The organism is Emticicia fluvialis, from assembly GCF_024793945.1.
In the GTDB taxonomy this organism is placed as follows: domain Bacteria; phylum Bacteroidota; class Bacteroidia; order Cytophagales; family Spirosomataceae; genus Emticicia; species Emticicia fluvialis.
The window spans coordinates 1-115,343 of the sequence record NZ_JANUSD010000012.1 but is presented as its reverse complement, the minus strand read 5'-3'; the positions used below and the strand labels follow the sequence as shown (position 1 = coordinate 115,343).

Genomic DNA, 115,343 nt, shown 5'->3' with positions numbered 1-115,343 from the left:
TTGCCTATCATCATAATGAAATTGTTTGGCGCCAGAAACTGAGAAATGGCTATAAATTGCGCCACAATCATCAAAAACAGGCTCATTTTTAAAGACTTCCGGAAGTTGCCAACCATTTCGGGGCGATAAAGAACCGAAATAGGGGCGGTGTCCCAATGTGCCATCAGGATGAGTTTCTTAGGTTTGCTGGTTGCTTTACTTTTAGGCTTAACTACGAGGTTATACGAAGTAACCAGTGGAGGAAAACCCGTAACCGGCGATGCGTACCAGTTGAAATACAGCATTGCCAGTGTTACAAATATGAGTGTGATAAAAAGCCCGGCAATTGGAGAGAAATTAAGAGTTAATAAACCGGCAAACAAACCACCGATGAGCCACCAGACAATAGAAATGTAAGTTTTAGGCGTTCTGAAGGCCTCCTTTGAAACGTCATATTCCGGAAACAAACTGCTTAGATATTCAAGCACAGGTATTTCATTAGCGGTGGCTACACCTCTGTTAGGAAAAGCTGCCAGTTTTTCTACAATTTGTTTTGCGGTCATATTGGTCTAAGGTTTGTTATCTCCAGTCGAGTTATCAAGTATTCTAAAATTTTCAATAAATAAGTCTGTTTCAGAAGACATAGAGATTTTCCTAATAAACTTATTCTTTAGTCGCCAATCATATTCACTTTTTAGAACACCAATCTTTATTGTTTTGCCTTGATTTGTGTAAATAATATCTCCATTATTGTAATAGTAAGGTTGAAAAAAAGTTTTATCTCCTGTATGAAAATTTAATGTGGGAAAGTCTTTCAATTCTAGCTCAGCACCACGTCTTTTTATATAGATATTTGTTATCTCACTTACAAAGTATATTCTTTCATCAGAATCAGATTTTTCTCTTACTAAAATCCAAAATGTAGCTATTGTAAGAATAATTGAAACTAGTATTGCAACAGGACCGATTCTTTCAGAACCAGGTATTCTTTTTAGCAAAGCAATTTCAAATGTTGACTTTAAATTTGGGTCAACCGATAACTTTCGTTTTCTGAAAAAGCTAATAAAATCTGAGAAATTTTTATAGTCCCGGCTGCTTATAAAAATTGTTTTTTCAATTGTTTTAAAAACCAAAATTTTATTTGATTTATAGCCTTCGGACTTAAAATATTCTATATTCCAGGCAACTATATCAGAAATCTTTATTTCATCAAGGTATTCATTTTTTGGTGTAGCTATAATGATTCTATCTGAATAGAAATAATAAATGTATTTGGACAAATTAAGAATCAGGTAGCTACTGCCAAATAAACATAACACCGCAACGAAAAGTAATACCCATGAAACTAGTATAATTGAATTGGCTAAAAGCCAAAAATACCCAACTAAAAACAAGCTGGCTAATAGGATAGATGCAGCATAGTTCTTTTCAGGTTGTGAAACTATTGGTATTTCTTTAGATTTTCGCATGAAAATTTATTGAGTTCAACTTAACTTTCATTCTCAAAAAAAGCCTCAATTTCTTTCCATGATTTGAATCTTTGATAACCGGTTACCTTCTGATTATGAATGGCGCTGAACATCAGCGGTTTACCTTTAAAGGTTTTCAGGTTTTTCTCGTGGTCGTCAATCATATAATCGGCGGCTACAATGCTTTTATCTCCGCAAAGCACAATGTTTCGCCATGATATAAACGGAAAATGCTCTTCCAGCCAGTCCATTTTGTCTTTCAATGAATTTGGGAATTCGGTAGCTGCCGATACAATAAATACTTCATATTGCTCATGCAGTTTTTTTATTACCTCTACGGCATCTGCCATTACCTCTACATCTCTGAAAAAGCCCGGTTTAAATATTTCAACCCGAATTTTATGATAGTTTTTTTCTTCAAAAATCTCAAAGTAAGCTTTGTTTTCAAAATGTTGCTCTGTGAAAGCCGTACCGATAATGTGGTTATAAGTTTTCAGGATTTTCTTTCCTGTGGCCGCCATTACGTCATCCATATCAATGGCAATTCTCTTTTTGGTCATTCTTGATTAAGGTTTTGTTTGTGCGAATATAAACATAAGATTTTACAACCCTTCATTTGTGTTTATAAGTGTTTCAGTTTTTCATAAACGCACTGCCCAATACTATTTTTTGTGCCTGTTGCTGTTATTTTTAAAAATCATTTTACCTTTGCAACAGTTTTAGGTGCCTTATACAGCTTCCGATAGTTGTTTCAAGGCTTAAAAGGGAATCCCGTGTAAACCGGGAGCTGTCCCCGCAACTGTAAGTTTCTTTAGTGCATTTCAACTGCATGGCCACTGTTATACGGGAAGGCCGGAGATGCTGAAACGAGTCAGGAGACCTGCCCAAAGCTATCCTTATTTGCGCTTTACGGAGGATGAAGCCAACTGAGCGACAGACTATCATTCATTTTACATGTGTTAATTAATTGAGTATTTTTATCAGATGCTTGTGTCTGAGGGTTTTGCCCTTTGCCTTTGCGTGGCTTCTGCTGTCGCAGGAAATTGTATTGGGCCAGACTGACTCAACCAGAATGCTGGACGAAGTGTTGGTGAAAACCTTCGCTCCAACCAGGTTTATGGCAGGGCTAAAGATTCAGCGTATTGATTCAGCCACAATTGAGCAGGCAAAGTTTCAGACCCTGGCCGAATTTCTAAACTTTCAGGCACCGGTTAATTTCCGGCCCTATGGAAACGGGCAACTGACAAGTATAGGATTGCGAGGTACTTCAAGCAATCATACGGCTGTAGTCTGGAATGGCATCAATATCAACTCTCCAAGTACAGGGCAGAGCGATTTCTCCACTTTGCCTGCTGCAGGTTTCGACCTCCTGGCTATTCAATACGGGTCATCGTCATGTGTGGTAGGGTCAGATGCCGTTGGAGGCAGTATACTGCTCGACTCAAAGCCTGTCTGGGAAAATAAAATGCAGTTAAGTTTCGGGCAGCGGATGGCCAGTTTTGATAACCGCCAAACACAGTTAAGCGCCCGGGTTTCAGGCAACAGGGTTTCGTCAAAGACGGTGTTTTATAGTGGCGTTTTGAATAACAATTACCCTTATACAGAGCGGAACTATTATCCGGTTGAGCGTTCAACCACTTCTTCAAGAGGCTTTATTCAGGATTTGTTTTATCTCACCAAAAAACAAAACCAGCTTTCGCTGAACGTCTGGGTTTCTGATAATAATGTCGAAATATCGCCGCAGTCAATCCATACAAGAGAGGTTTTGCAAACGCAGGCTGTCAGGATTCTGAATACCTATCAATTTAAAAAACTGACTGTCAGAGGTGGTTATGTGCAGGATATCACCAATTATGGTAAGGGTAATTTTGTTAAACCCAGCCGGACAGCCATTGACCGGTTTTTGATTCGTGCCGAACATGAATGGCAGATTTCAAAACTTACAGCCCATATTGGCACTGAGGCAGCGCATGTAATAGCACATGTTGACGAATATGAAAAGAACACCATTGCAGAGAACAGATTAGACGTTTTTGCCTGGCTGAGGTACCAGGTTTCAAAAAGATTACTTACCTCGCTTAATGTGCGTCAGGCCTTTGTAAAAGGCTTTGAGCCACCCTTAGCCCCTGCTTTGGGTTTTGAATATCAGCTTACTGAATCCACTAAATTAACGGGCAATGTTTCACGCAGCTACCGGGTGCCTACCATGAACGAACGCTATTGGTCTGAATTAGGCAACCCGGAGCTGAAGCCCGAAGACGGATTTAATAAAGAGATGGGTGTTAGCTGGAATAAGCAGCGCCATACTTTCAGTTTTAGCTCGTCGATGAATCTGTATCATAATCTGATTGACAACTGGGCCTACTGGAATCCGGATTTGAATTACAAGGTACAGAATCTGCAGCAGGTATTGGCCAAAGGCCTGGAGCTTACACACAAAACGCAATATCAGCGCGAGCAACTGGCGGTTGGGTTTCATGCCCAATATGCTTACACGCATTCTTCGCAGCAGAAAGCTTATAATGTTTTCTCTGCCGATGTAATAGGTAAGCAGCTGATTTACATACCGAAGCACAATTTTACCGCCAATTTATATTACCAGACAAACGGGAAAACCGGGTGGCTGAAAAAACACGGAACGCCGTTCCGTGCAACGCTTCAATGGCAAGCCAATAGCCGTAGGTATTACACGTTCGACAACTCTAAATGGCTCGATGGCCAGCATTTGGTAAACCTGATACTTGAAAGTGGCCTGAAATGGAAGCATGCAGACGGTCGCTTGTTTTTTCAGGTAAACAACCTGTTTGATGAGCTCTACCTTAACTCAAAACGCAATGCCATGCCCGGCAGAAATTATGCAATCAACTTTGTTTTTAACATAAATAAGTAATCCAGATGAACTACAAAAAATTATTGTTACTTGGTTTTGTTTCTATTGCTTTATTCTCTTGCGAAACCAAGGATGCAGAACCCGCACAACCATACGACACAGGTGTGATAGTGATTAACGCCGGCAACTTTTTTGATAACAACGGCACACTATCTTTTCTGAAACGAGATTCTACAAAAGCTACCCTTGATGTTTTTCAAAAAGAAAATAAGCGCTCAATTGTAGGGGGTATTACAGAATACGCAGAAATAGACGGTAAAGGAATTATATTAGTAGATAACTCTACTGACGGCCAAGACGCCATAGAAATTGTAAATGCCCGTACCCTTAAGTCGGTGGCGTCAATAAAAGAAGTTGAAAACCCACGCAACGCTATCAAAGTTGCTTCTAATAAAGCTTATGTAGTTTGTTGGGACGTGCTGAATGCCGATTATTCATACAAACCAGGGTATGTTCTGGTAATTGATTTGAACACCAATAAAGTAACCAAAAAAATTGCTGTGCAAAATGGCGCCGAAGGAATTGTGGTTGTAGGTAATGAAGCCTTTATTGGTAATGACCCGTACTCGGGCAAGAGCGAGATTACCGTAATTGATATTGCCAAAGATGAGGTGTCTGGTAAAATTTCGATGAAAGGCGGTACCACCAATCTTGTAGTTGATGCCAACAACAAGATTTGGTGTTCGGTTGGTAAAGAAGTTTTCCGTATTAATCCATCTACCAAATCAATCGAAGCTACTTTAAGTACCGAAAAAACAACAGGTAAAGTACCCGGAGAATTGGTTTTAAGTGCCGACAAAAGAACTATCTATTTTGATTATTCGAATTGGAGTGAAGGCGGAGAAGTATATAGCTTTAATATAAGTGATGCGGCAATATCAAACGCCAAGCCCTTAATCAAGCGTACATTGTCTGGCCTGGGATTTGATACAAACGCAAATATTATCTATGCTGGTGTTACGCCGTCTTACAAGCAGGCAGGTTATGTTTTCAGGTATAAAGTAACCGGAGAACTGATTGATTCTGTAAAAGTAGAAATTGCACCCAGTAAGTTTTTCTTCAAATAAGATGTTGGCTTGTTGCGCAATTCCGTAAACCGGGCAAGGCGAAAGCAACCATAAACCTATAAAAAAATGCACAGAATTGCCGATGTTTTGGCCTTTCTGTGCATTCTTCGTTTCTAAATGCTATCTTTACATTTTTACCAATCAAAATTATTAATTAAAACTTGCAATTTAGCGAATTTAACCTACATGAAGACCTGTTGTCTGGCGTAAACGCCATGAATTTCGTACAGGCTTCTCCTATTCAGGAGCAAACCATTCCTATTATTCTTTCAGGAAAAGACCTTCTTGCTTCTGCGCAAACCGGCACTGGCAAAACCGCTGCCTTTCTTATTCCTTTGCTAGACCACGTTGTGCGAAACCAAAGTAACCAGACCTCGGTGCTGGTGCTTGTGCCTACGCGTGAGCTGGCTAAACAAATAGATGAACAAATAGAAGGATTCAGTTATTTTATTAATGCCACCAGCATTGCCATTTATGGCGGCGGAGTAGGGGAAGAGTGGAATCAGCAGCGAAAAGCCCTTGTACATGGTGCCGATATTATTATTGCAACGCCCGGGCGTTTGATGGCGCACATGAAAGCAACCGACCTGAAGTTTGACCACATTAAATGTCTGGTACTTGATGAGGCCGATAAGATGCTTGATATGGGTTTTTCAGACGACATTATGTATATCCTGAAGCACCTGCCGGTGCAACGGCAGAACTTGATGTTTTCGGCAACTATGCCTAAAAAAATAAGAGATTTTGCCAACAGAATACTGAAAGACCCCGCAGAAGTGCGGCTGGCCACATCAAAGCCAGCGGTAGGTATAGACCAGCAGTTTTATATGGCCACCGATACCCAGAAAATACCTTTGCTGGCACATTTGCTCAAAAATGACAATGTACAGTCGGTGATTGTGTTTTCGTCGCAGAAAATGATGATTGAAAAAATCATCAGGGCTTTAACAAAACTAAACCTGGATGCCCGGGGGATATCATCCGATAATTCGCAGCAGGAACGCGAAAACGTATTGCGCGACTTCAAAAATAAGCAATTTAAGATTCTGGTAGCTACCGATGTGCTTTCAAGAGGTATAGACATCAATAATCTGAGCCATGTAGTAAATTTTGATGTGCCGCGCGATGCCGAAGACTATATCCATCGTATCGGGCGCACAGCCAGAGCAGAAACCACCGGTACGGCTATTACATTTATTAATGAAAGAGACCAATACCGTATTGTAAATATTGAAAAGCTATTGGAGCGCGAAGTTGAAAAGCAAAGCGTTACCGAAAGCCTGGGCCTGGGTGCTGCTCCTGAGTATAAAGGGCAGAACAGAAATGCAAGAACCCCAAAGCCTGACGGCCAGACAGGTAAACCGAAAAAGAAATTTTTTCGTCGTAATAACAAGCCGGCAGGTAACTAAAGCATCATAAATAGCCATGTAGACCCACTATGTGGCTATGTATGCTGTGGTTAAATTTACAGCGTAAAAGAAGTCTGATACCTCAATTAAACTTCTTTATGGGTTCTGTATTTTGTAAAACGTAGTTCAGCTCTTCTACGTTGTCTATGTTTAGTTTTAATATGCCTTTTACGGTCCATATTTCGTCAGTCGCAAAGCGGCGGGGTTGTTTCAGTTTCAGTTGTATGATTGATTCAGGCCCCGAGCCTCCGCAGAAAAAACAGGCAGCCATAGGATTGGCCGAAAGCACAAATACGTTTTCAGCCGGGTCAACCGGAATCATATATCCTCTTATTAGTATCACTTTTCCTTCCAGTGCTTTTACACGCTCGCCAAATTCAGGGTAAAGAAAAAACATATTCTCCTGTTTGTTAAATTTCTTCTTAAAGCGTACATCCTGCAGGTCTTTCCATGTAATGTGCTGGGTTTCGGCCTGCACTTTAAAGCCGGTATTAATGATGCCTGCCACTACAATGAGTATTAGCCCTACCGAAAAATATGAACTGAATTTTTTCATAGTAAAATTGTTTATGCAATAATGTTGCAAATATAGTCAGAGAGATTTATTTTTGCATCATTGTTGCAAGTATTTCATCTATTAAAGTTCAGGTATTTCTACATATACTTATCTGCCTGTCATTAAATTATAGTATTATGACAAAAGTATTGTTAGGATTCCAACTGGTTACCGCTTCTTTCGTTCACCTGATTTGCTGTGGTTTACCATTGCTGCTGAGTATCAGCGGTGGTTTAAGCATTTTTATAGCCTTGCAGGCGTATGCGCCTCTTTTACTGTGTTGCCAGTTAATTATTTTCGGGGTTACTTTTTATCAGGTGTACAAACCTGCCGGCAAGGCCTCAAAAGTGCAGCGCACCGGATTCTGGTTTATTTCTCTGGTTTCAATTGTTTTCTATTTTTATCCGCCGGTTCATTGGTTTAAGTCAGAAGAAACCCGGTTAAAAGAGGCACAGATACAACGTTTTTTCAAGCATAAAACACAATAATGAAATGAATAAAATTCTTTTGTTTTTCGCAGCAATTGCAGTAATGGGGTGCTCGTCAAAAAATCCGAAAGACAACCCCGTATTGGTAGAGGCCAATGAGGTACACATGCAGGCAGAGGCTATTCAGGAGCAAGTTGAGCCTGAAATAGATAAGCTCGACAGCCTTAGTAACCTTTTACTTGCAAAAAAAACTTTAAAAGCTGATTCGTTAGCCAGGGAATTGACAACCTTGAAGGCTGACTTTAATACTTGGGAGAAGAACTTCTTTGCGGTGCCGGGTTTTGAACATACCCATGAAAGTGGCCATGAGCATGAACACCATCACCACAATTCGGTGCCTGATTTACCTGCCGAAAAAATGCTGGAGGTGCAAAAAGAAATTAAACAAAACATTGAGCAGATTAAAACACGCCTGGAAAGTATTTCTGTAGCGGTTAAGCAACTCTAAGATAACAAAGCATTACTTATCAATTCAGTTTGGGTTCTACCCAGAGCGCTACTAAACCCACCAATATAATCAAATACCAGGCCCAGTCTGGCAAAGTGGTGGTAAGTGACTGTAATGATGCTTTACCACCACTAATAGTATTTATGCGCTGATGCGCCTGCAAGGCTTCTTGTATTTGCACGGCTTGCTTAAGCCCTCCTGTGTTTTCTTCCACATAAAGCGATAACGAATCCTGAAATGATTGCCAGCCCGGTTTTCTGAAAACATAGCTTCCTGAATAGGTAAGTGGATTGACTGGCGATTGAGATAAAATACTTGTATCTGTATCTATCCTGATTTTTGAAGAAACCACAGTAGGATTATTAATAATAATAGATGTTTGCGTATCGGTAAAAACAGGAGCATCAATCAGAATGTTGTCGGTAGCAGAAGGGGCCAGTTGTTGAAATACCGACGACCAGATACGGGCATAGCCGAGGGTATCGCCACTTAGTTTCAACGGGAAAGTCTCATTCAGAAAACTCAAACCAATTGACCCGGCTTTCTTCTGAATGGCTATGGGGTATTTACCGATTAATTTCTGGTTAACGGCCGGTTCAGGCACATAAGGCAGTGCTGTAAGATTATCAGCAACGGTTATTGTTTGGTCGTTTGATATTTTTTTTATGCGCCAGTTAGTGCCCAAAGCCAGATTCAGCGTTTTAGCGTCTTCTTCGGGTTTAGTGCAGTTAATAAACAAGACACTTTTGCCTTCGGCAGCTGCTTTTTTTACCAGTGTATGCGTTGCATTGGCAGGGTCGGTTATTAAAATATCAGCGTCGAACGATTTAGTATCGCCGGGCTTATTGATAGTAACCTTGCTTTGGGCGTCTTTGGCAATGGTAGTAATAATCTCAACCTGATAATTGTTTCTGCCCAGCCACTCTGATAGATTTTTGCTTTCAAAATCAGGATTGGCTAATATGAAAAGTACTTTACGTGGCTGTGGAGCTTGTGCAAAAAAATGAATGCGCTCAAGCGGCGCCTCATCCAGTGTTAATACTGCCTCCGTACGACCAATGGTAAAAACCGGAAAACTGAAATGAAAAGTATTATGGCCTTTTTGCAATACGAGGCTATCTAACGTTTGATTACCATATTTAATGGCGAGTGTCTGAGGTTTATTAACGGTTAATTTACCGCTCAGTTCTTGTATGTCTCCCTTTTTTACAATGCTTTTATATCGTAAATTCTGTAGTTGTGCTTCGTCAAAATAGGGTATCCAGTTTAGGTTCCTGTTACTCAACCAGCTGAGGGTTTTAGGGCTGAAATTCTGCCCTAAGAGATAAACATTGCCGGGGCTGTCAGCAAATTGCGGATTATTACTGATTAAGCGGTTAAAGTCCTGCTCATTGAAAGAATCTGCGATTTGAAGGCTGTCTTTTATTTTCTGAACATAAGCCATGGGTATTTTGGCGGCAGCCAATAAAATTTTGTTGCCATTGGTAGTATGCTTAAAACCCGGCTGAAAAACAAAAAGAAAAACTGCCAGCCAAACGAACAGATTCAGCCCAAGTCGTATCAGTAAGCGTTTATTAGGCAGAGCTTTTGACCGCCACAACAACCATAATTGGATAATCAATAGGAACACCAAGCCTACATAAAGTATCCACTTTGACTGGAAGACTGATAATATGAGTAAGTTAAATGCCATGTATTAGTATTGGTCTGACAGGTAGCATTACCTGATATTTTTCCAGAATGCCTTCTCCAGTTTTTTTTCTGCCGAATAAGATTTGTTCAATATGCCTTTTGGCTGGGTAATACCGGTTAGCTGGTATAGTTTGGTCTTTAGCTCCGCTTTTTCGTCAGTCGATAAATCCTTATCGTTGATTAAATTCTGAAGCTGGCTTAAAACAGACCAGTTGCTCAGCTTGCTATTCATTACCTTGCCACTCAGGTAAGTACCTAAAAGCAATAAGCTTTGTTTTTGATACCCGTTTAGTTTCAGGCCTTCTTTTTTGGTATCTATAATACCCAGCACCTGAGCTACCAGGAGTTCTAACTTTTGTTGAGAAAAATTCTTTTCATAGCTGAAGGCCTCGTTGAACTTCGTCAACTCGCCTGTCATGCGCTTTTCTTTTTCTTTGATGGGGGGTGGGTCAAAGCTGGTTTTCTTTACAAATGTACGCGCCTTTTGCTGTGCCGATTTTAGAAATTCGAGAGCCTTTTTTTCAAATGGTAAGGCTTTTTCAGGCTCGTAAAGACGCAGGTGTAATTCTGACTGCCACATTTGTTCGAGCGACATTTTTAACAAACTTCGGGTAGATTGTTCGTAGAAAGTATTGGCTTCGCCATCATCATGCGAGTGCACGTAGTCTTTCAGAATAGCTGCCAATGGGTCTTCGTTGTCCTGATTACCTTTAGTTTCTGCGCCGTGGTCATGGCTATGTCCATTAGCCTGGTGCTTTTCACCATCTTCATGGTCGTGCTCGCCTTCGTCATGTGCATGAGTAAAGCCTTTCAGCAGGTCGCCACCCATAGCCGATCCGCTGATAGCGTCTGACGGAATAGGGTCGCCGCCACCAATAGAGTTTTCAAACTCTTCACCCAGATACTGTCCATAACGGAGGCGTAACGCTTTCTGGTCAAAACCTATTTCATTAGATGTACTCTTAAAATCTTTCAGGCTGATTTTATTTCTTTTGGCGATGAGTTTTTCAGTATCAATAATAATCTGGCGCTGGCTTCTGAAATACTCAGGAAGTATATTCACGGCCATGGTAGCCATCTCGGCTTCCTCTGTTTTTGAGGTATCTTTATAAACAATAAAGTAGGTGTCAGACTTGGTATAGTTGGGTTCCGGCTTTTTATTGTCAATGGCGGCCCAGTAATAATAAAGCTCATCGCCGGGGGCAAAGTTTAGCGCCTTTAAATCAATGGTTTTGTTGATGAAAGCCTCCTTGAAATGAGCCTGATTTATAGGTAATTTAATTTCTCTGAATTTTACGTTCTCTCCTGACCCCCTGGCTACAGTGGCAATGATGAATGCTTGAGTTACCTGAAAATCATCTGATATTTTTGCTGAAATCTGAACGGTTTTCGGGTCTTTCAGGAAATGGAATTTATACAGTTCTTTAGATGCCGGGTCAATTCTGGGTGCCAGGTCCGGTATGGCTTCCAACCGGTAATAGTCTGACTGAAATATGAGGGAGTCTTTCCAATAGGCTTTTATGGCATATAAACCAGAGCCTTGCAGCATGTCGGTGTATTCAAAAACTTCTCCTGTTTTCCTGAAAGCGAGTTCTTCGCCTCTGTTATTGCTCAGTTTCACAGCCAGATTATTGGTATGATTAAACGCTACAAGCCATTTAAGCATAGAACCGCTGATGGCAGAGGCATTTAAATCGTTATTTGTTTTGGTTGGTAATTGGGTATAGGCAGGTGGTGTAATGGTTAATTGTGCTGAACTGAACACAGGTGGTTTAGCCATTTCTTGTGGCGATGCTTTGGTGTGGGTCTCAGTGCTAAAGGTTTCTTTGCTTTGATGCTGTTTTATAAGCGGGTACCCTAAATAGATAACCATAGAAACGATTGCTATGGCAATCGGAACCCATATTTTTGAATTGATTGCCGAAGGTGTTCTGTGTCCTTGCAATTTTGAGGCTAATCTTTCCAATTGCAATTGCTCAGCTATGTTGGGTTGCGACACCTTGAGTAACTGAAGGCTGTACTCGGTGTCTCCGACTGTTTTATGGATTAACCTTACTGCTTCATTTTGTTTATCTTTAAACAATTGTGTCTGGTAGGCGCTTAAACCAAAGGCAAGCAGGCTGCAAATTAGCGATACCGACAAAGAACTGCTAAAAACCGATACCAGTAAAAAGGCGGAAACTGCCACCAGCAGACATGTAAAGAATGCCACCGCATATAACTGGAAGCGCACACCCGATATAATATGTTTGACCTGATTCATGCGTTTTTAGTGATGGCTATATAACGTTCAATGCCCAGAATAATGATGAAAGCAAAAAGTAAGATTCTTGCAAGTTCATTTTCCTGATTTGCATTAACAGCGCCGGATTTAGTAAATATACTTTGCAATTGCTGATTACTCAAAACCGTAGGCACAGGGTTTAAATCATAGTGTTTTATCAGCGTCTCTGCCAGCCATTCAGGAAACTCACCATTAAAAATGGCCGCAGATGTTTGTGGATTGAGGCTGTACGGAATCTGAATAGTATTCATCTGGTATCTTAATTGGTTTACCGGAATATTGTCTGTGTTAGAAATGATGTTCAAAGTTGATTCAGAATCATATTCTGATTTTGAGCTTAAAGGTTTATCGCTGAATACCCAGTTGTATTTTTTGTGCTTGTTAACCTCCGTATCTGCTGTCAGTGTAATATTATACACTTCTTCCAAAGCTTTTAATGAAGCTAAAATGGTTTGTTTTTCTGCTTTATTCTGATTGAGAATCAAAACCTCGATTGGTGCATTATTGGCCGGGCTGCCGGTATAAGTATTGTTGTTGTCTGATTCTGCTTGCAGCGCCAATTGATTGGCAGCGTTTACAAATAGTTTTTTATTACCAAAAGCTAAATAGGGCTTCAGGTTGTTTTTGGATGAATCAACTATGGTATGCAGATTGAAAGCAGATGGTACAAAAATTTTAGGTACTTGTGCCAGGTTCTGACTATTAATCAAATAAAGCGCTATATCTTCTTTTTTGATGGTTTGCGCTAATTTATTAAGGCATGATTGCAAAAGTAGCGGATTAAAGTTATCGGTTTGGTGTACATTGCCCAGGTCATCCGCTAAGGTTAAAGCGGGTTGAATCCAATAGATTTTTTCACCTTTTTTAAGCGCATCCTGCAATTCAAACTTAAAGTTATCAATTATCAGTTTGTTTGGTTGAACCAGATGTATTTTCTGAGACGAAGATGACGCATCAGACCAGTCGAAAACAGGCTTGCTTAATAAAAAGCAAAGCAGCAATAGAAGCAGGCACCTAAGCAGTAGCAATAGAATATTATCCAGCCGGATGCCTCTCGACTGTTGTAGGTTTTTTTCCAGAAGCCACTGGGTGGCAGCCCATGCTAAAACTTTACCTTTTTTCTGATGCCAGAAATGGATAATAATGGGTATTGCAATGGCCAAACCACCCCAAAGCATCAGAGGATTTAACAATTCCATACTTAAAATTTTCTTTTCTTTAATGACTCGGCAATGACTCTTGCGATGGGTTCATTAAGTGTAACTCTGATTAAACTAACGTTTGGAATCTGTAATGCAGTTTCCAGATTTTCCAGATAAGCCATTATACCGGCTTTAAATTCGGCCTTTACTGCTTCTGCCTGTAATTCTATTTCCTTTTGCGTTTCTAAATCTTTGAAACGGTAAAATCCATTCAGGTTGAAGTTGATTTCGTCTTCTCCCAAAACCTGAAATATTATAATATCGCGCCTGGGGTTGGCAATATTCCTGATTAGCTGTATCCATTCGTTATCTGCCTGCAGAAAATCAGAAGCCATTACAATCAGCTCTTTTTGCTTCTGTTGAAATTCAGCAAATTTCGGGTCGTTATTTTGCCAGGGCCCTTCTGCTTCTGCCTTTTCAAGGGTATATAAAATTCGGTGAAAAGATTGCTTGCCAGACGGCACCAATGTTTGCAGATTGCCATTTTTAAGCGAATAAAGACTCATCTGATCGCTTTGCCGATACCCGAGATAAGCCATTGAAGCCAACAGGATTTTGCAATATTGCAGCCGGCTTACAGATTTTTCCTGGTAGTTCATTGAACCAGATAAATCAAGCACAAACCGGATATGCAGGTTACTTTCCGTGGCCGATTCTCTCACCAGGTGCTTTTGAGTACGGGCAAATAGTTTCCAGTCTATTCTTTTCGGGTCGTCGCCCGGTTCGTAGTGTCTGTATTGTTCAAACTCTGTACCGATACCTGAACGTTTACTGCCATGGATACCCAGCATCACTTCTTCACTAACCAAGCGGCCAGCCAGTTGCAGATTATTTAATTTAATGAGTTCGGTAGTGAGCATCAGGTTTATTTTTTCAACAACTCCCCAATTACGTTGTCAGTAGTTATATTTTCAGCTTCGGCACGGAAATTCAATGCAATTCTATGACGAAGCACCGGATACGCCAGTGTCTCAATGTCTTCCGGAACGACCGAGAAGCGTTCGTTTAATACCGCTCTTGCTTTTGAGCATAAAATGAGCGCCTGACCTGCGCGGGGGCCTGCGCCCCAGTCGCACCATTGTTTTACAAATTGAGAAGAACTATTGGCCGGGCGGGTATTTCTTACCAATTGGTTTACTTTCACAATCAATTCATCACTGATATGTACCTGTCTGGTTAGTTTTTGTAAATCTATTATCTCGTTATCTGTCAGCACGGTCTGCAAAGTTTGTTTGCTGCTGCCTGTTGTACTTTTCAGTACGTTGAGTTCTTCCTGTTCAGACGGGTATCCCAGTTTAATATAAAGCAGGAAACGGTCAAGCTGAGCTTCTGGCAGGGGATAAGTACCAGCCTGTTCAATAGGGTTCTGCGTAGCAATAATTAGAAAGGGCAGGGGCAGGTCATAATTGGTGCCGGCGTATGTAACTTTATATTCCTGCATGGCTTCCAGCAAAGCTGCCTGCGTTTTGGGCGGTGTACGGTTAATCTCGTCTGCTAAAACAATATTGGCAAAGATGGGCCCGCGGTTAAATTTGAAAAACTTCTTACCTGTTTCGTGGTCTTCTTCCAATATCTCGGTACCAATAATATCGCCCGGCATTAGATCCGGGGTAAATTGTACTCTTTTGAATTTCATGTCAAGCGCTTCTGACATGGTTTTTACCATCAGTGTTTTGGCAAGCCCGGGCACACCTTCCAGCAAACAATGGCCACCCGCCAGTAAACTAATCAATATTTCATTGATGGCTTCTTCCTGGCCGACAATAACTTTACCGATCTCTTTTTTTAAGTGTGGTAGTTTAGATACCAGCGTTTTATAGTGATTCAGATTCTGTGTTTCCAATGTTTAAACTGTTAATGCGTAATTGATGATATTTACCCCAAACTTGGTGTTGTCTTCTGCCAGCCAGCGTTTATTTCTGAAGTCGTAGTCCCATTCGCAGCCATAATCTTTATTGCTGTAAAGAAGGCCGATTCTTCCGTTAATTTGTATGGCTTTCAGGTAGTCGTGTACCAGGTCATCGCCCCAGCCGTTCAGCTCGAAACTGGTTGTAGGCGGGCCATCAAAATGAAAAAATGAATGGTAAATGGGATGAGTGTTGGGTATTTTCTGAAGTGCTTTGGCTCCAAAAGTGCGAGTCATTTCCTGCTCAAATGATTTGGCAAACAATCCGTCGATATCATGGTTACAGTCGTCGACGAAGACAAATCCACCGTTTTCGACATATTTTCTGAAATGTTCTCTCTCCTGACTTGAAAACTCTACCAGCTTATGGCCACTTAAATAACAGAACGGGCTTCTGAATATTTCGTTACTGCTCAATAACACTACTTTCTCTTTTTCATCAACGGGTATGGTAGTGTATTCTACCAGCGAATTTAGGATATTGGAAGGCATGCGCTGATCTGTATCCCAATCCCCCGAAGTGTATTGAATCCGAGTGAAAACGAAAGGTTTCAAATGTTGTGAAGTGTTAATTTTCAGTAATAATTCCTGGTAATTTGGCTTGAGATAATAGAGAAAGAGACTTCTCTATTATCTCAGTTTTTTTCCATAACCACGGACTACCAGTCCGTGCTACTTTCAACGGACTATCAGTCCGTTATACGGCATCAGAAAGTGAAGAGAACGTAAATTCTCTGATTTTCATGGGTGGTACAATGTAATTCTGGTTCGATTCGGTACTCACAACGCGCTCTGGCTTGCCCAGCGTTTCAAGGTTGTTAAGCATGATAATCGGACTCTCATTAAAACGGAAGTTTTTAATCGGATGTTTAATTTTGCCATCTTCAATGTAGAAAGTTCCGTCGCGGGTAAGACCCGTTTGTAACAAAGTCTGAGGGTCAACAGAGCGGATATACCATAACTTAGTAACCAATATACCTCTTTTGGTGCTTTTTATCATTTCATCAAGGGTTGCTGTGCCGCCTTCCATAATCATGTTGTTTGGATAAGGCACCGGCTGTACGCCCTTTTGTTTGGCCCAGAATCTTGAATAGGCCAGATTTTTTACAACCCCTTTCTGAACCCAGAACAATTTCTTCTGCGGCTGCCCATCGCCCGACCAGGCTGCTGCCGGTAATTCAGGGTTTTGTGGGTCTGAATAAAAAGTAACGCGTTCATCTACAATTTTTTCGCCGAGTTTGGTTTTGCCACCCGGTTTGCTCATGGAAGACCGCCCCTCGTCGGCACTACGGGCGTCCATATCAAAAAAGAGGTTTTCTAAAAGCACAACAGCGGCAGTAGGCTCTAAAATAACAGTATATTTGCCCGGCTCAAGCGCTTTGGCGCCAACAGAGCCTACCGATTTCTGAATAGCAATTTTAGTAGCTGTGGCTGTATCCAGTTTATTAATATCGTTATAGCCTCTGGCTACGTAGCCAGAACCGGTTCCATCCTGCGTACGGACGGTTAACGAAAAGTTAACGTTTGAGTCCAGATAATAAGCAAACAAACCTTTTGAGTTCATCATGGCATTGTAACCGTGGCGGTCTTCAAGGAAACCGGCTGCCACCAGATTTTGCGCTCTTGATAATTGAAGGCTCTTATCTACTGCCTCTGCACGTGTAGCAGGAGTAATTTTTGCGGTAGAGTCGTAATGTCCGCTTGATTTAAGATATTGCTGGGGCTCTAAAATGCCTACGTATTCCGGGTTTTCGGGGGCTAATCTGGCTAATTCTTCAGAGCGACGAACCACTTTTTCAATAGAGGCGTCATCCAGCTCATCAATGGTGGCGACACCAACTTTTTTGCCAAAAGCAGATTGCACCTGCAGGTTTTTATTAATTAAAGAGCCACTGGTAGATACCTCGTTACGGGCATAGCGGATATTTCCACGTATCTCGCCAAGCAGATTTACTTCACATTCATCTGCTTTTGAATAACTCAAAACCTTTTTCAGCAAGGCTTTAGCTTCTTCCTCGGTTAATATAACAGACATTTGATTTCAGATTTTAAATGGTTTGATTTTAGGGATTGGACGAGGAACATGGTTAAGAACAAGGAATCTGAAAAAGTATTTTTTTCAACCCTTTCTCCATTTTTCATTCTCCACTCTCTGGTGTAATTTAGATTTTACGTGCTGTATTAATGACGTTAACCCCATTAAAACGAGCGGTTGAACTACCATGAGATACCGCGCTTGACTGCGAAGGTTGCCCTTTGCCGTCGAAGAACGAACCACCCAAACGATAATCTTTTTCGTCGCAAATCTTCACACATGAGTTCCAGAACTCCTGTGTGTTTGATTGATAGGCTACGTCTTTCAACATGCCTTCAATCTTTCCATCTTTAATTTCATAAAACAATTGTCCGCCAAACTGGAAGTTGTAGCGTTGCTGGTCTATTGAGAAAGACCCGTCTCCAATAATATATATGCCTTTCTTCACGTCTTTTATCATTTCTTCAACTGATAATGGAGCCTTACCCGGAGCCAAAGATACATTGGCCATGCGTTGGAACTGCACCGACGACCAGCTGTCTGCATAGCAACAACCGTGAGATTCTTTTTCGCCAATAATATGTGCCTGGTCTCTGATAGCCTGATAATTTACCAGAATACCGTCTTTCACTAAATCCCAGCGTTTGGTTTGTACGCCTTCGTCGTCCCAACCGACTGCACCTAATGACCCGACCTGCGTTTTATCTGCAAAAAGATTCACTTCTTTGCTACCATAGTTGAAATTTTTGCTTTGCCATTTATCCAGCGTGGCAAATGAGGTTCCGGCAAAGTTGGCTTCATAACCCAACACGCGGTCAAGCTCTAAAGGGTGGCCTACCGACTCGTGAATAGTTAGCCACAGGTGAGAAGGGTCAAGAACCAGGTCATACTTGCCTGCCTCAACCGATTTCGCGGTTAGTTTTTCTTTGGATTGTCTGGCAGCGGCGGTTACGTCTTCCAGCATATCATAGCCTTTATTGTAGCGGGTGGTTACACCTACTACTTTATCTGACGGATTTGCCTGTAAATATTCATAACCCATACCCATTGGGGCGCTTAATGCCTGGCGGGTTTCAAACTTGCCCGTTTTGGGGTCAATGGCTGTAACCGCAGCAATGGGCCATATACGGTGGATGTCCTGGTCTATATATGAGCCATCAGATGAAGCAAAGTATTTTTGCTCATTAACCATAAATAGCACTGAGTTAACGTAATTGGCGCCGTTTTTAAGGGCTGCATCGTTTACACTCAGCAATAAATCTACTTTTTCTTTAATAGGTACTTCAAACGAATTCTTTTTGATAGGAGCTTTCCAGTTAACCTCGCCATAGCCTTTTTGAGGTGCCAGCTGTACCGGCTCTTTCATTAGCCGGGCATTGGCTTTGGCAATGGCCACCGCTTCTTCTGCGGCTCTGGCTGTATCTGCTTCGCTTTTAGCATCTACAACGGCGGCGAATCCCCAGCAACCATCGGCAATTACTCGCACACCAACCCCATAAGACTCGGTGTTGACGATGTTCTGCACTTTGTCTTCGCGCGTGACAACAAACTGATTGAGGTACCGGCCAATGCGGATGTCGGTGTAGGTAGCACCTTTTGCTTTGGCGGCGTTAAGGGCGGCATCAGCTAAACGTTTTTTTACGGCTACATCAATGCCGCCGTCCAGCAGGGCTTCTTGCGAAACAGCATTGCCCACAAGCGGAATATTAGGCAGCATCATAGCTCCGAAGCCCATTCCGGATAATTGGATAAAGTCTCTTCTTTTCAAAGCTTTTTCAGTTTTTAATTTGTGAGTGATAGAATAATTGTTCAGGACTATAAAAGTAAGAATTAAAATGATTTCATGGATATCCCATCCGTGGGGATTTTGATAAACTGGCTAATAAATGGCTTAGCGGATAGTTAAAAATTGTTAATTGTAGCATTAAACCGTGCGTTAAGCTACCCAGGCAGGTAGCTTAACGCACGGTAAATCCTGCGCATAGATAAACCAGAGCCCCTCCCCGAAAAAGAAGAGGGGCATGGCAGGGTGAAATTTTATACCGCGTCTGAAAGAGACGAAAAGGTAAAGTCACGGATTTTTAATGGAGGAATCAGGTTTCCGCTTATTCGTACCGGCGCACCCATGGCTTCAAGGTTGTTTAGCATGATAACCGGGCTTTCGTTGAAACGGAAGTTTTTTACAGGGAATTTGATTTTTCCATTCTCGATGTAGAAAGTTCCGTCACGGGTAAGCCCTGTATATAATAAGGTTTGAGGGTCAACGGCGCGTATATACCACAAACGCGTTACCAGAATCCCTTTTTCAGTACCTTTAATTAAATCGGCTAAAGACTGTGTTCCGCCGGCCATAATAAATCCTGATGGTGGGGGTACGGCTTTAACGCCTTTTTTATCAGCCCAGAATCTTGAATAAGTCAGGTTTTTCACCACTCCGTTATCAATCCAGGTTACTTTTTCCTGAGCCCGGCCGTCTCCGGCAAAGCCAGACGTAGGTGCATCCGGATTCGTCGGGTCAGAATATATAGTTACTCTTTCGTCAAAAAGTTTTTCGCCCAATCGCACCCCACCACCTTTTTTACTCAAAAAACTTCTGCCTTCATCGGCACTGCGGGCATCAAAGCTGCGCATCATGTTTTGCAGTAAGTCTACTGCGGCAGCGGGCTCAAGAATAACCGTGTATTTACCCGGCTCTAATGCCTGTGCCGAAACTGAGGCAATAGCCTTTTGCATGGCTACTTCAGTAGCAGCTTTGGTATTCAGTTTCGATACGTCGTTATAATCTTTAATAGCATAGCCTGAGCCAAGGCCATCGGCCGTACGTACTGTAATTGAGAAGTCTACCGAGGTTGATTTGTTATAAGCAAACAAACCCTTGCTGTTGCCTGTTGCAAAAAAGCCGGTGGTGTCTTCCAGATACCCGGCTGCTACCAGATTTTTCTTGGTGCAGGGGTCAATGCTGTCGAAAGCCGCTTTCGCTCTGAACGCAGGGTCAATATTGGCTGTGCTTTGCACAAAAGTATTTGACTCCAGAAATTGCTGCGGCCCTAGCATAGGCATATATTCAGGGTTTTCAGGTGCCAGTTTGGCTATCTCTTCTGCCCTGCGAACTGTTTTTTCCAACGATTTATCGTCAAACTCATTGATAGTTGATGTTCCACTACGTTTGCCATAAACTGCCGTTACAGCCAGCGATAAGTCGGTTGACTCGCCACTTGTAGAAACTGTATTGCGTGCGTAACGAATATTGCCCGTGCGACGCCCGGTAAGGGCCACGCTCATTTCGTCAGCTTTTGAGAAGGCCAATACCTTGTCAATTATTTTCTTAGCTTCTTCTTTTGTTAATATAGCCATTGTTGATGTTCTTTTGTGTTTGGTTAACCAATTTTTCTGCCGGTGTTAATTACATTTACACCATTGAAACGGGTAGTAGAACTACCATGCGACACAGCGCTTACCTGCGATGGCTGCCCTTTGCCGTCAAAGAAAGACCCGAAAGTGCGGTAATCGTCCTTATCACATATCTGTACGCATGAGTTCCAGAATTCCTGTGTATTTGACTGGTAGGCTACGTCGTCAATCATTCCGGTTATTTCACCATTTTTGATTTCGTAGAAAAGTTGTCCGCCAAACTGGAAGTTGTAACGTTGCTGGTCAATAGAGTAAGAGCCACGGCCAATGATGTAAATACCTTTCTCAACGCCCTTAATCATGTCCATTACGTTCAGCTTGCTTGTGCCCGGGCGAAGGGATACGTTTGGCATACGCTGAAACTGAACCGAATTCCAGTTGTCGGCATAACAACAGCCATGCGATTCTTTTTCGCCGAGTATATTCACCTGGTCTCTTATGGCCTGGTAATTTACCAGAATACCGTCTTTAATCAGATCCCACTCCTTGCAAGGTACGCCTTCGTCGTCATATCCTACGTTTCCCAGTGTATAGGGTTGGGTTTTGTCAGCCACTATATTTACCAGTTTACTGCCGTAGTTAAAGTTTTTCGATTTCCATTTGTCCAGCGTCGCAAAGCTGGTGCCGGCATAGTTGGCTTCATAACCTAATACACGGTCTAGCTCTGTCGGGTGGCCTACCGACTCATGGATGGTCAGGCCCAGGTGGTTAGGGTCAAGTACCAAATCATATTTACCCGGTTGCACCGACCGCGCCGTCATTTTTTCTTTGGCCTGTTTGGCTGCATTGATGGCGTCTTCTACCATATCATAAGAGTTACGGTAGCCCACCAATCCATTTGGCCCGGGAATTTTCTCACTGGCCAAACCGTCCAGGTATTCATAGCCCATACCCATCGGCGAGCTGATGGCATCGCGGGTTTTAAATTTACCGGCTTGTCTGTCTACGGCAGTTACGGTAAAAGTAGGCCAGATGCGGTGCACATCCTGGTCAATATAAGAGCCGTCAGAAGAAGCAAAATATTTTTGCTCGTTCACAAAAAACAGGTTAGAAGTTACAAAACCTGCACCGTTTTTCATGGCTTCGCTGTTAACTTTCATTAACAGGTCTATTTTTTCCTGAACCGGAATCTCAAAAGCGTTTTTCTTGATCGGGGTTTTCCAGGTTACCTCGCCCACACCTTTTTGTGGTGCCAGTATTACCGGCTCAGTTTGTATTTTGGCATTGGCTTTGGCAATGGCAACGGCGGTTTCGGCACATTTGGCAATGCCTGCGCTGCTTACGTCGCTGGTGGCGGCAAAACCCCAGGTACCATTGGCTATTACCCTGATGCCCACACCGTACGATTCGGCATTGACAATGTTCTGAACTTTATTTTCACGTGTAAAGAGGTACTGTTGCAGATACCGGCCTATACGCACATCGGTATAGGTGGCTCCTTTGGCTTTGGCTGCATTAAGCGCCACATCGGCCATTTTCTTTTTTGCGGCAGCGTCAGCCTTGGGCTCTAGTAATTGTTCAACAGGAACGATATTACCTAAAACAGGTATGGTTGAACCCACCATAGCCCCCAGACCCATACCCGACAATTGGATAAAATCCCGTCTTTTCATAATTGGGTGAGCGATTGAAGTTTGAAAGATGAAATACTGTAATGTAAAAATGAAAAAAAACTGCACACTAACCAATTTATCTCCTGAATTTTGCCCGTTATGGGTTAAATCCAGAGCCATTTGCATGGGCAGATTAAAATTTTCTTTGGGAAAATGATTTTTAAAAATAGATAAAAATACGCATAGTTTGGCTTATGCTCGACAAAAGATTGTTTTTTAGCGACTAACCGAAACGTATAATTACTATTTGGGAGGGTTTATGGCATAAAATTATTTTTGCAACATTGTTGCAAAAATAAAAATTAACTCCTACTTTTGTATTGTAAAACCAACAGGTAGGTTTTTATCAGTAGAGATACTGTTTATAGATGTTTTTATTGTGAAATCCGGAGGTTGCTGACCTCCGGATTTTTATTTTCGGTCAAATTAGCTGGCTTTAATCGCAATTTACTTCTTCACTAAACCCTGACAAATGTCGTTCAGTAAGTTTCAATTATTCTGTTCAAGCATAATACCAGCCTATTTCTTTCTTGTTTGGTACTGACGGGACAGGCCGCATACCTAAACATGCCGGGAAATGATTAAAATTTAATATTTTTTGGTTTACTTGCCATTAATATTTATGGTTTTATGAATCTCCTTTTTGTATGTAGCCGAAACCAATGGCGAAGCCCCACGGCAGAGGCCATCTTTAAAAATTATGCCGGGCATCAGGCAAAATCCGCCGGTACAGAGCCATCTGCGCGTATTAAAATCAACGAAAAGCTTATTTTGTGGGCAGATATAATTTTTGTGATGGAGAAAAAACACCGCATCAGGATTCAGGAAAAGTTTCCGTACATAGTTCATGACAAACCTATGATAGTGCTTGATATACCCGATGAGTATCAGTTTATGGACGAAGAGCTGGTGCTGTCGCTGAAAACAGCAGTTTTGCCTTATTTGTGAAAATTTTAATATTTTATATTACATATCTACCGGCATTGTATTAAATTTAAAAATTCAACCAGACGGAAATTTCCGGCATCTATTTAAAACCTATAAGTAAACTATGAAACGAAGAGACTTCCTGCAAAAAGGGGCTATGGCGCTTGCCGCTTCCACGGCCTTATCTCATGAATTATTTGCCGGCAAAAAGAAAAATGAAATTGTTGGGGTGCAGTTGTATTCAGTTCGCACTGATATGCAGAAAGACCCACTGGGTACTTTAAAAAAAGTGGCCGAAATGGGCTACAAGAATGTAGAACACGCCAATTATGTTAACCGCAAGTTTTATGGTTTCTCTGCCACTGAGTTTAAAAAAGTTTTAGACGACCTGGGCCTTAAAATGCCTAGCGGGCATACTGTAATGGGCAAACAACATTGGGATGAAGCCAAAGGTGAATTTACTGATTTGTGGAAACAGACAGTTGAAGATGCTGCCATCTGTGGACAGAAATATGTAATAAGCCCCTGGCTGGATGTGAGCCTGCGCAAAGACCTGGACAGCCTGAAACGCTTCATGGATGTGTTTAATAAATCTGGTGAACTGTGCCAGAAGTCGGGTATGAAATTTGGGTATCATAACCATGATTTTGAGTTCAGCCTGAAACTGAGCAGCGTGAAAGTGTATGATATTATACTCCAGAATACTGACCCTAAACTGGTGGTACAACAGCTGGATATAGGCAATATGTATGGCGGTGGCGGAAGAGCTGTTGAACTGCTGAAACAATACCCGGGTCGTTTCGAATCGATGCACGTAAAAGATGAAATTGCCGTTGCAGGTGCCAACGAAAAATATGAAAGTACGATTCTGGGTACCGGAATTATCGGCGTTAAAGAAGTGCTTGACCTGGGCAGAAAAATCGGAGGCACCACTCACTTTATTGTTGAGCAGGAGTCATATCAAGGCAAAGCGCCGATTGATACCATTAAAGAAGATATTCAGATATTGAATAAATGGGGGTATAAGTAATAAAATTATTTTGAACAATGATTTAACAGATTAGCCTGATTTGATGACTTAATTATTGGTATTTGAATTAAAATAACATGATTTAGACATTACGGATTGAATTCAGCGAAATCAATAGAACAGGTTAATCAAAGTCTGAAATATAAATTGAATAGAGGAGGCCGCAATGCTTCCTCTATTTGTTTTTAATAATCCCACACATATTAGGTCAACTGAAATCTTTCAGTCAATAATCAATTGATGCACCTTGGGTGGTCTAAAAAAAATAATAAATTTAAAAACGGCACGTCAACTGTTAATTTATCTATACTCTACTTAACAGGTAGATATTTTATCTATTAAACAAAAGGCTGTCAGGCAAAACAGAAGCCAAACTAATGTATTATTCAAAAAATTATCTGCTATTGTAATAATTTGTTTCAACAACTATTTTTTAAATTTATTATATTTGCAGAACAATCAGGAATGAACCTGTTGTTTTATCAGCAATGGTTCATTTACCGCAACAGCGGGGCGTTCTTAAACACATCAAAAATCCCGATGAAAATAAATCTCAATTCGCAAGAGTCCTTTGAGAGCCGTCACCATGGCAAAAGCGAGGCCGATTTGCAGGCAATGCTGAAAACTATCGGCGTCGATTCACTGGACACACTCATCAACCAGACTGTACCGCAGCAGATTCGTCTGCAATCACCACTAAATCTGCCAAAAGCTAAATCTGAAGCTGAGTTTCTGGCCGATTTTAAAGCGTTGGCTCAAAAGAACAAAATCTTTAAATCTTATATCGGAACAGGCTACTACGACACCGTAGTACCCAACGTGATTCTGAGAAATATACTGGAGAATCCGGCTTGGTATACGGCATATACACCGTATCAGGCTGAGATAGCGCAGGGGCGTCTGGAAATGCTATTGAACTTCCAGACCATGGTTATTGACCTTACCGGTATGGAAATCGCCAATGCATCATTATTAGATGAGGGTACTGCTGCTGCCGAAGCCATGGCTATGCTGCACAACGTGCGCCCTGCTGCCAAGAAAAACGCCAATACCTTCTTTGTGTCAGAGCTTTGCCATCCGCAAACCATTGATGTGGTTTTAGGCCGTGCCAAACCTATGGGTATTACTGTGGTAGTAGGTAACCATGAAACCTTCGACCTTACCCAGGAAGATATCTACGGTGTTTTGTTGCAATACCCTGCCACCAACGGCGAGGTTTATGACTATACAGACCTCATTACCGCAGCCCATGAACTGAATATCTCTGTGGCTGTTGCTGCCGATTTACTGGCACTGACGCTTTTGACACCTCCGGGCGAAATGGGCGCTGATGTAGTGGTGGGTTCAGCACAAAGGCTGGGCGTACCTATGGGTTATGGTGGGCCGCATGCCGCTTTTTTTGCCACCAAAGAATCTTTCAAACGCCAGATTCCGGGTCGTATCATCGGGGTATCTGTTGATGCACAGGGCAATCGTGCCTTGCGTATGGCATTGCAGACCCGTGAGCAGCACATTCGCCGCGAAAAAGCCACTTCTAATATATGTACAGCACAGGTTTTATTATCTGTTATGGCTGCTGCTTATGGTATTTATCATGGCCCGCAAGGCCTTAAGAACATAGCCGGTAAAGTACATGGTCTGGCAAAATTATTTGCCGAATCAATAGAAGGCCTCGACTATCAGTTATTGACCCGTAACTTTTTTGATACAGTTACTATTCATACAGAAGACAGCACCGCTCTACGCGCCATTGCGGAAAGAGAAGGGGTGAATTTCCGATATTTAGAACAGGGTAATGTGAGCATCTCTTTTGATGAGAACAAAACACTGGCCGATGTAGCACAATTGCTGAATATTTTTGCAGAGGCCAATGGTAAAGAAACCATCATCAATCTGAAGTCTGAAATAGATGTGGCTTTTGTACCAAGCCTGAACCGCACTTCGGCGTTTATGACCCATCCGGTATTCAGTAGTTACCATACCGAACACGAGATGCTGCGTTATCTGAAGTCATTAGAAAACAAAGATTTGTCTTTGGTGCATTCAATGATTTCACTCGGTAGTTGTACCATGAAATTGAATGCCACTGCCGAAATGATTCCGGTTACCTGGCCGGAGTTCGGGCAACTGCACCCATTTGCACCGCAAGAACAGGTATTAGGGTATCAGCAGTTGTTTGAAGAACTGAACGACTGGCTTTGTGCCATTACAGGCTTTGCAAAAATGTCGTTGCAGCCCAATTCTGGTGCGCAGGGAGAATACGCCGGTCTGATGGTTATCAGAGCCTATCATGAAAGCAGAGAAGAAGTACACCGCAATATAGCTTTGATTCCGTCTTCGGCACATGGTACCAACCCGGCATCAGCTGTTATGGCTGGTATGACGGTGGTGGTTACCAAATGTGATGAAAGAGGCAACATAGATGTGGCAGACCTGAGAGCCAAAGCAGAGCAATATGCCGACAACCTGGCTTGTCTGATGGTTACTTATCCGTCAACGCACGGTGTGTTTGAAGAGTCTATTAAAGAAATATGTGAAATTGTACATGCCAATGGCGGACAGGTTTACATGGATGGTGCCAATATGAATGCACAGGTGGGGCTTACTTCTCCGGCATCTATTGGGGCAGACGTTTGTCACCTCAACCTACATAAAACATTCTGTATTCCGCATGGTGGCGGTGGCCCTGGTATGGGGCCAATTGGTGTGGCACAGCACCTGGTGCCATTCCTGCCTAATCATAAAGTAGTGCCGGTATCTGGCTATGAGGGTGTTCATGCTATATCGGCAGGGCCTTATGGCAGTGCCAGCATCCTTACTATCTCTTATGCCTATATTGCCATGATGGGTGCAGAAGGGCTAACCAATGCCACCAAAAACGCCATTCTGAACGCCAATTATATTAAAGCACGCCTGGCTGAAAAATACCCGATTCTTTACACTGGCAGTAATGGCCGTTGTGCCCATGAAATGATTGTAGACTTACGTCCGTTCAAATCATCGGCAGGAGTAGAGGCAGAAGACGTTGCCAAACGTCTGATGGACTATAATTTCCATGCGCCAACGCTATCGTTCCCGGTTGCTGGTACTTTAATGATTGAGCCGACTGAATCTGAATCTAAAGCCGAGCTGGATCGTTTCTGTAATGCGTTGCTGACTATCAGAGAAGAAATAGCTGAAATTGAAGCAGGCAATGCCGATAAAGCCAATAACGTATTGAAAAATGCACCGCATACGGCATCGGTTGTTTTAGCTGAAACCTGGGATAAACAATACAGCAGAGAGAAAGCGGCCTTCCCGTTACCTTATGTAAAAGCTGATAAATTCTGGCCAAGTGTAAGCCGTGTTGATTCTGCTTATGGTGATAGAAATCTGATTTGTGCCTGTCCTCCGGTTGAGGAGTATGAGGGATAAAATTCTCATTCAACATCAATCATTCAGGGTTCATACTAATAACAAGAGCGTATTACATAATTTTTGTGATACGCTCTTTTGTTTAATTGTTTGATTAGATTTGAAGATGCTATAATTATGATTATTTTGGATCATTGAAACCTACGCTGATTATAGGTTAAAAACCGAATCTTAATACCCCAAACATGACCAGACAAAACAAAGGTGCCATTACAGGTGCAGCTTTCCTGATGGCTACTTCTGCCATTGGCCCGGGCTTTCTGACGCAGACAACCGTTTTTACCGGGCAGTTGCTGGCAAGCTTTGGCTTTGTTATTTTGTTATCAATTCTGTTGGATGTGGCTGCTCAGCTGAACATCTGGAGGGTGGTGGCAGTGAGTAACAAAAGAGCCCAGGATTTAGCCAATGATTTGTTACCGGGGCTGGGCTATTTGCTGGCGGTTTTAATTGTGATAGGTGGCCTTGCTTTTAATATTGGTAATGTAGCCGGGGCAGGCTTGGGCTTTGAGGTACTTTTGGGTATTGATGTAAGGATAGGGGCTGTTATCAGCGCGGCTTTGGCTATTGGCATATTTTTGTCGAAAGAGGCAGGCAAAGTGATGGACAACTTTGCCCGGGTTCTGGGCCTGGTTATGATAATACTAATTTTATATGTAGTATTTGTTGCTCAGCCTCCATTACTTGAAGCGGTTCATAGAACCCTTATCCCTCAGAAATTTGATGCGTTGGCAACTATTACACTGGTAGGAGGGACAGTAGGCGGATACATTACTTTTGCGGGGGTACACCGACTAATAGATGCCGGAGTAAGCGGCAAAGAGAGCCTGCCACAGATTAACAAAAGTGCTACAACGGGTATTCTGGTTACGGCTGTTGTTCGGTATCTGCTGTTTCTGGCTTCTTTGGGTATTGTGTCGGCAGGTTTCAGTCTTAATGCAGATAATCCGGCTGCGTCGGTGTTTCAAAGTGCTGCGGGCAATCTGGGCTATAAGTTTTTTGGGGTGGTTATCTGGAGCGCCGCTATAACTTCAGTTGTGGGGGCAGCATATACTTCGGTTTCGTTCTTACGCACTTTTCATCCTTTTTTTGAAAAATATAACCGGCAGATTATCATTGGCTTTATTGTATTTTCTACCATGGTTTTTGTAGGCGTGGGCAAACCCGTAAGCATTCTGGTTTGGGTAGGCACTATCAATGGTTTTATTCTGCCGGTTGGGTTGGCCATTATTCTTGTGGCAAGTCGTAAAACCATGCTGATGGGTACATACAGGCACTCAGTTTTTTTGCAGATAATTGGCTGGCTGGTGGTGGCTGCCATGTTGGGTATGGCTATTAAGGCTGTTATTTAAAAAAAGAGATTAACTTAGTATTGACAGGTATAAAGCGCAGGGCGTAAAAAAATGAATATATTTTTTTTGATTTTTTTATAGAACACAGCCTGCATTTATGGGTTTTTGTTGTATTTTTGTGGGGTAGAAACTTAAAATAAAAACGAATATGTTCGGTTATCAATATCCAACCTGGGTTGCTATTCTTTTTTTCGTAGTATTAATGGTTCTTGCGTATGCAGTTGGGAAGTGGCTTGTAAAGAAGGACAGAAATTATTAATGATTGTGAATTAATGTATAAGTATCAATAAGTAATAACTTTGCTTATTGATACTTTTTTAATAGATGCCTTCTTCCAGGTGTAATATTTCTTTTGCAGGTAGTTTTTTAGCTAAAAGACGAGCCACAATACTACTTCGGGTGCCATTAGAGCAGGCCACAATGATGGTCTCATAGTTGCTCAGTTCGTCCAGCTTCTCTGTTATTTCGTGTGGGGGTATATTCAGGCCTCCGATGTTAAAATCAGCAAATTCCCATACCTCTCTTACATCCAGAAACAATGTTGCCGGTCGGTTTCTTAAAGCCTCCAGGTCTTTTTGTGATATTTCGGTAAAATCAGCCATTTTGTGTTTAATTTATAGAAATACCCATGCCTTTCAAATACTTTCTCAGGGCATGGGTATAAATTATTTTTCGCTTAAAATAAATTAAGCATATAGCGCATCACGTTGTGCTTTAACTTTCTCGTTCGTAAGGTAATCATCAAAATCCATCAGTTTATCCAGGCAACCCTTAGGCGTCAGCTCAATGATTCTGGTTGCTACGGTTTGAGTTAACTGATGGTCATGGCAGGCAAAAAGAATATTGCTCGCGAAATCCTCCATACCTTTGTTAAGCGCCTGTATCGACTCCAGGTCCAAGTGGTTGGTTGGTTCATCAAAAAGTAGTACGTTGGCGCCCGAAAGCATCATTCTCGAGAACATACAACGCTGCTTTTCACCTCCCGACAGTACCGTACATTTTTTCAGAGCCTCCTCGCCAGAGAACAACATTCTGCCCAGAAATCCACGGATAAAAGTTTCGTCTTTTTCGGTAGAATACTGGCGCAGCCAATCTACCAGGTCAAGGTCATTATTGGCAAAATACTTGGCGTTATCGTTCGGTAAATAGCTGTTAGTAATGGTTATACCCCATTTGAAAGTGCCACCTGAAGGTTTACGTTCACCCATCAGTATATCAAAAAGAGCCGATACCGCCAAGCCGTCTTTGCTCAGAAACGCTATTTTTTCGTTACGGGCTACCTGAAAACTCAGATTTTTGAAAAGATAAGTGCCGTCTTCAAGCTGATAACTCAGGTTATCAACCAATAGTATCTGGTCGCCCACTTCACGCTCCGGTTTAAACCCAATATAAGGATAACGGCGCGACGAAGGCTGAATTTCTTCAATATTCAGTTTTTCTATCATTTTCTGACGGGCAGTAGCCTGTTTAGACTTAGCCACGTTAGCAGAGAAACGACGGATAAATTCTTCCAGTTCTTTCTTTTTCTCTTCTGCTTTCTTGTTCTGGTCGGCCTTCTGGCGTGCTGCTAACTGGCTTGACTCATACCAGAACGAATAGTTACCACCATATAGTGTAATCTTTTTGAAGTCAAGGTCGGCAATGTAGGTACACACGTTGTCGAGGAAGTGACGGTCGTGAGATACCACAATAACGGTATTCTTGAAATTCATCAGGAAGTTTTCCAGCCATAAGATAGAGTCAATGTCAAGGTTGTTGGTAGGCTCGTCAAGTAGCAGTATATCCGGGTTACCAAATAATGCCTGAGCTAACAATACCTTCACTTTGTCTGACGGGTTCATGTCGGCCATTGTATAGTAATGCAGATCTTCTTTAATACCCAGGCCTGATAGCAAAGAGGCGGCATCTGATTCTGCCTCCCAGCCATTCATTTCAGCAAATTCAGCCTCAAGCTCAGCAGCCCGGTTACCGTCTTCTTCAGTGAAGTCAGCTTTGGCATAAATGGCGTCTTTTTCCAGAATAATTTCAGAAAGGCGTTCATTACCTCTGATAACCGTGTTCAATACGGTTTCATCGTCAAAGGCATTCTGGTTTTGTTTCAGAACCGACATCCGTTCACCCGGGTCCATGCTCACATTGCCGGTAGTGGGTTCAATTTCACCCGAAAGTATCTTTACAAAGGTAGATTTTCCTGCTCCGTTGGCACCAATAAGGCCATACACGTTGCCGGGTGTGAATTTTAAATTTACTTCTTCAAAAAGCGTACGTTTTCCGAAGCGAAGCGAAATATTTGAAACAGTAAGCATTTATTTCTAATAAAATTTATAATGTCAGATTCAATCAATGGACGTGATTGCAGTTTTACGGAATTTAAAATATACCCTCATCTGCAAAGCTGAAATATCCGTTATCTCCAAAAATGAGGTGGTCAAGTACGGGTACATCCAGCAGCCGGCCAGCCTCTTTTACCCTTCGTGTCAGGTCTTTGTCTGCCTGGCTGGGTGTCAGATTCCCTGATGGATGATTATGGACAAGAATAATGGCTGAGGCCAGGTATTCAATGGCACATTTGAAAATTATTTTGGGGTCGGCTACTGTGCCTGCCACACCTCCTACACTTACCTGCACAGGTCTGATGATTTCATTGGCCCTGTTAAGAAGCAAAACCCAGAACTGCTCATGCGATAAATCAAGCAGATATGGGCGAACAGCCTGGTAGGAATCATAAGAAGATGTTACCTTGGCTTTTTTCTGTACCTCACTTTCCTTGCGGCGTCTGCCTAATTCAAGCGCTGCTGCAATAGATATGGCTTTGGCATCACCAATACCTTTAAACTTCATGAGATCGTTGATACTGAGTTTAGCCAACTCGTTCAGGTTATTTCCTACGCTGTTGAGTATAACCTTTGACAAATCAACGGCTGAAAGCTCTCTGGTGCCGGAACCAATCAGAATGGCAATCAATTCTGCATCTGATAACGCGGCTCTGCCCTTCAGCATCAGTTTTTCTCTTGGTCGGTCTTCTTCAGCCCAGGAAAGTATGTTGTTCATCACAGCAGTGTATCGTTTAAAAAATTTAACAATACAAAACAAAAAATGCCCACGGAGTTGTTTCCATGAGCAAAATATTGTTTCTCAATCAATTACGCTAACGAATTGATGTGTTTCGCTAAACCAGATTTTAAGTTTGCTGCTTTGTTTTTGTGGATAACGTTCTTACGAGCCAGTTTATCCAACATAGAAGCCGCTGATTTGAACAACTCTAATGCTGCTACTTTATCTGAAAGACCACGTAGTTTTCTTACGATCGTACGGGTTGTTTTGTGTTGGTAACGATTTCTCAAGCGTTTTGCCTCATTTGCTCTGATACGCTTTAATGCCGACTTATGATTTGCCATTTTATTGTAATAATTTGTCTGTTCTTATTTGGTAGAAATCCAATTGAGGGTGCAAAAATAGAAATTTTATTAATAATAACAAAACAGAACTATAAAAATATGCCTAGTACTACTGTATTTATTGCATTCGTTTATTTGCAAGCCTCTCATAAATAAAAAAAGTACACCTCATGGAGTACTTTTTCTGTTATCTCTTTGATACCAGAGCTAAAATTATTTTATCTCTGAGTTAATAACCAAAACTTTTTCCCAGTTAACTTCATTTGATTTCTCAAAAGCTTTGTATTGGGCACTTTCACGAAACTTCTCCATTTCACTATCAGTTCTGAAAGTCAGATAGTGTAAAACATCATAATCTGCATTTTCACCTTTTTCAGAAAGGGTGTTTCCTGCAGAGTAACTAACTATTTCAGGTAGATCGCGTTTCAATTCCTGAAACTGTTGCATGTGTTGTTTGATAGCCTCCTGAGAGGTACCTTGTTTGAATTTGAAACATACAATGCGTTGCTTTTGGGCTTTTGGCGGCGTGTATGCCGAACCATAAGCTACCATTAAAAATGCAAATACGCCCAAGGCAATTGCAGGCATCAAATATCTTAAAAGCGATTTTTTCTGTATAGAACTCATATGTCTTTTCCGAATAATATTTTGTAATACTTTGCAAATATAACGGAAATTATACAAAATAGTTGCACTTTTTTTAGAAAATATTTTATTGATTTTATATTTTTATATTATTGCCAAATAATATTTTGTTTTAAGTGGTTTTAGTGAAATGCGGTAAATCTGAATAAAATATAGAATCCGGCATAATGTGTTTTGATTTTTGTTGTTTTTTTCTTAAAAATTAAAAATCTCAAACTGGCAGGTTGCAAATTTGAGATTCTTTAAAGAAAAAATATATTTTCGGCGTTTTTTGAGTGAAAAGTCTCTTTTCAGGTATTTTTCAATTAATTTAAAATAATATTTGGGTTAATTTAAAAACGCTTTCAGGGCATTTTGGAGCTTTTCACCTTCACATCCGGTTGCTATATGCCCGCAGTCTCCGGTTAATTCCAAATATTCAGTATTCAGGGCTTTAGCAAACTCTATGGCAGCAGCCGGGTTTACCATTTCGTCTCTGGTGGCCACTACTACCAAAACTCTGGCCTTTACATAATTGCGCATTTCAGACAGCGGTATCCCTGAGGTGCGATAAATATCCTGCGATAACATCGCCTTTATCTGGCAAATCCAGTTTTCAGGGTTATTGTTTTTTATGTAATCGTCTCCCATTTTCTGTATTTTCTGATCTGCGTTTTCTGCTTTTTCAGTGCGCACGTAGTAGTCTGGGGTGGCCAGGTTCAGATTATGCACTGCCGCCACCAGGCGCATAGAATTTTTTCTGTCCTCGGGTTTCTTACCGGCCTGTTCAATAATGTTCCATTCGGTTTTCCAGAGCAATAGGTCATAATAAGATTGTCTGGGGGTACCCACAATGGGTATCACTTTATCCATAAAGTCCGGGTACGCAGTTAGCCATTCAAAAGCCTGCATACCACCCATCGATATACCCATAACAGCCGTTAAATGATTAATTCCCAGTTTTTGTGTTACCAGTGCATGCTCTGCGTTAACCATATCGCGGATTGTAATATCAGGAAAGTCTGCCGTGTTTGACGGCGAACTAGAAACACCGTTCCCTAACGCATCTACCAGAATCAGATAGAAACGGGTTGTATCAATGGTAGTGCCGGCATGGTTTATCAGATTCTGGCTTTTTCCGCCAAACCAGGTTGGCCACAATATTGCATTACTTTTGCTTGTATTCAGGCGTCCAAAAGTACGGTAAGCCAGCTTGCAGTTGGCTATGGTTTTACCTGTCTGCGTTTTAAATGCAGGTATTGTATAAACCTTCAGTGGGTCTTGTGCGCTGGCAGATACGGCAATGAAGTAAAAGAAAATCAGAAATCTTTTCATTTTAATGAAATACGTATAATATTAGGGCAATAATTAAACTGTTGCTAATGAAGCAAATAAAACAAGCTTTTGCAAGACTAAATAGTTATTTAAAACAAGGCCTGGCGGTAGCAGGGCTGGTATTTGTTTTTAACGCCGGTCTGGCGTGTTCTGCAGTTATCGTTCCTGTATTACCAAAAGATGGTCTTTCCGGCCAATCCATCTTTTGGGGCTTTTTTGCGCATCAGCGCATTAACCGGCTGGCGGTGTTTATGCTTCCGCCTGAAATGTTCGGCTTTTACAAACTCAATATTGATTTTTTAGCCGCAAATGCTGTCAATGCCGACCGCAGACGTTATGCTGTGCCCCGTGAGGCTCCCCGCCATTTTATAGATTTAGACAATTATGCCGATTCTGTAAGAAATCGACTGCCAAACTATTCATGGAAAGAAGCAGTTGAAAGGGTGGGAGAAGATACGCTTTATCTTCATGGCATTGTTCCCTGGCACATTAATGCCATAAAGTACCAACTGACAGAGGCTTTCAGAAAAAAAGATGTTAAACGTATTTTAAGCCTTTCGGCAGATTTAGGGCATTATATTGCAGATGCGCATGTGCCTTTGCATACCACCCGTAATTACAATGGCCAACTGACTAATCAGGTTGGAATACACGGCCTTTGGGAGAGCCGATTGCCCGTATTATTTGCCGAAAACTATGATTTGATGCTGGGGCAGGCAACTTATGAAGAACACCCCGACAAAAGAGCCTGGCAGGCAATAATAACGGCGCACACAGCCCTGGACTCAGTGCTGATTTTTGAGAAAGGGTTGAGCAATGAGTTCTCTGAAGACAAAAAATACAGTTTTGAAGAGGTAAACAATGTTACTACCCGCGTTTACTCCAGAGCTTTTTCGGCCAGATACCACACAATGCTGAAAAATCAGGTAGAACGGCAAATGCGGGCTTCTATAAAAATGATTGGTGATTTCTGGTTTACCTGCTGGGTTGATGCTGGCCAGCCCGATTTGGGCGCATTTAAAAAATATGAACCGAACCCAAAGGAAGAGGAAGAAGAAAAAACACTATGGCTTATGCGATTATTTGAAGCCAGAAAGGAAAGCGATAATTAACGTAATAAATATGTTTTGAAACTTTCCGAACTTAATGCAACCTCGAAACCCACCCCCGCCCGTAAGTGGGGCGGCTACCCCAACATAAAGAAGCAGGTTATATGTTCCCTCCCCATGGTCGGGGAGGGTCAAGAAGGGTTCTTTTTTGACTTGCATTAAATCCTTATAAACAGCTTTCTGTTATACATCCATCTCAAAATCAGCCAATCAATCAGCAATATCAGAAAGCCATGCACCAGTGTCTGGTAAGGTTCGCCAAATATGGCAGCGTAGTTTTGCCCCAGATGAATTTTCAACGATGAAGAGACATAAGAGTTAAAGCCATCAGCTATCACATAGGCAGCAATAGAGTTCATACCTATAACAGTAAGTATAAAAAACCAGTTACGTTTTTGGAGAATGTCTACTGTCCAATAAAAAAAAGATAGTAACAAAAAGCACCAGCCACCACTGAAAAGAACCCAGGTGGGTGTCCAGATTCTTTTTACATTCGGGCAAATACCCGACCAATTCAGAAATAACCCCAGCACAAGACCCGAAACACCAAGAATGATAAATATCTTTAATTTATCCTGCTGTTTTTTGTTAGATTTCAACAGATTTCCGGCAACTAAACCCAAAAGCATAGTACCTAAAGTGGGTATGAAACTGAGCGTTGCATAGCCACCCCGGTTATGCAGGAACGGCTCTGCTCTCGGAAAAAGATTCAGAAACCAGCGGTCAAATGCCCAGGCAAGATTGGTGTTTTTGTTCCAGTGCGCAGCAAAACCGGTCAGATTATGTTCCCAGTCTTTTAAGGCTCCGGCGTTCGCATAATCAAAATTGGCATCAGGCAACGGGTAAATTGCAAAAGCAGCCCAGTAGCCAATCAGTATAACAACTAATGCACCAATTTGCACACGTTTAGAAGCAAAGCCGAGCAGAAACAAAAAAGGATACCCCAAGCCTATTTGTGTAAGCGTATCTTCAAAGGTAAAGTTAGTCTGCTCTGCCCATTGAGAACGCAGAAATATGCCCAGTAAAATCAGAATCAATGAGCGCCATAATGCCCGGCCGAATAGTTTTACGAAACTACTCTCCTGGCTCATTCTGCTGGCTACCGAATAAGGAAGCACAACACCAACCAGAAACGAAAACGAGGGCTGTATGAGGTCATGCAGTGAGCACCCCACCCAACTGACGTGGTCTTGCTGGCCGGCTACAAAACCCCAGAAAGAGCTGTTGGGCAAAGCCTCTGAAACTTTATGAAAACGAAGTACTTCGGCCATCATGAGCAGCATAACAAAGCCGCGGTAAACATCAGCCGACGCCAGGCGAGGCGGAGTAGTAGTGGTGGTCATAGAAAAAGGTTTGAATAGGAAGGTAAAAATATAAATTTCCGGAATAACTCAGCCTTTAATACTGATATTATTATCACATGTACCCCTCAACTCCTAAACCAAATAATGCAAAGTCATATTTTACCGGGTCGTTTGGGTCAATCAGCTTTAGATTACTGGTTAATTCTATGGCGGTTTGCCAGTCTGCTTTGGGGCGGCTTATTAATCCCAGTTTACGGGCAACGCGCTCTACGTGCACATCGCAGGGGCAAACCAGTTGTGCCGGCGAGATTTTGTTCCAAATGCCAAAATCAACACCTTTATTGTCTTTTCTTACCATCCAGCGCAAAAACATATTGATTCTTTTGCATGAGGAGTTTTTGGCTGGTGTGGCAATGTGTTTTCTGGTTCGGGCAGGGTAATCTTCCAGACTGAAGAATACCTTCCGGAAGTTTTCAAGCGCGGCTTTTGTATCAACAGATAAGGGTGTAATGCCACCTGTAAAGGCATCTTCTAACGATGTATGCTTTTTGTAGAAATCTTTGAAGAATTCAATAAAATACAGGGTGTCTGTGGTATTGAAAGTACGGTGTTTAAAAGAAAGAAATCGTTTCAGGTCTGTGTCCTGATGATTACGGATAAAATCATAAGGGGCGCCATCCATCAAATCTATCAACTCGTTGCATTTGTTGATAATGGTTATGCGTTGCCCCCAGGCAAGTGTGGCTGCCAGAAAGCCCATGATTTCAATATCCTGCTTAACAGTAAATCTATGTGGAATGCTTATGGGGTCGTTCGGAATAAATCCGGGAGCATTAAATTGTTCGTACTTTTCGTTCAGCAAATCTATGATGTATCCGGTCATACTACTGCATTAAGTTATGCGCCTATTTTCTGATAAGGCGCAGAAGAAACACCAGAACCCGCGAAATAGCCGAGAAAACAGCTACTATGCCTGTAAACAAAAGACCGAACAACGTAATAACAGGATACATAATTGCAAAGAAGAACGTCCAGACTTTGTCTTTAGACGAAGCCTCTGCTGGCGATGAGGTATTATTTTCTGGCGGTTCGTGATGCTGCATGAAATAACAATAAATTGGTGTACTCCTTATAAAGCATAACTTAAAGAAGCACGGATTCGTTTGTCTCTGGGTTGTAATTTTTGAAATGCCATTGGCGAAATCTTCACGATTGCATCTCCGGGGCCGGTTAATTTACCAATAACTTTTACCCAAACGCTTTGCCCGTTGGCATCGTTTTCTATTTTAATAAGGGTACCCACCGGAGCCGTTCTATGCAAAGCCAGATACTTATTGGTGTGCGTACCTGCTTCTATCATCTCTGCTATTCCCTGCTCTGAATATTTTTTACCCGTTGGTGCATTGGGTATTGCACCTGGTGTTACGCCGGCCAAAGGTTTGGTTACTACCTGCTGGTTGTTTCTCTCTTCATCTGCAGCGGGAGCAACAACAGTTTTGGGTTTTTCGGCCACTGCCGTGGGTGCATTAGTAGTAGTTTTTGGTTGTATAGGTTCTTTTTTCTCTTCTCTGGCCGCAGGCGTAATTTTTCCTACAATTAATACCTGGTCAAGCATTAGCCCGTCAGATGTCAGGTTATTCCATTCTTTTATCTGGGCTACCTTCACATTATATTTTTTGGCAATGCCATACAGACCCTCGCCAGCCATTACTTTGTGTGTTTTTGCGTTGGGGTCAAAAGGTCTGGGGGCTAGTTCCGGTTTGGTTAATGCAACAGTAGTTTCTGCGTTTTTGGGCGTTGCCTCCGGCACATCTACAATTTCAATGCCGTTTTCGTCTATTCTGCTTTTGGGTCTGGCAGTGTCTGATGTGGTCTCCTGAATCTCAATTACTCTTGCGTGGGTAGTAGCCGGCTTGTTCCTGGTCTGTACCGGAATAGAAATAATCTGTAATGCATTTACCTGCGCATTTTTTTTAAGTTCGGGGTTGGCTTCAAAAAAATCTTTTTCAGTAGACCCGTATCTGCGTAGCAACGAATAAAGCGTTTCGCCTTGTTCAACTCTATGCAGTACAAAAGTTTTTCCGTTCTTTTTCTCAATACCAAGAGAATCAACAGGGGATAGTCGTGAATTACCAAAAGTATCAGTAAGATAAAGCACTAGGAAAGCAATAGTAAAAAAATATCTTAACATCGTAGTCAAGCGGATTGAATTTTATGCAAATTTAATGATTCTGCGAGAGATTAACGCATATAATTTTTTTTTCGTGTAAATTCGCCCCGAATAAAATATTGAGACCTATGAAAATTCTTGGGATAATACCGGCACGATATGCTTCCAGCCGCTTTCCGGGTAAACCACTCGTTGAAATAAACGGTAAAAGCATGATTCAAAGGGTGTATGAGCAGGCCTTAAAAGCTAAGAGTTTACAAAGAGTGGTGGTAGCAACTGATGATTCAAGAATACTGAATCATGTTCTGGAGTTTGGTGGAGACGCGATAATGACATCAAGTGACCACCCTACAGGAACCGACAGATGTTTTGAGGCACTGGAAAAAGCCGGAGGTGTTACCAAGTACGACTACGCCATTAATATCCAAGGCGATGAGCCTTTTATTGACCCTGAAACCATTGATCAGCTATCAGGTCTGCTGGATTTTAAAACTGAAATTGCCACGGCCGTTAAGAAGATAAAAGACTATGAAACACTTCGAGACCCCAATGTGGTAAAAGCTGTGCTTACTATCAGAAAACAGTGCCTGTATTTCAGCCGCCAGGTTGTGCCTTATGTAAGAGGCTTTGAGCCGGATGAGTGGCTTGACCACGCCGATTTTTATAAGCACATTGGCATATATGCTTACCGAAGCGATGTGTTAGAGCAGATTTCGCACATACCGCTTTCGCCGCTTGAAAACACCGAGAAACTAGAGCAGCTCAGGTGGTTGGGCTTTGGCTATAAAATATATGCCATTGTAACAAATTATGAAAGTATCGGAATTGATACCATTGAAGACCTGGAACGAATAAAGCAATAAAAAAAATCGAATGCGGCAATTAGTAATGCCGCATTCATTTTTTAGTAAGGATTACATCTGCGCTTCAGGTTTCAACAAAGCACAAACCCACATGGCCAAAGTACATATACCCAGGCCTAGCGACTCCCTCGCCAATTCAATATTAATTGTCTTCATACCCATCTCATTAAGCACCACACCTTCCCATGCTGGTGGAAACTGGTTAATTGCCCACATCAGATATAACAAGCCTATGGTAAAAAACATAATAGGTTCGCCTTTGCCTTTCATTTTATGGTAACATAAAAATACCGGAATCAGGTAGGTGGGTACCCATACATACGGGTCTGGGTCGTTATATTGTACAATGGCCGCATAAATAAACATAGCCATGAAAATCCAGAGGAGTATTTTTTTTGCCATCGTTAGCATCAGTTTTTGGTTAGGAATGGTATGTCAAAACAACCTAAAAAAATACATTTTGTCAAGTTAAAAGCTAATTATGTACTTTCTGCTGAAAAAAAACCTATAAATTTTACAAGATTTAAATAACATTAAAATTGGCCTGGTTACATTTTTTTAATGCTTCATTATCAGTAGTTTTAGTTTATATTTGTTTGTTGTTAATGGCTGTGCAAAAGATAATGCAACCTGCCTGAAAACCGCTTTTTTTGAAAACCACTTGTAGCAACATAAAAAGTTTCATACCTTTGCAGCGGCAAATTACCAGCTCCTGCTGAATCCCCCAGGTCTTGACCGAAGCAAGGGTATTGTGGTTGAGCGGTGAATTTGCCATTTTTTGTTTCTGGCTTATACAAATTGTTCAATAAAATATCTATTACTTTCATGTAACTAACTCCCCTAAGGCATGAGAGTTCCTAACAAATAATCCGTTATCCGGATATGGGGTTATGATGAATTATGAAATTTTTTATTGATACCGCATCTCTTAAAGAAATACAGGAAGCACAGGATCTAGGTGTGCTTGATGGTGTAACCACTAACCCCTCGTTAATGGCCAAAGAAGGCATTGCTGGGAAAGACAACGTAATGCGCCATTACAAGGCCATTTGCGACATTGTTGATGGCGACGTAAGCGCTGAAGTGATTTCGACCAGATATGAAGAAATGATTGTTGAGGGTGAAGAACTGGCCGAAATTGATGAGCAGATAGTAGTAAAAATACCGATGATAAAAGACGGCATCAAGGCCATTAAATACTTCTCTGAAAGAGGTATTAAAACCAATTGTACGCTTGTTTTCTCGCCGGGACAGGCCTTGTTGGCTGCAAAGGCCGGAGCCACTTACGTTTCGCCATTTGTTGGGCGTCTGGACGACATCTCAACCGATGGTATGAATCTGATTGAAGATATCCGTCTGATATATGATAACTACGGATACGAAACCCAGATACTGGCGGCTTCAGTACGCCACCCAATGCACATTATTCAATGCGCAAAAATAGGTGCCGATGTAATGACAGGCCCGCTTTCTGCCATTCTTGCATTGCTGAATCATCCGCTTACTGATAGTGGCCTTGCCAAGTTTCTTGCCGACCACGCCAAAGTAAATCAGAAATAAGATTTCTTATACGCTGCCAGACAGTTTTTGCGTTTATTGCTTAAAACTGCCTGGCAGTTGCCTTTTAATTCTTACCTCACAAATATGGAACCCGTTATTTCTCTGCGGAACGCCTATATCTATCAGCGCGAGCAACTGGTTTTGTCATCAGTTAACTTTACTATCCATCAGGGCGAATTTGTTTTTCTCATTGGCCGTACAGGGAGCGGAAAATCTTCAGTTTTAAAAACACTCTATGCCGATTTATGGCTTGAAAAAGGAACGGGTATTGTGGCCGGTTATGACCTGCAAACTATTAAAAGAGCGCAGGTTCCGTATTTAAGAAGAAATATCGGTATTGTTTTTCAGGATTTTCAGTTGTTGAGCGATAGAAACATTGAAAAAAACCTGGTTTTTTATCTGAGAGCAATGGGGTGGGAAGATAAAAATGAAATGAGGAACAGAATTGATGAGGCCTTAAAACTTGTGAACCTACAGAATATACTTACCAAAATGCCGCACCAGTTATCTGGCGGTGAGCAGCAGAGGGTAGGTATTGCCAGAGCATTGCTGAATCACCCACAGATATTACTGGCTGATGAACCTACGGGTAACCTTGACCCGGAGATGTCGGTTGAGATTCTGAAATTATTTAAGGATATCAACGAGAAATCCAAAACAGCCGTGTTAATGGCTACGCATAACTTTGAACTGATAGAGCGGTTCCCGAGCCGTACACTTTATTGCGATAAAGGACTTATAACCGACCTTTCAGACGGCCTTTAGTTAAAACCGGTAATGCCTATTTTAATCAATAGCTGATTGGTGGTAGTTAAAATCTGTTTGCTTTTATACTCAAAGTTATTGTCAATCTCTACCGTATTAGGTTTTACAATTTTGGTGGCATCTGCCTGCTGATAATAAATACCAATATCAAGATAACTGTTTTTCATGGCGCCGAACAGCTTGATACCTACACCCACACCAATACCGTAATTAGGCGTTACTTTGGCCCATCTTTTCAGCGTTTCCGATTCATCTTCATTCAACAGTTCAACCAGACCCGTCTGAATCAGTTTTGCACCCGCAAATGCATCGGCATAAGGGTTAAATTTAGAGCTCCACAAAATTGGCCTGTAGCGGGCTATTCCGTTAAGAAAGAAAGAAGTATTGGTAACTCTGAAGTCGCCGTTATAGCTTGTTATGGGATATTCTTTGCCGTCTGCCTGTATGCCACCCTCAAGGCCATAAAAAACAGGCGAGGCTTTTTTTCTGCCGTATGGGTTAAGCAGTATGCCTGCCGAAACACCGAATTTGCCGCCTGATTTATTTCCTTCCTTCAGAACTGTTCTGTAATCGCCCAGCGCATTACCCAGTGTAAGGTTAAAGAAGTAAGAGTACTTATCTTCAATGTATTTAGGCTGTTGCGTTTGCGCAACAGCCTTTGTAACTATCAGGCAGAATATAAAACCTAGTAAAATTCTCATGAAACTCACTATTTGGCTGTCAGATATGCAAACGGAACTATCATTTCTTCTATCGAGACACCCCCATGCTGGAAAGTATCCTTATAATGGCTCACGTAGTGGTTATAATTGTTAGGATACGCAAAGAAATAGTCTTCCATTGTAAAGAAATAGGCTGTTGATACATTGGGCTTAGGCAACATAAACAGCTCGGGCTTTCTAACAACCAGCACATGGTCGCTTTTATCATCCAGGTTCAGATTTTTTCCTTGTTTGTATCGCAGGTTTGTATTTACGTTTCTGTCGCCCACAATTCTTTTCGGATGCCGTACACGTATCATGCCGTGGTCTGTAGTAATAACCAGCCTGCCTTTTTTCTCTGCAATTTTTTTCAGCAAGTCAAGCAGCGGCGAGTGTTCAATCCATGACCGCGTGATAGAACGGTAAGCCGATTCGTCAGGGGCCAGTTCTTTTATCATGCCCATTTCGGTGCGGGCATGCGATAACATATCTACAAAATTATAAACAATGGCAATCAACTGGTTTTTTAGTAAATTATTGAAATTATCTACAAGGCTTTTGCCCTGATTGATGTTCAGAATCTTATGGTAAGAAAAGCTGATATTGAGCCTGCTTTTGTCAATCTGACGTTTCAAAAACTCGGCCTCGTTGTTGTTAAGCGCATCTTCGTTCTCGCCTTCATCGTTCACCCATAAGTCAGGGTGCTGGCGTGCCATGTCTGAAGGCATGAGACCCGAAAAAATAGCATTACGGGCATAAGAAGTAGCCGTTGGCAGAATAGCGTAATAATCGCTTTCTTCTTCTACATTAAAGTAATCGCTTATAACTTCTTCAAGTACTTTCCACTGGTCGTATCTCAGATTATCAATCAGCAGAAAAAACAATGGAGAATTGGTTTGCACCAGAGGGAATACTTTTTTCTTCATCAGCTGGTGCGAAAGCAGCGGTTTTTCAACTTTGGGGTCGTTCAGCCAGTCTTCATAGTTTTCTTCAATAAATTTACAGAAGTTTGAGTTGGCCTCAGATTTTTGCATTTCAAAAACTTCTTCCATGCTTTTATCTTCCGACTTATCCAATTGTAATTCCCAATATATCAGTTTTTTATAGATTTCTGCCCATTCCTGATGCCCGATGCGGTCGTTATACTGCATAGCCAGATTTCTGAAATCTTGCTGATACCCCAGATTGGTTTTTTCTGAAATCAGCCTTTTGTTATCAAGTATCTTTTTTACAGAAAGAAGAATCTGGTTGGGGTTCAGTGGTTTAATCAGGTAATCGGCAATGTTTGAGCCGATGGCATCTTCCATTATCCGCTCTTCTTCAGACTTGGTAATCATCACCACAGGTAAGTTAGGTTTAATTACCTTTATCTGCGCCAGCGTTTCAAGGCCTGTCATACCAGGCATCATTTCGTCCAGAAAAACAATGTCAAAACGCTCGGTTTCCACTTTATCAATGGCATCGGCCCCACTTGGTACCGGGGTTACGTCGTAGCCTTTTCCCTGTAAAAATATAATATATGGTTTTAATAAATCAATTTCATCGTCGGCCCACAATATGTTGTATCGCATATAATTATCTGTTGTTTAAAAAATTGTGTATTGTTAAAATGGCAAAACCCTGCTTTTATTGCTTATACGTAAATTTAAATTTTCTTAATTAGCTGTGGTGCAATATCGGTAAAATTCATGAAAACCAAGTTAATTTGTATTTTTGCAAACAAAGTCTAATGTATTTTTAATTTGAAACGAATCCGGCAATTTCTTGAGAGTATCTATCTATGGAACACAACCGTTTCATTGTATCATTTGTTGGTAATTCTCTGGAAAAAAATTATAACCTTTGATATCGACCAACGGGCAGCGTCAGTATCATACAGTTTTTTGCTGGCGGTTTTTCCGGGCATAATCTTCCTTTTTACGCTTATTCCTTATATTCCGATTAACCACCTCGACCGTTTGATTATGGATTTTCTGAGAGACGTAATGCCTCAGGGAATTTATGAAAGCACGTCTTATACTATTCTTGAAATTGTAAGCCGAAAACGGAGCGATATCCTGTCATTCGGGTTTTTCTTTACGGTTTTTGCTGCCACCAATGGTATGATGGCCCTGATGCGGGCATTTAACATGGCGCTGCATGTGAAAGAAAAACGCAGCTACCTTAAGGCAAGGCTGATAGCGCTTTTTCTTACTATGCTACTTTTTATAGTGCTGGTTTGTGCTATTGTTGTGCTGATTGTAGGAAGGATTATTCTGGACTTTTTATTTGAAAAAGCGCTCCTGAACGAAAACTTTACTTTTTATCTGTTGCAGATTGTCAGGTACGGCGGAATCTTCCTGATTTTTTACCTGGGTATATGCGTTATTTATTATTTTGCCCCGGCTGTGCATAAACGCTTGAAGTTCTTTAACATCGGGGCATTTATTGCCTCGGTTCTGGGTATTCTGGCCACTAATCTTTTTTCTTATTATCTGGCCAACTTCAACTCTTATAATAAATTGTATGGGTCTATCGGTACTTTTATTGCGCTTATGGTTTGGCTGTATCTTATTTCTCTTATTCTGGTACTTGGGTTTGAAATAAACTTATCCATGCGCGATGCCCTGTATTTTTCGAGAAAAGAAAAAGGTGGGGAAACCCCACCTGCAGAAGAATAACAAATGAAATAGCTTACTGCCAGAAGCCCTCGTTAATCATTGCTTTTTCAAGTTTGGCGCCTAACTCTGCCGAAGCTTTTACCAATGGCAGGCGTACCTCTGAGCTGCAAACTCCTTTAATCTCCAGGCATTTTTTAATACCCACCGGGTTCGACTCCACGTAAAGCAGGGTGTCGAAATCTAAAAAGCGTCTTTGCAAATCGGCGGCTTTTTTAAAGTCTCCATTTAAAGCAGCCCATGTCATTTCTCCAAACTCTTTCGGGAATGCATTGGCAATAACCGAGATTACACCTTTGAAACCAATGCTGATTGAGGATGTCACGAGATTGTCGTCACCTGACAATAATAAGAAATCCTCAGGACAACGCGTGGCTAGTTCAAGGGCGTTTTCAATAGTGCTGGCATCTTTTATACCTATGATGTTCGGGTGTTTAGCCAGTTCAACAACCGTTGGTATCTGCAAATGAATAACCGTGCGGCCCGGAACATTGTAAAGCAAAACCGGCACCGGCGATGCATCTGCAATGGCAGTAAAATGGGCAATGAGCCCAGCCTGCGAAGGTTTATTATAATAGGGGCATACCGATAAAATGGCCGAAACACCACTTAAATCAGTTGTTTTGATAGTTTTTAAAACGGTTCTTGTATTATTACCCCCCAAACCATACACAATGGGCAGGTTTCTTGGGTTGTTTTCCTTGGCAAGCTTTAATAACTGAGCTTTTTCTTCAGCAGTTGTGGTAGAGGTCTCGCCGGTTGTGCCTTGCACAACAAAATAATCTACCGCGCCTGCACTTGTAAATTCGAGCAACCTTACGTAAGCATCATAATCAACTTCGTGGTGCCTGTCAAATGGTGTTATTAAAGCTACACCTACTCCTTCTAACGGATGTGCCATTTTTTGTTGTAAAAATAATATTGTCTTGTCGGGCAAAGTTCGTCAGAAAATCGGACTTTGAAAAACGATTTGCAAAATCGTTTCGCAGTACTTTGCCCGGTAAAATTATAAAAGTGCCTGATAAACCAGAATTCTGAAATTACGTACAAACGCTGAATAATGCGCGTAGGGATGAACGTTAGTAAATACCAGTAGAATCAGATCTTCTTTTGGGTCAATCGTATATTCTGAACAGTACATACCTCCCCAGGTAAGTGCGCCGGGTGTTGCGTTATCGCCGTAATGAGACTCCGGCGTGATAATCTGTAATCCTAAACCGAATTTATCCTGCCTGTCCCAGACAAAGCTTTCACCTATCTGGTTCCTGCCCATTAGTTCAACAGTGCTTCTGCTCAGCAGCCTTTTACCGTTAAACTCACCTTTGTTAAGAATAAACTGGCAAATCTTTGCGTAGTCCTGGATTGTACTTACCAAACCTGCGCCGCCTGAAAAGTAGGTTCTTTGGCCACTCACGGCAAAATTTCTGTAGGTTTCGTTCGTATGCAAACTAAGTTTTGCTTCAGTGTCTGGCTTAGAGTAAAGCTCAACTAATCGGCCGGCTTTTTCTGCAGGCAGATAAAAGTAAGTATCCATCATGCCTAAGGGGCCTAGTACTTTTTTATGCAGGTATTGGTCAAATGGCATACCTGACAGCACCTCTATTAACCTGCCGACAACATCGGTGTTCAGCCCGTAGGTAAATTGAGTGCCCGGGTCTGAAAGCAAAGGACGCGCCGCTATTCTGTCAACTACATCTTTCAGTACATCTTTGTCTACTGAGCAAAAAAAAGGGACCTTGAATTCAGGTAACTCCTGCAATGGATGCTCATAGGGGATTCCTGCCGAATGGCTCAGCAAATGCCTGATAGTAATAGCTGATTTGGCCGGGCGGGTAATATACTTGCTACGTTCTTTTTCGTCATAACTTACAAGAACACTCGCATTCTTAAACGCGGGTATGTATTTTGAGACGGGTTCATCCAGAAAGAATCTGCCTTCTTCAAACAACATCATCAGCCCTATGGTAGTGATGAGTTTTGATTGCGAGGCAATTCTGAAAATATCGTCTTTCTTAAGTGGCGTCTTCGTTCCCAGGTTGCTAAAGCCAAAAGCTTTCTCATGCACTATTTTGCCTTTTCTGGCAACCAGCATAACTGCATTTGGTGTGATGCCCTTATCGACAAGTTCCTGAAAATGGGTATCAAGTTTTTTTAGTTTTTCGGTTGAGAAACCAACTTCTTCAGGTGTTTTGGCTGGTGTAAGTGTCTGTGGTTGCTGCGCATATATAGCCGTTAGTACGGTTAGCAAAAAGTATCCCGACAGGAGTAGTCTTTTTTTCATTGGCGTAGAGCTTACAAATGGACTAAACAGAGAAGAATGGTTCAGCCATTGTGTATGGCACAACGGTTAAATCATTCTTTCAGAATATGATATAGAAAATCAGTTAGGTCGTTTCAAAGACTGCCATGAGTTTAACTGCCAGCCGTTTTTCTTGTCTTTTACATATACAACAAGGTATTGCAGCGGCAGCAGGGTAGGTTTGCCATCAACAGGAGGCTGGGTAACCAGTATTTTGCCATTGACCACGGCAGTCTGATTATTGTTATATACTCTGATAGAGATGTTTTCAATATCTATTTTAGAGTAAACGCTACCACCATTAATAACCGAGGCAATATAGGCTTCTTTGTTATCCATCTTGCCGTTCGAATGCACGTAGATCAAATCATCGGCAAAAACTTTGTTGAGAAAACCTGCATCTTTTGAAACCTGTGCGGCAAAGCGCTTTTTCTCAAGGTCTTCGATTATTGATTTAACGTCTTGCCCGATAGATAAATGGCTGATAATCAGAAAAATGCTAAATGCAAATAATTTTTTCATGGTAAAGTGTATATCGGTTGAATGTTTATAGTTCTACCTTTTTCATTTTGGGTACCAGTACATGCATAATTAACCACGCCAACAGATAGGCTGCGCCGCAAATACAAAACATTATAAAATATCCGGTTTGTATCTGTCCTATTTTAGTGTAGTACACAAACATGTTTTTCTGTACCAACCATGTAAGTAATATACCTCCCAAGCCACCAAACATACCGCCAATGCCGGTAACCGAGCCGGTAGCTTTTTTAGGGAACATATCTGAAACGGTTGTAAAGATATTGGCGCTCCAGGCCTGGTGTGCAGATGCCGCAATACCAATGACCAATACCGCCAGCCACATATTAATGGCACCTAAATACTGGGCAAATAGCACTGGCAATACTGCAAAGGCATATATTAACATACTGGTTTTACGTGCCTTAAAGGCAGGCCAGTTTCTGTTTATAAGGTTCATAGGTAACCAACCGCCAAAGATACTGCCAATACTACCGATGACATAAACCAATGCTGACGGCCAGACGATTTCAGTTGATGTCAGGTTATATTGTTTCATCAGGAAATCAGGTAGCCAGAAAAGATAAAACCACCACACAGGGTCAGTGAGAAACTTGCCAATGGCAAAAGCCCAGGTTTGTGGAAATTTTAGCAGAGTAGACCAGGGTACTCGTTCTTCAGACACAGGTTCTGATTTATCTGAATTGATATATTCAAATTCGGCTGCTGATAAACGCTTTTGTCTTTGGGGTACCTCATAGTAGATAAACCATAAAATAAGCCAGATAAAACCAATTACACCCGTAAGAATAAACGCCCATTGCCAGCCCCAGTTTTGGGCGATTAAAGGTACCGAAAGCGGCACAATAATAGCCCCGATGTTAGTGCCTGAGTTGAAAAAACCTGTGGCCAATGCTCTTTCTTTTTGAGGAAACCACTCAGCTACCGATTTAATAGCAGCCGGGAAGTTGCCAGCTTCTGTAACGCCAAGAAAAACACGGGCAATAATAAAGCCCAGTGTGCCGGTACAAAAAGCATGCGCTACCGCTGCCACGCTCCATAAACCTGTGGCAATGGCATAGCCGATTTTTGTGCCGAACTTATCGATGAAGCCTCCGGCAAAGAACATCCCGAAAGCATAGGCTAATTTGAAAGCGATTTCAATATTAGAATAGTCAATTACTTCTTGTTCGGGTGTCCAGTTAAAAGCATCTGCCAGATAGGGCTTCAGGTAGCTGATAACGTTCCGGTCGAGATAATTAATTGTCGTGGCAAGAAAAAGAAGACTACAGATAGTCCAACGATACTTTCCGATTTTTTCCATAGATAAAGGGTTGAATTTTTTTAGGTTAACGAAAGAGGTACTCTCTTTCTGTGATGGATTTATTGTTCAGGAATAAGCCTTATGGGGCCAAGTAATCCTGAGGCAACAGGCTTCCATTCGGCAGCGTTAAAGGGTTGATATTTAATGTCTACCATATTGGTATCATAAAATTTCTTCCAATTTACTCCTGTTTTATCTAAATACCTAATCCGGTTGGCTGATAAATTGGTAACTTCTATTTCCAGTTTATTGGTTGTACTCAGATTATCGGCCGCAACCGGAATTCTGAATGGTAATGACCAGTATTTGCCCAGGTCTTTACCATTGAGTTTTACGGAGGCCATTTCGCGTACGTCGCCTAAATCGAGCCAGCTGTTTTTAATTTCTGATTTGTCGAGGCTGAAAGTTAACTGGTAACGTGCGGTTCCGCTGAAGTATTGAGCGGTTGAGTCGCTCAGATTTACCCACGACTGCAAGGTGTCTGTCTGAAATGAATTAGGAATAAACGGCTGCCCCTTTATAAAATCTACTTTCCACCTGCCTTTTAAGGGTATCGTTTTTCCTGGCTTTTTCATCTCAAAGGCTTTTTCATTGGCAGGTTTGTGGTTCAATACCTCAATGAATATACTTTGGCTGCCATAAAGCGTAATTGGTATTTCTAAAAGATCAGAAGCAATTCTTTTAAAACTAACCAGCCCGCTTTTCTGATGTAGCGCATCGTAAATTCTGACAGCCCGGCCGGAAGCGGCTAACTGAATCGTTCCCTGCCTGAATTGATTGCCCAGATTACTTATAAAGTACAAGGTTCCGTTGGCGTTTTTCTTACGGATAAATGAAAGCCCTGCTTCTGAAAGATTTTCTTTTCTGATTTTTGCCGTTTGCAGGCTTGAAACAATATCTGAACTAACTGAATGGCTGAATGAAGGTAACAGTTGCTCAAATAGCTTCTGGTGCTTATCCCAATCTTTAAAACCTGTAGCCGTGGTTGGCAAATGATCAATGAAAAATACTGGTATGCCCGCCTTTTTGCATTTCTCAAGATAGGCCAGCGTTGCTACAGGTATATACTGCACCGGTGGCACAACAATAGCTTTATAAGCGTGCTTGCCTTGCGTAACTAATTGCTTGTTGTTTATCTGAGAGCTTTTCAGTTGTAAATCAGAGATGAAATCAAAGCTGTAACCATTAGCCATAAGTGTTTTGCAGGCATCGCCAAAAGCAGATTTAAGCATACCGTCTTTCATAATGGCGTGTACATCAATGGCATGGGTTTTAGCTTTGTTACCTACCGACTGCCACAGGTCATAAATCGGAAAGTACATCAGAATATCATTGTCGGGCTTGCTGTTTTGCAATTTTTCCTGGCAGCGGGCAATGTAATTATTCAACTCGGGGAGGTAATCCCAGAAATGACTTTGCTGATTGAAATTGGTAGAAGCATAAAATAACCAGCCCGGGAAGGGCGCGTTGGGTGGTGAGTAAGGTACACCATGATAAAATATGTGATTAACCCCACCAATGAACGACTCATCTATGATGGGTTTTACCTGCGATAAAGATACCTTGAAATGGTTACCCAGCCATGTTGCGGTCTCTGAACTCACTAGTTTTTTGCCCGTTACATGCGCCACAGAAGATGCCAGTTTCAGCACCAGTGCATCTGGTACACCAAAACGTTTTTCTTCGTAGTCAGGGTCTATTCTTGAAAGCGGAATATCATAAGGTTTACTGCCGAAGAATTCTGATTCAGGAATATCAGCAAGGGCATAGAGGTCAAGAATATTGGCGGGCGAGCCATGGGCTTCATTACGGGTGAGTTTACCTTGTTTTTTCGACCAGCCTGTCCAGGTTTTGGTGAAATCGTCACGCAGAATATCCGAAAGGGTTTCGTTGTAGTCGCCCCATATCAGTTTTTCGCGTGGGCTCTCTGCTTTTTCTTTAGCCAATACGTCCAGGTGTTGTTGCAAATCATAGCCTCTCAACTCCTTGAATCGCTGAAAGAAATTGGCAGTCCAGTTAGCGCCGTAAACCTCGTAAGAATCGTTATAAAACGCACGGACAGGATACTTCTTTTGTCTGAAAGCATCCTGAAATGTTTGCAGATAACGCTCTAAGGCTGCTTTATTGAATGGGTCAAGTACCAGCCCTTCTCCACCCGGGGCAGCTCGCTTTACTTTCTGATTAGTAGGAGCAAAGGTAAGCATATATTGGCCGTTGTGCTCTGTTACCCTGAACGCCTGAGCGGCATCTGCCGTAGAAACGCTTTTGCCACCAAACGGCCAGCCTGTACCAAGTGTAAGGTCAATACCCAGATTATTTTTTTTAGCTTCCTTTAGCGTGAAATCAAGCATTTCCAGCCATTCTTCTGTTAAAAACGGCAGAAATTTATTTTCTTCGCCCTTTACGCCATAAATGGGTATGATGTGCATACCGCCGAAACCCGCCCGGGCATATTCTTTCAGATTCTGGCTGATACCGTCTTTGGTAACGGCGCTGCCCATCCACCACCAGTAAGCCCAGGGCTTGGTGGTAGATACCTGCGCCGATACCTGAAAGGTTATCAGTAGTAAAAGAATAACAAAGCGTTTCATGCGGGCTCTTTTTACCAGCCAAAATAGTTTTTGGCGTTATTGTAGCAAATGTTTTGCACAGTTTCACCAACCCAGGCTATGTCGTTTGGTAATTCGCCGTTTTCGATATCATTGCCATAAATATTGCATAGAATACGACGGAAATACTCATGGCGGGGGAATGAAAGGAAACTGCGTGAGTCTGTCAGCATACCTACAAAGCGGCTCAATAAGCCCATGTTCGACAGTGCATTGATTTGTTTTTCCATGCCGTCTTTCTGGTCTAGAAACCACCAGCCTGAACCAAACTGCACTTTACCTGCCATTGAGCCATCGTTAAAATTGCCCACCATTGTGGCTATCAGTTCATTATCAGCAGGGTTGAGGTTATAGATTATGGTTTTGGCCAGTTGATCGTATTCATCCAGCTTGCCCAAAAACTTAGACAAAGCTGCCGCCTGCGACCAGTCACCTATTGAATCCCAACCAGTATCGGGGCCCAGTACACGCATAGCACGTTTGTTGTTGTTACGCAAAGCGCCCAGGTGGAACTGCTGTGTCCAGCCCAATTCGGCATACATTTTACCTAATTCATGCAGAATAGCTGATTTGAACACAATTGCTTCGGTTTCTGAAAGTGTTTTGCCTGCTATGGCATTTTTAAAGGCGCTGTCTGCGGTTTCAGGGGTGAAGTCGGCGGCATAAATTTGTTCCAGGCCGTGGTCTGAAATTTGCCCGCCCTGCAACGCAAAGAAATCGGCACGCTGGCGAAGCGCCTTTAGCAAATCTTCAAATGACAGTATGTCAAAATTGACAATAGCACCCAGTTTCTGAATATAGGTCGCGAAATTCGGGTTATCAATCAAAATAAATTTATCCGGTCTGAAGGCCGGCAGCATTTTAACTTCAAAATCACCGGTATCTCTTAATTGCTTATGGTATTCTAATGTATCAAGTGGGTCGTCGGTTGTACAAACCACTTTTACATTCATTTTACGTAGCAGATTTCTCACCGAAAACTCCGGCGAACTGATTTTCTCGGAAGCAATATCATAAATCTTCTTAGCTGTCTGAGTGTTTAATACATCCTGAATACCAAAGTACCGCTGAAGCTCAAGGTGTGTCCAGTGATACAGCGGATTACGCATGGTATAAGGCACGGTTTCTGCCCATTTTTCAAACTTTTCGTAGTCAGACGCATCCCCGGTACAATATTTTTCATTAATACCATTGGTGCGCATGGCGCGCCACTTATAGTGGTCGCCATAAAGCCATATTTCGGTTATGTTGTTAAACACTTTATCGGCCACAATCTGGTCTGGTGGTAAGTGATTGTGGTAATCAATGATGGGCATATTTTTCGCAAACTCGTGGTAAAGCGTGCGGGCGGTTTTGGTTTGCAACAAAAAATCTTCGTCTAAAAACGGTTTCATGCTTCTCAAAGTCTTAAGATTTGGAAATTGACACAAGGATACTCATCCTGGAGGTTGTGTCGCTATAAGTTTTTCAATTATGATGCAGCAAAACTATTTAGTTTTAACTAATTTATTCTGCCCTAATTTTTCTTTTTTTAATACTATTTTGACAAGTGACTAATGCCTGTGTGTCAATATTGTTCGATATTAGTTAACTTACCAACTAAAGTAGGCCTCTATTCAAACATCGGTCTGAATTAGTTTTATATACCCGATAGGGGGGGTGTAATAGAAAATACGAATCAGATTATTACTTTTTTATTGTTTGCTGCAACAACCATGTGGCTAAATCTTTGGCAGCGTTAAAATTCTGATAAACAAGCGGTATCCGGCGGCCATCAGTGTATTCGTTGTACAGCCAGGGGTCGCCCACTGCAAAAACGGTTCCTTTACCTACTTTTGCGGTTGCAATGATTACTTCACCTTTATCTGTCAGTACAGATCTGGCAGGGGTACTCAAAGCCAATGGCGATAATTCTTTAATATAAACCGCCTGAGTGCTTTTAAAAACCGGATTCCCCGCTGGTATGTCTAAACGGCCTTGTTCCCATTGCGTCCCTTGCACCATGTTTATGTTTTTGGGTAAAAACTGAATGCCAAATTCTTTGGCCAGGAGGTTGAAGTTTTTATGCTCGCAATTAGATGTATCATTAGCCATCATTACCAATACACCGCCATTTTTAACCCAGTTACTAATCTGTTTAATATCATCTGCCTGAATTAAAGCAGGCTTTGCTGTTTCCTTTTTTGTGTCTGGGTCAACTATAATGTAAACACTTACGTCTTTCAGGTTTGCAGCCGTAGGCGCTTGTTTAATAGTGGTTGTTCTGGCTCCTAATTCGTTAAAGATATTACCCCAGAGCCAGAAGCCAGAGTGCATGCGGTCGTCCCACGTATAATGGAAATTCTCTTGATTGCCATTCAGGTCTTTTCTGAATTCATTATTGAAATGCCCGTCTACAGCCACTACTTTGCCTTTGCCCAAAGTGTTTTCGTTAGCAATTTCCATTTCAACGCTGGCAAAGATAAACGGGCCGACGCCTTTCAAATCGTTCTTGCGGATAGGTTCGCTCAGATAGTATTCGTACGAACCATCACGATACGGGTTGCCACCCAGGCCACCTACACTTACGGTTTTGTTCAGGCTGATTGTTCCGTCTTTTTCTTTCTCAACAAATTCTTTCAGTATACCGGCGTAGCCTTTTCTGGCGGCTGACAGATACCGGGCATCCAGATACCCCTGACGAACCCCTTTTGCCAAAGCATACACAAACATACAAGATGCTGACGCCTCAAAGTAATTACCTTTACGGTTTCCCTGAGTGGTCATCTGATACCAGACACCGGACTGAGCATTTTGATATTTTACCAAGGCAGGCGCCAGGCGTTGCAGATATTTGATTAGATTCGCTTTTTCAGGGTGATTTTCCGGGAAATAATCCAGAACATCCACCAATGCCATTCCATACCAGCCAATGGCACGGCTCCAGAAATGCGGCGAAAGCCCCGTTTTTTTATCTGCCCATTTCTGTTCACGGCTTTCGTCGTAGCCATGATACACCAGGCCGGTCTGTTCATCTACTGCATATTTTTCAATCAGGGCAAACTGTCTGGCAATGTCATCAAAATGCTCAGGCTTGTTGAATAGCCTGCTGTATTCAGCCGCAAAAGGCTCGCACATAAAAAGGCCGTCAAGCCACATCTGGTAAGGATACCTTTGCTTGTGCCAGTAGCCACCCTCTTTGGTTTTGGGCTGGTTCTCTATCTGTTTCCAAAGTAAATGGGCGGCTTTGATGTATTTCTCTTTATCAGGCTGTGTTTGTTGCGCCAGCATCAACAGCGCTCTTCCGGTAGGAATATTGTCCAGATTAAAATCATTATAAGCGTAAGTTCTGATGCTGCCGTCTTTCTGCACGTAGCGGTCAATATCTTTTCTGATGTACTCAAAATATTTTCCGTCTCCTGTTCTATACCAGACCTTTTCCAGTGCTTTAAGCGCCAACCCCTGCTCGTAATCCCAACCTGCCGGTTTATTGGGTTTTACGGTAATAGAGTCTTTGTGCCAGGTCATGAACGACTCAGCCATTTGAACCGAATAGGGTTTCTGTGCAATACTGCTTATGCAGCCGAACAGAAAAATAGCAATCAGTTTTTTAGCAATCATAATGAAATATTTAATAAGGATAAATATTACAACACCACATTCAGTTTTTGTCCTGCTTTCAGGTTGATTTTTTTAGATTTGCTACCACTTACCAGAGTGGTTTGCCCGCCTTTTTTAGAATAAACCGTGATAGACTTCACTGTTTTATTTGCCCAGGTCATGGTTATTTCAAAACCACCTCTGGCGCATAGACCCTTAACAGAACCATTGCTCCAATCGTCTGGCAGGGCAGGTAGCAAGCGAATCAGGTTTTCATCAGACTGCACCAGCATTTCTGCTACGGCCGCTGCCCCGCCAAAGTTGCCATCAATCTGGAATGGCGGGTGGGCGTCAAACAGGTTAGGGTAAGTACCGCCACCACGTGCATATTTGGTCTTTACACCGTCGGGTTCTACGTAATGCAATAACTCACGGTACATTTTGTAGGCGTGGTTTCCGTCCCATAGCCTTGCCCAAAGGTTTATTCTCCAGCCTTTTGACCAACCCGTTGTTTCATCGCCTTTTATTTCCAGTGTTTTACGACAGGCATCAGCCAGAGAAGGTGTTTTTTCAGGTGTGATATGATTACCCGGGAACAAGCCAAAAAGATGCGACTGATGGCGGTGTTTAGGGTCTTCGTCTTCCCAGTCATAATACCACTCCTGCAAATTACCTTTTTTGCCTATCTGATATGGGTATAGTTTGGCCAGTGCCTGTTCCAGCCTGGTTCTGAACTCGACATCGGTGTTCAATATTTTTGATGCCTTGATGGTTTGCTCAAAGCACTCGCGAATCATAGCCAGGTCGGCTGTGGCTCCATAAAGGGTAGCGCCATGATATCCAGTTGATGTAATATATTTGTTTTCGGGCGATGTAGACGGTGAGGTAACCAGATTCCCGTTTTTATCCGGCACCAGCCATTCCAGACAAAACTGCGCTGCGCCACGCATAATGCCGTAGGCCTCGTTTTTCAGGAAACTGATGTCTTTCGTAAAAATGTAGTGTTCCCAAAGGTGGGTACTCAGCCAGGTACCACCCATGGTCCAGTTAGCCCATACGGGGTCGCCATTACCAAAATCACCTACCGGATTACTCATAGCCCAGATATCGGAGTTGTGGGCTACTGTCCAGCCATTCACGCCATAAAAAGTTCTGGCCGTAATTTTTCCGGTTTCTGAAGCGTTTCTGATAAACCCGAGTAAGGGCTTGTGCATTTCTGAAAGGTTGGTGTTTTCTGCCAGCCAGTAGTTTTCTTCGGCATTGATATTGGTCGTGTAGTTACTGCTCCAGGGTGGTCTCATATAGGGATTCCAGATACCTTGCAGGTTGGCAGGAACACCATTGGTACGCGAGCTGCTGATAAGCAGGTATCGGCCATATTGAAAATACAGTACTTCCAGCACTTTATCTTCTTTACCTTCGGCGTAACGTCTGAGCCTTTCGTCAGTTGGTAAAACCGGAGCCTGACTAGCGCCGATGTTCAGGCTTACTCTATTAAAAAATGTTTGGTAATCTTTAATATGCGCCTGCTTTAGCTGTAAAAAGGGTTTGGCAGATGCTTTGTTCAGATTAGCTGCCGCAATGGCCTTATTATCAAGACCCTCTGTTGCAGGGTTTTTGTCGAACCCATTAAAGCTGGTGGCTATTGATACAAATATCAAGGCCTCTGTTCCATTCTTAATGCCGATAGTGCTGTCGGTGGCCATTACACTGCCACCTATATTTTTGATTTTAGCAAGGGTTGTAAATCTGGTGCCTTTAGATTCATCAAATACAACTGCATTCGGCGAATTGACATAGTTAGGCAAAGCCTTTACCGGGGCGTAGCCATTAACTGATAACAGATTACCATTGGCCGTAACTTTGTTTTTAAGCAGGCTGTTAAACTTTACATCAAAACTCAATGCCCCGGCCTTGCTGCTGGTCAGCCTAATAACCATAATCTGGTCGGGGTGCGACACAAAGTATTCACGGGTGTATTTCACCCCATCAATTTCGTAAGTGGTTTTTGAAACCGCCTCGCCTATATTCAGTTCGCGATAGTAGTTCTGCGCTTTATCTTCATTGGCAAAGTTGATATACAGCGTGCCCAGCGGCGCAAATGACTCAGAGTATTTTCCCTGAATTTTGCGATACAACTGGTCGGCTAATTTATAGTCTTCTTTTTGAAGAGCCTCTCTTATAGCCGGAATATGCTTGTAAGCCTCCGGATTCATGTTAGGATTTACAGGCTCACCAGACCACAATGTGGCATCGTTCAGATAGATTTTGTCTGATTGAACGCCACCGAAAACAGTAGCGCCTAATTTGCCATTACCCAGCACCAGGCTTTCTTCAAAGTATTGCGCCGGCTTTTTATACCAGAGCGTTTTATCTGGTTGTGCGTGACTGGCAAGCGAGATAGTAAAAAGCAGAAGTAATAATTTGGTTTTTTTCATGAGTGGATAATTATAGATTCAAAGTTTTGGTACTTCAGATAAATGTATGCCTAACAGCTTCTTGCTGATAGCATCCAGGGCGTTCTCGGCCCCTTCAAAATGAAAAGTACGTTGTACATGGGTTAATGTTTCATTGCGTTTAAGCGCAATGGCAGGCGACGAGGTCTCTAATTCATAAAATTGCCCCATCTGACTCCCCGTATCATTTTTACCGTCATTATAGGCATTAATGGCATCGCCGTTGTATGGGTTTTTCTGAATCTCCCACATCGAGTTCACGTAGTCGGTTTCCCCTTTGTAATCAAACTGCACAATAGTCAGTATTTTGTTTTCGGCATCGTAGCTTCCGGCAACCGGTTTTAATGCCTGCGGAGGTATACCTATTTTACCACGGGCCTGCGCGTCAGCCTTGAAGAACAGGATGTCTTCATTTTTTACCAGTCTTCCGGCATGAATTTTACCAAAGTAGCTATCGTTAATCAATTCTGCTTTGCCTGATTGGTAAGGGATAATGATGGTGTTTTGTGGTGAGGCTTTCATCATACCCAGAAGCCAGATAGAAAGTACCCCTTTCGATTTATCCCAGTCTTCAGCTCCGGTATTAGTCAGGGCATTGGTGGTTTGATACCCCACCCAGGCAATGTCTTTAAGCGCAACGCCTAATAATTTCTCGGCATCAGATTGGTTCAGTAATCTGATTTCACGATTCAGCTTTACCCTGAATTGCGTGCCTGAGTAGTTTTCTAACGTCATATCCTTTGTGAAAACTGCTCTGTTGGCTTGTTTCTCAACCAAATCATAAGAAACCGTGTCTATTTCTGCCGGGGTTTGCCAGTTTTCAAAGTCAAATGTGCTGCCTTTCTTAAAGAAAACGGAATATTGCCCGCCTTCAGGGCCAAACCAGAAGCGTTCTTCTCCGCCAAAGGCATTCATGTGCGGTGTGTATTTGCCCGACGCAATAGCTTCGTGGTTGATCCAACCATAGCTGAAACCGCCGTTTCCTTGGGCAGTGCTGGTCATTACTCTTGCCTGATAATCGCCTACAATGGCAACTTTCATGCTGTCTTGCTCAAGTAATACTACTTCTTTGTGTTTCTTTAAAAATTCGTAGTCGAATCCAAATGTGTCTTCCTGTTTCATAGTGGTTTGTGTATGGTTTCCCTCATGTGCCGTGTTACAAGCCATGCAGTAAAAAGCCAGTGTAGAAATAATGGCCTTTTTCATAGGGTTTAGTTTAATAGTTTCATTACGGCTTCGTCTCCTTTCAGCGCATCAGCAGGTAGTGGATGGCTGGCATCAAACACCTGCAATTGGGCTGGTGAAAGCACAGCATTGATGCTTTCATCTATTTTTCCGTTAACTTTTACCTTGTTGATATCCAGTTTCAGATGTCTGGCCAGAAATTCATAAGCGGCCAATCTTTTAGAAATGCCGTAATCATGCTTTTCATCGGGCAGATGCACGTTCTCCAGTTTGTCTTCAGCCCCATAAAAAGAATAAATGCGCTTAATGTAGGGGTATTCTAATTTTGGGGTGTTTTTGGTCCAGTCGCCACCGTCTGATACCAACAGCATAGGTCTTGGCGCAGCCAGTGCAGCTATTTCAACATTGGTTGTTTCATGCGTGGGGCGTTTATGAATGGGCATGCCGCTTTCGCAGATACAGCCACCAAAAAAATACGCAGATACCATCACTACCGGAACAGATACCTTAATGCGGTTATCAATGGCTGCCAGTAAAAAAGTCTGAGTGCCACCGCCAGACTCACCCGTCATGCCGATGCGTTCTTTATCAATGTTTGGCTGGCTCAATAAAAAATTGAGGGCGGCGGTGCTGTTTGCCAATTGCAGTTTTACGGCCTTTGGTATTTTGTGGTCGCACTGTTTCATATCGCCCATGCCTATCATGTCATAAGCAAAAATCACTGCCCCCATACGCGCCAATGTGGCGCAACGCTGCTGGGTATATTCTTTCAGGCGTGGGTCTTGCCCATGGCCATGCGGACAAAGGATGCCTGCCATTTTTTTGCTTGTCTGTATTGGCCGGTACAGGTTGCCGGTAACATAGATACCGTTAAGGCTCTGGAAAGATACGTTTTCTACACTGTAGCCGTTAAACTCTTTTTTGCTGTGTATAGTAATATTAGATGCATTTGGAACCTTGAGCAGATTGAACTCTGAACCCTCAAGAATGCCTTGCCTGATAAGCGCAGCGCGTTTTTCCCAGCTTTTTTTGTCGCTGTAGTTTTGGGCAAGGTCTTGGTGTACTTTTGCTGCCTGTTCTTCAGTATAAAAACGGCCTTGCCTGAGGTCGGGCTTTTCGGGGTTGTACTGGGCTAAAGCCACATTACCTGCCAGAATAAAACTTAAAACAAGAAATGACGATTTCATGATTTAGCGATTAAGTATGAATAAAATCTTCACGCATTGGGTTAAATACATCAACTAGTATACCGTCTTCCAGACAAATGGCGCCATGCAAAACCTCTGATGGAACGAAGTAGACATCGCCTTCTTTCAGGATTTTACTTTCGCCATTAATGGTTATTTCAAAAACGCCACCGGCAATGTAGCTCATTTGCAGGTGTGGGTGCTTGTGCATTGCGCCAACGCCTCCTTTTTCAAAAGCTACCTTTACGAGCATAAGGTCTTTTGAATAAGACATGATTTTGCGTCTGATTTTGGCATCAACAATTTCCCAGGGTAGGTCGTTGTCTTCTACCAGCGTTTTTTCAAAGGCTGCATTCACGAGAGAGGTCACGGTTTGAGTTTAACAGATAAACGTAAATATATCATACTTTTATGCGAAGGTAAAAGTACCTATTATTTTTAAAGAAAATATTTCCAGTCAGGCGATATTTTTATGCAAACGTTATCGGGAACGTTGCCAAAATTGTACTTAGGTGTTAGTGGAATTGTAAATATCTAAGATTTGTCGTCGAAATCAGCACATGGGTAAGGTTATCTTGATTAAACGAAAATCCCACTGGTTTTTAAGCCAATGGGATTTTATCGCTAATTATGAATTACAACCAACTGTGGTTTAATTGGTAGTCAGAGTAGCCGATTTCTGTGCAGAAAGCAGACCGTTATCGGTTACTATTTCGGCAAAGAAAACCCTTGACGTTTTTGCAGTAGTCTGCGCTGTAATAGGTACAGCCAGCACATAGCTACGAAGTGTGGCGTCATACTTTTGCGAACCGGCAGGAATAGTAGTAAGCAAAGTTTGTGTACCTGTTGCCGTGGCAGCCCAATATACCCTGAACTCCTTAACCGGAACCTGCGTGGTGTACTCAATATTGAAATTTGTATTGGCACCCGGTGTGGTTGTCTGGTTGGCAACTACCGACGTATTGGCAGTTGTTGTGCGGGTAGTACCCAGCCACACAACAGAAATCTGCGCTACTTTACCCTTGCTGGTGGTTATGTCACCTAATAAGTCTGGCTCTTCATAACAACCGGTCATAAAAACTGCAGTGGCTGCCAGCATCGTGAAAACTAATACTTTTATGTTTTTCATATCTCTTTCAATTTTTAATTTAGATACCTTACTTGTTGAATAACCACATTTTTACACCCGGTTGTTTCAGATTAGCCTCTGCGTTTTTTGCATTTCTTGTCAGCTCTGATGAAGGGTACTTCATGCGTTGAATGCGTTGTCCGTTCAGATCCGGATTAAGGTTCAGAGGCATCGGGAAATCAAGATAATTGTATTTTCTGACGTCTGTCCAGATATCACCAATCAAAAACATCGCCTTATATTTCTCACGTATAATGTGTGTTAAAGTCAGGTTGGCAGCGCCTACATTTACCACAGAGGCGCTCAGGTAAGTATCTATATTGGTGCTGCTTACGCCCAGTTTCTGCATATTGGCGCGGGCAATGGCCAGGTAAGCATTATAGGCATCGGTTGTTGTGCCGGATGAGCTAATGCTGCCTCCATTAGCCAAAAACCTTGCTTCGGCTTCAATGGCTTTTACTTCGGCGTAAGTCATCATCACAATTGGCGAATTGATATTAGAATGCCAGGCAGTAATGTTAAAGTCAACGGTTGAGCCGGCACCTGAACCCGGTGCCACACCAGCGTAAGTAGTTTGTCCGTTTTTGCGGGTAACAACTATGGGCAGGCGGGGGTCTACAATGCCCTGAACCGCGCCATTCATCAGGTTTACAAAAGTGCTGCCGTAAGTAACAGATAAGTTACCGGTGCTGTTGGCCAGTGCCACACGGCTATACCAGGGGCTCAGGTTTTTTGAGTTGTATTGCAACTGAAAATCATCGGCATTGCTGGTCATGGCGTTCTGCAAGGCAGCCAGTGCGGTCTGTGAGGCAGTTTGCGGATTAATAGCCGACTGATGCATGGCGTAGCGGGCTTTTAATGAATAAGCCAGGCGGCTCCATTTACCCATATCTCCTTTATAAATCATGTCATCATTGCCCGGTTTGGTACCCGCATCTTTAACCAGCTCTGCAATGGCTTCATCAAGTAATTTTTGGATAGTGGCATATACACTCTGCTGGGTATCGTAGGCCGGGCTGAAATTTTTCTGGTCTGCCTGTGTGTATGGTATGTTTTCCCAGTTGCTGGTAGCTAAACCCAGATTATAGGCTAACAAAGTTTTAGCTATACCCACATAGGCAGGGCTGTTTTGCTCCTGACCTTTTTTGATTATCAGATTCAGCTGTGGAATAACATACAAATAAAGGTTTGACCACCCTGAGGCATTTTCTGCCTCGTAGTAGGCATCGGTACCATTAGTACCCAGGTTGCTGCCCAGTTGTTGTGCATATTGCGCGGCCACGTAAGCCTGTTGGTAACTGGCCTCGCTGGTGTATAATTGTGCGGTAGACAGGAGCTCCTGTACGGTTGCATCTGATTTCAGGGTTGGGTCGACATTCACATCGAGGAAGCTCTGACAACCCGAGAGGATAGTCATAAACCCAGCCGCTAAAAGGGAATATATATAATGTGCTTTTTTCATTGCAATAATGGTAATAATGTTTTTCAAATCTGTACAATGTTAGAAATTAGCCGACACACCAAACATAAAGCTTTTGGTTGCCGGGTTGTTTCGACCCACAAAGCCAATAATATTGGTACCCGAACCAAAAGAAAGCGCTTCCGGGTCATATCCGCGGAAAGGCGTGTTCAGGAACAGGTTGGTACCTGTAAAGCTGAATCTGACACCGTTTTTAAATACGGTTTTGCCAATCAGGCTTTGCGGCAGTGCGTAGTTTAGGCTAACTGTACGAAGGCGAATCCACGACGCATCCTGAATATTCAGTTTCGACCAGGCATTAAATCGCGTAGAAGTTGATGGATTGTACAGTAAGTCATCTAAATATACCTCTTTTGTGTTAGGGGTGTAGGTAGATTTACCATCAGAACCTTTTTGCTCAACCACACCGTTGAAAACCACTTTTTCGTAGCGTCTTTCGGTAAGTTTGATTGACCCACTGCGCAGGGCGTTTCTTTCGCCCAGATCTATGGCATCGCCACCGTGGCGCCATTCCAATAATGCAGACAGACTTAAACCTTTATAATTAAAGGTATTGGTCAAACCACCAATCCAGTCGGGCAATGCATTTCCATATTGGGTCAGGGTGGTGCTTGTTACCGGAAAACCCGTAGATGCATTTATCAGCAACTGGCCGTCTGGCGCTCTCTGATAATCGTACCCCCACAAATCGCCAATTTTACTGCCTTCTCTTATTCTTAAACTTCCAACTACGTTGTCATAATAAGCTATTTCTTTTAATTCAGCTGGCATTTCAATTACTTTACCCGACATCTTCGACCAGTTCAGTGAGGCATCCCATGAAAAATCCTTGCTCTGGATAATTTTTGCAGTAGCCAGCAACTCTACACCTTTGTTGCGTATCAGACCAATGTTGGTATAATAGAATGAATAACCCGACACGTTAGACACAGGGGCGCGCACTATCTGGTCGCGGCTATCCATAGTAAAGTAGGTGGCGTCGAGCATGAACCGGTTTTTGAAGAAGCGTAGTTCGGTACCAACTTCTATTGAGGTGGTACGCTCCGGTTTCAGGTTAGGGTCGGCAGTAGTAGTTCTTCTGAAGTAACCCGGCACGGTGTTACCAAACGGAAAATTATCGGTTATTTCATAATAACTGCCAGATACGTAAGGGTCGGTACCTTTACCTACCTGTGCCCACGAGGCACGTAACTTACCATAAGACAAAACATTATTGGCCGGCAGATGCTCGGTAAATATATACCCAAGGTTAAACGACGGATAGAAGAAAGAGTTATTGGCCTGAGGCAGCGTTGAAACAATGTCGTTTCTGCCTGTAATATTCAAATATAAAAGGTCCTTATAACTCAGTTTGGCATCGCCAAAGAAACTGGCTATTCTGTAATGCGCAGGCGAGTAAAACCGTGTTTGCTGGTTACGGTAGCTGCTCATATCGTTAGTAAATGGCGTCTTCCATCCTTCACCGCGAATGTAGTAGCTGTCCGGGCGTTCGCTGTTTACTAAAGAGTTGCCAAGCATCAATGAACCGCTCCAGTTATTTCCGAAATCTTTTTTAGCTGTTACGTAAAAGTTTGAGTTGAGCTCGCGGTAGTTCAGAAACTCGTTCACAAGAAAACCTTTTACCTGGATACCGACGTCAAAAGTACTATCAACCTGGCGGCTGCGGGTTTCGTGGTAGGTATCGTAGGTTAGCTGATATTTTGCAGACAACCAATCGGTAATGTTGTAGTTTAAGGTTACGTCAGCAATGTAGCGGTTCACCTTATCTACACGCGGGCTTCTTTCAACCAGGTATCGAGGGTTGTCGGTAAAGCCCGGCAGAATATTTTTTTGCGTTCCGTCTGTATTCAGGTAATCGTTTACATCATAAGTGTTAGGCCAGTAAGCCAAAGCACTAAAGATTGATTTATCGCCGGCAGGTGGGCGTTTACCACCAGAATTAATATAATTGAAAGAGGCCGAAACAGAAAAATCTTTGGTGATATTATATAAACCGGCCACTTTAGCAGAAGTACGGCCGAAATCAGTATTCGGTACTATACCAGACTGGTAACTACGGCCCAGCGATACATAAACATTGCCTTTCTCTCCACCTTTGGTAAGGGTAATATTATTATTGTTGGTCATACCCGTTCTGTAAAAACCGCGGAAGTTGTCGTAAATCCTGTCGGTAGTGTTTTGAGGGTCAAAAACAGGCCCGAACGACTGGTATGGGGTTCTACCTGTAGTAGTAAGCGGAATAAACTCGCCTAAACGACCTTGCAAGAACGAAGTTTGAATAGAGGGTGATTTGCCCAGCACATCGGCACTTACAGAAGACGAAACCGAGATGTTCAGCTTACCGGATTTGCCTCTTTTGGTTGTAATAATGATAGCCCCGTTTGAAGCCCGCAAACCATAAAGCGCCGTAGCTGCAGGGCCTTTTAGTACAGATATACTTTCAACGTCGTCAGGGTTAATGTCGGCAGCCCGGTTAGTGTTGGCAAATTGTTCGCCTGCACCCGGTGAGTTACTACCTGCACTGGGTAATGGGTTACCTGTGCTGGTTGAGTTAGAGATAATGATACCATCAACAACAAAGAGTGGCTGGTTGTCGGCATTTCCACTCAGGGATGTAACACCTCTGAGAATAATATTGATACCCGCACCTGGCGCGCCTCCTGAACCGGTTATAACGGCTCCGGCAATTTTACCCTGTAATGCACCCACAAGGTTCTGATTCCCTGAGTTCTTTATTTCTTCAGCTTTAAGCGATTGTATTGAATAACCAATGGCGCGTTTCTCTTGTGTTTGCCCCAGAGCAGTTACTACCACTTCGCCAAGTGTAGAACTACCGGCACTTAAAACCACATTAATAGTAGATTGGTTAATGACCAGTACGGTCTGGGTTTCCATACCCACAAAGCTGAAAACCAGTTCGGTGCCGCTTCTGGCAGCAATAGAATACATACCGTTTCCATCGGTGGTAGTACCAATACTGGTTCCTTTTACAGTTACGTTTACACCCGGAATCGGGGCTCCGTCATCGGCAGAAGTTACTTTCCCTTTTATGGTATTCTGTGCAGATACTTTTAAAGAAAGCAAAAGGCAGAGTAAAAAACTCCAAGCAAGTAGCTTTTTTTTCATGATAATATAAATATATTTGGTTTTTGTATTGTAAATGTATGAAATAACTACAGAATATTGAAGTTATAAAAGTAGGTGTCTGATGGATATTTAGGTCATATTTGGTTTGTAACTGGTTATTTATAAGTAGGTTTCGAAAAATATTTTTACAAAAAAGGTGCTTTTAAACTTTTTGAGAAAGGTCAGAAGTTTTTTAAAAGCTGTGTATTTAAACATTAAAATTAGCGTCTGTTGTGGTTCCTGATTGGAAAGTTAAAAGATTTTTAATTTTTTTTTGATGCCATAAAGACAAATATTTTTTTTAATTTACAAATGGGCATGTTTATTGTGGTTTTCAAGCCAAATTACAAGCCTGTGTCGTTCCTGAAACAATGAAATGTAGTTGATGGGATGTTGTATCTGAGTGTTGCTATTGAAAATGAATTGAAATGCTTTTGAGTAAGTTGAACAAAATTCAAACTGATGTTTTCTGTATTGCTCTAGATATTATTTCCAGAAACTGCTATCCATTAAAATATTTAGCCTAGGCTATTGTATTGTATGCCCTGAATGGCTTACAATGCGTATTTATTATTACAGTTTATCAGATTATATCAGGCAGCAATTATGGAGGAATTAGAACTTCTCAAACAACAGCTTGAGCAGGAGAGAAAAGCCAGGTTAGAAACCGAAGCTTTGCTACAGGAAAAAAAACAGCAACTAGTTGAGCTGAATGAAAAGCTTTACAGTTTTAATGCTGATTTTGAAAGACAAAGGCTTGAAGGCAATGAAGCAGTTCAGAAAATTGAGAACAGGTATCAGATACTCATTGAGTCGTTAAAAGATATTGTTTATAAAATTACACCCGAAGGCTTTTTTACGTTTGTAAACCCGGTAGTTAGAGAGGCATTGGGTTATGAACCCGAAGAGATAATAGGAAAACACTTTACTGAGCTGGTAATACCCGAATACAGAGAGCAACTGGTAGGTTTTTACCTGAACATGATGAAAGAAAAGAAGGAAAGCACCTATGTGGAGTTTCCTGCTTTTACCAAAGATAACCAGGTGGTGTGGATAGGCCAGAGTGTTCATTTACTTAAAGAAAATAACCGGATTGTTGAGTTATCGGCGGTGGCCAGGAATATTACTGAAAGAAAAAACAGCAGTGATGAACTCCGGACTACCCAACGACGCCTGACTGCCCTGATTGCTAATCTTCAGAAAGGCGTTCTGGTAGAAGACGAAAACAGAAAAATAATATTGGTGAATCAGCAATTTTGTGATTTTTTTAAAATCTCTGATGCCCCGGAGCAGCTGATTGGTGCCAATTACCTGGATTTGCTTGAACACGTTAAATTGTGTTTTGATGAAACTGACCAGTTTCTTTCAAACATGGCCTGCCTGCTTGGCAAAAAAGAAACGGTGGTTGAAGAAAAACTCACAACCGCCGACGGAAGAATACTGGAACGTGATTACATACCTATTTTTCTAGACGGCGCGTATCGCGGGAGTCTTTGGGAATATGCCGATATTACTCAGAGATTCCTGACAGCCGAAAACATCAGAAAAAGCGAGGAGAAGTACAGGAAAATAATGGATAACATGACTTTGGGCCTGTTGGAAGTTGATAACGACCAAAGGATTATCCGTGCCTATGGCAGTTTCTGTAAAATGGTGGGCTATACCGAAGAAGAACTGGTAGGAAAAATAGCTGCCGATTTACTGATAGGTAAAGGCTATGAAGACGTGCTTATCCATGAACAGGCTAAGAGGAAACACGGAATAGGCAGCTCTTATGAAATGAAAATGTTAAAAAAAGATGGGAGCGACCTTTGGGCCATTATCAGTGGCTCGCCTGTTATGGATGAAAACGGTAATCTGGTGGGTTCAATAGGTGTGCATTATGATATTACCAGTCGGAAATTGCTTGAACAGGAGCTCGCCAAGGCAAAACAGGTAGCCGAAGAAGCAAGGCAGGCAGAAAAGCAGTTTCTGGCAAATATGAGCCACGAGATAAGAACACCGCTGAACGCCATTATTGGCATGACACACCTTTTGTTTGACACCCGGCCGAGCCAGCAGCAGAAGGAGTTTCTGGAAGCGCTGAAAACCACGGCAGACTTTTTATACGGTTTGATTTCGAACCTGCTGGATATGGCAAAAATTGAAGACGGCAAAATTGAGGTCAAGAAAAAACCGTTTGATCTTGTAGGTTTGTTGCGTGCCACCCAGCAGGTGTTTAAAATAAAACTGGGTAACCGGCCCATCAATCTTGATTTAATGATTGATGCCCGCATAACCGGAAATTACATAGGAGACGACCTGCTCCTTAACCAGATATTACTGAACCTGATTGGTAATGCAGAGAAGTTTACACTTGAGGGTTCAATAGATGTTTCGGTAAAGGTAAAAAAAGAAGATGGAGAAAGGGTATGGCTTGAATTTAAGGTTTCTGACACCGGCATTGGTATTCCGGAAGAAAAGCTAGACCTTGTTTTTCAGAAATTTGAGCAGATTACACTGCACGGAAACAAGCATAAAGGCACTGGTCTTGGGCTTACCATTACCAAGCAATTGGTAGAGTTGCAGGGGGGTAATATATCAGTTAAAAGTCATGAAGGTGCCGGGTCTGTGTTTACATTTGTGCTGCCTTACCGGAAAGTTGCCGAGGTAAGCGTTGCGAAAAGAACCCCATTGCCTACTGCATTAAAGGCCGGAAAAGTACTGATTGCTGAAGATAATGCCATGAATCAGAAGTATATCAGTAACCTGCTCGATAAATGGAGTATTTCATATATTATTGCCGCAGACGGCAAAAAAGCTGTTGAGCTGGCAAGCCAGGAGAAGTTTGATATCATCTTAATGGATATTCAGATGCCGAATATGGATGGCTATGAGGCCGCCATAAATATCAGAAATACCACTAATTTAAACAGAAAAACCCCTATATTGGCCCTCACTGCCTCAGCAATGATTGACCAGAAGAACAGAGCTCTGGCAGTTGGTATGAATGGTTTTATATCTAAACCTTTTACGCCCAACCATTTGCTGGGTACTATACAGGAGTATCTCAATGGCCATGAAGATGAAAACACTGGCCAGCAGAATGCCACCGATGGCATTGAGCTGAACCGGGCCTGTTTAAATGAGCTATACGGAGACGATAAAGATTATGCCGCTGATATGTTCCGCACTTTTCTGAGCGAAGTAGTGCCAGACTTTAATTCTCTAGCCGGGTTAATTCAAACCAACGAGAGAGAAAGCCTGGCCAAAGTAGTGCATAAACTAAAACCAACTTTAGGTATGGTTGGCCTTACAGAACTGGAAAAAAGAATGTTTGATTTTGAAGACAGAATAAGGCAACCATCTGAAACGCAGGAACTGCTGGAAACATGGAAAAATATATTTGAAGATATTAATCAAAGCCTTCCTATTATAAGGAATGAACTAGCCAAATTACAAGCATGAAATTGAAATGTATCATCGTTGAAGATGAAGTAATGGCGCGTAAATCATTGCAGCGGCTTTGTGAGCAACATGAGTCGCTTGAACTGGCTGCAGTTTTTGAAAATGCCGAAGATGCCCTGGTTTACCTCTCATCTGAAAAGACGGATCTTATTTGGCTTGATGTAGAGATGCCGGGTCTTTCTGGGTTCGATTTATTGGAGAACCTCACATCAATACCTCAGATAATCATGACAACCACCAAAACTGAATATGCTTTTGATGCCTATCAGTATCAGGTAACCGATTATCTTAAGAAACCAATTATGCTGCCGCGCTTCAGAATGGCGGTAGATAAGGCACTGGAACTACATTCTAAAAAAACAACGGTTTCGCCCCAAAGACAGGAAATTTACGTAAAAACAGATGGAAGATACGTAAGGCTTCCGTATGCGGATATATTGTATATCGAAAATATCGGCGATTACGTGAAGATTTTCACGCAGGATAATTCCTACATTATCCATACCACCATGAAGTATCTGGAAGAAAAGCTGGGAGAGCAGTTTTTACGCGTTCATCGCTCTTATATAGTTCACCTCGATAAAATCGTAGACATTGAAGAAAACAACCTGGTAATAGCCAAAAAGGTTATTCCTATCAGCCGGGCCAATAAGCCTGAGCTCATGAACAGGTTAAATATGCTTTAGGCAATTTATCTGTATGGTTTTTGATTGACTTTTGTTGCTAAAAAAGAAATATAAAAAAGATTAACTATGGTATTAATTTTACTTTCATAACGTATTAAAACCGTTTTATTATGTTTGAGTTTAATGCGCATCTTGATGCCGATTATATAAACGAGATTTACGGTGGAGACCTCTCTATCGTGCAAATAATGTTTAATTCTTTTCTGGAAGAAAGTATCCCTGTCTGGAACGAAATACAGGAACAAATCAACCAGAAAAACTTTAATGAAGTTGGCCGCCTGGCTCATCAGATAAAACCATCTTTTTCAATGGTGGGGCTTACTTTTCTACACCCTAAAATGCAGGCATTTGAATCCTACGCAAAGGCAAATCCGGAAGCAGGCGAACTCAATAACCTATACCAGCAAATTGCGGTTGACGTAAACCACGCCAAACTTGTTATAGAAGAAGACCTTAAACGGATGGAAGACTACCTGTGAGTCTCCGGTTTTCAAACTGCTTTACCTGTCAGCCTTTCCCTGATTAAACCTTTGTAACTACCTTACTTAAAACGCAAACACGTTATTACCCCCACAGATGAAAACTATTATAGAAGTTCTTTTTTGGGTTTTTACAGGCCTGGTTTTTTACACGTACTTAGGCTACGGATTGTTAGCATGGTTGCTTGTTAAAATCAGAAAAATGATGGGTATTTCATTTAAAACCTTTAATAACCCATCATTCCAACCAGAAATTACCTTGGTGGTTCCGGCCTATAACGAGATGACCTGCATTGCTGACAAGGTTAAAAATTCTTTTGGTCTTGAGTATCCGGCAGATAAGCTCGAAGTTCTTTTTGTAACCGAAGGCTCAAACGATGGTACTACTGAGTACCTTGAGGGGCTAAAACCACTCTACCCCAGGCTGCGCATTATAGGTGGCAAAGAACGAAAGGGGAAAATTGAGGCCATGAATATGGCCATTAAAACCATAACCACCCCGATTGTTATTTTTACCGACGCCAATACAACCCTGAACAACGATGTACTTAAAAACATTGTAAGACATTTTGAGGACGAAAACGTTGGCGCAGTAGCAGGTGAGAAGCGGATTCAGACCGATAACAGTGAGGCCGCCGCCGGGGCAGGCGAGGGCTTATACTGGAAGTATGAATCTTTTCTGAAGAAACTGGATACCCGGCTCTACTCAGTTGTAGGAGCAGCCGGAGAACTTTTTGCCGTAAGAACGCACCTTTACGGAAACGTTGAAAAAGATACGCTGCTTGATGACTTCATGGTGTCGCTGCGGGTAGCCGCTGCCGGATACAGAGTAATTTATGAACCTGATGCCTACGCCATAGAACGCCCCTCATTTTCAATAGATGACGAAATGAAACGGAAAGTACGAATTGCAACAGGTGGGTTTCAGTCAATAGAACGACTTGCATTTTTATGGAACGTTTTCAGATACGGATGGCTTTCGTTTCAGTATGTTTCTCACAGGGCAATGCGGTGGGCAGTGGCCCCGTTTTGTCTGCCACTTATTTTTTTGTGTAACCTGCTAATAGTACTGCTGGAAGACCCGGATAATCTCTTTAGTTTTTACAAAATAATAATGGCCGCGCAGGTTTTATTTTATTTATTAGCTATATTAGGGTATTGGTTCGAAAACCGGAAGATGAGAATCAAACTTTTGTTCGTTCCGTTCTATTTTTCATTTATGAACTACTGCGCTATATTGGGCTTTAACCGTTATAGAAAGGGGGTAAGTTCAGGAATATGGGAAAAAGCCAGGCGCGCAACGTAAATGTTCCGATATTTTTGTGTTATTTTTACAACGTGTTACGGTACACGTCTATTTTTTGATTGTTTTTATTAAAAAGGCACAGTTTTTGACATACTGACTGATAATGGGTTTTGTAAGCCGGTGTAGCTCAGTTTATGTGTATTTATCATAACAATAACCAGTCTTTTTAAATGGCATTGCGTAAAAATTCTCTAATTGTATTCATCTTTTTAGTTTCCTACTTTTTTACCATTTCTGAGACAAGAGCTCAGGTAACTGCCGCAGATGATGCCCTGACAAGAGCATTGGCTACCGACGCCCTTTTGCCCCTTTTGATTGATGCAGCCTTAAAAAACTCGCCGCAGATAAAAAAACTGAATAGTAACCTTAAGGCGGCAGAATCAACTCTGAAATATAATAAAAACCTCATTTACAGCGGAATTACAGTAGGGGGGAATTACCATTATGGAACCAATTATTCAGCCGTTACCGACCAGACCTCGTACGAAAACGTGCTTAACAGGCTCACAATGGTTCAGTCGGGGTTCTATAGTGTAGGTGGTGGTATTAGTTTCCCGCTTTCAGGTTTACTTAACAGAAAACACCTGATAAACACCGGAAAGGCTCAGATAGAATCAATCGAGAACGATAAAGACGTTTCAGCATTGTCAATCAGACAAGATGTAATAGCCCTGTATCAGGAATTAAAACTTTCTCATAAACTACTGGCTATCAGCAGTAGTAACAAACAGGCTTTTCAGGTTAATTACAATCTGGCAGAGAAAGAGTTTTTGCAGGGTCAGCTTAGTGTATCTGAAGTATCCAGAATGCTTGATTACATCAACAAGGCAAAAATGGAATACGAAACCACTTTAAATAAATTTCAGACCAATCTTTTTCAGTTAGAATCATTTACGGGTGTTAGTCTGTCCTCATTATTACAACAAGTGAAATGACACTTCTTCATTTTTTAAATATCATTTACAAAAACCTGAAGGCACTCATTTTAGTGCCTCTGGTTCTGGCTGCAACCATTTTTTATTTTACCAGAAACGAGAAAAAAGTTTATACCTCCGAAACGACCATTTATACAGGTATTGCATCCGGGTATAGTCTGATTGGCAGTATAAAAGCCGACTTTTTTACTGCCAATAATGCATTTGATAACCTGCTTTCTCTTATTCAGGCCAGAGAAACCAAAGAAGATGTGGCAGTAAGTTTGCTGGCCGAACACTTATTTATGAAAAACCATGACCCCTCAAAAATGACCTGGGGGTCTTATACCGAGTTGAAGAAACTCGTGCCGCAGTCGACCATTGATAGTGTCGTAAAATCTACGCTGCCTGAAACCCGCGCCGCAATTGCGAGCTACATGAAAAAGAATGACACCAATGTTATTTACAGGCTCATAAACTCAAAAGTGCCTAATTACTCAATTGATGCACTAAATAATATAAAATCGAACCGTGTTAGCAGCAGCGACTTCATCAAGATTTCTTATGAAGCCAATGACCCTTTTATTTGTAAACACACACTTGAGCTGTTGGAAGACATCTTCATGGATAAGTATCGTTTACTGAAAGGCGGGCAAACCGTTTCGGTTGTAGGCTATTTTGAAGAGCAAAGCAAAAAGTCTTTTGCCCGGCTCGATTCTGTTGAGCAGGTTTTTCTTGAGTTTAACAAGAAAAACGATATTATCAACTATTATGAACAAAGTAAGGCAGTTGCCAACGAAAAAGAAGATTTGTATGCCTTGAACCATAATCTGGAAATGGACGAGCAGGCCTCAATCAGGTCTTTAGATAAAGTAAATGAAAATATCAAGAACCGAGTTTACCAGTCGCTCTACGGTAGTGAGATCATTAACGAGCGTGAAAAACTCTCGGATGTCTATAATAAAATTGCCTTTAGTGAGGCAATTAATAGGGGCAAAGGAAACAAGAGAGAACTAGACAGCCTTAAATCTTATGCCAACGTTATTGAAAATAACCTGAGGGTATCATTAGATAAGCTGAATGCCAACACAAATACGCCAGAGGGAATACCCACCAAAAATGTGCTTGACGAATGGTTTAAAAATACCATTGCAGTAGAACAGGGTAAAGCCAAACTGGCAGTGATGGATAAACGCAAAAGAGAATTTACTGAAGAATACCGGAAATTTGCTCCGCTGGGCGCTTTCCTTAAAAAGATTGAAAGGCAGATATCTGTTTATGAGCAAGAGTATTTGCAGATGCTTCATGACCTTAACCTTGCTAAACTTTCGCAACAGAACTCTGAAATCACCTCAAAACTAAACGTGGTTGACCCGCCTTATCTGCCCCTTAAACCCAATGCTTCTAAAAGGATTATTCTGGTGGTTGTGGGTTTTCTGGGTGGTTTTATAATGGTGCTGTCAGTAGTTTTAGGCAATGCCTTTATTAATAAAACCATTCTTGAGCCTAGCAGAGCTAAAAAAATGATAGGTAAGCCATTTATGGGCTTATACCCGCTGTTGACCGAGAATCCCAAATTTCTTGAGTTGGCCAATGTTCGTTTGATGCAGCAAGTGCTATCAAGGGTGGACCCCCTCGACAAGCCGGTCTATATTGGTTTTGTGAGTGTGCAGAAAGGTGAGGGCAAAAGCACCATTATTGATATGCTGGAGCAAGAACTGACCAATCTGAGCTTCAGCGTTGAAAAACAATTGCTGCTGCCAACTATTGAATATAAACAACTTGGTATTTCTATGCCTATGAGCCTGGAAGCCCACCAATGGGATACCGAAGAAAACATGATTGCCAACTGGGAAGCTAAAAATACCCTGATTGTAAAGAAAGACGTAGATTTTGTGCTTATTGAGTTTCCGCCGCTTGAAAAAATGATAATCAAGCCTGGGTTGTTTCCTCATTTACATCAGACAATTCTGCTTTGCAGAGCTAACCGTATCTGGGATCAGCGAGACGACGAAATCCTTGACTTGTTTGCAAAAACAACTGGTACAACCCCTATGGTTTTGCTGAATGGTGTAGAGACAGATTTTGCCGAAGAGACATTGGGCGAAGTACCCAAGAAAAGAAACGCGTTGCGCTCTTTTATAAAAAGCCTGGTTAAACTTGAATTTGGAAATAAATCGAGGATTCGTTAACCCGATTCCTTGAAAACCCTTCCGGTTCTGATTGATTTAATTGCTTCTGCTACTGCATGGAAAATGATGTTTTATATACATCTAACAGAAATAAACTTAAGAGTATATGGCTAATACCATTTACTCTTATTGCTGTTATTTTAGGATGGGCCATTGCTAATATAGGAATAACCATCGGAATGATGGTTATTGTTTTGCCGTTTGTAATTGCCTTCGTCGTTGTTCTTTTCTACAAGCCCCGGTTTGGCATCTATTTCTTTTTAGTCTATTGCTTTTTAATGCCTACATTGGGCAAACACATAGTCGGTATTCAGTTTGGTTTGGGAATGGATGCCATTCTTGTGCTGATTGTCTTAAGCCTTTTATTTAATACCACAAACAGATATAGAATCAGGCATCTCAATAACGATTTGTTTTGGATTGCTTTTGTTTGGTTTGTAATTACGGTTCTGCAAATCGGAAACCCGGAAAGACCCAGCTTTGAAGGATGGTTTTATGAAATGAGGTCAACCACCTTATATTGGATACTGACAGTAGCAACGGGCTATTTATTGCTCAATAAAAAGAAAGATGTGAATATCTTTCTGAATATAATCATTATTTTGTCGCTGCTGGGTGCCCTCTATGGTGTAAAGCAAAATATACTCGGGCCCGATGCTGCAGAAATGAGATGGCTGGAGGCAGGAGCAAAAGTTACACACATTTTGTTTGGCAAGCTACGGATATTCTCTTACTATCCGGAGGCTGCCCAGTTTGGGGCATCGCAGGCGCAGTTATCTATTATGTGTTTTATACTGGCCGTTGGGCCATATAGTAAGGCAAAGAAACTCGGGTATTTGATAGCCGCCGTTATTATTTTTTATGGAATGCTGCTTTCTGGAACGCGCGGAGCCATGGCAGCACTGGTTGGTGGCGGTTTTACTTTTCTGGTTTTAAGCAAGCAGATAAAGATGCTGATTTTAGGGTCAGTAATTGGTCTTGGTTTTTTAGGCATGTTAAAGTACACCACCATTGGCAACGGCAATGCCCAGATTGTTAGATTCAGAACATCACTTGACCCTGAAGACCCATCATTGCAGGCAAGGTTACGGAATCAGAAAAAACTAAGTGAATTTATAAAAAACAAGCCTTTTGGTGCCGGTGTGGGTACAATGGGTAACTGGGGTACTAAATACAACGCAGATAAGTTTATTTCAACCATACCGCCAGACAGCATGTATGTAAAAATATGGGGCATGTACGGCATAGTCGGGTTTATTATCTGGTTTGGAAGCATGATGTATATAACCGGTAAATGCTCTGGCATAATCTGGAAAACCCGTGACCCCGTTCTCAAAAATCAGCTTACATCTATATGTGCCGGGGCAACGGGTATTCTGCTGTGTAGTTATGGAAACGAAGTAATGAATGCCATGCCGTCGTCGGCAGTTATCTATTTCAGTTGGGTTATAATATGGCTAAGCCCTAGATGGGACACACCATTGCCAGCCGGTATCAGTAAATAAAAAACAACCTAAAACTATTTGCGATGCACTACGTGGGTCTTATTCTGCAATATGCTATTCTGATTTACCTTACCATACAGGTGGTGTATCTGTTGTTTTTTTCGGTTGCCGGTAAAGTGGGTAAAAAAACAGCCTTTGCCAAAGCCGCAAAAAACAGAAAGATACGCATTTTTATACCGGGGTATAAAGAAGACTCGGTTATTATTGCTACCGCAAAAGACGCCATCAGGCAGGATTACCCCGCTGAATTGTTTGAAGTAGTTATTATTGCTGATTCTTTCACCGAAAAAACGCTTAATGTTTTAAGGGCTCTTCCTATAAAAATAGTTGAAGTGAGCTTCGAGAAAAGCACCAAGGGTAAAGCGCTGCAAAAAGCCATTGATGCCACCATCAATGAGCCAGTTGATATAGTGGTTATTCTTGATGCCGACAACCACATGGCCCCCGGTTTTTTGAATGCCGTAAACAACGCATTTGAGGCTGGCTATGAGGCCGTGCAAGGCCATCGCACAGCCAAGAATTTTCAGACCCCCTTTGCATTGCTGGACGCCTGCACAGAAGAAATTAATAACCATATTTTCAGAAGAGGCCATGTAGCAGTTGGTTTGCCCTCTGCCCTGATAGGCAGTGGTATGGCATTTAACTGGTCATTATTTGTAAACCTGCTGGCTGATATCGGCGATACCTCTGGCGAAGATAAAGAACTGGAGTTCAGGTTGATGAAGCTACGCAAGAAAATTGCTTTTCTGGACGGCCATTATGTGTATGACGAAAAAGTGGCAAAAACGGAGGTGTTCAGCAAACAGAGAAGCCGCTGGCTGGCCATGCAAATAGAATTTCTTGAAAAGTATTTTGTTGAAGGCTGGGTAATGCTGTTTAAAGGCAATGTTTCTTTTTTCAATAAAGTGTTTCAGACCTACCTGCTGCCCAGAGTAATGCTGGTGGCAGTTCTGGTTTTGTGGGTAGCATTTACCTTTTTCCTCGTGCCGTCTTTGTTATATTACAGCCTGGGTTTATTTATTGCCCTTGCTATTGCCTTGCTGATGGGGATTCCGACAAAATGGTATAACAGACAACTGTTGGCTGCCTTTTTACAGATACCGGTTGCTATTTTTTCTATTCTTATAGCAGCTTTAAATATAGGTAAAGCACGCAAAAAGTTTATACACACACCACACGGAGAAACAGAACATTAAAAAGATGCCTTGGGAAATTATTGCCATACCCGCTATTGTATGTTTAATCTGGGGTTTTAAACAAGGGCTTAAAGCTAAAGTAAAAAAACATGTTAAAAGAGATTGACGCATACATAGTTATTGCCCAGCAGGAATGGGAGCTGAACCTGGGCAGTAATGCCCGTAACCTGGCTGTTGAATTCAGCAAGAACAAACCGGTTATGTATGTTAATCCTGCTATTGATATAAAATCTGTTTATAAACAGGCCAACACTGTGGCCGGTAAAAAACGTTTGAAGCTGTCTTTAGGCTTTGGTGAAAATACCGTTAAAGCAGCAGACAACCTTTGGATACATACCCCGGCTACTGTATCTTATTCTATAAACTGGCTGCGGAATATTTCATTATACAATTTTCTGAACAGAAGAAACGGAAAAGGCTTTTTTGACAGCCTTAAAAAGGCCCTTAAACAACTGGGCTGGAATGCTGAAAGATGCGTGGTTTTAAACGACAGCCAGATGTTTACAGGCTTGTATACCAAAGCATATCTAAAGCCTTTGCTTAGCTTTTATTATATAAGAGATAATCTGGTTGAGCACCCTTATTTTAAGTTTCATGGAACAAGAATAGAGCCAGATACTATAAAAGATGCCGATGCTGTTTTTGCAAATTCGGCCTATCTGGCGCAGTACGCACGGCAGTTTCATCAGTTAAGTCTGGATATTGGTCAGGGTTGTGAAACCGATATGTATGACCCCGACCAAAGCTATCAGGAACCAGCCGACCTGAAAGATATACCAAAGCCCAGAATTGGGTATACCGGGTTTCTTACGGGCAAAAGGCTCGACATAAAGTTATTGGAAGAGCTGGCCACCACAAGAAAAGAATGGCAATTTGTTTTGATTGGGCCAGAAGAAGCCATGTTTCAGGCCAGCCAGTTGCACGGCATGAGCAATGTGCATTTTCTGGGTTCTAAAAAACCAGCTCAATTGCCGGCCTATATCCGGTTTATGGATGTTTGCATGAATCCTCAACTCGTTAATGAACTGACCATAGGTAACTACCCGCGCAAAATTGATGAGTATCTGGCTATGGGTAAGCCAACCGTGGCTACCGGTACCATTGCCATGCAGATGTTTTTGCCACATGTTGAATTGGCCGTAGGTACACAGGCATACATAAAGGCTATTGAAAAGGCACTTCAGCCTCAAACAGAAGCAGAAAAAAAAGCAGCTATTGCCTGTGGTAAAAGCCATACCTGGGAGGCCTGCGTTGAGAAAATATATGAGGTTCAGAACCAATTACTGGCTGGCAAATAGTACCTGCCATCCTAAACTACATTTTACCAAGCACTAATTAACCTATGATTCATACCCTTAAAAAAGGAATAGCTAAACTGCAAAACAGACATTTCTTATCCTTGTTTGCCAACGGGAGCATGGCTGTTTTATCAATGGTTACTATCGGTATTCTGTTTCGATACTTACCTGCTACCGAAATCGGTTACTGGTTTTTCTTTCAGACTGTTTTTGTTTTGCTCGATACTTTCAGAACCGGTTTTCTTCAGGTGGGCTTAATTAAGTTTTTTTCAGGTACAGAAAAAGAACGGGGTGATGCCGTTCTGGGCTCGGTATGGTTTTTGGGTCTGGCAATTACAGCCATTATGATTGTGGCCAACATACTGTTTTATGTTGGTGCGCATTTGTTAAACTTTACCGGCAATGAGGGTATCATGAATACCATCCGATGGTTCGGAATCACCTTCTTATGTACGCTTCCTTCTGCCATTTCGTCGTGGATACTGCAAGCCAGCCAAAGATTTGACAAGCTACTGATACTACGTATACTCAATCAGGGCTTTTTTATTGTGATGATTCTGCTCACTATCATCTTCGGTAAACTGCACAGTGATTTACTGTTTATGATAAACGCCGGAAGCGCCTTTGTGGTAAGCAGCTATTGTATTATTAAAGGCTGGACACACATACGAACGTTCCCGAAGCGAACCAGGGAAATCATACTTGATTTGTTTAATTTCGGTAAATATAGCGTTGGTACATCCATCAGTACCAACTTGCTGCGTAGTTCAGATACGTTCATCATTATGTTTCTGTTGGGTACGGCAGGGCCTGCTGCCATTGCCATGTATGCTATTCCGATGCGCCTGATGGAAATCATTGAAATTCCGCTGCGTAGTTTTCTGGCTACCGGTATGCCATCTATGTCGGCTGCTTTTAACAGAGGCAATAAAAAAGAAGTAACCGAAATTATGCAGAAGTATGCGGGCACCATCTCAATTGGTTTAATACCGGTATCTATTCTGATTATTTTATTAGCAGACTTTGCAGTTGAGTTGTTAGGCGGTAGTAAGTATGTAGGCACAGATGCAACTTCGGCCTATCGGATTCTGATGAGCTTTGCCATGGTACTACCCATTGACCGATTCTTAGGTATCACGCTAGACATTATACATAAACCTAAAATAAATTTTTATAAAGTACTTATCATGCTTGCCACCAATGTGGTGTTCGATTTTATCGCGCTTACGGTTTTTAAAACCATCAATGGTGTGGCATTAGCTACTTTCTTCACGCTTATATCCGGTACATTCTTTGGTTATTATTGGTTAAGAAAATACCTCGACTTTACCTTGCTGAGTTTCTATACGGTTGGGTTTTCGCAGATAAGCGCTTTCGCCAAACAGTATTTGAGCAAGCATAAAAAGGTCTGAACACCGTTTTGTACTTTTCTGAAAATACACTTTAGTTGCATTGTTAATTAGCAGGGGCTATTGGTTATTTATAAAAGCAGTAGATGGTTATATACCTCATAACTGCCTGTGGATTATTTTGATTACTTGCGTTTTTTTATCGGAGGCAAAGTAAATTGTCTCAATAATTATTCTTTACGTATCTGGAATTGTTTACGCTTACTATTTAAAAAAGATGAATCGAATTAAGTTTCTGGATGGTTTCAGGGGGCTGGCAATCCTGATGGTTATACTCTATCATGCCTACACAAGATGGCCCGCCATGGTGCCTTATGGCAGCCAGTATGCTGACTTCCCGCTTTTTGAAAAAGGCTGGTTAGGGGTACAGCTGTTTTTCCTGATTTCAGGCTTTGTAATTTTAATGACGCTCGAAAAATGCTATTCATTTAAAGAATTTATTATTAAAAGATGGCTAAGGTTATTTCCGGCAATGCTTATAGCCACTGTGTTAATATATGCCACCGCCAGAATTTTACCTGAAAGACCCGGCGGCATACCACCATTGAAAGATGTGATACCGGGTTTGCTTTTTATGGAACCAGCCTGGATTAACAAAATATTCCACAATAATCAGGGGTATCTGGAGGGCGTATTCTGGTCGTTGTATGTTGAAGTTAAATATTACTTTATATTTGGCCTGCTTTATTTTTTCTGGGGTAGAATAAAAGCAATTGTTTCTATTTTCTTGATTTTTATAGGTGGAATGATTATCAAAATTCTGGTTGAAGAAATGGGATTCAAGGTGCTGGTTCCGGTTAATGTTTTAACACACCAGATTAGTTTTATTTATTTTGGCTGGTTTGCCTGTGGTTCTCTTATGTATATTTATTATAAAGAGAATAAGAAGTCATTTTTAGGCTACGCTCTGGCAACTGGAGTTATTTCATCGGTATCGTCACTCTTTCTTACTTTTGGAAGAACCCCAGCCGTATTTTTATGGGCAATAATGATTCTGGCTATTTTTATGGCCACCATTTATTCAGATAAATTGAAGGCTTTATTTGATAACAAGGTGTTGGTTTATATGGGTTTTGTTAGTTATCCTCTCTACCTGATTCACGAAAGCGCCATGATAGCGATGATAATAAAACTAAATAGGTACTTTCCGTCTATTCCGGGTTTATTGCTGCCTGTTTTACCCATTGCATTTCTTATTGGTGTTTCGCATCTGATAGCCAAATATGGCGAACCGCCGATTCATAATTTTTTGAAGAAAGTAGTTAAACTGCCTGCTCATAAACCTGCTGCCAACTGAGCAGCACAAAAAATTCTCTGCCTAAAAAGACTCCTTCAATAGGCATAGTATTTTGTATTTGAAGTGAAAACGGTTCAGAATGTTTAAGGATACGTATATGGTTGAAAAATCCGGTTCGCGAAGGACCGGATTTTTCATTATCGGGGTGATAGGATTTTCATACAGACATGAGCCAGAGGCTTGCACATACTAAAGAAAGCCAAAGCAATTGACTAAGCCAGCACTTCATTATAGATGCTCACTACTTCCTGAGCTGTTTTTTGCCACGAAAACATGGCAGCTCTTTTAATTCCGTAGTCAATTGATGTCTTACGTATGTCGTTATCAGTAAGTACTTTTATTATATTTTCTGCAATCTGCTCCGGTTGTGTCGGGTCTATTAATAAGGCTCCGTTTCCGGCTACCTCCGGCATGGCAGAGGTGTTGCTGGTAATAACCGGCGTACCACAACTCATAGCTTCCAGAATAGGAATACCGAAACTCTCACGCAGGGAAGGGTACAAAAACAATTGCGCCAGCCGGTATAGATTGGGCAACTCCTTGTTTGGGATATAACCGGTAAGCATAATATGGTTCAGGAGGTATTCGCTGTTCTGCGATTTCAGCAAGGCGTGCAAATGCTCTTTACCGAAATCAGGCATAACCATCTTGAAATCAAGCTGGCCTCTTTGATTAAGTATATCCAGGGCCTTCATAACATTGGGCAGATTCTTCTTTGGGTCGGTGTTACCCAAAAAAAGAATAAATTTATCAGGCAAGCCCATTTTCTTTTGAAAAGCCTGCAATTCGGCCTCATTTCGCTCTGGTGTAAAATGCTTGCCGCAGGCATTGTAAACCGTTCTTACTTTATCAGGCGAAATGTTAAGACCTTCAATAATGCGTTCACGTTCGTAATCGCTTACGGTTATGATTATTTCTGCTTTTGAGGCTATTCTGGGCACGTTCCAGCGCCGGTACAGATTACCAAAACGCTGGTAATAGGTGCCTTCGCGAATCATCCATTTTTCAAGATAAATAATATCATGAATTGTAACCACTAATGGAACAGAAGAGCCGATAGGAGCGGTGTTACTGGTACAATGCAGTAAATCTATGTTATCCTGCCTGCCGGCTTTAGGTAGAAGGCTTTGTTCCCAAACAGGATACAAGGCAGGTTTGGTTATATGCAGATGCGTATTGGCGCTGTTTGAAAGCGCTTGCATGTCTTCGTCGGGCTGGGCATAGACAAAATACTCATGAGGAGTATTCAATTGCTGCAACTCACGGAGTACCTCCAGGATAACAATATCCATTCCGTGTTTCTTTTTTCTGAAAATCCGTTGAGCTTCTATACCTATACGCATTGCGAAGTTTGTTTATATGCTGCTGTACTGATTATTTTTTATCGTGAATATCGGCTGAACCATTGCTGAAGTTCCAGGCTAAACCCTGCCAGAAAGCCTTTAGATGTGCGGTGTCTCCTTTTATCAGGTACCCGAGTAAATTTTTGGGTACGGCAATGATGAAATAATAGAGATACATTAAAACCCGCTGGAACCCAAAGGTATTACGGCGTAAATACAATAAACGATTCCGGCCGTAATAATAAGTTTTAAGCGTAGAGCCTTTTCCGGTACTGATTGATTCTTTATGCCATATTTTGCTTTTGGGTTCATACCAGATGGTGTATCCCGCCCGTTTGAAACGTTCACAATAATCCATTTCTTCATAGTAGAGAAAGAAAAGCTCGGCCATTAGGCCTACTTTTTCCATGGCAGTTCTGGAAAACATCATGGCTGCCCCATGTGCCCTCGAGGTTGGTCTGGCTTCATTATACTGGCCTTTGTCTTTTTCAAGATAGCCAATTGAAAACCCTCTGCCGGTGATAGGATTTATGGGCAGAAAACCCGCAAACTGTATGGTATCCGGCTCATCAAAGTAGAGGATTTTCGGGCATACTACCCCAATGGTTGTATCGCTTTGCATACGGGCCACCAATGGTTCAAGAAAATCCGGCGCTACTTCGGTGTCATTATTCAGTAAAAAGATGTAATCGCCGGTGGCTAGTTCTATTCCCTGATTGTTACCACCTGCAAAACCCCTGTTTTCTCCTGTTTCCAGATATTTAATCCACGGAAATCTGATGGGTAATTCATGCCCTGGCGTTTTTGTGCTGTTATCTACCACAACCACTTCAATATTAGGGTAAGTGATTTTTTCGAGCGATTGCAACAGCTCGGCCGTAACAGCTGTGCCGTTAAAATTAATGGTGATAATTGAAACCTTGGGGAAATCGGCGGGCATAGGTAAATGGGGCTTAAGAAAACAATTATCCGTTAGCCGGAGATGATTCTTTTTTAATGGTGCTTTCCCACCTTTGCGAGGCAGGATTGTACTGTTTAATAACTCTGGCTGGATTACCGACTGCCACACTAAACGGCGGGATGCTTTTGGTAACTACGGCTCCGGCAGCTACCACGCTATGTTTACCAATGGTAACACCTGCAGTTAGCACGGCATTGGCTCCTACCCAGCAATCATCTTCAATAACAATAGGAGAGGTCGTAACCGGTTGCAGCGAAATGGGCGTTTCAACATCAGTGTAAGTATGGTTTAGCCCGCTCATTACAATATTTTGTGCCAGTATTACATTATTACCAATGCTTACCGGGCCTATTACCACATTGCCAATACCTATTCTTGAATTATTGCCTATACTTACCGCGCCAACACCGTTATTGACGGTAGCAAAGTCTTCAATAGTGCTGTAATTGCCGATACTGAAAGGTTGAAACGGCAGAACGTCCATACGGGTTCTGTGGCAAATAGTTACTCCTTTGCCTTTTTTATGAAAAAACGGATTAACAAACCACGCTACCCAAAGCCTGGGCCTTGCCTGATGTTTGGGTATTAAACACCAGTGCACAAATTGCTTCAGGCTCTGGTTGGTTTTAATTATTTGTATAATTGACATGGCCGTGTAATTACTTTTTGAAAAGATGTTTCTGCACACGAAACACCAGCGCTTTCCAGATACCACCGTCAATCTGGATACGTCTGTCGTTTGTCCAGACTTTGGCGTCATAATCAGAAACCACCGCAATTTTACCTCCGGCTTCCATCAGTCTGTAACCCATCATGCCATCTACTGCGGCATAGCCGCCTTTATTACGTGCAATGCCTCTGAAGGTACGTTGCACAGGTATATCATAGCCGTTTACTTCAATACCTTTTTGGGTTATAAATGCACTGTTGTAACCCAAAACGTTCAGATATGGTGTGTTTTTCTCGTTTTTACGAATCACAAAGCCACTCAGAAACTCATAAATTCCATATTGCCAGCGAGGGGTTTTATCGCTCGGTAAAAAGGCATAGGTTCCATGCACGCAATACACATTGTCTTTTTCGCCTTGTTTCAAAGCATTTATCATTGCATTAATCCAACCCGGCGGATACAAGGTGTCACTGTCGGCAGACAGCAGATATTTTCCTTTGGCCTTATGCAAGCCCTGTATACGGGCATGCCCTACGCCTTGTTTTTCTTCAAAAAGTACATTTATGCCCAGTCTTTTCAGCAACGCATTGGTGCCGTCGGTAGAGTTATTATCAACTATAATAAGTTCTGTCGGGTATTCAGTATTGGTGTTGGCGAGAGAAATTAAAGTATGCAGAATACCTTCTTCTTCGTTCCAGGCCGGTATTAAAATACTGGCAACCGGATTTTCAACATTGAATCTGGCTAATTTGTTCTTTAGCTCGTCAATTTCGCTTTCAGTATATTGATTAATCAGTAAAGGCTTGCTAAGAATCTGCTTTACCCAACCAGGTAAGGAAATTGCATCCATTTCTATAAAGTTTGATGTTAAAAACCAGACAGCAAACCGGTTGGCTGCTGCAATATGTGTTTTAATATAAATAGGTTCGGTTCAAAGAGATTCTTATACGTTTTCTGACTGCAAAAGTGCAGGGAAGGTCATAAAGAATATCTTCATGTCATACTTGAAAGAGAAATTCCGGGCATATTCAATATCCAGCTGAATACGCTCTTCTTCTGTCATTTCTTTTTTGCCTTTACCACGTTTGGTAACCTGCCAAAGCCCGGTAAGGCCGCCGGGGCCGGCAAAGCGTTCTATGTATTCGTCGGTAGTTAGTTTTTCGGCTTCATAAAGCGGCAAAGGCCTGTTACCTACAAGCGACATATCGCCGAGGAATATATTAAATAACTGTGGGAGCTCATCAATACTGGTGTTGCGTAGAAAACGACCCAGTTTGGTAATGCGCGGGTCATTCTGAAACTTCATAAAGGCTGCTTTCTCTTTTTTCTCAGACAGATACATTTTCTCACAAATCATTTCTCCGTCCATATATAACTGCTGCTGGCATGAGCCAATGGCCTGGCAGGTATCGCATAACCCGGCAATCTGTTTTTGTTCGGTTTGCTTGGTGTACATATTCAGCGACCCCATGTTTTTTATCAGCTGGTCGGCATCTGTACGCATGGTTCTGAATTTGTAAATACTGAATATCTTGTAACCGGCCCCTACACGCTTTGAAAGATATATGACAGGCCCTTTGGAGTCAAGCTTTATCAGAATAGCAACAATTATTAACAACGGCGAGAGTAGTAATAACGCAAGGCCTGTGGTGGTAACATCGATGAATCTTTTCCAGAAAGGTATTTTTACATCAAGTATACTGGCTTTGGTTTGCTGCATGGCCTTGTAATGCCGACGCTTGATAAAGTATTCAAGGCGGACTATTAAATCGCCTGAACTAAAATCGATAGGATATATATCATCACCGCCTTTTTCCTGTACTTCTTTAATTAATCCTGCTGTAATATTTTCGCTGGTAACTATCACCGGTAGAGAGCGAGTCCATGCTTGTCCGCGAATCGTTTCAAGGAATTTAAGACCGTCGTTACCTTTATTGATAACAATGGCATCTGGAGGGTAGGTGTTTTTAAGATAATTAAGACAATCTTCCGGAGTACCCATAATTTTAATATGGATTTTTTTTCCGAACTTCTTCAGGAAATCAACCACTACTTTGTCGTCTCTTTCAATAAAAATAATCTTAATCGGGAGCTTTTCCTCCTCCGGTACAATAGCAGTATTAGGTAAAGGATTATTCATATTATACAGATGAGTTTTCTACGAATCAATGATGGATTTTGGCTTAACCCTGCGCAAAATAGCTTTAATTTTGGCATGTACCTCCATAGGGTTAAAAGGCTTGAGCATAAAGTCGTCGGCACCCAGATTCAGGCATTCTATTCGTTCTTTGCTTTCGTCGGTTCCTGAAAGTATAATAATTGGCAGGTCTGAATACAAATTGCTTGACCTGATTACTTTGGTAAACTCTTTTCCGTTCAGATTCGGCATATTCAAATCAGCAATTATGAAGTCGGTATCATTACCTGCTTCCAGCCAGTTCATGCCTTCCATGCCATCATTTTTTACAGTAACTTCAAATTCTTTGTTAAGGAAATGCTCTAAAACCTTTCTGATACTAGCCTCATCATCAATTATCAGAAGTTTTAACTTTTTGCTCATGGTTTTTTAATTTATTGAGAAATAGTAGAAACATCGCTTTTCCTGCTAATAAGCCTGCAAGTCCTGAAACCTTGAAGCAATTATTTTGCCAAAGTATTCATTATCTGATTATTAGTATTCACGTGTGATTCCTGTGCTGCTACTGCTGTTGAAAAATACTAAAATAGGCAGGGTACAAAATTCAAGCGATTTAAGCCCGTAATTATAAACATGACCCGAAAAATGAACTATTTCGAGCCTTTTTACTGGCTTTAAGGTCACTTTTAATAGCTGACCACTGATTTTTTGAAAATTAGTAAAAAATCTTATTGGTTGGTAAAAAAAAATAGAATTTGATTGTTAATAATATTCTTTCAGCGGTGTATGTTTGATTGAAAGTGTTGTTAATTAGCTCATTATTAGTTGTTTAAGGGTTTATTTTCGTGCTTGCTTTACCTGTTTTTTTTTCAGCTTGCCCACAATTGCTTTGTTAAATGGCTTAATGACTGGTCTTTGTTTAATGATTCTAATGTTATGACGAGTAAATGTTAAACGTTTTCCCGGGGTTTATTCTATAAGTTAATGTAGAAATTGGTCACTTTTTGTGGTATTGAAGTATTAATATCAAACATGAAAATCATAGGCTGGGCAAATAGCTCATCTGTACGAATAAATGTTTTAGTTAGAAGTAAAATAAATCGTAATTAAAGCAAAAAGCCCCTTGTTTTAGGGGCTTCTTTGTTGGCGATAACAGAGGCGCACAGCCATTACTTTTTCAACTTTTTATATCTTAACAATCCTTCTAAGAAATAGTAGTCAGCATACACTAGTGGCACATCAATTTCTGATTTCAGAGGCTTGGCGCCTACTGAGTGCTTTAAAATAAAATGGTTGTTTTCGCCTAAGTTCGCTTTATAAGCAGGGCTTGACAGGCTGGCCAGCATGGTTTCGGCTGCGTTGAAGTACACCTTACTTTTGGCTTTGCTTACATAAGTGCTTAGCTCTAATAAAGCAGATGCCGTAATGGCGCCAGCTGATGCATCCCGTTCCTCGTTCGGGATATTGGGTGCATTAAAATCCCAATAAGGAATTTTATCTGCCGGAAGGTTCGGGTGATTCAGATAGTAATCGGCAATCTTCTCTGCCTGGGCCAGATACTTTTTGTCTTTGGTTTCGCGGTACATATCTGTGTAACCATAAAGGGCCCAGGCTTGTCCACGTGCCCAAGCCGACTCATCAGCATAACCCTGATGGGTACCTTTTTTCAGCACTTCGCCGTTTTCGCCATAAGCTATTACATGGTAGCTGCTTCCATCAGGTCTGAAATGGTTTTTAAGCGTGTTATCGGCATGGGTAACACTCAAATTATAAAAATCCTTGTTGCCCGATTCTCTTGCTGCCCAGAACAAAAACTCCAGGTTCATCATGTTATCTACAATTACCGGATACTTATAACCTTTCCAGTTATTCCACGATTTGATAACGCCAACTTTCGGGTCGAAGCGGGTAGCTAAAGACTTGGCGCCGGTTAGCATAATTTCTTTATATTGCTCATTTCCGGTTAGTCTGTATCCGTTTCCGAACGGGCAGTACAGCATAAAGCCCAGGTCATGTGTGCCGGTATTAAATTTCTCTTTCTCAACGGCCATTGTCCATTTATGCGCTGCATCTTTCCATTTTGGATCCTTGGTTTGCTCAAAAATGTACCATAGCGAGCCACCGAAAAAGCCGCTGCACCACCAGCTGGTAGGCATATCTCTGGCCGACCCATCAGGGTTGGTTGATTGCGGCGTTTTGGTAATATCAGGGTGGCTTTTCAGCATGCCTTCATATTGCTGTGCGGCAAAGGCAAATTCTTTGGCCACATCTATCTTCTTTTGTCCGAAAACAAATGTCGATAAGCCAAACAATACCGCCGTAAGTTTTGTGGTGAGTTTCATAGTTTATATCAGGTTGAATTTAATAATTAATGTATGCGTAAACCGGGTAAGATTACCGTAACTCAGGAATAGTGATAAAGTCCATATCTGTAAAAGATTGGTTTTCTCCGGCCATTCCCCAGATGAACGAGTAGTTTGAAGTACCACAACCTGAATGAACCGACCACGGCGGTGAGATAATGGCCTGGTGGTTGCCTACCCATAAATGACGGGTTTGCTGTGGCTGACCCATCAGATGCAACACTGCGTGGCTTTGAGGTACATCAAAATAGCAGTACACTTCCATCCGGCGGTCATGAGTGTGCGATGGCATGGTGTTCCATACACTGCCCGTTTGCAAAACCGTTAGACCCATCACCAACTGGCAACTTCTGATTCCATCGAGATGAATATACTTATAAATAATACGTTGATTGGCTGTTTCAACAGAACCCATACTTGCCGGTGATGCCTCTTCTTTGGTCATCAGGCGGGTAGGGTAGGCCGCATGTGCAGGTGCCGAAAGAACGAAGTACTTGGCAGGGTTTGCATGGTCTATACTTTCAAAAATTACATTTTGTACGCCTTTGCCTGCATATAGGCAGTCAAGTTTATTGACAGTAAACTTTTCGCCGTCTACAGTAATTTTCCCTTCACCACCTACATTGATAATCCCTATCTCTCTTCTTTCAAGAAAATATTCAGCCTTCAGGTCTTCATAATTACCAAGAGACACCGGTTCTCCTACGGGCATTACGCCACCAAGTATCATGCGGTCGTAATGAGAGTAAACCAGATGTATCTGATTGGGTGAAAACAGGGTTTCTACCAGAAAATTGTCTCTTAACTGGCTGGTATTCATTCCTGCTGTTTCGGCAGGGCTACTTTCATATCTTGATTGCATGTTGCTATTGTTATAGTTTAAGAATTGTCTGATTTATGAATGCGTCTCATCTGCCCATCCAACCTCCATCAACTGTTAGTATGGTGCCGTGAACATAATCTGAGGCCTTAGAAGCCAGAAATACAGCCGGGCCTTTAAAGTCTTGTGTTTCGCCCCATCTGCCAGCCGGAATACGTGCCAGAATAGACGTGCTTCTCTCAGGGTCGTTTCTGAGTGCCTCTGTGTTATCTGTGGCAATATAGCCCGGGGCTATGGCATTTACGTTTACACCTTTGCTGGCCCATTCGTTTGCAAGCGCTTTTACAAGGCTGCCAATAGCACCTTTGCTGGCAGCATAACCGGGTACATTAATACCCCCCTGAAACGTAAGCAATGAGGCAGTAAAAATAATCTTACCCGATTGTTGTGCAACCATACGTGCGCCAATCTCACGTGCCAAAATGAATTGGGAGTCCAGATTGATGGTCATCACTGTGTCCCAGTATTCGTCCGGGTGTTCGGCGGCTGGTTTACGAAGTATCGTGCCTGCGTTATTTACGAGAATATCAATTATCGGAAAATCGGCCTTTACCTGTTCAATAAACCGATAGAGGCTGTCACGGTTACTGAAATCGGCCTGATAGGCTTTAAAGTTTTTGCCTAATGCCTTAACGGCCACTTCAACTTCGCTGCCTTGTAAGGCTATACTGGTTGATACGCCAATGATATCTGCCCCGGCTTCTGCCAGGCCAATGGCAATGGCTTTACCTATACCTTTGTTGCAACCTGTAACAAGTGCAACTTTGCCTGAAATATTAAACATTTGGATGTCGATTGAATTTTTCAAAGATAATACTACTTATGCAAGCTGTTGTGCCGAACCAAATTATATGCTAAGATGCAAACGGAATACAGGCCGATACAAATATGTTTATGACTTTATTTATGCAAACGTTGTCGGGAACGTTACCAAAAAGGCATTTTCCGCGCTAGGTTTTGATAATTTTAATATCTTTGATTGTCGATTCTACGCCCATTGGCAGGCGCGTAAGCAGTGTTGTACTTTAATAATTTGTATTTTTTCGTAATCCATTGGAAGCCATCACCATTAAAGATATTGCCAGGGCACTTAATTTGTCTACTTCTACGGTGTCAAGAGCGCTAAGGGGAAGCTATGAAATTAACCCTGATACCAAAAAGCTGGTATTAGAGTATGCCGAAAAGGTGAATTATCACCCCAACCCGATTGCCCTTAGTTTAAAAGAAAACAAGAGCCGGGCAATAGGGGTAATAGTGCCTGAAATCGCCAACCACTTCTTTTCTCAGGCAATCAATGGGATAGAGGCAGAGGCCTATGAGCGGGGCTACCATGTGGTGATATTTCAAAGCCATGAGTCGTATGAGCGAGAGTGTAGCAATATTCAGCATCTGGTTGGGCGAAAGGTAGACGGTGTGCTGATATCGCTGTCCGGGCAAACCACCGATACCGGTCATTTGCTTGAAATACAAAAGAGGGGCGTACCTCTGGTGGTTTTTGACCGCATTACCAACGACATTGAAACCAACAAAGTAATAGCAGATAATTTTCAGGGAGCCTTTCAGGCTACCGAACATCTGATTCTGAACGGACGAAAACGCATTGCCCATATTACCAGCCCGTCATTGTTATATACAACCCATGAGCGGCTGGAAGGCTACAAAGCTGCGCTGGCAAAATACGGTATTGCCTTTGATGAGAACCTGGTAAGGTATTGCGGATTTGCACCCGAAGAAGCCCGGCAGGTGATTTTTGAACTGCTGGACACCCAAAAACCTGATGCCATTTTTACCGCCAGCGACCGCCTGGCGCTGGATAGCTTTGCTGCTGTAAAAGCCAAAGGCATACAGATACCAGACGAGGTAGCCTTTATTGGCTTTACTAATCTGGGAGTAGCCCACCTGCTTGACCCGCCTCTAAGTACTGTTGTGCAACCTGCCTTTGCCATTGGTAAAACCGCGGCTGAAATCTTACTGAATACGATTGAGAAAAAGCAAAATGCCTCTGAAATAAGAACCATCAGGATTGCCACCGAACTAAATCTGCGGCAATCATCCAAATAAAAATCCGCAGGTCAGAAACATGCGGATTTTGAGCCTAAACTATTTATAAACTAAATGATGAGTGTAAGTCAGAATTATTGAATGGCAATGTTAAAATCAAGGTTTACGTCGTCACTACCAGGGGTAATGGTGCCATCTTTTACATCTTTTCCGTTTACTGGTGGTTGATGTCTCAATTGTACTTTTAGTTTACCTGTACCGGCTGAACCAGTTTTTACAGTGCCTGTCAGGCCAATCGGGAAATTACGCACGTCTTTATCTCCATAAGTATAAGTTAATAAACCTGACGGCGAAGGCGTAAACACAAAAAGGTGTTCCTGACTTTCTTTTTGTACTTCTTCTGTAATATTATCAGCAGGATTCTTCGATTCGTCCATCAACTCTACTGTTAACGTGTACGTAGTATTGGCTGCAAGAGCAATATTGTCAAATTTTAAGGGGGCATTTCCTCCATCACCGTCCGGGTCATTAAAAACAAAAGTTTTAGTAGTACCACCCGACGTGAAGTTTAATTTAACCGTTGTGATAATTTCATTCTCATCTTCTACATCTACCGATTCTTTTTTACAGGCTGCCACCGAAAGCAAGGCAGCTAACGCCATACTTTTGAAGAGAATTACGCGACTTCTTTGCATGATATTGAGATTTAGTGTTTTACGTACAAATGCAACAATGGTGCAAATATAATTTTGAGAAACTTATAATGCAACAATATTGCAAAAATTAATGTCTCGTTTTAGAATGTGTATTTAGCCCTAAGGGTTACGTTTCTGCCAATTTCATCAGCAAAATATCTGAAACGGTTCAGGTAGTCGCGGTATTGGGTGTTGAACAGGTTGCTAACGCTGGCCGATACCCCTAAATTATTATTGCGCCCCAAATTGATTTGCTGACTGACAGTAGCTGACCAGAGCGAGTATGCCGGAGGAGGAGGCGCAAAGTCGCCGCCGTATTGGTTAAATACAATTTCGGCTGACGGTATATCGCTAAAAATAACTTTGGCAGGTACCCGCGTTTGTTTAGCCACATAAAGATTAGTGAGCGACAAGCCGGTTTTCTTCCAGTCATAATGCAGGGTGTTTTCCCACCTGTTGGGTGGAATCATAATCAGCGGCTGGTTGTGGCTGATGTCCTGCGCCTGCAGGTAAGACAGCTTTGAATTAAGTGAAACACCCTTATACAACAAGAAATTGCCGCTCAGGTCGAAGCCCCTGAAACGGGCGTCAGTCTGGGCATATCTGAACTCCGGAAAAGCGCCCCTGATGGTTAAGGTTGGCCTGCCGGTTGGCGATAAAAAAATAAAGTCTCTTATATAGTTATTGTACAGGTGTAGTTCCAGCTGTACCAGTTTGGTAATGTAATTGGTTGTAAACGACAGATTGGTAGCTATTTCGGGCTGTAGGGTTTCATCACCTTTTTCATAGCTGGCAGCGCCGTGGTGTACACCGTCGCTGTAAAGTTCATTAACCGTTGGCGCTCGCCAGGCAGACGTCAGGTTCAGTATCAGATTCCACTGAGCGTGCGGTCTGTAGTTTACCCCAAAAGTGCCGGTAAAATTCTGGTTCTGCTGGTTATTATTAACCACAGCCTGCTGGCCTCTGGGTATTCTGTAAACATCCAGATTCCTGAAATCATACCGCATTCCGCCTTCCATTTCCCAACGGTTGCGCACCAGGCGTTCTATCAGAAATATGCCACCTGTATAATTCTGAAAATTGGGTATCAACACCGTCGATGAGCTGGGTTTCTGAAGTGTGCCACTGGTAATATTCTGCTGAAAATTACCATTCAGACCCACAGAGCCGGTAAACAAACGGGCTATGGGCTTATGCTCAAAAAGCAATTCGCCTGTATAACTGGTTAGCTGAAACAGCTGCACAAGGTTTTTGTCGCCTCTTAATACGTCAACCTCTTTGCGGTAATTGAACTGTCGGCCCAGTGTTAATGAAATTTTTCCACCTCTGGTTTGTGCAACGGTTTTTAATTTAAGCAGGTTATGCTGCACATCCTGATACGGCCTGCCAATGGCATAAGTAAAGGTTTCGGGGGTATAAATACTTAATGGTCTGCCTCGTTCTATGGCCTGCACCAGGTCTGTTACATTACCGATATGCGAACCGGAAAACACACCTATTTTGGTATTAAACTGGCTGAAGAAAACCTCAGACACCGAGTTTCTTCGTCTGTAATTGGCATTAACTGAAAAGTTTACTTCAGATACCCCCGTGTTGGCCAGCCGGTAATCGGGTGTTGAAATGTCGCCCCCTCTTTTATATGTTCCCTGAACTCTTACGCCGATTGATTGCGGTACATCTGCTTTTTTAGGGCGCAATCCTCCTTCCAGAATACCTGACGTTACCACCTGATGCCCGTTTGTAAAATAGACTGTGTTTACTTCACCACCTATCTTCGTAGAATCAGGAAGTGCATCAGGTTCTACCAAAATTACACCAGCAATGGCATCAGAGCCGTATCTTACGCCTGCAGCGCCTTTCAGCACCGTTATTTTTTTAGCCACAAAGGGGTCAATTTCAGGGGCGTGTTCGCTGCCCCACTGCTGGCCTTCCTGTCTTACGCCGTTGTTCATTATCAGCACCCGGTTAGAGTGCATGCCGTGTATAACAGGCTTGGCAATTGAGCTACCGGTTTGCAGGGTAGTTACGCCCGTTATCTGTTTCAAGGCTTCACCCAGCGACTGCCCCCGGGTCTGGTCCAGGGCTTCGTTATCCAGCACATTTCTGGTTTGTGTCAGATTATCAATTTTTTCGGCTTTAATATCTACATTGGCCAGGTGAAGTTCGTCTTCCGAAAGCTTTATATCCTGTTCGGCTCCGTGTTCAAGTTTAATGGTATAGGTTTTTTCCTGATACCCCACAATACGCCCTATAACCTTATAAGTGCCCTGGCATAAGTTGGTAATGCGGTAGCGGCCGTCTACATCTGTTGTCGTACCTTTGTTGAGTTCTTTTATAAGTACCACTGCACCCACAATGGGTTGTTTAGTGGCATTGTCGCGCACTACGCCCTGTATAAAGCAATCGCAATGGGCGTTGGCTGCAGGGGTTTCTTCTTTTGTTTGTGAAAACGAAAAATGAGATATGAGGCAGAAAAGAATGAGTGCGACTTTCTTCATAGAATAGTGTACGGATCTGAAACCGTACTTTAACAAATGCAATTATGTTGCAAAATTATAAAGAAAGATTGAAACTCTTAAAAAAGAGCATTAAAAGTAGATGAAAACTCTAAAATAATAGCTGTCTTTTGCCGATGTTCCACCTGATACCAGTTGAGAAAATATTGCTTTTGAGGTTTTCTGGCGTTTTTGAGTAGCTAACCTGCCTGTGCTGGAAACCCGCATCTATAAAGAAATTATGAAATAGCATATATGATACGCTAATGTCTGTAAATCTTATTTTTGCCTTGTTTCCCTGCCCTATATAATTATTATACTCACCCGGCCTCAGCAGGTTGTAATTCCGCAGTATGTCGCCTCCGTAGTTAACATTGTTTATGTCTTCACCGTGCCCGGCTCTCATCAGGTTATAAGTAAATGTAAGCCTTGGTGCAGGCTGGTAGCGAACGTTAATTAAAAATTCTCTGAAATTGGCGCCTAACGGGTGAGCCATAGGCATATTATAATGTACAAAATTGCTGTAGCTTGAGTTATGGCTGTATGTATACGGCCTTGCCACATTGTATTCAAGTTGCAGGTCAAGATTTTTTATAGTGAGCGCGTCTATATAACGCATACCCAGCTGGGTAGCATATTTGGTGGCCCACCAGCCTTTTTTCTTAAAATGTTTGAAATTAAACTCATCAAGCACCAACTGGCCATAAAATGAAAACCTGCGCGCCAGGTTAAGTTTAAAGTCAGCACCCACAATAGAGTTATCAACGCTGCCCAGGTGGCCTTCCACAAATCGGTAAAAAATAATGGGGTTAATGTAGTTTACATCAAAACCAACTTTTCTTTGCCCGTATGAGATGGTTTCAAAAATGCCGAAATTCAGGTTTTTAGTTACGTTTAGGCTTAAATGATGAAACGTAAAAAATTTGGGTGGCCGCCGTTCGGTGCCATCTGCGGCTATGGCGGTCTGCTTATTAACGGTTTGTGCAAAAATAGTTACATACTGAAACCGGCCTACCTGTGTGGTGGTTTTAAGATGCAGGTAAGGCGCCGAGAAGTCTGACAGAATCAGTGAGCGTATGCCAGAGCCGATAAAGTTTTTATCGTGCCCAAACTGCATGGTAATGTTCTTCAGTATTTTAAAGGTAATATAACCACGGGCCGAAAAGAAATCTGTAACGAAACGGGTAGAGTCGTCATCTATAATTTTGGTGAAACCTTCATAAGGGAAACCGTCGTAACGTTTGGCGTAATCTTTCACATATTGCGGGTAAACTATCTGATTTTCTGTCAGCATTGAATAAAAGCCCAGCCTTTTGCTGAAATTGCCACGTATCTCAATGCCACGCGTATTGGTGTAAAGAGAGTTGACAGAACGGTTATCTGAACCGACAGAAAAGTTGACAATAGGGTTGAGGTGTATGTCAAAATCATCGTTATTGAACTGATAAAAGTCTGATTTTTTGACAAATAGCTGCTTAAAAACAGGTTTTCTGCTGTTAATCTGTTCAAGTTTTGCTGCCGGTATAGAGTCGGTGTAGCTATCTGCCAGCCATTCCCAGCTGTCGTTTTGCAAATAAGCAAGATTAAACAGGTCTGTTTTAGATAACCCGGCCAGCGAGTCTTTTTCAAGCCCGGAAGTTAATTGAACCAGGTCTTTACGAAACCCCGGTTTAATATTGCTGAAGAGTTTATTGGATAATCGGTTGCCTTTTATTTCGTATCGTTCCAGAAGATGCTGATAGTCGTTGTTCAATGGTGCATAGGTACTTTGAGCCAAAGAAGTGCAACACATTACTGCCAGAAAAAAAAATAAACTCAAACGCATTAAGATATGTTTTTGCAATCGTTAGGGCTTTTAAATGCGAAAATACAGATAATTCCTTATTTTGTACTATAGAAATTTTAATTTTGTAGTATTAACAAATAAAAATTAAAATTCTTCTGAACAATTGTTTATCGATTTTGATTATATAGTCGGGTTTTATTATTCATCACACCATGAAGTCGTTCGTTATACCGGAAATTTATAAAAGTAATGTTATAGGAAGAATAAAGGAGATTCGCCGGTTAAAAGACAGGCTGAAGAAAGATTTTTCTCCTACCGAACTCGACTTTGGCTCTGTCAGGTTTCTCATTGCAAGGCATTTCGGCTTTTGCTATGGCGTTGAAAACGCAGTAGAAATTGCCTATAAGACGATTAACGAAAATCCGGATAAACGCATTTTTTTGTTAAGTGAAATGATTCATAATCCTGACGTAAACGCCGACCTGCTGTCGCAGGGTGTGCAGTTTCTGATGGATACCAAAGGTAACCAGTTGATTGACTGGAGCAACCTGCAACCAGATGATGCTGTTATTGTACCGGCTTTTGGCACTACGCTAGAGATTCAGCAGCAACTGGAACAATTGCGGATTGACCCTTACAGGTACGATACCACCTGCCCTTTTGTAGAAAAAGTCTGGAATCGCGCGCAGCAGATAGGCGAAAGAGGCTACTCTATTGTGGTGCATGGCAAACCCGGGCATGAAGAAACCCGTGCAACTTTTTCGCATAGCAAAGAAAACGCCCCGACTGTGGTTGTAAACAACATGGCCGAGGCCTGCCAACTGGCTTTATACATTACCGGCGCTTTACCTAAAGACCAGTTTTATGTTGATTTCGCCGGGCAATACTCGCAAGGGTTTGACCCCGACAAAGACCTGGCGCGTATAGGGGTGGTAAACCAGACAACCATGCTGGCGTCTGACACCCAGGCCATTGCCGATTACCTGAAACAGGTAATGATAACCCATTACCAGTTGCAGGGCCCTGAAATTGAAAAGCATTTTGCCAATACCCGAGACACCCTCTGCTATGCTACCAACGATAACCAGGAGGCCACCTACGCTTTATTGCAGCATGAAGCCGACTTTGCCGTAGTAGTTGGGGGCTATAACAGTTCTAATACCTCGCATCTGGTTGAGCTTTGTGAAGAGAAACTCCCTACGTTTTTTATTCAGTCGCAGGATAAAATTCTGGATAAAAACCTTATCCGTCATTATAACCTTCATACCAGAACGGAGGTAACAAGCCCGTTTATTGAGGAGAAGGAAAAGACCACCATCATGCTTACCTGCGGAGCTTCGTGTCCTGATGCCGTAATGGAATCAGTGATGCTTAAAATTTTATCTTTTTTTAATATTTCAAAAGAAATAACACAAGCGGTTGAGGCGTTAAATCAGTAGACGTGTAGATGAGTACACATTAATTTTGTGATATTTTTTTAATGAAAAATTAAACTTTTTTGTTTCTGGTATTGAAGAATTATTTAGTAAATTTACACCTACTAGTCGCTAATAACCATTCTAATCAACTGATGACTTATGAAAATGTTAGACTATGTAAAAGTGATCCTGGAGAAAGTGAGTTTTGAAAGTAGTTTGTTTGAAAAAGAATTAAAGAAATCCCTTAAATTATTGTCATTCCGAGAGATACGTGAGCTAAGAAAGTGGTGTTATCTGAAATTCGGAAATATATACCGGGGAATTCTGAACAAAACTTTCCGTCGGTCACAGTTAAGTGTTTAGATGAACAGCCTCTCAGCCCGCTGAGAGGCTGTTTTATTTTTCATCGTTAATGGCATAATAATTATAATCGTTCAATAGCTGTTTCAGAAACTCAAAATTGTCTTCATTGCTCTCAATTTTAAGCAGATTTTTAATGTGCTGTGCCAGCTTAGCTGCAATTGCCGGGTTCATCAATCTGTCTCCTTTCTCCATAAGCAGCTTTATGCTGTTAATGTCTTTGTCTGACAAACGCATAATTTCCGGATACTTCGGCTTATAGCCGCTGGCCTTGGTTGCGTAGGCATAAATGGTGTCTTCTATGTAAATAATCTTTTCTTTGGTTTTTACCACCACCGTGTTGGCTGCCATGTCGCCCAGGCGTTGTTGCTTGTCAGACAGCAAAATGAGTAGTCCGCCAACCAGCGGGCTGAATATCGCCAAAGCCGAAAAAGCCTGATGAATAGCCATAAACAAAGAAAATATCCAGGTATCGGCCCCTAGAAACAACCAACGCGTAGCGCATTGGTAAACCGACGGATAATTGCCTTCAACACCTACCACCCTGATTTTCAAAAGATATTTACCCGGCGACTGGCCTTTATTAAGCCACTCGAACAAGAATGAGTAAAATATAAATGGCGTGTAGATAATAAATGAAAGCACTAAATTATTGATAGACAGGGTATCAATGCTAATAAACGACACCGCAATTATGTATACCCATTTAATTGCCCAGTCTATCAGGTAAGCGCCAAAACGTGCGCCGGCACTGGCCAGCTCAAATCTTAAATCGATATTCAGATAGGTGGGAATAGATAGAAATTTCATTTTTCAGAATCTTTGCTTCAGTATTTTATTAACATCAGAATGTAAATTTCAAATATAATCTAAAATTTGCTATCTTGGGATTTTAAACCAAAATATGAGGGAAAGTACTTTTATTGACAGAAACTTTAAGCGGTGGGAAGAAATTGAAAATGACTTAAAAACAGATCCTGATGAAATATCTTCTGATTTCATCGACTTAATGAACGATTTGTCTTATGCTCAGACGCATTATCCACACAGTAAAATAAGCCAATACGTAAACTCGCTTTCTTCAAGGGTTTACAAAAAAATATTTCTGCATCAGAAACAAAACAAAAATCCTTTTTACCATTTCTGGGTAAAAGATTTTCCGGCAATACTGGGGCATCATTCACGCATACTCTGGTTATCTGCTGCCATTTTTTTTACCTTTTGTTTGCTGGGCTATGTATGCTCTTTTATTGACACCGGTTTTATTGAAGGTATTCTTGGTTCAGATTACGTCAGGATGACAGAAGCCAACATCAAAAAAGGCGAGCCCTTCGGTGTGTACAATTCGGCACAGCCCTTGAATATGTTCATGAGCATTTTTGCCAATAATCTGAGGGTAGGGCTGATGGTTTTTATTACCGGTATTTTGTTAGGAACAGGAAGTTTTTATCTCACTTTTACCAATGGCATAATGATAGGCGCATTTTTCTCGCTCTTCATTCAGAATAATCTCGGAACAGATGCTATATTTGTGATTATGCTGCACGGCACTTTTGAACTCATGGGCCTGGTGCTTGAGTGTATGGCAGGCCTTATTCTGGGTTTAAGTTTTCTGTTTCCTGGCACACTTACCAGAAAACAGGCGTTCAGAAAGGGGCTGTCGGAAAGCGTAAAAATATATATCGGAACCATACCTTTTACTACCATTGCTGCGCTGATTGAGAGCTACGTTACCTATCTGGGTAAGCAGGGTTTTGAGACCACCAATATATTTGTTTTGCTGTTTTTATCTCTTGTCTTTATAGGTAGTTGGCTTTTTGTTATCTGGTACTTTTTTATTTATTCTAAAAAGCTGACTGAAAAATATCCGTATGAACAATACCTTGAAGCTATTATTCATAAATAAGCTCTTTATACCAGTATTGATTCTCTTTTTTGCAGCAACACCATCTTTTGCGCAGGACGACAAGCCCCTGGCAAAAGCGCATGTGGATTCGCTGAAAAAAAGTGAAGAAAAACTATGGTATGTTGATAATTTTAAAGGAGAACAAAAACAAAAAGCCCGTACACCCAAGGCTCTTAAAAAGAGCAATACCGATAACCGGGCGCTGGCATACCTGCTGGCCACAATTGGTGCCATATTTAAAGTATTGGTGTGGGTGGTTATTGCCCTGGCGCTGGCTGGTGCCGGTTATTTGATTATTAAAAACCTGAAAGATTTTGAATTCAGAAATAATCCGGCAGTACCTGTAGACACCTCGGTATTAGAAACCGGAAATCTGGACCTGAAAGTGGTGAACACCCTTGACCTGAACGCCCAGATTGAAAAATGTATACAGGATAAAAATTACCGGCTCGCTGTGCGGTATTACTACCTGTGGGTAATGAAAATGCTGAACGAAGCACAGCTGATAGAATTTAATATTGATAAAACCAATCAGGATTATACCCGTGAACTAAGCCGTAAAACTGCTTTTTCAAAAGAAAGGCTCGGGCTGTTCAGGCAGTGTACCCATTATTACGAATACCTGTGGTTTGGCAATTTTACCGTCTCTGATGCCGCCTTCCTGAACATTGAAAAAACTTTTAAGGGTTTCCTTAACCATAAGGCATGACTAAAAAACTATTCATTACAGGTGCAATTCTGATTGTAGGGGCCATCTTGATTATTTTCGGCATTAGCAGGTTATCTGCCCGTAGTAAAAAGTTTGATAAGTTTTTTACCGTAAGCCCGCATTCTTACAGGCCTTATGATTGTAAATTTTTTTATGATGAACTGGTGCGTAACTCCGGTGGCCGGTTCACTGAAAATGACCTGAGCTTTGAGAACAGCAACTACGGCATATTAGACACTGCCAGAAATAGTTATGTGGTGGTTTCGCCATATTTTTATCCGTCCGGAGAAGACATCCACCAGCTTAAAAACTTTGCCGGTAGAGGGAATACGGTTTTTATAGCGGCATATAGCCTGTCAACCGAGCTTATCGATTCACTGTATTATTCGCCCCACAGCGATATGGTGGGTTTGCTTTTTCCGCCTGCGCTAAAAGAGAGCCGCTGGTATATAAACTGGCACGAACAGAACAATACCACCACGCCTTACTATTTATGGGGGCATAAGCCAGCCACGGCTGTGCTAGACTCTGTATTTCTGCTCGGTGAAAACAGCGTTACTGCTATTGATACCCTGATAACCGACGACACCGGCCAGATACAAATGCTCGAGCTGACCTGTGGCGAAGGCCGCATTTTTCTGAGCAGCAACCCTATTCTTTTAAGCAACTATTTTTTGCTTTATAAAAATAACTATACGCTTTTCAATAAAATAGCAGAAAAGATAAATCTGAAAGAAAACAACATCATCTGGGACAATTATTACAACAGCAAGCCCGATGAAAAACTAAATATAGGTAAAAGTAAAGTGTTGGAGGTAATATTTAAAAATACGCCGTTGGTGTGGGCGTTTTATACCTTTCTGGCAGCTATTTTATTGTTTATACTTATTTATTATCGTCGCATACAAAAACCGGTTCCGGTATATGTAATGCCCCGCAATACCAGCGAAACCTACATACAAACGGTAAGTGGTTTATACTGGCAGCAGCAAAATCATAAATCAATTGCCGATAAGGTTATTGCGCAGTTCTTCGAATACCTGCTGCAAAATTACCAGTTGCATCAGAAAGATTTTCAGGAAGCAACATTAGAGAAAATAAGCCGTAAAACCGGCCGTAGCCAGCAGGTAATCAACGAAGTTTACGAGGCAGTCGGTTCGGTCAGGTCTCAGGATGTAATCAGCAAAGAAAGCCTGATTAACCTTTACCAGAAAATTAACTCATTTTACCAGCAATAAAGCATTAGTAATGGAAAACGAAGAAGAAATCTTTAAAAATAGAATTGACCTGGCTGCGGTTACCAAAGCCGTTGACGACATCAAGCAAACGCTTAATCAGATTGTTTTCGGGCAGGAAGAAGTAATAGACCTGGTACTGATTGGCATGCTGAGCGATGGCCACCTGCTGATAGAAGGGGTGCCGGGTGTAGCCAAAACCATGATGAGCAAGCTGCTGGGTAAAGTGCTGGATGTGTCGTTCAAGCGGATTCAGTTTACGCCAGACCTGATGCCGTCTGATGTGCTGGGAACCTCCGTTTTTAATCCTAAAACTCTCGATTTTGAATACAGACCAGGGCCGGTATTTGGTAATATTGTGCTGATTGATGAAATAAACCGGGCTCCGGCCAAAACACAGGCAGCCCTGTTTGAACTGATGGAAGAACGCCAGATAACCATTGACGGCCATACGTACCCGATGGACTCGCCGTTTGTGGTACTGGCAACCCAGAACCCGATAGAGCAGGAGGGAACCTACCGCCTGCCTGAGGCACAGCTTGACCGTTTCCTGTTTAAAATCAATATCGGGTATCCATCGCCCGAGCATGAAGTGCAAATGCTGAAACGCTTCAATTATAACACCTACCATGACCTGGTCAATGGCCTTCAACCGGTTTTAAACAAAGCTGTATTAACCGAATTGCGGCAGCTGGTAAGACAGGTAATAATTGAAGACAACCTGCTGAAATACATAACGTTGCTCATTCAGGCAACCAGAAACTATAAATTGCTTGAGCTGGGCGCTTCTCCTCGTGCTTCTGTGGCCTTAATGCTGGCCTCAAAAGCCAGGGCGGCCTTGTCTGGCAGAGATTTTGTAATACCCGAAGACGTAAAAAGCATGGCAAAACCTACGCTGCGCCACCGGGTTATACTAACACCCGATGCCGAAATGGAGGGTGTTAATGAAGATGAAGTATTAGACAACCTGTTCTCTAAAGTTGAGATTCCGCGCTGATGAACTTCTTTCAATCGTTTTATCTTACCTCACGAACATTCATGGTTCTGGGTATCTGCATCGCTCTTTTTTCAGTAGGGCTGGTGTTTACGCCTGCCTTTGTGCTGGGGCAGTTACTGTTGTGGCTGCTCATGATAGCAGTGCTGGCCGAAACCATCATGCTTTACAGTAAGCAGCAGTTAATTACCAGCACCAGAATTTTACCAAACAGGTTGAGCAACGGCGACGAGAACCAGATTGAGCTTCAGTTAAAAAACTATGTCAATTCGCCTTTAAACCTGACCATCTACGAAGATTTACCAGACCTGCTGCAACTAAGAACCTGGAAGCTGAAGCTGTCTCTAAACAAACTGGCACACCACAAAGCTATTTATAAAGTAAGACCCACGCAAAGGGGCATTTACACCTGGGAACACACCCATGTTTTGTGCAGCGTATCTTTTCTGGCTTTTACTGCCCGCAAAATGAAGTTCGAGGGGCTGTCGTCTGTCAGTTGTTATCCGTCTTTTGAGCAGTTCAAGAAATTGCCTATTCATGCCCTTACCAGCAGCTACGCTGAAACCAATACCACCCATATTCGTAAAATAGGGCAGAGCCTTGAGTTTGAGCAGATAAAAGACTATATAAGCGGCGACAACTACCGGCACATTAACTGGAAAGCCAGCGCCAAGCAGGGGAGGCTGATGCTGAACCAGTATCAGGCAGAACGCAGCCAGGATATTTATATGGTAATAGACATGGGCCGCAGCATGAAAATGCCCTTTAAACAGCAAACCCTGCTCGACTACGCCATTAACGGCACCATCGCCCTTACGAAGTCAATATTAGATGTAAAAGATAAGGCAGGGCTGATAACTTTCTCGTCAAAGTACTGTTCATACCTGCCTGCCAGAAGCGAGTACAAGCAGTTTGGGATAGTAAATGACCAACTATTTAATCTGACGACGGATTTCCTGGAGTCAGACTTTGAGCGGCTTTACAAATTCGTTCGGGTAAAGGTTCGGCAAAGAAGCCTCCTGATTATTTTCACCAACTTTGACTCCATCAATAGTTTGAAGCGAAACCTCCAGTACCTGAAAGCCATTGCCAAGTATCACCTGGTGCTGGTGGTGTTTTTTGAAAATACCGAGATTGTAGAGCTGGTAAGCGAACCGGCCGGTAACCTGCGCGATATTTATACCAAAACCATTGGCAAGCATTTTCTGACCCAGAACCACCTGATTTTAAAAGAACTGGTAAAAGCCGGTATTCAGGGTTTAATTACCCAGCCGCATTTGTTGAGCATTTCAGCCATCAACAAGTATATCCAGATTAAAAAGAAACAAATGATTTAATATAACCCTAAAATTTACTACCCATGTTTAAAGCCCCTTTTTCGTTTGAAGGCCGCATCCGTAGAACAGAGTACGGTCTAAGTATTATTATCTCTACTTTTGCTCTTATGATTGTTGGTACCATCGCTTCAATGCTGCTTACAGCCATACCTGCCATGGGCTTTCTAATGTGGATTCTGGCATTGATACCTCTTACATGGTTTGGGTGGGCTCAGAACGCCAAGCGTTGCCACGACCTGGGTAATAGCGGCTGGTTTCAGTTGATTCCGTTGTATGGGTTATGGTTGTTATTTCAGGATAGCGATTACGGCGTAAACCAGTATGGCTTAAACCCGAAAGGGCTTGGCAATGACGAGGGCTATGACGAGCAGATTAATGAAATAGGCAAATCGTTAGAGCAATAAAATAATAATGGAGCTACCGCAATGGTGGCTCCATTATTTCTGGCAGTTTAATTAACTCTCAATATCCTCTTACCAACTCAGCTGCGCCAAATACGCCTGCGCTGTCGCCCAGTTTGGGTTTCAGGAAAGGTGTTTCTACTACCCGGCTGTTGAAAATCCAGTTTTTCAGTTCTTCGGGGCCTTCGGTATAAATCTCGTCAATGTTACCTACACCGCCACCAATTACAATGGCATCGGGGTCAATTACATTGATAATATAAGAAATGGCTTTCCCGAACGATTTCACCAGATACTGCAAAGTTTGCGTAGCATGTGGGTCTGTACCGGCCAGATGCAACTGGTAAATCTCTTTCATGGTTAGTGTTTTGCCACTTATTTTGGTATAATACCGCTGCAACGACGGCCCGCTGAAAACGGTTTCATTACAACCCTTTTTGCCACAGTAGCAATCGTAGCCGTCTTCTTCCAACACATTATGGCCCCATTCGCCGCCAATGCCGTGTTTGCCGTTCAGCACCTGGCCGTTTATTACCACACCACCGCCAACACCTGTACCCATAATAATACCAAACACCACTTTGGCATCTGGCACTACGTCTTTCACAATACCCATAGTGGCTTCGGCCAGTGCAAAGCAGTTGGCATCGTTGGCAATTTCAATAGGTACACCAATGGCTTTTTCTATGTCTTTCTTCATAAATTGCCCGTTCATGCAGGTGGTGTTGCAGTTTTTCATGGTTTGTGTACTCGGGTCTAAAGCCCCCGGAGTACTGAAACCCACCGCTACCGGTGCCAGGCCTGTTTCTTCCTTCAGTAAATTAATCAGCCGGGCAATCTGGCTGATGATATGCGCATAGCCCTCATGCGCCTCTGTCGGAATCCTCTTTCTTAATAAAACTTCGTTGGTATCGGCGTTCATTACTACGCCTTCAATTTTGGTACCGCCCAGGTCTACGCCCCAAAGTGTTTTCATTTTTTTTGCTTCTGTTATAAGGGAAAAACGCCATTCAAATGTCATTAACATGTTATTAACATATTAGCAGACAACTATACGCAAACATATAGCATCTAAGAGTTAAAGACAAAAAAAACATAGAAAAAGCTAAAAATCGTATTTCGTATGAAACGCACCCTGATGTTTATCGGCATAATCCTTTTGGGAGTAACAGGATTATCTTCTTGCAATATTTATTATGACGACCCCGGCACCGGAATCATCGCAACCGAGTTCCGTCGGGCCGGATACTTCAACCGCATTGAACTCAATGTAGCCGCTGAGGTAATTCTGACCCAGGGCCCTGCCCGTGACATAAAAATTGAAGCAGAAAACAACATTATCCCCCGTATTGTTACCCGTATCAGCGGTAATACCCTTATTATAGACAGCAACGGGGGCTGGTATAGCAACAATAAGGTGAAAATCTGGATACAGACACCCGACGTGTACGGCATCTATGTGTCAAGCAGTGGCCGGGTGGTGAGCGACAACAAGATTTTCGGCAAAAACATTGAGCTGCTGCTGTCGGGTAGCGGGCTGATTGACGTAGCCACCGACATGACCGGCGACGTAGATGCCGAAATTGGCGGCTCGGGGCTGATATATCTGGAAGGCGATACCCGCAACGCTATTTATACCCTGACAGGCAGCGGAAAAATAGAAGCCTTTGGCCTGCGTGCCGACAACACCGATGTGCAGATTAATGGCTCGGGCCGTTGCGAAACCACCGCTTACAATTACCTGGATGTGTACATTGCAGGCAGCGGAATTGTGTGGTTCAGGGGTGCGCCCAGAATCAGCCACCGCATCAGCGGTTCGGGTAAAATAATAGATGCCAACTAATTACCCTTTTACCTTGTAACCTATCCTGAACAGCCTGCATTTCCCGAAAGAGAGTGCAGGTTTTTTTATAGCCTGCCCAGGTGCAGATTCAGCAAAAAATCAGTAATTTTGCATTCTTTTTTATAATTGGAGAGATAACACGTAAGAATACCGGATAACCGATTGGAACCACCGGAGAAACATAAAAGATGTATTGACAGACCACCAGATAAGTATGATAAGCAAAACCTACAATCCGACAGAAATAGAAGACAAGTGGTATCAGTACTGGACTGAGAACAAATTCTTTAGTTCAAAACCAAACCCCGACAAAGAGCCTTACTGTATCGTTATTCCGCCGCCAAACGTTACGGGCGTGTTGCACATGGGTCACATGCTCAACAATACCATACAGGATGTGCTCACACGTAAGGCCAGAATGGAAGGCAAAGAAGCCTGCTGGGTGCCGGGTACCGACCACGCCTCTATTGCCACCGAAGCCAAGGTTGTAGCCATGCTGAAAGAAAAAGGCATCAACAAAAGTGATTTGTCTCGTGAAGAATTTCTGAAATACTGCTGGGAATGGACAGAGAAATACGGCGGAATCATCTTGCAGCAATTACGTAAACTGGGGGCATCTTGCGACTGGGACCGTACCCGTTTTACCATGGAACCCAGCCTGTATGATGCCGTAATTGAGGTTTTTGTTGACCTGTATAACAAAGGTGAGATTTACCGCGGATACAGAATGGTAAACTGGGACCCTCAGGCCAAAACTACGGTGTCGGACGAAGAGGTTATCATGAAGGATATTCAGCAAAAGCTGGTGTATATCCGCTATGATGGCGATGCCGGCAGCATTACCATTGCCACCGTTCGCCCTGAAACCATCATGGCTGATGCCGCCATTTGTGTGAACCCCGAAGATGAGCGTTACCAACACCTCATAGGCACGAAAGTGAGAATCCCGCTCATAAACCGCGAAATCAGCATTATTGCCGATGAATACGTAACCGTTGACTTCGGTACCGGAGCCTTGAAGGTAACCCCTGCACACGACCAGAACGACTACGCCCTTGGCCAGAAACATAATCTGGAAGTGATTGATATACTAACCGATGACGGTAAACTGAACGAACGGGCGAAGATTCTGGTAGGTGAAGACCGCTTTGTGGCGCGTAAGAAGATCATCAAATTGCTGGAAGAATCGGGCAATCTGGAGAAGGTGGAAGATTATAAATCAACCGTTGGTACTTCAGAACGCACCGGAGCCGTCATAGAGCCGAAGGTATCGTTACAGTGGTTCCTGAAAATGAAAGATTTGTCGGAGCCTGCCCTGAAAAACGTAATGGACGATACGATTCAGTTTATTCCGCCGAAATTCAAGAATACTTACAAGTATTGGATGGAAAACGTGCGCGACTGGTGTATCAGCCGTCAGCTTTGGTGGGGGCATCGGATTCCCGCCTATTATATGCCCGACGGCACCTGTATAGTGGCCGCCAGCAAGCAGGAAGCCCTGAAAATAGCCCGTAATAAATACCAGTTGTTTGCCCTGAGCGAGCAGGATTTAACCCAGGACGAAGACGTGCTGGATACCTGGTTCAGCTCATGGTTATGGCCGATGTCGGTTTTTGATGCCTTCAAGAACCCTGATAATGAAGATATTAACTATTATTACCCCACCAACGACCTGGTAACTGCCCCCGAGATTCTGTTCTTCTGGGTAGCCCGTATGATAATTGCCGGGTATGAGTACCGTGGTACATATCCGTTTAAGAATGTGTACCTGACGGGTATCGTGCGCGATAATCAGGGGCGCAAGATGTCGAAATCATTAGGTAACTCGCCCGACCCACTCGATTTGATTGAAAAATACGGAGCCGATGGCGTTCGTACGGGTATGCTGTTCAGTTCACCGGCCGGTAATGACCTGCTGTATGATGAAAAACTGATTCAGCAGGGCCGTAATTTCAACAACAAGATATGGAATGCGTTCAGGCTGATAGAAGGCTGGGAGGTAGCCGAAACCGCCGACCAGAACCCTGCTTCGGCCAAAGCTGTTGAATGGTTTAACTCGAGGCTGAATAAGGTAGTGGCCGAGGCGCTTGACCATTACAGCAAGTTCAGGATGTCTGATGCCCTGATGAGTACCTATAACGTTATCTGGGACGATTTCTGCGGGCAGTATCTGGAAATGATTAAGCCGGCCTACGTAGATGGCAAGAGCTTACCGATTGACAGCCAAACCTACAACGCCACGCTTGAGATATTTGATGCCCTGATGCGCCTGGCGCATCCGTGGATGCCGTTTATTACCGAAGAAATCTGGCAGAACATTAAACCCAGAGCAGATAAAGACTCTATCTGTATCGCACCGTTCCCAACTGCCGGAGCAGTAGATGAAGAGATTCTGGCCGATTTTGATATCCTGACGGAAATCATCACCACAGTCCGTAACACCCGTAATGCCAAACAGATATCGCCTAAAGAGGCATTGCCATTGGCTGTAAAAACGGGTAATCAGGCACGTTATGAAGCATTGGCAGGCTTGATTCAGAAACTGGGCAATATTTCAGAAATCCGGTATGTAAGCGATAAAACAGACGGTATCAGCTTTGTAATTAAAGGCGACGAATTTACGATTGACCTGGGCTCAAACATGGATGTAGAGGCCGAAAAAGCCAACCTGCAAAAAGAGCTGGAGTACACCCGGGGCTTTAAGAAATCAACCGAAGCCAAGTTGGCCAACGAGCGTTTCGTACAAAACGCCAAGCCTGAAATTATAGATAAAGAACGCCAGAAACTAGCCGATGCCGACGCCAAAATCAAGGCTTTGGAAGAGGCTTTGGTGAAGTTGGGGTAGATAAATTACAGCATAAAAAAGAGTTTTAGCAAGCGGTCGGGATTGATATTCCGGCCGCTTTTTTTATCGGTTTATCCACAAAAAATCTTCAGTTATGTATAAAAATAATTCAACATAAATACTTAAATTTATAGACAGCAACAAGTGCCAGATAATGGCTTTGTAGATGCTTTATTGGCTAGATAATAATCACTTAATGCTCATTCTGACCCTATAATGATACAACGGTGAGTTTATTTTTTGTTTTACTATATTTTTTTGTTTGATGACTAAGAATTTAAAAAATCCACACAAAAGTGATGCTTTACAAGAACACACACCAACGAATGCTTTAACAGACCCCGATGCCACTCTGCAAAACATCAGGGCGCATTTTGATGAACTGCTGCAAGCGCCTGCATTTGAGGAACAGGAAGACGAAAACACAGGGCTGTTGATTGTGAAGTCGGCCAATAGCTGGCTTGAACTGGCGGCCAGCCAGCCAAAACCCGAAATGCTTTTTGATGAGTTCTGGTTTGAAGGCGAGTTGTGCATTCTGTTTGCCGATACCAACCTCGGTAAATCTATTCTGGCCGTGCAGATTGGTAACAGCATCAGTAAAGGAGAGGCCGTGCGGGGGTTCAGGCTTGATGCCCGGAAACAAATGGTGCTGTATTTTGATTTTGAGCTGTCGGCCAAGCAGTTTCAAAACCGGTACTCGGTTGATTTTCAGAACCCTTATCGTTTCGATGAGAATTTTAAAAGAGTAGAGCTGAACCCCGATGCGGTGATACCCGACAAGCAGACTTTTGAGGAGTTTCTGAGCAACGCCCTTGAAAAAAGCCTGATTGAAACCGGAGCAAAGGTGCTGATTATTGACAACCTCACGTACCTGAAAACCGAAACCGAGAAAGCCGTAAATGCCATGCCGCTGATGAAGCACCTGAAAGCCCTAAAAAGTAAATTTAGCCTTTCATTGCTGGCATTGGCACATACCCCCAAACGCGATTTAAGCAAGCCCATCAGCCAGAACGATTTGCAGGGCAGCAAGGCCTTGATGAGCTTTACAGATTCGTCTTTTGCCATTGGTGAAAGCCAGCGCGACAAGGGTATCCGCTACCTGAAACAGATAAAAGTGCGCCAAAGCGAATTTATGTATGACACCGACAACGTAGCCGTATGCCAGATAGCCAAAGCAGATAATTTTCTGCAATTTGAATTAACCGGCTTCGGCTACGAAAAAGAGCATCTGCGCGAGGTTTCTGTTAAGGAAAAGGATGAGAGGACGAGTGAGATTATATTGTTGAGGAAGCAGGGGGTTTCTATTATTCAGATTGCTAATAAATTTGGGCTTTCAGAGAGTGGCGTTAGAAAAATCCTTAAAAAAGACGTGTTGTAAAACCCGCACTTTCTGTACTTTCCACACTTTCCACACTTTCCGCACTTTCCACACTTTTGGTACAGAAGTGCGGAAAGTGCGGAAAAGTGCGGGTGCTTTAATGCGTAGCAATAACTAAGATATAGGGATGAATTTAACTATCATTATATTACTGCACAGGAATTTAATGTGTTTGAATTTAATAATCTTGTAAGAAATATTTCTGGTGCAATATTGAAATTTAGAGTGTTAATTGTAAGTAGTACGAAGAATAAAAGTAAAGGGATTCCTTGCCTATGTAGATAGTAATGACGAACTTTGTAATATTATAACAAACTTAAATATAGATAGTTATGGCAAAACCAATTAAGGAAACACCTTTTTTAAAAGGTAAGGATGCTGAAACTTTCATTCTAGATACTAAAAAGCCTGAAAAGGTTTCAAAAGAAGTTAAAGAAAGAATGAAAGATAATTTTAGTAAGTTTAATGCTATTGCTAAGTTCTGATGAATATAGAGAGTTTCAGTCTAATAAGACTAGTTGATACACATGATATAAAATCTTTTGACTGTGATGATGATGATTTAAACGACTTCTTGTTTAATGATTCAAAGAACTACATGAATAAGTTATTAGCAGTAACATATATTTTAGAAAGCGACACGGACACCGTCGCTTTCTTTAGTTTAGCCAATGATAAAATAAGTCTTGCATCAATACCAGAAAGAGATAAAACAACATGGAATAAGTTCAGTAAAAAAATCCCAAATTCAAAAAGAACTATAATGGGATATCCTGCAATGAAAATTGGCAGGTTAGGTGTTAGTAGTAAATATAAAAGTCAAGGAATTGGCAGAGGTATTCTGGATTATCTTAAAGAAATGTTTATTACTAATAATAGAACAGGCTGTAGATTTATTACTGTTGATGCATATAGTCAATCATTAGGTTTTTATGAAAAAAATGGGTTTAAGTTTTTGACGGAATCAGACGCAGGTAAAGACACCAGATTAATGTATTTTGACCTCGCTAATCTAATGTAGCAGAAAATAAAATTTATCTCTTAAAGGATTCTCTTGTAAGTTTTGTAGCTATTCCTTCTAGTGGTGTAAAATAAAAATCAAAAAAATCGTCGTCTTTCTTTTTAATTCCAGCAAAAGTACCATAGTTTTGAATAGTATGATTAACGACTAATAAACCGTCGTTTTCTTTAAGTTTATTAAACTCTTTAATGCTCAAATTAATTGGCTTTTGCATATGTGTCCATGTTTTTATATAGAAGTCTATTTGTATTATTGGACTTTGCCTGCCTTCTGAGTCTTTTAAATACATATTTTTTTCGTTTTTAACAAAAACTTCTTGATACATCGTACCTTCTATCATACCAAATCCATTTTTCCGAGCTTCATTTCTAAAAAATTCCTTAAAATCTTCCATAACTCTAGGGAAAATTGCATGATATATATAATTAATTAACTCTTCAGATTCACATTCTGCTTCTTCAGTAAAAATTTTATATTCTTGTAAATTAATATCTCTATTCTCTTTAAAAATACTCGTATCTTGAACGACAATATCTGCATTATGGAATTCTCCGTCATAGGCAATAAGCATTAAATTATTAGCATCAAACCATTGTTTTGTTTCTTCCTGGCTTATTTCAGACAAGGTGAATAATTGAATATTAAAAATCTTGGCATTATTTATTGCCTCTTTCTGAAACCCCTTAGCAGCTACCATTATCTTTCTATCTATACCGCACAAATTGCACTTTGTTTCAAAAGCGTCTAATTTTTCTACAGGTACATTAGCAGAATTATGGTCTTTACACTCAATGCCAACTAAAAAGACAAAATCATCATATTTAATCTCTATTACTACATCAAATTGGCGTTGGCCTCCAGTTTTTGATTTTAACTTATGGTCAAAATAAACAATAGCGTTTGGACTGTCATTTTTTGCTAATTGAATCAGAAAGTTCAATTTTTCAAAAAGCTTTCCATCGTTATATTGTCTTTTCTGTTTTGGGGGCTTAGATTTATGTTTAGACATTATTAGATGATTATTTTTATAAATATAGAAAAAATAACTTTCTCAATTGTTTTATCCCAAGAATACAAATTGGTATGGTATAGCAATAAATACAAAATAATCTCCTTTATGCGCTTCGAAAATATTTTAAATTGAGAATGTTTTTGCGCACTTTTTCTATCACAATTTCTATAAAGCCAATATCATAAAACCACACCAACCCACACTTTCCGCACTTTTGGTACAGAAGTGTGGAAAGTGCGGAAAAGTACAGAAAGTGCGGAAAGTACAGCAACCATAAACACCACCCACCCCACTTCCAATTCACCCAAATTTTCCGTATATTAGCAATGGAGAATAGGATTTAAAATGGAGAGTTATCAATTTTTGCTGGAGCCTTACAAAGGCATGAAAACCCGGTACACCTGCCCCAATTGTGGCGAAAAACACGCTTTTACCAGATACATCAATGCTGAAACCGGCGAGCATCTGGCCGACGACGTTGGCCGTTGCAACCGCGAGATAAAATGTGGGTACCATTATACACCCAGGCAGTATTTTCAGGATAACCCTACTGATACCGTTAAGGTAAGGCCCTATAAACCATTGCCCGAAAAGCCGGTGTCGTATATAGAAAACGAAATTTTTCTGGCCAGCCTCAAACCCAATCAGCCCAATAATCTGCTGGCTTTTTTGAGGCATACTTTCGGCGAGGTAAGAACCAATCTGCTTATTAAACGCTATTTTATTGGTACGTCAAAGCATTGGGCGGGGGCTACGGTTTTCTGGCAGATAGATACGCGGCGGAGAATCCGTTCGGGTAAAATCATGCTATACAATACGGCCACAGGCAAAAGAATCAAAGAGCCTGTCAGCCTTATCAGCTGGGTGCATAGTGTACTCAATCTACCTGACTTCAACCTGAAACAGTGCTTTTTTGGTGAGCATCTGCTCATCAACAACACCAAGCCCGTAGCCATTGTTGAAAGCGAAAAAACCGCCCTGATAGCAAGCCTGTACGAGCCTCGGTTTACATGGCTGGCTGCGGGTAGCCTCAACAGCCTGTCGGCAGATAAGTGTAAAGTGTTAGAGGGCAGAAAGGTTTTTCTTTTTCCGGATGTGAACGCCTTTGAAAAATGGCAGGCCAAAGTGCAGGAGTTTCGGTGGGGAAGCCAATGGGTGGTGTCTGATGTGCTTGAAAAAATAGCTACCGACCAAGACCGCCAGCAGGGCCTTGACCTGGCCGATTACCTGCTCAGGTCTGGCAACGAGAAGCCGAGGCTGTACAGGCAGTAAAAAC

96 protein-coding genes and 1 riboswitch (1 of these 97 running past the window's edge) are annotated in these 115,343 nt (G+C 42.0%); of the genes, 39 read left to right on the top strand and 57 right to left on the bottom strand.

Annotated elements, in window-relative coordinates:
- The 3 genes in view from NZ848_RS14920 to NZ848_RS14910 are tightly spaced (at most 20 nt apart) and all read right to left on the bottom strand, a layout consistent with a single transcriptional unit that may run on beyond the window.
- Positions 1–542, bottom strand: partial view of a M28 family metallopeptidase gene (locus NZ848_RS14920; protein ID WP_259016164.1) — the beginning only. The gene continues 604 nt to the left of window position 1, outside the view; the window shows 542 of its 1,146 coding nt (coding positions 1–542); the start codon lies at positions 540–542; its stop codon lies off the left edge, out of view.
- A 6-nt stretch (positions 543–548) separates the two neighbouring features.
- On the bottom strand, positions 549–1,448 hold the full coding sequence (locus NZ848_RS14915) for a hypothetical protein (RefSeq protein WP_259016163.1): 900 nt from the start codon (positions 1,446–1,448) through the stop codon (positions 549–551).
- 20 nt (positions 1,449–1,468) lie between these two features.
- Positions 1,469–2,008, bottom strand: coding sequence for a 5' nucleotidase, NT5C type (locus NZ848_RS14910; protein WP_253534008.1), 540 nt, complete (start codon positions 2,006–2,008; stop codon positions 1,469–1,471).
- A gap of 144 nt (positions 2,009–2,152) precedes the next feature.
- Positions 2,153–2,350: riboswitch (cobalamin riboswitch) on the top strand.
- A gap of 65 nt (positions 2,351–2,415) precedes the next feature.
- Between NZ848_RS14910 and NZ848_RS14905 the strand changes: the two genes are divergently transcribed.
- From NZ848_RS14905 to NZ848_RS14895, 3 genes are all read left to right on the top strand, one after another.
- Entirely contained in the window at positions 2,416–4,338 is a 1,923-nt protein-coding gene (locus tag NZ848_RS14905) for a TonB-dependent receptor plug domain-containing protein (protein WP_259016162.1), read from the top strand.
- Between the two features lie 5 nt (positions 4,339–4,343).
- Positions 4,344–5,405 carry a DUF5074 domain-containing protein gene (locus tag NZ848_RS14900; protein ID WP_259016161.1) on the top strand — a complete coding sequence of 354 codons (1,062 nt, stop codon included), beginning with the start codon at positions 4,344–4,346 and terminating at the stop codon, positions 5,403–5,405.
- Between the two features lie 161 nt (positions 5,406–5,566).
- Positions 5,567–6,814 (top strand): DEAD/DEAH box helicase, encoded by a 1,248-nt coding sequence (locus NZ848_RS14895; RefSeq protein ID WP_309600838.1) that lies wholly within the window; start codon positions 5,567–5,569, stop codon positions 6,812–6,814.
- 82 nt (positions 6,815–6,896) lie between these two features.
- Here the strand turns inward: NZ848_RS14895 and NZ848_RS14890 are convergent, their stop codons facing one another.
- Positions 6,897–7,370 carry a DUF3299 domain-containing protein gene (locus NZ848_RS14890; RefSeq protein ID WP_259016160.1) on the bottom strand — a complete coding sequence of 158 codons (474 nt, stop codon included), beginning with the start codon at positions 7,368–7,370 and terminating at the stop codon, positions 6,897–6,899.
- 137 nt (positions 7,371–7,507) lie between these two features.
- Between NZ848_RS14890 and NZ848_RS14885 the strand changes: the two genes are divergently transcribed.
- Both NZ848_RS14885 and NZ848_RS14880 read left to right on the top strand, forming a co-directional pair.
- Entirely contained in the window at positions 7,508–7,858 is a 351-nt protein-coding gene (locus NZ848_RS14885; RefSeq protein WP_253534015.1) for a hypothetical protein, read from the top strand.
- A gap of 4 nt (positions 7,859–7,862) precedes the next feature.
- A complete protein-coding gene (locus NZ848_RS14880) occupies positions 7,863–8,306 on the top strand; it encodes a hypothetical protein (RefSeq protein WP_253534016.1) in 444 nt (147 codons plus the stop codon).
- 19 nt (positions 8,307–8,325) lie between these two features.
- On the opposite strand, the gene NZ848_RS14875 is transcribed toward NZ848_RS14880, so the two are convergent.
- From NZ848_RS14875 to NZ848_RS14830, 10 genes are all read right to left on the bottom strand, one after another.
- Complete coding sequence (locus tag NZ848_RS14875; RefSeq protein ID WP_259016157.1) at positions 8,326–9,999, bottom strand: hypothetical protein; 1,674 nt, start codon at positions 9,997–9,999, stop codon at positions 8,326–8,328.
- 27 nt (positions 10,000–10,026) lie between these two features.
- A complete protein-coding gene (locus NZ848_RS14870; protein WP_259016155.1) occupies positions 10,027–12,261 on the bottom strand; it encodes a hypothetical protein in 2,235 nt (744 codons plus the stop codon).
- A complete protein-coding gene (locus NZ848_RS14865) occupies positions 12,258–13,481 on the bottom strand; it encodes a BatA domain-containing protein (protein ID WP_259016153.1) in 1,224 nt (407 codons plus the stop codon). Before NZ848_RS14865 ends, NZ848_RS14870 begins: the two co-directional genes overlap by 4 nt.
- A gap of 2 nt (positions 13,482–13,483) precedes the next feature.
- Positions 13,484–14,344 (bottom strand): DUF58 domain-containing protein, encoded by an 861-nt coding sequence (locus NZ848_RS14860; RefSeq protein ID WP_259016152.1) that lies wholly within the window; start codon positions 14,342–14,344, stop codon positions 13,484–13,486.
- A gap of 5 nt (positions 14,345–14,349) precedes the next feature.
- The gene (locus NZ848_RS14855; protein ID WP_259016150.1) at positions 14,350–15,327 is read right to left on the bottom strand and encodes an AAA family ATPase; all 978 of its coding nucleotides are present in this window, start codon (positions 15,325–15,327) and stop codon (positions 14,350–14,352) included.
- Between the two features lie 3 nt (positions 15,328–15,330).
- Positions 15,331–15,945, bottom strand: coding sequence for a DUF4159 domain-containing protein (locus NZ848_RS14850; RefSeq protein WP_259016148.1), 615 nt, complete (start codon positions 15,943–15,945; stop codon positions 15,331–15,333).
- Between the two features lie 142 nt (positions 15,946–16,087).
- Entirely contained in the window at positions 16,088–17,425 is a 1,338-nt protein-coding gene (locus tag NZ848_RS14845) for a TldD/PmbA family protein (RefSeq protein WP_259016147.1), read from the bottom strand.
- Between the two features lie 127 nt (positions 17,426–17,552).
- The gene (locus tag NZ848_RS14840; RefSeq protein WP_259016146.1) at positions 17,553–19,193 is read right to left on the bottom strand and encodes a TldD/PmbA family protein; all 1,641 of its coding nucleotides are present in this window, start codon (positions 19,191–19,193) and stop codon (positions 17,553–17,555) included.
- Positions 19,194–19,462: 269 nt separating this feature from the next.
- Positions 19,463–20,779 (bottom strand): TldD/PmbA family protein, encoded by a 1,317-nt coding sequence (locus NZ848_RS14835; RefSeq protein WP_259016144.1) that lies wholly within the window; start codon positions 20,777–20,779, stop codon positions 19,463–19,465.
- 23 nt (positions 20,780–20,802) lie between these two features.
- On the bottom strand, positions 20,803–22,449 hold the full coding sequence (locus NZ848_RS14830; protein ID WP_259016143.1) for a TldD/PmbA family protein: 1,647 nt from the start codon (positions 22,447–22,449) through the stop codon (positions 20,803–20,805).
- Positions 22,450–23,079: 630 nt separating this feature from the next.
- On the opposite strand from NZ848_RS14830, the gene NZ848_RS14825 reads away from it, so the two are divergent.
- The 4 genes from NZ848_RS14825 (at position 23,080) to NZ848_RS14810 (ending at position 29,169) form a co-directional block, all read left to right on the top strand.
- A complete protein-coding gene (locus tag NZ848_RS14825; RefSeq protein ID WP_259016142.1) occupies positions 23,080–23,397 on the top strand; it encodes a low molecular weight protein tyrosine phosphatase family protein in 318 nt (105 codons plus the stop codon).
- A 103-nt stretch (positions 23,398–23,500) separates the two neighbouring features.
- Positions 23,501–24,406 (top strand): sugar phosphate isomerase/epimerase family protein, encoded by a 906-nt coding sequence (locus tag NZ848_RS14820; RefSeq protein WP_259016141.1) that lies wholly within the window; start codon positions 23,501–23,503, stop codon positions 24,404–24,406.
- Between the two features lie 540 nt (positions 24,407–24,946).
- Positions 24,947–27,820 carry an aminomethyl-transferring glycine dehydrogenase gene (gene gcvP, locus NZ848_RS14815; protein ID WP_259016140.1) on the top strand — a complete coding sequence of 958 codons (2,874 nt, stop codon included), beginning with the start codon at positions 24,947–24,949 and terminating at the stop codon, positions 27,818–27,820.
- Between the two features lie 185 nt (positions 27,821–28,005).
- Entirely contained in the window at positions 28,006–29,169 is a 1,164-nt protein-coding gene (locus NZ848_RS14810; protein ID WP_259016139.1) for an NRAMP family divalent metal transporter, read from the top strand.
- A 317-nt stretch (positions 29,170–29,486) separates the two neighbouring features.
- Here the strand turns inward: NZ848_RS14810 and NZ848_RS14805 are convergent, their stop codons facing one another.
- The 6 genes from NZ848_RS14805 to NZ848_RS14780 form a co-directional block, all read right to left on the bottom strand.
- A complete protein-coding gene (locus tag NZ848_RS14805; protein ID WP_253534040.1) occupies positions 29,487–29,771 on the bottom strand; it encodes a rhodanese-like domain-containing protein in 285 nt (94 codons plus the stop codon).
- An 84-nt stretch (positions 29,772–29,855) separates the two neighbouring features.
- Entirely contained in the window at positions 29,856–31,475 is a 1,620-nt protein-coding gene (locus NZ848_RS14800; RefSeq protein WP_259016138.1) for an ABC-F family ATP-binding cassette domain-containing protein, read from the bottom strand.
- Between the two features lie 64 nt (positions 31,476–31,539).
- On the bottom strand, positions 31,540–32,220 hold the full coding sequence (gene radC / locus NZ848_RS14795; RefSeq protein WP_259016137.1) for a RadC family protein: 681 nt from the start codon (positions 32,218–32,220) through the stop codon (positions 31,540–31,542).
- 92 nt (positions 32,221–32,312) lie between these two features.
- Entirely contained in the window at positions 32,313–32,567 is a 255-nt protein-coding gene (rpsT, locus tag NZ848_RS14790; protein WP_101725274.1) for a 30S ribosomal protein S20, read from the bottom strand.
- A gap of 213 nt (positions 32,568–32,780) precedes the next feature.
- Positions 32,781–33,251 carry a Dabb family protein gene (locus tag NZ848_RS14785; RefSeq protein WP_259016136.1) on the bottom strand — a complete coding sequence of 157 codons (471 nt, stop codon included), beginning with the start codon at positions 33,249–33,251 and terminating at the stop codon, positions 32,781–32,783.
- 288 nt (positions 33,252–33,539) lie between these two features.
- The gene (locus NZ848_RS14780; protein ID WP_259016134.1) at positions 33,540–34,526 is read right to left on the bottom strand and encodes an alpha/beta hydrolase; all 987 of its coding nucleotides are present in this window, start codon (positions 34,524–34,526) and stop codon (positions 33,540–33,542) included.
- Positions 34,527–34,573: 47 nt separating this feature from the next.
- On the opposite strand from NZ848_RS14780, the gene NZ848_RS14775 reads away from it, so the two are divergent.
- On the top strand, positions 34,574–35,638 hold the full coding sequence (locus NZ848_RS14775; RefSeq protein ID WP_259016133.1) for a zinc dependent phospholipase C family protein: 1,065 nt from the start codon (positions 34,574–34,576) through the stop codon (positions 35,636–35,638).
- Positions 35,639–35,793: 155 nt separating this feature from the next.
- On the opposite strand, the gene NZ848_RS14770 is transcribed toward NZ848_RS14775, so the two are convergent.
- The 4 genes from NZ848_RS14770 to NZ848_RS14755 form a co-directional block, all read right to left on the bottom strand.
- Entirely contained in the window at positions 35,794–36,978 is a 1,185-nt protein-coding gene (locus NZ848_RS14770) for an acyltransferase family protein (protein ID WP_259016132.1), read from the bottom strand.
- A 73-nt stretch (positions 36,979–37,051) separates the two neighbouring features.
- Positions 37,052–37,822: a TIGR02757 family protein gene (locus tag NZ848_RS14765; protein WP_259016130.1), complete on the bottom strand. Its 771-nt coding sequence runs from the start codon at positions 37,820–37,822 to the stop codon at positions 37,052–37,054.
- 22 nt (positions 37,823–37,844) lie between these two features.
- On the bottom strand, positions 37,845–38,042 hold the full coding sequence (locus NZ848_RS14760; protein ID WP_101725270.1) for a hypothetical protein: 198 nt from the start codon (positions 38,040–38,042) through the stop codon (positions 37,845–37,847).
- A 26-nt stretch (positions 38,043–38,068) separates the two neighbouring features.
- The gene (locus NZ848_RS14755; protein WP_259016129.1) at positions 38,069–39,130 is read right to left on the bottom strand and encodes a LysM peptidoglycan-binding domain-containing protein; all 1,062 of its coding nucleotides are present in this window, start codon (positions 39,128–39,130) and stop codon (positions 38,069–38,071) included.
- 107 nt (positions 39,131–39,237) lie between these two features.
- Here NZ848_RS14755 and kdsB point away from each other — a divergent pair, with 107 nt between their 5' ends.
- Positions 39,238–39,972 carry a 3-deoxy-manno-octulosonate cytidylyltransferase gene (gene kdsB / locus NZ848_RS14750; protein WP_253534055.1) on the top strand — a complete coding sequence of 245 codons (735 nt, stop codon included), beginning with the start codon at positions 39,238–39,240 and terminating at the stop codon, positions 39,970–39,972.
- 51 nt (positions 39,973–40,023) lie between these two features.
- Here the strand turns inward: kdsB and NZ848_RS14745 are convergent, their stop codons facing one another.
- Positions 40,024–40,374 (bottom strand): transmembrane 220 family protein, encoded by a 351-nt coding sequence (locus tag NZ848_RS14745; protein ID WP_253534056.1) that lies wholly within the window; start codon positions 40,372–40,374, stop codon positions 40,024–40,026.
- Positions 40,375–40,558: 184 nt separating this feature from the next.
- The gene (locus NZ848_RS14740) at positions 40,559–40,747 is read right to left on the bottom strand and encodes a hypothetical protein (RefSeq protein WP_253534057.1); all 189 of its coding nucleotides are present in this window, start codon (positions 40,745–40,747) and stop codon (positions 40,559–40,561) included.
- A gap of 125 nt (positions 40,748–40,872) precedes the next feature.
- Between NZ848_RS14740 and fsa the strand changes: the two genes are divergently transcribed.
- On the top strand, positions 40,873–41,532 hold the full coding sequence (fsa, locus tag NZ848_RS14735) for a fructose-6-phosphate aldolase (protein WP_101725265.1): 660 nt from the start codon (positions 40,873–40,875) through the stop codon (positions 41,530–41,532).
- An 84-nt stretch (positions 41,533–41,616) separates the two neighbouring features.
- On the top strand, positions 41,617–42,297 hold the full coding sequence (locus NZ848_RS14730) for a cell division ATP-binding protein FtsE (RefSeq protein WP_259016128.1): 681 nt from the start codon (positions 41,617–41,619) through the stop codon (positions 42,295–42,297).
- Here NZ848_RS14730 and NZ848_RS14725 read toward each other — a convergent pair.
- Positions 42,294–42,998, bottom strand: coding sequence for a hypothetical protein (locus NZ848_RS14725; protein ID WP_259016126.1), 705 nt, complete (start codon positions 42,996–42,998; stop codon positions 42,294–42,296). The genes NZ848_RS14730 and NZ848_RS14725 overlap by 4 nt on opposite strands.
- An 8-nt stretch (positions 42,999–43,006) precedes the next feature.
- Complete coding sequence (gene porX / locus NZ848_RS14720) at positions 43,007–44,569, bottom strand: T9SS response regulator signal transducer PorX (RefSeq protein ID WP_253534060.1); 1,563 nt, start codon at positions 44,567–44,569, stop codon at positions 43,007–43,009.
- A gap of 171 nt (positions 44,570–44,740) precedes the next feature.
- On the opposite strand from porX, the gene NZ848_RS14715 reads away from it, so the two are divergent.
- Positions 44,741–45,658 (top strand): YihY/virulence factor BrkB family protein, encoded by a 918-nt coding sequence (locus NZ848_RS14715; protein WP_253534061.1) that lies wholly within the window; start codon positions 44,741–44,743, stop codon positions 45,656–45,658.
- 13 nt (positions 45,659–45,671) lie between these two features.
- On the opposite strand, the gene dapA is transcribed toward NZ848_RS14715, so the two are convergent.
- From dapA to NZ848_RS14645, 14 genes are all read right to left on the bottom strand, one after another.
- Positions 45,672–46,556 carry a 4-hydroxy-tetrahydrodipicolinate synthase gene (gene dapA, locus NZ848_RS14710; protein ID WP_259016125.1) on the bottom strand — a complete coding sequence of 295 codons (885 nt, stop codon included), beginning with the start codon at positions 46,554–46,556 and terminating at the stop codon, positions 45,672–45,674.
- Positions 46,557–46,661: 105 nt separating this feature from the next.
- On the bottom strand, positions 46,662–47,936 hold the full coding sequence (locus NZ848_RS14705; protein WP_259016124.1) for a serine hydrolase domain-containing protein: 1,275 nt from the start codon (positions 47,934–47,936) through the stop codon (positions 46,662–46,664).
- Positions 47,937–48,035: 99 nt separating this feature from the next.
- Positions 48,036–48,476, bottom strand: coding sequence for a nuclear transport factor 2 family protein (locus tag NZ848_RS14700; RefSeq protein WP_259016123.1), 441 nt, complete (start codon positions 48,474–48,476; stop codon positions 48,036–48,038).
- A 25-nt stretch (positions 48,477–48,501) separates the two neighbouring features.
- Positions 48,502–49,797 (bottom strand): MFS transporter, encoded by a 1,296-nt coding sequence (locus NZ848_RS14695; protein ID WP_259016122.1) that lies wholly within the window; start codon positions 49,795–49,797, stop codon positions 48,502–48,504.
- 59 nt (positions 49,798–49,856) lie between these two features.
- Positions 49,857–52,388 carry a glycosyl hydrolase gene (locus NZ848_RS14690; RefSeq protein WP_259016121.1) on the bottom strand — a complete coding sequence of 844 codons (2,532 nt, stop codon included), beginning with the start codon at positions 52,386–52,388 and terminating at the stop codon, positions 49,857–49,859.
- Positions 52,389–52,399: 11 nt separating this feature from the next.
- The gene (uxaC, locus tag NZ848_RS14685) at positions 52,400–53,800 is read right to left on the bottom strand and encodes a glucuronate isomerase (RefSeq protein ID WP_259016120.1); all 1,401 of its coding nucleotides are present in this window, start codon (positions 53,798–53,800) and stop codon (positions 52,400–52,402) included.
- A gap of 292 nt (positions 53,801–54,092) precedes the next feature.
- Entirely contained in the window at positions 54,093–56,006 is a 1,914-nt protein-coding gene (locus tag NZ848_RS14680; protein WP_259016119.1) for a glycoside hydrolase family 88 protein, read from the bottom strand.
- Positions 56,007–56,032: 26 nt separating this feature from the next.
- The gene (locus tag NZ848_RS14675) at positions 56,033–58,423 is read right to left on the bottom strand and encodes a glycoside hydrolase family 95 protein (protein WP_259016118.1); all 2,391 of its coding nucleotides are present in this window, start codon (positions 58,421–58,423) and stop codon (positions 56,033–56,035) included.
- Positions 58,424–58,441: 18 nt separating this feature from the next.
- The gene (locus NZ848_RS14670; protein WP_259016117.1) at positions 58,442–59,647 is read right to left on the bottom strand and encodes a DUF6786 family protein; all 1,206 of its coding nucleotides are present in this window, start codon (positions 59,645–59,647) and stop codon (positions 58,442–58,444) included.
- A gap of 5 nt (positions 59,648–59,652) precedes the next feature.
- A complete protein-coding gene (locus tag NZ848_RS14665) occupies positions 59,653–60,813 on the bottom strand; it encodes an alpha/beta hydrolase family protein (RefSeq protein ID WP_259016116.1) in 1,161 nt (386 codons plus the stop codon).
- Positions 60,814–60,823: 10 nt separating this feature from the next.
- Positions 60,824–61,183, bottom strand: a complete 360-nt coding sequence (locus NZ848_RS14660) for a cupin domain-containing protein (RefSeq protein WP_259016115.1) — start codon at positions 61,181–61,183, stop codon at positions 60,824–60,826.
- A gap of 282 nt (positions 61,184–61,465) precedes the next feature.
- Positions 61,466–61,942: a hypothetical protein gene (locus tag NZ848_RS14655; protein ID WP_259016114.1), complete on the bottom strand. Its 477-nt coding sequence runs from the start codon at positions 61,940–61,942 to the stop codon at positions 61,466–61,468.
- A gap of 28 nt (positions 61,943–61,970) precedes the next feature.
- The gene (locus NZ848_RS14650) at positions 61,971–63,359 is read right to left on the bottom strand and encodes a SusD/RagB family nutrient-binding outer membrane lipoprotein (RefSeq protein ID WP_259016113.1); all 1,389 of its coding nucleotides are present in this window, start codon (positions 63,357–63,359) and stop codon (positions 61,971–61,973) included.
- Between the two features lie 84 nt (positions 63,360–63,443).
- Positions 63,444–66,548 (bottom strand): SusC/RagA family TonB-linked outer membrane protein, encoded by a 3,105-nt coding sequence (locus NZ848_RS14645; protein ID WP_259016112.1) that lies wholly within the window; start codon positions 66,546–66,548, stop codon positions 63,444–63,446.
- Between the two features lie 606 nt (positions 66,549–67,154).
- On the opposite strand from NZ848_RS14645, the gene NZ848_RS14640 reads away from it, so the two are divergent.
- The 11 genes from NZ848_RS14640 to NZ848_RS14590 all read left to right on the top strand — a co-directional run bounded on the left by NZ848_RS14640 (position 67,155) and on the right by NZ848_RS14590 (position 82,277).
- Entirely contained in the window at positions 67,155–69,995 is a 2,841-nt protein-coding gene (locus tag NZ848_RS14640) for a PAS domain-containing hybrid sensor histidine kinase/response regulator (RefSeq protein WP_259016111.1), read from the top strand.
- Complete coding sequence (locus tag NZ848_RS14635; protein WP_101725250.1) at positions 69,992–70,681, top strand: LytR/AlgR family response regulator transcription factor; 690 nt, start codon at positions 69,992–69,994, stop codon at positions 70,679–70,681. Before NZ848_RS14640 ends, NZ848_RS14635 begins: the two co-directional genes overlap by 4 nt.
- 110 nt (positions 70,682–70,791) lie before the next feature.
- The gene (locus NZ848_RS14630; protein WP_253534085.1) at positions 70,792–71,160 is read left to right on the top strand and encodes an Hpt domain-containing protein; all 369 of its coding nucleotides are present in this window, start codon (positions 70,792–70,794) and stop codon (positions 71,158–71,160) included.
- Positions 71,161–71,257: 97 nt separating this feature from the next.
- Positions 71,258–72,466 (top strand): glycosyltransferase family 2 protein, encoded by a 1,209-nt coding sequence (locus NZ848_RS14625; protein ID WP_259016110.1) that lies wholly within the window; start codon positions 71,258–71,260, stop codon positions 72,464–72,466.
- A gap of 170 nt (positions 72,467–72,636) precedes the next feature.
- Positions 72,637–73,401 carry a TolC family protein gene (locus tag NZ848_RS14620; protein ID WP_259016108.1) on the top strand — a complete coding sequence of 255 codons (765 nt, stop codon included), beginning with the start codon at positions 72,637–72,639 and terminating at the stop codon, positions 73,399–73,401.
- On the top strand, positions 73,398–75,572 hold the full coding sequence (locus NZ848_RS14615; protein ID WP_259016107.1) for a GumC family protein: 2,175 nt from the start codon (positions 73,398–73,400) through the stop codon (positions 75,570–75,572). The genes NZ848_RS14620 and NZ848_RS14615 overlap by 4 nt, the downstream gene beginning before the upstream one ends.
- A 56-nt stretch (positions 75,573–75,628) precedes the next feature.
- A complete protein-coding gene (locus tag NZ848_RS14610) occupies positions 75,629–77,077 on the top strand; it encodes an O-antigen ligase family protein (protein WP_259016106.1) in 1,449 nt (482 codons plus the stop codon).
- Between the two features lie 23 nt (positions 77,078–77,100).
- On the top strand, positions 77,101–78,273 hold the full coding sequence (locus NZ848_RS14605) for a glycosyltransferase (RefSeq protein ID WP_259016105.1): 1,173 nt from the start codon (positions 77,101–77,103) through the stop codon (positions 78,271–78,273).
- Positions 78,274–78,362: 89 nt separating this feature from the next.
- The gene (locus tag NZ848_RS14600; protein WP_259016103.1) at positions 78,363–79,571 is read left to right on the top strand and encodes a glycosyltransferase; all 1,209 of its coding nucleotides are present in this window, start codon (positions 78,363–78,365) and stop codon (positions 79,569–79,571) included.
- Positions 79,572–79,615: 44 nt separating this feature from the next.
- Positions 79,616–80,983, top strand: a complete 1,368-nt coding sequence (locus NZ848_RS14595) for an oligosaccharide flippase family protein (protein ID WP_259016102.1) — start codon at positions 79,616–79,618, stop codon at positions 80,981–80,983.
- Between the two features lie 214 nt (positions 80,984–81,197).
- On the top strand, positions 81,198–82,277 hold the full coding sequence (locus NZ848_RS14590; protein WP_259016101.1) for an acyltransferase family protein: 1,080 nt from the start codon (positions 81,198–81,200) through the stop codon (positions 82,275–82,277).
- Positions 82,278–82,489: 212 nt separating this feature from the next.
- On the opposite strand, the gene NZ848_RS14585 is transcribed toward NZ848_RS14590, so the two are convergent.
- The 9 genes from NZ848_RS14585 to NZ848_RS14545 form a co-directional block, all read right to left on the bottom strand.
- On the bottom strand, positions 82,490–83,620 hold the full coding sequence (locus tag NZ848_RS14585; RefSeq protein ID WP_259016100.1) for a glycosyltransferase family 4 protein: 1,131 nt from the start codon (positions 83,618–83,620) through the stop codon (positions 82,490–82,492).
- Positions 83,621–83,651: 31 nt separating this feature from the next.
- Positions 83,652–84,560 carry a glycosyltransferase family 2 protein gene (locus NZ848_RS14580; protein WP_259016098.1) on the bottom strand — a complete coding sequence of 303 codons (909 nt, stop codon included), beginning with the start codon at positions 84,558–84,560 and terminating at the stop codon, positions 83,652–83,654.
- A gap of 25 nt (positions 84,561–84,585) precedes the next feature.
- The gene (locus NZ848_RS14575) at positions 84,586–85,230 is read right to left on the bottom strand and encodes an acyltransferase (RefSeq protein WP_259016096.1); all 645 of its coding nucleotides are present in this window, start codon (positions 85,228–85,230) and stop codon (positions 84,586–84,588) included.
- Between the two features lie 10 nt (positions 85,231–85,240).
- Positions 85,241–86,101: a glycosyltransferase family 2 protein gene (locus NZ848_RS14570; RefSeq protein ID WP_101725237.1), complete on the bottom strand. Its 861-nt coding sequence runs from the start codon at positions 86,099–86,101 to the stop codon at positions 85,241–85,243.
- A 93-nt stretch (positions 86,102–86,194) separates the two neighbouring features.
- Positions 86,195–87,391: a sugar transferase gene (locus NZ848_RS14565; protein WP_253534098.1), complete on the bottom strand. Its 1,197-nt coding sequence runs from the start codon at positions 87,389–87,391 to the stop codon at positions 86,195–86,197.
- A gap of 18 nt (positions 87,392–87,409) precedes the next feature.
- The gene (locus NZ848_RS14560) at positions 87,410–87,811 is read right to left on the bottom strand and encodes a response regulator transcription factor (RefSeq protein WP_101725236.1); all 402 of its coding nucleotides are present in this window, start codon (positions 87,809–87,811) and stop codon (positions 87,410–87,412) included.
- Positions 87,812–88,557: 746 nt separating this feature from the next.
- Entirely contained in the window at positions 88,558–89,730 is a 1,173-nt protein-coding gene (locus NZ848_RS14555) for a glycoside hydrolase family 88 protein (protein WP_259016095.1), read from the bottom strand.
- A gap of 52 nt (positions 89,731–89,782) precedes the next feature.
- Positions 89,783–90,613 (bottom strand): 5-dehydro-4-deoxy-D-glucuronate isomerase, encoded by an 831-nt coding sequence (gene kduI / locus NZ848_RS14550; RefSeq protein WP_259016094.1) that lies wholly within the window; start codon positions 90,611–90,613, stop codon positions 89,783–89,785.
- A gap of 46 nt (positions 90,614–90,659) precedes the next feature.
- Positions 90,660–91,415: an SDR family oxidoreductase gene (locus tag NZ848_RS14545; RefSeq protein ID WP_253534103.1), complete on the bottom strand. Its 756-nt coding sequence runs from the start codon at positions 91,413–91,415 to the stop codon at positions 90,660–90,662.
- Between the two features lie 269 nt (positions 91,416–91,684).
- On the opposite strand from NZ848_RS14545, the gene NZ848_RS14540 reads away from it, so the two are divergent.
- Complete coding sequence (locus NZ848_RS14540; protein ID WP_259016093.1) at positions 91,685–92,692, top strand: LacI family DNA-binding transcriptional regulator; 1,008 nt, start codon at positions 91,685–91,687, stop codon at positions 92,690–92,692.
- A 74-nt stretch (positions 92,693–92,766) separates the two neighbouring features.
- Here the strand turns inward: NZ848_RS14540 and NZ848_RS14535 are convergent, their stop codons facing one another.
- The 3 genes from NZ848_RS14535 to NZ848_RS14525 form a co-directional block, all read right to left on the bottom strand.
- On the bottom strand, positions 92,767–93,327 hold the full coding sequence (locus tag NZ848_RS14535) for a hypothetical protein (RefSeq protein ID WP_101725231.1): 561 nt from the start codon (positions 93,325–93,327) through the stop codon (positions 92,767–92,769).
- 101 nt (positions 93,328–93,428) lie between these two features.
- A complete protein-coding gene (locus NZ848_RS14530) occupies positions 93,429–95,825 on the bottom strand; it encodes a TonB-dependent receptor (RefSeq protein WP_259016091.1) in 2,397 nt (798 codons plus the stop codon).
- Between the two features lie 109 nt (positions 95,826–95,934).
- Positions 95,935–97,641, bottom strand: coding sequence for a capsule assembly Wzi family protein (locus tag NZ848_RS14525; RefSeq protein WP_259016090.1), 1,707 nt, complete (start codon positions 97,639–97,641; stop codon positions 95,935–95,937).
- A gap of 179 nt (positions 97,642–97,820) precedes the next feature.
- Between NZ848_RS14525 and NZ848_RS14520 the strand changes: the two genes are divergently transcribed.
- Positions 97,821–99,047: a 4-hydroxy-3-methylbut-2-enyl diphosphate reductase gene (locus tag NZ848_RS14520; RefSeq protein WP_259016089.1), complete on the top strand. Its 1,227-nt coding sequence runs from the start codon at positions 97,821–97,823 to the stop codon at positions 99,045–99,047.
- A gap of 375 nt (positions 99,048–99,422) precedes the next feature.
- On the opposite strand, the gene NZ848_RS14510 is transcribed toward NZ848_RS14520, so the two are convergent.
- Entirely contained in the window at positions 99,423–100,196 is a 774-nt protein-coding gene (locus tag NZ848_RS14510; RefSeq protein WP_259016088.1) for an RDD family protein, read from the bottom strand.
- Positions 100,197–100,290: 94 nt separating this feature from the next.
- Between NZ848_RS14510 and NZ848_RS14505 the strand changes: the two genes are divergently transcribed.
- Genes NZ848_RS14505 through NZ848_RS14480 form a run of 6 tightly spaced genes read left to right on the top strand, consistent with a single transcriptional unit; the run spans position 100,291 to position 105,971 of the window.
- On the top strand, positions 100,291–101,292 hold the full coding sequence (locus NZ848_RS14505) for a stage II sporulation protein M (RefSeq protein ID WP_253534111.1): 1,002 nt from the start codon (positions 100,291–100,293) through the stop codon (positions 101,290–101,292).
- Positions 101,258–102,001, top strand: a complete 744-nt coding sequence (locus NZ848_RS14500) for a hypothetical protein (protein WP_259016086.1) — start codon at positions 101,258–101,260, stop codon at positions 101,999–102,001. Before NZ848_RS14505 ends, NZ848_RS14500 begins: the two co-directional genes overlap by 35 nt.
- Entirely contained in the window at positions 101,998–103,239 is a 1,242-nt protein-coding gene (locus NZ848_RS14495; protein ID WP_259016085.1) for a DUF4350 domain-containing protein, read from the top strand. The genes NZ848_RS14500 and NZ848_RS14495 overlap by 4 nt, the downstream gene beginning before the upstream one ends.
- A gap of 10 nt (positions 103,240–103,249) precedes the next feature.
- The gene (locus NZ848_RS14490) at positions 103,250–104,233 is read left to right on the top strand and encodes an AAA family ATPase (protein WP_259016084.1); all 984 of its coding nucleotides are present in this window, start codon (positions 103,250–103,252) and stop codon (positions 104,231–104,233) included.
- Positions 104,233–105,567: a DUF58 domain-containing protein gene (locus tag NZ848_RS14485; protein WP_259016083.1), complete on the top strand. Its 1,335-nt coding sequence runs from the start codon at positions 104,233–104,235 to the stop codon at positions 105,565–105,567. The genes NZ848_RS14490 and NZ848_RS14485 overlap by 1 nt, the downstream gene beginning before the upstream one ends.
- Positions 105,568–105,590: 23 nt before the next feature.
- The gene (locus NZ848_RS14480) at positions 105,591–105,971 is read left to right on the top strand and encodes a DUF805 domain-containing protein (RefSeq protein ID WP_253534116.1); all 381 of its coding nucleotides are present in this window, start codon (positions 105,591–105,593) and stop codon (positions 105,969–105,971) included.
- A 58-nt stretch (positions 105,972–106,029) separates the two neighbouring features.
- On the opposite strand, the gene NZ848_RS14475 is transcribed toward NZ848_RS14480, so the two are convergent.
- The gene (locus NZ848_RS14475) at positions 106,030–106,944 is read right to left on the bottom strand and encodes an ROK family protein (RefSeq protein ID WP_259016082.1); all 915 of its coding nucleotides are present in this window, start codon (positions 106,942–106,944) and stop codon (positions 106,030–106,032) included.
- A 147-nt stretch (positions 106,945–107,091) separates the two neighbouring features.
- On the opposite strand from NZ848_RS14475, the gene NZ848_RS14470 reads away from it, so the two are divergent.
- The 5 genes from NZ848_RS14470 (at position 107,092) to NZ848_RS14450 (ending at position 113,055) form a co-directional block, all read left to right on the top strand.
- A complete protein-coding gene (locus tag NZ848_RS14470) occupies positions 107,092–107,811 on the top strand; it encodes a head GIN domain-containing protein (RefSeq protein ID WP_101725218.1) in 720 nt (239 codons plus the stop codon).
- Between the two features lie 214 nt (positions 107,812–108,025).
- Positions 108,026–110,656, top strand: a complete 2,631-nt coding sequence (locus NZ848_RS14465) for a valine--tRNA ligase (protein ID WP_259016081.1) — start codon at positions 108,026–108,028, stop codon at positions 110,654–110,656.
- A 265-nt stretch (positions 110,657–110,921) separates the two neighbouring features.
- Positions 110,922–112,034 (top strand): AAA family ATPase, encoded by a 1,113-nt coding sequence (locus NZ848_RS14460; RefSeq protein WP_259016080.1) that lies wholly within the window; start codon positions 110,922–110,924, stop codon positions 112,032–112,034.
- Between the two features lie 332 nt (positions 112,035–112,366).
- Positions 112,367–112,519: a hypothetical protein gene (locus tag NZ848_RS14455; RefSeq protein WP_259016078.1), complete on the top strand. Its 153-nt coding sequence runs from the start codon at positions 112,367–112,369 to the stop codon at positions 112,517–112,519.
- Positions 112,519–113,055, top strand: a complete 537-nt coding sequence (locus NZ848_RS14450; protein WP_259016077.1) for a GNAT family N-acetyltransferase — start codon at positions 112,519–112,521, stop codon at positions 113,053–113,055. The genes NZ848_RS14455 and NZ848_RS14450 overlap by 1 nt, the downstream gene beginning before the upstream one ends.
- Positions 113,056–113,068: 13 nt before the next feature.
- On the opposite strand, the gene NZ848_RS14445 is transcribed toward NZ848_RS14450, so the two are convergent.
- Positions 113,069–114,064 carry a restriction endonuclease gene (locus NZ848_RS14445; protein ID WP_259016076.1) on the bottom strand — a complete coding sequence of 332 codons (996 nt, stop codon included), beginning with the start codon at positions 114,062–114,064 and terminating at the stop codon, positions 113,069–113,071.
- A gap of 348 nt (positions 114,065–114,412) precedes the next feature.
- Here NZ848_RS14445 and NZ848_RS14440 point away from each other — a divergent pair, with 348 nt between their 5' ends.
- Positions 114,413–115,339, top strand: a complete 927-nt coding sequence (locus tag NZ848_RS14440) for a DUF6371 domain-containing protein (protein WP_259016075.1) — start codon at positions 114,413–114,415, stop codon at positions 115,337–115,339.
- Positions 115,340–115,343 lie beyond the last annotated feature (4 nt).

What these genes read in the sequence shown, in the direction of transcription:
- NZ848_RS14800 (WP_259016138.1), bottom strand. Translation starts at nt 31,475, where the DNA reads ATGCTTACTGTTTCAAATATTTCGCTTCGCTTCGGAAAACGTACGCTT.
- NZ848_RS14825 (WP_259016142.1), top strand. Translation starts at nt 23,080, where the DNA reads ATGAATCTCCTTTTTGTATGTAGCCGAAACCAATGGCGAAGCCCCACG.
- NZ848_RS14495 (WP_259016085.1), top strand. Translation starts at nt 101,998, where the DNA reads ATGACTAAAAAACTATTCATTACAGGTGCAATTCTGATTGTAGGGGCC.
- NZ848_RS14450 (WP_259016077.1), top strand. Translation starts at nt 112,519, where the DNA reads ATGAATATAGAGAGTTTCAGTCTAATAAGACTAGTTGATACACATGAT.
- NZ848_RS14700 (WP_259016123.1), bottom strand. Translation starts at nt 48,476, where the DNA reads ATGAAAAAATTATTTGCATTTAGCATTTTTCTGATTATCAGCCATTTA.
- NZ848_RS14810 (WP_259016139.1), top strand. Translation starts at nt 28,006, where the DNA reads ATGACCAGACAAAACAAAGGTGCCATTACAGGTGCAGCTTTCCTGATG.
- NZ848_RS14465 (WP_259016081.1), top strand. Translation starts at nt 108,026, where the DNA reads ATGATAAGCAAAACCTACAATCCGACAGAAATAGAAGACAAGTGGTAT.
- NZ848_RS14555 (WP_259016095.1), bottom strand. Translation starts at nt 89,730, where the DNA reads ATGAAACTCACCACAAAACTTACGGCGGTATTGTTTGGCTTATCGACA.
- NZ848_RS14625 (WP_259016110.1), top strand. Translation starts at nt 71,258, where the DNA reads ATGAAAACTATTATAGAAGTTCTTTTTTGGGTTTTTACAGGCCTGGTT.
- NZ848_RS14725 (WP_259016126.1), bottom strand. Translation starts at nt 42,998, where the DNA reads ATGAGAATTTTACTAGGTTTTATATTCTGCCTGATAGTTACAAAGGCT.
- NZ848_RS14600 (WP_259016103.1), top strand. Translation starts at nt 78,363, where the DNA reads ATGTTAAAAGAGATTGACGCATACATAGTTATTGCCCAGCAGGAATGG.
- NZ848_RS14770 (WP_259016132.1), bottom strand. Translation starts at nt 36,978, where the DNA reads ATGACCACCACTACTACTCCGCCTCGCCTGGCGTCGGCTGATGTTTAC.
- NZ848_RS14455 (WP_259016078.1), top strand. Translation starts at nt 112,367, where the DNA reads ATGGCAAAACCAATTAAGGAAACACCTTTTTTAAAAGGTAAGGATGCT.
- NZ848_RS14705 (WP_259016124.1), bottom strand. Translation starts at nt 47,936, where the DNA reads ATGAAAAAAAGACTACTCCTGTCGGGATACTTTTTGCTAACCGTACTA.
- NZ848_RS14780 (WP_259016134.1), bottom strand. Translation starts at nt 34,526, where the DNA reads ATGAAAAGATTTCTGATTTTCTTTTACTTCATTGCCGTATCTGCCAGC.
- NZ848_RS14755 (WP_259016129.1), bottom strand. Translation starts at nt 39,130, where the DNA reads ATGTTAAGATATTTTTTTACTATTGCTTTCCTAGTGCTTTATCTTACT.
- NZ848_RS14565 (WP_253534098.1), bottom strand. Translation starts at nt 87,391, where the DNA reads ATGAATAATCCTTTACCTAATACTGCTATTGTACCGGAGGAGGAAAAG.
- NZ848_RS14620 (WP_259016108.1), top strand. Translation starts at nt 72,637, where the DNA reads ATGGCATTGCGTAAAAATTCTCTAATTGTATTCATCTTTTTAGTTTCC.
- NZ848_RS14630 (WP_253534085.1), top strand. Translation starts at nt 70,792, where the DNA reads ATGTTTGAGTTTAATGCGCATCTTGATGCCGATTATATAAACGAGATT.
- NZ848_RS14480 (WP_253534116.1), top strand. Translation starts at nt 105,591, where the DNA reads ATGTTTAAAGCCCCTTTTTCGTTTGAAGGCCGCATCCGTAGAACAGAG.
- NZ848_RS14680 (WP_259016119.1), bottom strand. Translation starts at nt 56,006, where the DNA reads ATGATTGCTAAAAAACTGATTGCTATTTTTCTGTTCGGCTGCATAAGC.
- gcvP (WP_259016140.1), top strand. Translation starts at nt 24,947, where the DNA reads ATGAAAATAAATCTCAATTCGCAAGAGTCCTTTGAGAGCCGTCACCAT.
- NZ848_RS14610 (WP_259016106.1), top strand. Translation starts at nt 75,629, where the DNA reads ATGGAAAATGATGTTTTATATACATCTAACAGAAATAAACTTAAGAGT.
- NZ848_RS14535 (WP_101725231.1), bottom strand. Translation starts at nt 93,327, where the DNA reads ATGCAAAGAAGTCGCGTAATTCTCTTCAAAAGTATGGCGTTAGCTGCC.
- NZ848_RS14615 (WP_259016107.1), top strand. Translation starts at nt 73,398, where the DNA reads ATGACACTTCTTCATTTTTTAAATATCATTTACAAAAACCTGAAGGCA.
- NZ848_RS14485 (WP_259016083.1), top strand. Translation starts at nt 104,233, where the DNA reads ATGAACTTCTTTCAATCGTTTTATCTTACCTCACGAACATTCATGGTT.
- NZ848_RS14580 (WP_259016098.1), bottom strand. Translation starts at nt 84,560, where the DNA reads ATGCCCGCCGATTTCCCCAAGGTTTCAATTATCACCATTAATTTTAAC.
- NZ848_RS14470 (WP_101725218.1), top strand. Translation starts at nt 107,092, where the DNA reads ATGAAACGCACCCTGATGTTTATCGGCATAATCCTTTTGGGAGTAACA.
- NZ848_RS14650 (WP_259016113.1), bottom strand. Translation starts at nt 63,359, where the DNA reads ATGACTATCCTCTCGGGTTGTCAGAGCTTCCTCGATGTGAATGTCGAC.
- fsa (WP_101725265.1), top strand. Translation starts at nt 40,873, where the DNA reads ATGAAATTTTTTATTGATACCGCATCTCTTAAAGAAATACAGGAAGCA.
- NZ848_RS14690 (WP_259016121.1), bottom strand. Translation starts at nt 52,388, where the DNA reads ATGAAACGCTTTGTTATTCTTTTACTACTGATAACCTTTCAGGTATCG.
- NZ848_RS14590 (WP_259016101.1), top strand. Translation starts at nt 81,198, where the DNA reads ATGAATCGAATTAAGTTTCTGGATGGTTTCAGGGGGCTGGCAATCCTG.
- NZ848_RS14885 (WP_253534015.1), top strand. Translation starts at nt 7,508, where the DNA reads ATGACAAAAGTATTGTTAGGATTCCAACTGGTTACCGCTTCTTTCGTT.
- NZ848_RS14900 (WP_259016161.1), top strand. Translation starts at nt 4,344, where the DNA reads ATGAACTACAAAAAATTATTGTTACTTGGTTTTGTTTCTATTGCTTTA.
- NZ848_RS14560 (WP_101725236.1), bottom strand. Translation starts at nt 87,811, where the DNA reads ATGAGCAAAAAGTTAAAACTTCTGATAATTGATGATGAGGCTAGTATC.
- NZ848_RS14530 (WP_259016091.1), bottom strand. Translation starts at nt 95,825, where the DNA reads ATGAAGAAAGTCGCACTCATTCTTTTCTGCCTCATATCTCATTTTTCG.
- NZ848_RS14585 (WP_259016100.1), bottom strand. Translation starts at nt 83,620, where the DNA reads ATGCGTATAGGTATAGAAGCTCAACGGATTTTCAGAAAAAAGAAACAC.
- NZ848_RS14675 (WP_259016118.1), bottom strand. Translation starts at nt 58,423, where the DNA reads ATGAAAAAAACCAAATTATTACTTCTGCTTTTTACTATCTCGCTTGCC.
- NZ848_RS14665 (WP_259016116.1), bottom strand. Translation starts at nt 60,813, where the DNA reads ATGAAATCGTCATTTCTTGTTTTAAGTTTTATTCTGGCAGGTAATGTG.
- NZ848_RS14670 (WP_259016117.1), bottom strand. Translation starts at nt 59,647, where the DNA reads ATGAAAAAGGCCATTATTTCTACACTGGCTTTTTACTGCATGGCTTGT.
- NZ848_RS14510 (WP_259016088.1), bottom strand. Translation starts at nt 100,196, where the DNA reads ATGAAATTTCTATCTATTCCCACCTATCTGAATATCGATTTAAGATTT.
- kdsB (WP_253534055.1), top strand. Translation starts at nt 39,238, where the DNA reads ATGAAAATTCTTGGGATAATACCGGCACGATATGCTTCCAGCCGCTTT.
- radC (WP_259016137.1), bottom strand. Translation starts at nt 32,220, where the DNA reads ATGAACAACATACTTTCCTGGGCTGAAGAAGACCGACCAAGAGAAAAA.
- NZ848_RS14860 (WP_259016152.1), bottom strand. Translation starts at nt 14,344, where the DNA reads ATGCTCACTACCGAACTCATTAAATTAAATAATCTGCAACTGGCTGGC.
- NZ848_RS14820 (WP_259016141.1), top strand. Translation starts at nt 23,501, where the DNA reads ATGAAACGAAGAGACTTCCTGCAAAAAGGGGCTATGGCGCTTGCCGCT.
- NZ848_RS14740 (WP_253534057.1), bottom strand. Translation starts at nt 40,747, where the DNA reads ATGGCAAATTCACCGCTCAACCACAATACCCTTGCTTCGGTCAAGACC.
- NZ848_RS14865 (WP_259016153.1), bottom strand. Translation starts at nt 13,481, where the DNA reads ATGGAATTGTTAAATCCTCTGATGCTTTGGGGTGGTTTGGCCATTGCA.
- NZ848_RS14915 (WP_259016163.1), bottom strand. Translation starts at nt 1,448, where the DNA reads ATGCGAAAATCTAAAGAAATACCAATAGTTTCACAACCTGAAAAGAAC.
- NZ848_RS14500 (WP_259016086.1), top strand. Translation starts at nt 101,258, where the DNA reads ATGAACAATACCTTGAAGCTATTATTCATAAATAAGCTCTTTATACCA.
- NZ848_RS14595 (WP_259016102.1), top strand. Translation starts at nt 79,616, where the DNA reads ATGATTCATACCCTTAAAAAAGGAATAGCTAAACTGCAAAACAGACAT.
- NZ848_RS14440 (WP_259016075.1), top strand. Translation starts at nt 114,413, where the DNA reads ATGGAGAGTTATCAATTTTTGCTGGAGCCTTACAAAGGCATGAAAACC.
- kduI (WP_259016094.1), bottom strand. Translation starts at nt 90,613, where the DNA reads ATGCAATCAAGATATGAAAGTAGCCCTGCCGAAACAGCAGGAATGAAT.
- NZ848_RS14745 (WP_253534056.1), bottom strand. Translation starts at nt 40,374, where the DNA reads ATGGCAAAAAAAATACTCCTCTGGATTTTCATGGCTATGTTTATTTAT.
- NZ848_RS14845 (WP_259016147.1), bottom strand. Translation starts at nt 17,425, where the DNA reads ATGTCTGTTATATTAACCGAGGAAGAAGCTAAAGCCTTGCTGAAAAAG.
- NZ848_RS14475 (WP_259016082.1), bottom strand. Translation starts at nt 106,944, where the DNA reads ATGAAAACACTTTGGGGCGTAGACCTGGGCGGTACCAAAATTGAAGGC.
- NZ848_RS14830 (WP_259016143.1), bottom strand. Translation starts at nt 22,449, where the DNA reads ATGAAAAGACGGGATTTTATCCAATTGTCGGGTATGGGTCTGGGGGCT.
- NZ848_RS14870 (WP_259016155.1), bottom strand. Translation starts at nt 12,261, where the DNA reads ATGAATCAGGTCAAACATATTATATCGGGTGTGCGCTTCCAGTTATAT.
- NZ848_RS14775 (WP_259016133.1), top strand. Translation starts at nt 34,574, where the DNA reads ATGAAGCAAATAAAACAAGCTTTTGCAAGACTAAATAGTTATTTAAAA.
- NZ848_RS14520 (WP_259016089.1), top strand. Translation starts at nt 97,821, where the DNA reads ATGAAGTCGTTCGTTATACCGGAAATTTATAAAAGTAATGTTATAGGA.
- NZ848_RS14490 (WP_259016084.1), top strand. Translation starts at nt 103,250, where the DNA reads ATGGAAAACGAAGAAGAAATCTTTAAAAATAGAATTGACCTGGCTGCG.
- NZ848_RS14635 (WP_101725250.1), top strand. Translation starts at nt 69,992, where the DNA reads ATGAAATTGAAATGTATCATCGTTGAAGATGAAGTAATGGCGCGTAAA.
- NZ848_RS14880 (WP_253534016.1), top strand. Translation starts at nt 7,863, where the DNA reads ATGAATAAAATTCTTTTGTTTTTCGCAGCAATTGCAGTAATGGGGTGC.
- NZ848_RS14805 (WP_253534040.1), bottom strand. Translation starts at nt 29,771, where the DNA reads ATGGCTGATTTTACCGAAATATCACAAAAAGACCTGGAGGCTTTAAGA.
- NZ848_RS14910 (WP_253534008.1), bottom strand. Translation starts at nt 2,008, where the DNA reads ATGACCAAAAAGAGAATTGCCATTGATATGGATGACGTAATGGCGGCC.
- NZ848_RS14640 (WP_259016111.1), top strand. Translation starts at nt 67,155, where the DNA reads ATGGAGGAATTAGAACTTCTCAAACAACAGCTTGAGCAGGAGAGAAAA.
- NZ848_RS14835 (WP_259016144.1), bottom strand. Translation starts at nt 20,779, where the DNA reads ATGGCTATATTAACAAAAGAAGAAGCTAAGAAAATAATTGACAAGGTA.
- rpsT (WP_101725274.1), bottom strand. Translation starts at nt 32,567, where the DNA reads ATGGCAAATCATAAGTCGGCATTAAAGCGTATCAGAGCAAATGAGGCA.
- uxaC (WP_259016120.1), bottom strand. Translation starts at nt 53,800, where the DNA reads ATGAAACCGTTTTTAGACGAAGATTTTTTGTTGCAAACCAAAACCGCC.
- NZ848_RS14765 (WP_259016130.1), bottom strand. Translation starts at nt 37,822, where the DNA reads ATGACCGGATACATCATAGATTTGCTGAACGAAAAGTACGAACAATTT.
- NZ848_RS14505 (WP_253534111.1), top strand. Translation starts at nt 100,291, where the DNA reads ATGAGGGAAAGTACTTTTATTGACAGAAACTTTAAGCGGTGGGAAGAA.
- NZ848_RS14605 (WP_259016105.1), top strand. Translation starts at nt 77,101, where the DNA reads ATGCACTACGTGGGTCTTATTCTGCAATATGCTATTCTGATTTACCTT.
- NZ848_RS14875 (WP_259016157.1), bottom strand. Translation starts at nt 9,999, where the DNA reads ATGGCATTTAACTTACTCATATTATCAGTCTTCCAGTCAAAGTGGATA.
- NZ848_RS14695 (WP_259016122.1), bottom strand. Translation starts at nt 49,797, where the DNA reads ATGGAAAAAATCGGAAAGTATCGTTGGACTATCTGTAGTCTTCTTTTT.
- NZ848_RS14760 (WP_101725270.1), bottom strand. Translation starts at nt 38,042, where the DNA reads ATGCAGCATCACGAACCGCCAGAAAATAATACCTCATCGCCAGCAGAG.
- dapA (WP_259016125.1), bottom strand. Translation starts at nt 46,556, where the DNA reads ATGGCACATCCGTTAGAAGGAGTAGGTGTAGCTTTAATAACACCATTT.
- NZ848_RS14575 (WP_259016096.1), bottom strand. Translation starts at nt 85,230, where the DNA reads ATGTCAATTATACAAATAATTAAAACCAACCAGAGCCTGAAGCAATTT.
- NZ848_RS14645 (WP_259016112.1), bottom strand. Translation starts at nt 66,548, where the DNA reads ATGAAAAAAAAGCTACTTGCTTGGAGTTTTTTACTCTGCCTTTTGCTT.
- NZ848_RS14730 (WP_259016128.1), top strand. Translation starts at nt 41,617, where the DNA reads ATGGAACCCGTTATTTCTCTGCGGAACGCCTATATCTATCAGCGCGAG.
- NZ848_RS14460 (WP_259016080.1), top strand. Translation starts at nt 110,922, where the DNA reads ATGACTAAGAATTTAAAAAATCCACACAAAAGTGATGCTTTACAAGAA.
- NZ848_RS14890 (WP_259016160.1), bottom strand. Translation starts at nt 7,370, where the DNA reads ATGAAAAAATTCAGTTCATATTTTTCGGTAGGGCTAATACTCATTGTA.
- NZ848_RS14545 (WP_253534103.1), bottom strand. Translation starts at nt 91,415, where the DNA reads ATGTTTAATATTTCAGGCAAAGTTGCACTTGTTACAGGTTGCAACAAA.
- porX (WP_253534060.1), bottom strand. Translation starts at nt 44,569, where the DNA reads ATGCGATACAACATATTGTGGGCCGACGATGAAATTGATTTATTAAAA.
- NZ848_RS14655 (WP_259016114.1), bottom strand. Translation starts at nt 61,942, where the DNA reads ATGAAAAACATAAAAGTATTAGTTTTCACGATGCTGGCAGCCACTGCA.
- NZ848_RS14445 (WP_259016076.1), bottom strand. Translation starts at nt 114,064, where the DNA reads ATGTCTAAACATAAATCTAAGCCCCCAAAACAGAAAAGACAATATAAC.
- NZ848_RS14570 (WP_101725237.1), bottom strand. Translation starts at nt 86,101, where the DNA reads ATGGATGCAATTTCCTTACCTGGTTGGGTAAAGCAGATTCTTAGCAAG.